This window comes from Thalassospira lohafexi, from assembly GCF_002844275.1.
GTDB classification, from domain to species: Bacteria; Pseudomonadota; Alphaproteobacteria; order Rhodospirillales; family Thalassospiraceae; genus Thalassospira; species Thalassospira lohafexi.
In genome coordinates this window covers 346,030-461,372 of sequence record NZ_NXGX01000004.1, presented here as the reverse complement: position 1 = coordinate 461,372, position 115,343 = coordinate 346,030, and the positions used below count along the sequence as shown (strand labels likewise).

Annotated in this window: 113 protein-coding genes (1 of these 113 running past the window's edge); 53 read left to right on the top strand and 60 right to left on the bottom strand. The window is 55.7% G+C overall.

Annotation, left to right across the window (positions count from 1 at the left end; genetic code table 11):
- Positions 1-284 precede the first annotated feature (284 nt).
- On the top strand, positions 285-1,208 hold the full coding sequence (locus tag COO92_RS11940) for a D-amino-acid transaminase (RefSeq protein WP_240626415.1): 924 nt from the start codon (positions 285-287) through the stop codon (positions 1,206-1,208).
- Between the two features lie 287 nt (positions 1,209-1,495).
- A complete protein-coding gene (locus COO92_RS11935) occupies positions 1,496-2,377 on the top strand; it encodes a DMT family transporter (protein ID WP_240626414.1) in 882 nt (293 codons plus the stop codon).
- Between the two features lie 199 nt (positions 2,378-2,576).
- Here COO92_RS11935 and COO92_RS11930 read toward each other — a convergent pair whose 3' ends face one another.
- The 4 genes from COO92_RS11930 to COO92_RS11915 form a co-directional block, all read right to left on the bottom strand.
- Positions 2,577-2,771, bottom strand: coding sequence for a hypothetical protein (locus tag COO92_RS11930; RefSeq protein ID WP_101302360.1), 195 nt, complete (start codon positions 2,769-2,771; stop codon positions 2,577-2,579).
- Positions 2,764-3,306, bottom strand: a complete 543-nt coding sequence (locus tag COO92_RS11925) for a hypothetical protein (protein ID WP_133125063.1) — start codon at positions 3,304-3,306, stop codon at positions 2,764-2,766. Before COO92_RS11925 ends, COO92_RS11930 begins: the two co-directional genes overlap by 8 nt.
- Before the next feature lie 23 nt (positions 3,307-3,329).
- Positions 3,330-4,211 carry a TIGR01459 family HAD-type hydrolase gene (locus tag COO92_RS11920; RefSeq protein ID WP_101302358.1) on the bottom strand — a complete coding sequence of 294 codons (882 nt, stop codon included), beginning with the start codon at positions 4,209-4,211 and terminating at the stop codon, positions 3,330-3,332.
- Positions 4,212-4,371: 160 nt separating this feature from the next.
- Positions 4,372-5,502 carry a quinone-dependent dihydroorotate dehydrogenase gene (locus COO92_RS11915; RefSeq protein WP_101302356.1) on the bottom strand — a complete coding sequence of 377 codons (1,131 nt, stop codon included), beginning with the start codon at positions 5,500-5,502 and terminating at the stop codon, positions 4,372-4,374.
- Positions 5,503-5,757: 255 nt separating this feature from the next.
- Between COO92_RS11915 and COO92_RS11910 the strand changes: the two genes are divergently transcribed.
- Together COO92_RS11910 and COO92_RS11905 are read left to right on the top strand one after the other, a co-directional pair.
- Positions 5,758-5,991, top strand: a complete 234-nt coding sequence (locus tag COO92_RS11910; protein WP_165792337.1) for a helix-turn-helix domain-containing protein — start codon at positions 5,758-5,760, stop codon at positions 5,989-5,991.
- Positions 5,975-7,324 carry a HipA domain-containing protein gene (locus tag COO92_RS11905; RefSeq protein WP_165792336.1) on the top strand — a complete coding sequence of 450 codons (1,350 nt, stop codon included), beginning with the start codon at positions 5,975-5,977 and terminating at the stop codon, positions 7,322-7,324. The genes COO92_RS11910 and COO92_RS11905 overlap by 17 nt, the downstream gene beginning before the upstream one ends.
- Before the next feature lie 14 nt (positions 7,325-7,338).
- On the opposite strand, the gene COO92_RS11900 is transcribed toward COO92_RS11905, so the two are convergent.
- A complete protein-coding gene (locus tag COO92_RS11900; RefSeq protein ID WP_101302351.1) occupies positions 7,339-7,722 on the bottom strand; it encodes a winged helix-turn-helix transcriptional regulator in 384 nt (127 codons plus the stop codon).
- Between the two features lie 173 nt (positions 7,723-7,895).
- Here COO92_RS11900 and COO92_RS11895 point away from each other — a divergent pair, with 173 nt between their 5' ends.
- Positions 7,896-9,005, top strand: coding sequence for an NADH:flavin oxidoreductase (locus tag COO92_RS11895; protein WP_101302350.1), 1,110 nt, complete (start codon positions 7,896-7,898; stop codon positions 9,003-9,005).
- Between the two features lie 147 nt (positions 9,006-9,152).
- A complete protein-coding gene (locus COO92_RS11890) occupies positions 9,153-9,380 on the top strand; it encodes a DUF1413 domain-containing protein (RefSeq protein ID WP_101302348.1) in 228 nt (75 codons plus the stop codon).
- A 16-nt stretch (positions 9,381-9,396) separates the two neighbouring features.
- Here the strand turns inward: COO92_RS11890 and COO92_RS11885 are convergent, their stop codons facing one another.
- From COO92_RS11885 to COO92_RS11875, 3 genes are all read right to left on the bottom strand, one after another.
- Entirely contained in the window at positions 9,397-10,041 is a 645-nt protein-coding gene (locus COO92_RS11885) for an exopolysaccharide biosynthesis protein (protein ID WP_240626413.1), read from the bottom strand.
- Between the two features lie 109 nt (positions 10,042-10,150).
- Positions 10,151-10,510, bottom strand: a complete 360-nt coding sequence (locus tag COO92_RS11880) for a DUF952 domain-containing protein (protein ID WP_101302344.1) — start codon at positions 10,508-10,510, stop codon at positions 10,151-10,153.
- Between the two features lie 60 nt (positions 10,511-10,570).
- Positions 10,571-11,008 (bottom strand): hypothetical protein, encoded by a 438-nt coding sequence (locus COO92_RS11875; protein WP_101302342.1) that lies wholly within the window; start codon positions 11,006-11,008, stop codon positions 10,571-10,573.
- Between the two features lie 339 nt (positions 11,009-11,347).
- Between COO92_RS11875 and COO92_RS11870 the strand changes: the two genes are divergently transcribed.
- From COO92_RS11870 to COO92_RS11860, 3 genes are read left to right on the top strand one after another with little or no spacing between them, the layout of a single operon-like run.
- A complete protein-coding gene (locus COO92_RS11870; RefSeq protein WP_101302340.1) occupies positions 11,348-11,626 on the top strand; it encodes a type II toxin-antitoxin system Phd/YefM family antitoxin in 279 nt (92 codons plus the stop codon).
- Complete coding sequence (locus COO92_RS11865; RefSeq protein ID WP_101302338.1) at positions 11,623-11,955, top strand: type II toxin-antitoxin system RelE/ParE family toxin; 333 nt, start codon at positions 11,623-11,625, stop codon at positions 11,953-11,955. Before COO92_RS11870 ends, COO92_RS11865 begins: the two co-directional genes overlap by 4 nt.
- A gap of 58 nt (positions 11,956-12,013) precedes the next feature.
- Positions 12,014-12,841, top strand: a complete 828-nt coding sequence (locus COO92_RS11860; RefSeq protein WP_101302336.1) for an FRG domain-containing protein — start codon at positions 12,014-12,016, stop codon at positions 12,839-12,841.
- Between the two features lie 37 nt (positions 12,842-12,878).
- Here COO92_RS11860 and COO92_RS11855 read toward each other — a convergent pair whose 3' ends face one another.
- From COO92_RS11855 to terL, 5 genes are all read right to left on the bottom strand, one after another.
- The gene (locus COO92_RS11855; RefSeq protein WP_101302334.1) at positions 12,879-13,367 is read right to left on the bottom strand and encodes a 3TM-type holin; all 489 of its coding nucleotides are present in this window, start codon (positions 13,365-13,367) and stop codon (positions 12,879-12,881) included.
- A 14-nt stretch (positions 13,368-13,381) separates the two neighbouring features.
- Positions 13,382-13,834 (bottom strand): cell wall hydrolase, encoded by a 453-nt coding sequence (locus tag COO92_RS11850; RefSeq protein ID WP_101302332.1) that lies wholly within the window; start codon positions 13,832-13,834, stop codon positions 13,382-13,384.
- A complete protein-coding gene (locus tag COO92_RS11845; protein ID WP_022732092.1) occupies positions 13,831-14,124 on the bottom strand; it encodes a hypothetical protein in 294 nt (97 codons plus the stop codon). Before COO92_RS11845 ends, COO92_RS11850 begins: the two co-directional genes overlap by 4 nt.
- Positions 14,125-14,451: 327 nt before the next feature.
- Entirely contained in the window at positions 14,452-14,757 is a 306-nt protein-coding gene (locus COO92_RS11840; protein ID WP_101302330.1) for a hypothetical protein, read from the bottom strand.
- Between the two features lie 306 nt (positions 14,758-15,063).
- A complete protein-coding gene (gene terL, locus COO92_RS11835) occupies positions 15,064-16,557 on the bottom strand; it encodes a phage terminase large subunit (RefSeq protein ID WP_101302328.1) in 1,494 nt (497 codons plus the stop codon).
- Positions 16,558-16,693: 136 nt separating this feature from the next.
- Between terL and COO92_RS11830 the strand changes: the two genes are divergently transcribed.
- On the top strand, positions 16,694-17,140 hold the full coding sequence (locus COO92_RS11830; protein ID WP_101302327.1) for a hypothetical protein: 447 nt from the start codon (positions 16,694-16,696) through the stop codon (positions 17,138-17,140).
- Positions 17,141-17,234: 94 nt separating this feature from the next.
- Here COO92_RS11830 and COO92_RS11825 read toward each other — a convergent pair whose 3' ends face one another.
- The 4 genes from COO92_RS11825 to COO92_RS11810 form a co-directional block, all read right to left on the bottom strand.
- Positions 17,235-17,531: a type II toxin-antitoxin system RelE/ParE family toxin gene (locus COO92_RS11825; RefSeq protein ID WP_101302325.1), complete on the bottom strand. Its 297-nt coding sequence runs from the start codon at positions 17,529-17,531 to the stop codon at positions 17,235-17,237.
- Positions 17,521-17,766 (bottom strand): type II toxin-antitoxin system ParD family antitoxin, encoded by a 246-nt coding sequence (locus tag COO92_RS11820; RefSeq protein WP_101302323.1) that lies wholly within the window; start codon positions 17,764-17,766, stop codon positions 17,521-17,523. Before COO92_RS11820 ends, COO92_RS11825 begins: the two co-directional genes overlap by 11 nt.
- Positions 17,767-17,845: 79 nt before the next feature.
- A complete protein-coding gene (locus COO92_RS11815) occupies positions 17,846-18,544 on the bottom strand; it encodes an RES family NAD+ phosphorylase (RefSeq protein ID WP_101302321.1) in 699 nt (232 codons plus the stop codon).
- Positions 18,544-18,957: an MbcA/ParS/Xre antitoxin family protein gene (locus tag COO92_RS11810; protein ID WP_101302319.1), complete on the bottom strand. Its 414-nt coding sequence runs from the start codon at positions 18,955-18,957 to the stop codon at positions 18,544-18,546. The genes COO92_RS11815 and COO92_RS11810 overlap by 1 nt, the downstream gene beginning before the upstream one ends.
- Before the next feature lie 505 nt (positions 18,958-19,462).
- On the opposite strand from COO92_RS11810, the gene COO92_RS11805 reads away from it, so the two are divergent.
- Positions 19,463-20,062: a hypothetical protein gene (locus COO92_RS11805; RefSeq protein WP_101302317.1), complete on the top strand. Its 600-nt coding sequence runs from the start codon at positions 19,463-19,465 to the stop codon at positions 20,060-20,062.
- 50 nt (positions 20,063-20,112) lie between these two features.
- On the opposite strand, the gene COO92_RS11800 is transcribed toward COO92_RS11805, so the two are convergent.
- The 10 genes from COO92_RS11800 to COO92_RS11755 form a co-directional block, all read right to left on the bottom strand.
- The gene (locus COO92_RS11800) at positions 20,113-20,451 is read right to left on the bottom strand and encodes a hypothetical protein (protein ID WP_101302315.1); all 339 of its coding nucleotides are present in this window, start codon (positions 20,449-20,451) and stop codon (positions 20,113-20,115) included.
- Positions 20,452-20,460: 9 nt separating this feature from the next.
- Positions 20,461-21,567 carry a phage head spike fiber domain-containing protein gene (locus tag COO92_RS11795; RefSeq protein WP_101302314.1) on the bottom strand — a complete coding sequence of 369 codons (1,107 nt, stop codon included), beginning with the start codon at positions 21,565-21,567 and terminating at the stop codon, positions 20,461-20,463.
- A gap of 284 nt (positions 21,568-21,851) precedes the next feature.
- Positions 21,852-23,264: a hypothetical protein gene (locus COO92_RS11790; RefSeq protein WP_101302312.1), complete on the bottom strand. Its 1,413-nt coding sequence runs from the start codon at positions 23,262-23,264 to the stop codon at positions 21,852-21,854.
- Positions 23,265-23,316: 52 nt separating this feature from the next.
- Positions 23,317-23,766, bottom strand: a complete 450-nt coding sequence (locus COO92_RS11785; protein WP_101302310.1) for a hypothetical protein — start codon at positions 23,764-23,766, stop codon at positions 23,317-23,319.
- Positions 23,766-25,706, bottom strand: a complete 1,941-nt coding sequence (locus tag COO92_RS11780; RefSeq protein WP_101302309.1) for a phage tail protein — start codon at positions 25,704-25,706, stop codon at positions 23,766-23,768. Before COO92_RS11780 ends, COO92_RS11785 begins: the two co-directional genes overlap by 1 nt.
- 75 nt (positions 25,707-25,781) lie before the next feature.
- Entirely contained in the window at positions 25,782-26,360 is a 579-nt protein-coding gene (locus tag COO92_RS11775; protein ID WP_101302307.1) for a phage connector family protein, read from the bottom strand.
- Positions 26,361-26,411: 51 nt separating this feature from the next.
- Positions 26,412-27,008 carry a phage tail protein gene (locus COO92_RS11770; protein WP_165792335.1) on the bottom strand — a complete coding sequence of 199 codons (597 nt, stop codon included), beginning with the start codon at positions 27,006-27,008 and terminating at the stop codon, positions 26,412-26,414.
- 90 nt (positions 27,009-27,098) lie between these two features.
- Positions 27,099-27,713 (bottom strand): tail fiber protein, encoded by a 615-nt coding sequence (locus COO92_RS11765; protein ID WP_101302303.1) that lies wholly within the window; start codon positions 27,711-27,713, stop codon positions 27,099-27,101.
- Positions 27,714-27,834: 121 nt separating this feature from the next.
- Complete coding sequence (locus COO92_RS11760) at positions 27,835-28,110, bottom strand: hypothetical protein (RefSeq protein ID WP_101302301.1); 276 nt, start codon at positions 28,108-28,110, stop codon at positions 27,835-27,837.
- A gap of 50 nt (positions 28,111-28,160) precedes the next feature.
- Positions 28,161-28,976 (bottom strand): phage capsid protein, encoded by an 816-nt coding sequence (locus tag COO92_RS11755; protein ID WP_101302299.1) that lies wholly within the window; start codon positions 28,974-28,976, stop codon positions 28,161-28,163.
- Positions 28,977-29,203: 227 nt separating this feature from the next.
- On the opposite strand from COO92_RS11755, the gene COO92_RS11750 reads away from it, so the two are divergent.
- Positions 29,204-29,833, top strand: coding sequence for a hypothetical protein (locus COO92_RS11750; RefSeq protein WP_101302297.1), 630 nt, complete (start codon positions 29,204-29,206; stop codon positions 29,831-29,833).
- A gap of 23 nt (positions 29,834-29,856) precedes the next feature.
- On the opposite strand, the gene COO92_RS11745 is transcribed toward COO92_RS11750, so the two are convergent.
- From COO92_RS11745 to COO92_RS11720, 6 genes are all read right to left on the bottom strand, one after another.
- A complete protein-coding gene (locus tag COO92_RS11745) occupies positions 29,857-30,531 on the bottom strand; it encodes a capsid assembly protein (RefSeq protein WP_101302295.1) in 675 nt (224 codons plus the stop codon).
- A gap of 103 nt (positions 30,532-30,634) precedes the next feature.
- Positions 30,635-30,874 carry a Bbp19 family protein gene (locus tag COO92_RS11740; protein ID WP_101302293.1) on the bottom strand — a complete coding sequence of 80 codons (240 nt, stop codon included), beginning with the start codon at positions 30,872-30,874 and terminating at the stop codon, positions 30,635-30,637.
- The gene (locus COO92_RS11735) at positions 30,871-32,532 is read right to left on the bottom strand and encodes a portal protein (protein WP_240626412.1); all 1,662 of its coding nucleotides are present in this window, start codon (positions 32,530-32,532) and stop codon (positions 30,871-30,873) included. The genes COO92_RS11740 and COO92_RS11735 overlap by 4 nt, the downstream gene beginning before the upstream one ends.
- Positions 32,533-32,535: 3 nt before the next feature.
- Positions 32,536-32,784: a hypothetical protein gene (locus tag COO92_RS11730; protein ID WP_101302291.1), complete on the bottom strand. Its 249-nt coding sequence runs from the start codon at positions 32,782-32,784 to the stop codon at positions 32,536-32,538.
- A 112-nt stretch (positions 32,785-32,896) separates the two neighbouring features.
- Positions 32,897-33,403, bottom strand: a complete 507-nt coding sequence (locus tag COO92_RS11725; protein WP_101302289.1) for a hypothetical protein — start codon at positions 33,401-33,403, stop codon at positions 32,897-32,899.
- Positions 33,391-33,831 carry a hypothetical protein gene (locus tag COO92_RS11720; protein ID WP_028791508.1) on the bottom strand — a complete coding sequence of 147 codons (441 nt, stop codon included), beginning with the start codon at positions 33,829-33,831 and terminating at the stop codon, positions 33,391-33,393. Before COO92_RS11720 ends, COO92_RS11725 begins: the two co-directional genes overlap by 13 nt.
- 463 nt (positions 33,832-34,294) lie before the next feature.
- On the opposite strand from COO92_RS11720, the gene COO92_RS11715 reads away from it, so the two are divergent.
- Positions 34,295-36,154 (top strand): autotransporter outer membrane beta-barrel domain-containing protein, encoded by a 1,860-nt coding sequence (locus COO92_RS11715; protein WP_101302287.1) that lies wholly within the window; start codon positions 34,295-34,297, stop codon positions 36,152-36,154.
- 54 nt (positions 36,155-36,208) lie between these two features.
- Here COO92_RS11715 and COO92_RS11710 read toward each other — a convergent pair whose 3' ends face one another.
- On the bottom strand, positions 36,209-37,261 hold the full coding sequence (locus COO92_RS11710) for a LacI family DNA-binding transcriptional regulator (protein ID WP_101302285.1): 1,053 nt from the start codon (positions 37,259-37,261) through the stop codon (positions 36,209-36,211).
- Positions 37,262-37,409: 148 nt separating this feature from the next.
- Here COO92_RS11710 and COO92_RS11705 point away from each other — a divergent pair, with 148 nt between their 5' ends.
- The 8 genes from COO92_RS11705 to COO92_RS11670 all read left to right on the top strand — a co-directional run bounded on the left by COO92_RS11705 (position 37,410) and on the right by COO92_RS11670 (position 47,555).
- A complete protein-coding gene (locus COO92_RS11705) occupies positions 37,410-38,435 on the top strand; it encodes a TRAP transporter substrate-binding protein (RefSeq protein WP_206186400.1) in 1,026 nt (341 codons plus the stop codon).
- A gap of 87 nt (positions 38,436-38,522) precedes the next feature.
- Complete coding sequence (locus tag COO92_RS11700) at positions 38,523-39,125, top strand: TRAP transporter small permease (protein ID WP_101302283.1); 603 nt, start codon at positions 38,523-38,525, stop codon at positions 39,123-39,125.
- Positions 39,122-40,399, top strand: a complete 1,278-nt coding sequence (locus COO92_RS11695) for a TRAP transporter large permease (RefSeq protein ID WP_022732063.1) — start codon at positions 39,122-39,124, stop codon at positions 40,397-40,399. Before COO92_RS11700 ends, COO92_RS11695 begins: the two co-directional genes overlap by 4 nt.
- A 10-nt stretch (positions 40,400-40,409) precedes the next feature.
- A complete protein-coding gene (locus COO92_RS11690) occupies positions 40,410-40,949 on the top strand; it encodes a VOC family protein (RefSeq protein ID WP_101302282.1) in 540 nt (179 codons plus the stop codon).
- Between the two features lie 3 nt (positions 40,950-40,952).
- Positions 40,953-42,224 carry a ribulose-bisphosphate carboxylase large subunit family protein gene (locus COO92_RS11685; RefSeq protein ID WP_101302280.1) on the top strand — a complete coding sequence of 424 codons (1,272 nt, stop codon included), beginning with the start codon at positions 40,953-40,955 and terminating at the stop codon, positions 42,222-42,224.
- Between the two features lie 7 nt (positions 42,225-42,231).
- Positions 42,232-43,515, top strand: coding sequence for a four-carbon acid sugar kinase family protein (locus tag COO92_RS11680; protein WP_165792334.1), 1,284 nt, complete (start codon positions 42,232-42,234; stop codon positions 43,513-43,515).
- 88 nt (positions 43,516-43,603) lie between these two features.
- Positions 43,604-44,224, top strand: coding sequence for a S24 family peptidase (locus COO92_RS11675; RefSeq protein WP_101302277.1), 621 nt, complete (start codon positions 43,604-43,606; stop codon positions 44,222-44,224).
- Positions 44,225-44,351: 127 nt separating this feature from the next.
- Positions 44,352-47,555 carry an MASE1 domain-containing protein gene (locus COO92_RS11670; RefSeq protein ID WP_240626411.1) on the top strand — a complete coding sequence of 1,068 codons (3,204 nt, stop codon included), beginning with the start codon at positions 44,352-44,354 and terminating at the stop codon, positions 47,553-47,555.
- A 57-nt stretch (positions 47,556-47,612) separates the two neighbouring features.
- Here COO92_RS11670 and COO92_RS11665 read toward each other — a convergent pair whose 3' ends face one another.
- From COO92_RS11665 to COO92_RS11645, 5 genes are all read right to left on the bottom strand, one after another.
- Positions 47,613-48,425 carry an inositol monophosphatase family protein gene (locus tag COO92_RS11665; protein ID WP_101302273.1) on the bottom strand — a complete coding sequence of 271 codons (813 nt, stop codon included), beginning with the start codon at positions 48,423-48,425 and terminating at the stop codon, positions 47,613-47,615.
- A 30-nt stretch (positions 48,426-48,455) separates the two neighbouring features.
- Positions 48,456-49,544 (bottom strand): ABC transporter ATP-binding protein, encoded by a 1,089-nt coding sequence (locus COO92_RS11660; protein WP_101302271.1) that lies wholly within the window; start codon positions 49,542-49,544, stop codon positions 48,456-48,458.
- Positions 49,541-51,772, bottom strand: coding sequence for an ABC transporter permease (locus COO92_RS11655; protein WP_101302270.1), 2,232 nt, complete (start codon positions 51,770-51,772; stop codon positions 49,541-49,543). Before COO92_RS11655 ends, COO92_RS11660 begins: the two co-directional genes overlap by 4 nt.
- 106 nt (positions 51,773-51,878) lie before the next feature.
- Complete coding sequence (locus tag COO92_RS11650; protein ID WP_101302268.1) at positions 51,879-52,913, bottom strand: ABC transporter substrate-binding protein; 1,035 nt, start codon at positions 52,911-52,913, stop codon at positions 51,879-51,881.
- 318 nt (positions 52,914-53,231) lie between these two features.
- Positions 53,232-54,284 (bottom strand): LacI family DNA-binding transcriptional regulator, encoded by a 1,053-nt coding sequence (locus COO92_RS11645; RefSeq protein WP_101302266.1) that lies wholly within the window; start codon positions 54,282-54,284, stop codon positions 53,232-53,234.
- 277 nt (positions 54,285-54,561) lie between these two features.
- Between COO92_RS11645 and COO92_RS11640 the strand changes: the two genes are divergently transcribed.
- Positions 54,562-55,437: a branched-chain amino acid aminotransferase gene (locus COO92_RS11640; protein ID WP_101302264.1), complete on the top strand. Its 876-nt coding sequence runs from the start codon at positions 54,562-54,564 to the stop codon at positions 55,435-55,437.
- 91 nt (positions 55,438-55,528) lie between these two features.
- Here the strand turns inward: COO92_RS11640 and COO92_RS11635 are convergent, their stop codons facing one another.
- Both COO92_RS11635 and COO92_RS11630 read right to left on the bottom strand, forming a co-directional pair.
- Entirely contained in the window at positions 55,529-56,116 is a 588-nt protein-coding gene (locus COO92_RS11635) for a DUF4136 domain-containing protein (protein WP_101302262.1), read from the bottom strand.
- 363 nt (positions 56,117-56,479) lie between these two features.
- Positions 56,480-57,076, bottom strand: a complete 597-nt coding sequence (locus COO92_RS11630) for a TetR/AcrR family transcriptional regulator (RefSeq protein WP_101302260.1) — start codon at positions 57,074-57,076, stop codon at positions 56,480-56,482.
- A gap of 225 nt (positions 57,077-57,301) precedes the next feature.
- Here COO92_RS11630 and COO92_RS11625 point away from each other — a divergent pair, with 225 nt between their 5' ends.
- Together COO92_RS11625 and COO92_RS11620 are read left to right on the top strand one after the other, a co-directional pair.
- Positions 57,302-58,357 carry a hypothetical protein gene (locus tag COO92_RS11625; protein WP_101302258.1) on the top strand — a complete coding sequence of 352 codons (1,056 nt, stop codon included), beginning with the start codon at positions 57,302-57,304 and terminating at the stop codon, positions 58,355-58,357.
- A 201-nt stretch (positions 58,358-58,558) separates the two neighbouring features.
- Positions 58,559-59,140 carry a hypothetical protein gene (locus tag COO92_RS11620; protein WP_101302257.1) on the top strand — a complete coding sequence of 194 codons (582 nt, stop codon included), beginning with the start codon at positions 58,559-58,561 and terminating at the stop codon, positions 59,138-59,140.
- Positions 59,141-59,240: 100 nt separating this feature from the next.
- Here COO92_RS11620 and COO92_RS11615 read toward each other — a convergent pair whose 3' ends face one another.
- On the bottom strand, positions 59,241-60,833 hold the full coding sequence (locus COO92_RS11615; protein ID WP_101302600.1) for a lysine--tRNA ligase: 1,593 nt from the start codon (positions 60,831-60,833) through the stop codon (positions 59,241-59,243).
- Between the two features lie 420 nt (positions 60,834-61,253).
- Between COO92_RS11615 and COO92_RS11610 the strand changes: the two genes are divergently transcribed.
- The 5 genes from COO92_RS11610 to COO92_RS11590 all read left to right on the top strand — a co-directional run bounded on the left by COO92_RS11610 (position 61,254) and on the right by COO92_RS11590 (position 68,009).
- A complete protein-coding gene (locus COO92_RS11610) occupies positions 61,254-62,315 on the top strand; it encodes a sensor histidine kinase (RefSeq protein ID WP_101302255.1) in 1,062 nt (353 codons plus the stop codon).
- Positions 62,316-62,318: 3 nt separating this feature from the next.
- Entirely contained in the window at positions 62,319-64,769 is a 2,451-nt protein-coding gene (locus COO92_RS11605) for a two-component system response regulator (RefSeq protein ID WP_101302253.1), read from the top strand.
- Positions 64,770-64,942: 173 nt separating this feature from the next.
- Complete coding sequence (locus COO92_RS11600) at positions 64,943-67,018, top strand: methyl-accepting chemotaxis protein (RefSeq protein WP_101302251.1); 2,076 nt, start codon at positions 64,943-64,945, stop codon at positions 67,016-67,018.
- A gap of 132 nt (positions 67,019-67,150) precedes the next feature.
- Positions 67,151-67,558 carry an MAPEG family protein gene (locus tag COO92_RS11595; RefSeq protein WP_101302249.1) on the top strand — a complete coding sequence of 136 codons (408 nt, stop codon included), beginning with the start codon at positions 67,151-67,153 and terminating at the stop codon, positions 67,556-67,558.
- Between the two features lie 22 nt (positions 67,559-67,580).
- Positions 67,581-68,009, top strand: coding sequence for a DUF1801 domain-containing protein (locus COO92_RS11590; protein WP_240626410.1), 429 nt, complete (start codon positions 67,581-67,583; stop codon positions 68,007-68,009).
- Positions 68,010-68,022: 13 nt separating this feature from the next.
- Here the strand turns inward: COO92_RS11590 and COO92_RS11585 are convergent, their stop codons facing one another.
- The gene (locus COO92_RS11585; protein WP_101302247.1) at positions 68,023-68,481 is read right to left on the bottom strand and encodes a MarR family winged helix-turn-helix transcriptional regulator; all 459 of its coding nucleotides are present in this window, start codon (positions 68,479-68,481) and stop codon (positions 68,023-68,025) included.
- 274 nt (positions 68,482-68,755) lie between these two features.
- Here COO92_RS11585 and COO92_RS11580 point away from each other — a divergent pair, with 274 nt between their 5' ends.
- The 3 genes from COO92_RS11580 (at position 68,756) to COO92_RS11570 (ending at position 70,825) form a co-directional block, all read left to right on the top strand.
- Entirely contained in the window at positions 68,756-69,787 is a 1,032-nt protein-coding gene (locus tag COO92_RS11580; RefSeq protein ID WP_101302246.1) for an alpha/beta hydrolase, read from the top strand.
- A 135-nt stretch (positions 69,788-69,922) separates the two neighbouring features.
- A complete protein-coding gene (locus COO92_RS11575) occupies positions 69,923-70,348 on the top strand; it encodes an organic hydroperoxide resistance protein (protein ID WP_101302596.1) in 426 nt (141 codons plus the stop codon).
- Between the two features lie 180 nt (positions 70,349-70,528).
- Entirely contained in the window at positions 70,529-70,825 is a 297-nt protein-coding gene (locus COO92_RS11570) for a putative quinol monooxygenase (protein ID WP_101302244.1), read from the top strand.
- A gap of 61 nt (positions 70,826-70,886) precedes the next feature.
- Here the strand turns inward: COO92_RS11570 and COO92_RS11565 are convergent, their stop codons facing one another.
- Positions 70,887-71,309, bottom strand: a complete 423-nt coding sequence (locus tag COO92_RS11565) for a hypothetical protein (protein ID WP_101302242.1) — start codon at positions 71,307-71,309, stop codon at positions 70,887-70,889.
- A gap of 43 nt (positions 71,310-71,352) precedes the next feature.
- Complete coding sequence (locus tag COO92_RS11560) at positions 71,353-72,963, bottom strand: phospholipase D-like domain-containing protein (protein WP_101302240.1); 1,611 nt, start codon at positions 72,961-72,963, stop codon at positions 71,353-71,355.
- A gap of 38 nt (positions 72,964-73,001) precedes the next feature.
- On the opposite strand from COO92_RS11560, the gene COO92_RS11555 reads away from it, so the two are divergent.
- Both COO92_RS11555 and COO92_RS11550 read left to right on the top strand, forming a co-directional pair.
- Entirely contained in the window at positions 73,002-73,529 is a 528-nt protein-coding gene (locus tag COO92_RS11555) for a YqaA family protein (RefSeq protein ID WP_476718200.1), read from the top strand.
- 110 nt (positions 73,530-73,639) lie between these two features.
- Positions 73,640-74,260, top strand: coding sequence for a LysE family translocator (locus COO92_RS11550; protein WP_206186399.1), 621 nt, complete (start codon positions 73,640-73,642; stop codon positions 74,258-74,260).
- A 30-nt stretch (positions 74,261-74,290) separates the two neighbouring features.
- Here the strand turns inward: COO92_RS11550 and COO92_RS11545 are convergent, their stop codons facing one another.
- Together COO92_RS11545 and COO92_RS11540 are read right to left on the bottom strand one after the other, a co-directional pair.
- Positions 74,291-75,010, bottom strand: a complete 720-nt coding sequence (locus COO92_RS11545) for a hypothetical protein (protein WP_101302239.1) — start codon at positions 75,008-75,010, stop codon at positions 74,291-74,293.
- Positions 75,011-75,065: 55 nt separating this feature from the next.
- Positions 75,066-75,911, bottom strand: a complete 846-nt coding sequence (locus COO92_RS11540; RefSeq protein ID WP_101302238.1) for an AraC family transcriptional regulator — start codon at positions 75,909-75,911, stop codon at positions 75,066-75,068.
- Between the two features lie 101 nt (positions 75,912-76,012).
- Here COO92_RS11540 and COO92_RS11535 point away from each other — a divergent pair, with 101 nt between their 5' ends.
- Positions 76,013-78,784 (top strand): ATP-dependent DNA helicase, encoded by a 2,772-nt coding sequence (locus COO92_RS11535; protein ID WP_101302236.1) that lies wholly within the window; start codon positions 76,013-76,015, stop codon positions 78,782-78,784.
- 9 nt (positions 78,785-78,793) lie between these two features.
- On the opposite strand, the gene COO92_RS11530 is transcribed toward COO92_RS11535, so the two are convergent.
- The 3 genes from COO92_RS11530 to COO92_RS11520 form a co-directional block, all read right to left on the bottom strand.
- A complete protein-coding gene (locus COO92_RS11530) occupies positions 78,794-80,722 on the bottom strand; it encodes a heavy metal translocating P-type ATPase (protein ID WP_101302234.1) in 1,929 nt (642 codons plus the stop codon).
- 26 nt (positions 80,723-80,748) lie between these two features.
- The gene (locus tag COO92_RS11525) at positions 80,749-81,318 is read right to left on the bottom strand and encodes an HdeD family acid-resistance protein (protein ID WP_101302232.1); all 570 of its coding nucleotides are present in this window, start codon (positions 81,316-81,318) and stop codon (positions 80,749-80,751) included.
- Between the two features lie 88 nt (positions 81,319-81,406).
- Positions 81,407-82,306, bottom strand: a complete 900-nt coding sequence (locus COO92_RS11520) for a LysR substrate-binding domain-containing protein (RefSeq protein ID WP_101302231.1) — start codon at positions 82,304-82,306, stop codon at positions 81,407-81,409.
- 100 nt (positions 82,307-82,406) lie between these two features.
- Here COO92_RS11520 and COO92_RS11515 point away from each other — a divergent pair, with 100 nt between their 5' ends.
- From COO92_RS11515 to COO92_RS11505, 3 genes are all read left to right on the top strand, one after another.
- Positions 82,407-83,297, top strand: a complete 891-nt coding sequence (locus COO92_RS11515) for a DMT family transporter (RefSeq protein WP_101302229.1) — start codon at positions 82,407-82,409, stop codon at positions 83,295-83,297.
- Positions 83,298-83,437: 140 nt separating this feature from the next.
- Positions 83,438-83,881 (top strand): DUF2946 family protein, encoded by a 444-nt coding sequence (locus tag COO92_RS11510; RefSeq protein WP_101302227.1) that lies wholly within the window; start codon positions 83,438-83,440, stop codon positions 83,879-83,881.
- Positions 83,882-84,075: 194 nt separating this feature from the next.
- The gene (locus tag COO92_RS11505) at positions 84,076-84,720 is read left to right on the top strand and encodes a Crp/Fnr family transcriptional regulator (RefSeq protein ID WP_101302225.1); all 645 of its coding nucleotides are present in this window, start codon (positions 84,076-84,078) and stop codon (positions 84,718-84,720) included.
- A 71-nt stretch (positions 84,721-84,791) separates the two neighbouring features.
- On the opposite strand, the gene COO92_RS11500 is transcribed toward COO92_RS11505, so the two are convergent.
- Positions 84,792-87,935, bottom strand: coding sequence for a sensor domain-containing protein (locus tag COO92_RS11500; protein ID WP_240626409.1), 3,144 nt, complete (start codon positions 87,933-87,935; stop codon positions 84,792-84,794).
- A 387-nt stretch (positions 87,936-88,322) separates the two neighbouring features.
- Here COO92_RS11500 and COO92_RS11495 point away from each other — a divergent pair, with 387 nt between their 5' ends.
- The 3 genes from COO92_RS11495 (at position 88,323) to COO92_RS22350 (ending at position 90,152) form a co-directional block, all read left to right on the top strand.
- Complete coding sequence (locus COO92_RS11495; protein ID WP_101302223.1) at positions 88,323-88,736, top strand: tellurite resistance TerB family protein; 414 nt, start codon at positions 88,323-88,325, stop codon at positions 88,734-88,736.
- Positions 88,737-89,041: 305 nt separating this feature from the next.
- On the top strand, positions 89,042-89,926 hold the full coding sequence (locus tag COO92_RS11490) for an NAD(P)-dependent oxidoreductase (protein ID WP_101302221.1): 885 nt from the start codon (positions 89,042-89,044) through the stop codon (positions 89,924-89,926).
- On the top strand, positions 89,913-90,152 hold the full coding sequence (locus COO92_RS22350; protein ID WP_101302219.1) for a GDCCVxC domain-containing (seleno)protein: 240 nt from the start codon (positions 89,913-89,915) through the stop codon (positions 90,150-90,152). The genes COO92_RS11490 and COO92_RS22350 overlap by 14 nt, the downstream gene beginning before the upstream one ends.
- Before the next feature lie 9 nt (positions 90,153-90,161).
- On the opposite strand, the gene COO92_RS11480 is transcribed toward COO92_RS22350, so the two are convergent.
- Positions 90,162-90,701: a class I SAM-dependent methyltransferase gene (locus COO92_RS11480; RefSeq protein WP_101302217.1), complete on the bottom strand. Its 540-nt coding sequence runs from the start codon at positions 90,699-90,701 to the stop codon at positions 90,162-90,164.
- Between the two features lie 129 nt (positions 90,702-90,830).
- Between COO92_RS11480 and COO92_RS11475 the strand changes: the two genes are divergently transcribed.
- From COO92_RS11475 to COO92_RS11460, 4 genes are all read left to right on the top strand, one after another.
- Positions 90,831-91,049 carry a SlyX family protein gene (locus COO92_RS11475; RefSeq protein ID WP_101302215.1) on the top strand — a complete coding sequence of 73 codons (219 nt, stop codon included), beginning with the start codon at positions 90,831-90,833 and terminating at the stop codon, positions 91,047-91,049.
- 98 nt (positions 91,050-91,147) lie between these two features.
- A complete protein-coding gene (locus COO92_RS11470) occupies positions 91,148-92,323 on the top strand; it encodes a DUF3095 domain-containing protein (RefSeq protein ID WP_101302213.1) in 1,176 nt (391 codons plus the stop codon).
- 91 nt (positions 92,324-92,414) lie between these two features.
- Positions 92,415-93,362 (top strand): LysR family transcriptional regulator, encoded by a 948-nt coding sequence (locus tag COO92_RS11465; protein ID WP_101302211.1) that lies wholly within the window; start codon positions 92,415-92,417, stop codon positions 93,360-93,362.
- A 90-nt stretch (positions 93,363-93,452) separates the two neighbouring features.
- Entirely contained in the window at positions 93,453-94,757 is a 1,305-nt protein-coding gene (locus COO92_RS11460) for an MFS transporter (protein WP_101302209.1), read from the top strand.
- 67 nt (positions 94,758-94,824) lie between these two features.
- On the opposite strand, the gene COO92_RS11455 is transcribed toward COO92_RS11460, so the two are convergent.
- Both COO92_RS11455 and COO92_RS11450 read right to left on the bottom strand, forming a co-directional pair.
- Entirely contained in the window at positions 94,825-95,748 is a 924-nt protein-coding gene (locus COO92_RS11455; RefSeq protein WP_101302208.1) for an NADP-dependent oxidoreductase, read from the bottom strand.
- Positions 95,745-96,209, bottom strand: a complete 465-nt coding sequence (locus COO92_RS11450; protein ID WP_101302206.1) for an ester cyclase — start codon at positions 96,207-96,209, stop codon at positions 95,745-95,747. Before COO92_RS11450 ends, COO92_RS11455 begins: the two co-directional genes overlap by 4 nt.
- Positions 96,210-96,307: 98 nt before the next feature.
- On the opposite strand from COO92_RS11450, the gene COO92_RS11445 reads away from it, so the two are divergent.
- Together COO92_RS11445 and greB are read left to right on the top strand one after the other, a co-directional pair.
- Positions 96,308-97,216: a LysR family transcriptional regulator gene (locus COO92_RS11445; protein ID WP_101302204.1), complete on the top strand. Its 909-nt coding sequence runs from the start codon at positions 96,308-96,310 to the stop codon at positions 97,214-97,216.
- Positions 97,217-97,341: 125 nt separating this feature from the next.
- On the top strand, positions 97,342-97,821 hold the full coding sequence (greB, locus tag COO92_RS11440; protein ID WP_101302203.1) for a transcription elongation factor GreB: 480 nt from the start codon (positions 97,342-97,344) through the stop codon (positions 97,819-97,821).
- Between the two features lie 317 nt (positions 97,822-98,138).
- Here the strand turns inward: greB and COO92_RS11435 are convergent, their stop codons facing one another.
- The 4 genes from COO92_RS11435 to COO92_RS11420 form a co-directional block, all read right to left on the bottom strand.
- Entirely contained in the window at positions 98,139-99,155 is a 1,017-nt protein-coding gene (locus COO92_RS11435) for a DUF5655 domain-containing protein (RefSeq protein WP_133125062.1), read from the bottom strand.
- A 78-nt stretch (positions 99,156-99,233) separates the two neighbouring features.
- A complete protein-coding gene (gene hrpB / locus COO92_RS11430; protein WP_101302200.1) occupies positions 99,234-101,738 on the bottom strand; it encodes an ATP-dependent helicase HrpB in 2,505 nt (834 codons plus the stop codon).
- An 81-nt stretch (positions 101,739-101,819) separates the two neighbouring features.
- Entirely contained in the window at positions 101,820-103,157 is a 1,338-nt protein-coding gene (locus COO92_RS11425; protein WP_101302198.1) for a prenyltransferase/squalene oxidase repeat-containing protein, read from the bottom strand.
- Positions 103,150-104,220 (bottom strand): polymerase, encoded by a 1,071-nt coding sequence (locus COO92_RS11420; protein ID WP_101302196.1) that lies wholly within the window; start codon positions 104,218-104,220, stop codon positions 103,150-103,152. Before COO92_RS11420 ends, COO92_RS11425 begins: the two co-directional genes overlap by 8 nt.
- Positions 104,221-104,342: 122 nt before the next feature.
- On the opposite strand from COO92_RS11420, the gene COO92_RS11415 reads away from it, so the two are divergent.
- On the top strand, positions 104,343-105,674 hold the full coding sequence (locus COO92_RS11415) for an O-antigen ligase family protein (protein ID WP_133125061.1): 1,332 nt from the start codon (positions 104,343-104,345) through the stop codon (positions 105,672-105,674).
- Between the two features lie 309 nt (positions 105,675-105,983).
- Here the strand turns inward: COO92_RS11415 and COO92_RS11410 are convergent, their stop codons facing one another.
- Together COO92_RS11410 and COO92_RS11405 are read right to left on the bottom strand one after the other, a co-directional pair.
- Positions 105,984-108,074, bottom strand: coding sequence for a GumC family protein (locus tag COO92_RS11410; protein ID WP_101302193.1), 2,091 nt, complete (start codon positions 108,072-108,074; stop codon positions 105,984-105,986).
- Positions 108,071-109,555, bottom strand: a complete 1,485-nt coding sequence (locus COO92_RS11405; RefSeq protein WP_101302192.1) for a WecB/TagA/CpsF family glycosyltransferase — start codon at positions 109,553-109,555, stop codon at positions 108,071-108,073. Before COO92_RS11405 ends, COO92_RS11410 begins: the two co-directional genes overlap by 4 nt.
- A 146-nt stretch (positions 109,556-109,701) precedes the next feature.
- On the opposite strand from COO92_RS11405, the gene COO92_RS11400 reads away from it, so the two are divergent.
- The 5 genes in view from COO92_RS11400 to COO92_RS11380 are tightly spaced (each overlapping or abutting the next) and all read left to right on the top strand, a layout consistent with a single transcriptional unit that may run on beyond the window.
- A complete protein-coding gene (locus COO92_RS11400) occupies positions 109,702-110,811 on the top strand; it encodes a glycosyltransferase family 4 protein (RefSeq protein ID WP_165792333.1) in 1,110 nt (369 codons plus the stop codon).
- Positions 110,808-112,022 (top strand): glycosyltransferase family 4 protein, encoded by a 1,215-nt coding sequence (locus tag COO92_RS11395; protein ID WP_101302189.1) that lies wholly within the window; start codon positions 110,808-110,810, stop codon positions 112,020-112,022. The genes COO92_RS11400 and COO92_RS11395 overlap by 4 nt, the downstream gene beginning before the upstream one ends.
- The gene (locus COO92_RS11390; protein WP_101302187.1) at positions 112,015-113,169 is read left to right on the top strand and encodes a hypothetical protein; all 1,155 of its coding nucleotides are present in this window, start codon (positions 112,015-112,017) and stop codon (positions 113,167-113,169) included. Before COO92_RS11395 ends, COO92_RS11390 begins: the two co-directional genes overlap by 8 nt.
- Positions 113,166-113,918 (top strand): hypothetical protein, encoded by a 753-nt coding sequence (locus tag COO92_RS11385; protein ID WP_101302185.1) that lies wholly within the window; start codon positions 113,166-113,168, stop codon positions 113,916-113,918. Before COO92_RS11390 ends, COO92_RS11385 begins: the two co-directional genes overlap by 4 nt.
- A protein-coding gene (locus tag COO92_RS11380) for a hypothetical protein (protein WP_101302183.1) crosses the window boundary here: on the top strand, positions 113,903-115,343 show its 5' portion. The gene runs 44 nt beyond the window's last position; only the first 1,441 of its 1,485 coding nucleotides appear in the window; its start codon is at positions 113,903-113,905; its stop codon lies beyond the right edge, outside the window. Before COO92_RS11385 ends, COO92_RS11380 begins: the two co-directional genes overlap by 16 nt.

Sequence of the window (115,343 nt, the reverse complement as noted above, 5' to 3'; positions counted from 1 at the left end):
CCTGATATCCGCACAAATTCCTCGCGACCATTTCAAGCATTCAATTGGGTTCAGACCCTAACAATCTACAATTTGAACAATCTGCGACGATAAAGCCCGATTACCACGCATATTATTGCATGGGCCCGCCATCTGCGCCGTATCAAAGCAACTTTCCACCTTTTACACGCAAGATATAAAGCTTTCGCACGACAGACGGCCTCGCACTGTGATAATTGTTTCCCTAAATAGTGTCGGACCAAACGGTCACGCCCTGTGGTGCCAACACCACGCGGGGTTTGGCCATGGAAACGTCGCTTACATCCATCACTTGCGGAATTTCAATCGTCCGCCATCGTATCGGGGAAGTTGCCATGCGTACTGTTTATGTTGACGGCCAGTTCGTGCCAGAAACCGAAGCCAAGATTTCGATCTTTGACCGATCCTTCCTGTTTGCCGATGGCGTGTATGAAGTAACCTCGGTGCTTGATGGCAAGTTGATTGATTTCAAGGGCCATATGACCCGCCTGCAACGTTCGCTTTCGGAACTGAAATTCGAATTCAAGCCCGACATCGATCAGCTTCTTGAAGCCCACCGCGAGCTGGTCAAGCTCAACAACATCACCGAAGGCCTGATTTACCTTCAGGTGTCGCGCGGCTCGGCTGGCGATCGTGATTTCGCGATTGACCCGAAAACCCCGGCAACCATCGTGATGTTTACCCAAAGCAAATCGCTGATCAAATCGGCCCTGGCCGAACGCGGTCAGAAAATCGTCACCTTCCCCGACATCCGCTGGCGCCGGTCCGACATCAAAACCGTGCAGCTTCTTTATGCGTCGCTTCTTAAAACCGAAGCCGCAAGCAAGGGGGCGGATGATGCCTGGATGCTACTCGATGGTTTCATCACCGAAGGATCGTCGAACAACGCCTATATCGTGACGCAGGATAACACCATCGTCACCCGCGAACTTTCGACCGACATCCTGCACGGCATCACCCGCGCATCGGTCCTGAAATGTGCCGAGGAACTCCAGCTTAAAGTCGAAGAACGCCACTTCACGCTGGAAGAAGCGCAGAACGCCAAAGAAGCCTTCTCGACCTCGGCCTCGGCCTTTGTCTGTCCGGTTGCTGAAATCGATGGCAAGAAAATCGGCGACGGTGTCCCCGGCCCGATTGCCAAACGCCTGCGCGAAATTTACATCGACGCCAACCGCGCCACCGCGATCTGATGACACGCCCCCGCTTTGATCTGTGGACAGGGCCTGATAAAGCCTGACTGTCATTCCCGCGAAGGCGGGAATCTATTGCCCTTGCAACTGGCTATGGATTCCGGACCTGCGCTGTGCCCGGAATGACGGTTCTGATCAAATCCGGGCTTTGCCAACAAACTGACGCCGTCCCTTGTTCGGGGCGGCGTTTTTCTATGCTGGCCTAAGGCGTTCGATTGGCTTAAAGCTTTGAAGTCACTTGCGCGATGCCCCACACATCAATGCGCCCCAAAACGGAAACGCCACCATTGGAAAACGCCACACATCCGCGCAACAACAACCTGACCGGCATCCTTCTGATGTGTGCCGGGGTCGCATTCCTGTGCATCAATGATGGTCTGGCCAAAAGCCTGATGGATCACTATTCCCCGATCCAGATCATTTTCCTGCGCAATGTCATCGCCCTGCCCTTTGCCGTGATACTGGCGCTTAAAATGGGTGGGCGGCGTGCCCTTCGATCTCATCGCATTGGCGTGCATTTCCTGCGCGGCTTGATCTGGATTACCGCAACGGTTCTCTTCTTTACCAGCATCCACCTCATGGGATTGGCCGAGGCCACCGCCATTGCCTTTGTCGCCCCACTGTTCATCACCGCAATTGCCGCCCTGTTTATCGCCCCGGTTGGCTGGCGACGCTGGATTGCGGTTGTGATTGGCTTTGTCGGGGTATTGGTGATTGTCCGCCCCGGTGCGGCAAGTTTTGAGGCGGTCTCGCTCCTGCCGGTTGCGACCGCCTTTACCTATGCGCTTTTGATGCTCAGTGCCCGCTTTGTCGATACCCGCGAAAGCATGTGGACGCTGCTTTTGTACTTAAGTGCCACCAGCGCCATTCTGACCGGCTCCATCGTCACGTTCTTCTGGACGCCAATCCGCGCCGAAGACCTCTGGCTGTTTGCCGCCATCGCATTTTTTGGCACCGGCGGCATGACCATGATCACCCAGGCCTTCCGGGTTGCCGAAGCCCCTACCGTTGCTCCGTTTGACTACACCGCCCTCATCTGGGCCACCGGCCTTGGCTGGTTTTTCTGGGGCGAAACACCCGATGCCCTGACCTTTGTCGGCGCTGCCATCATCACGGCCAGCGGCATTTTCATCATCTTCCGCGAAAGCAAGGTTGAGGCGCAAAGCTGATGGATGCCAAGCTATGTACGCGGCATCTCCCAGCGCACGTGCCCGAATATCGAGACACCCGCCTTCGCGGGTGTGACGATAAGGATTGGGTACCGTCATCCCCGCGTAGGCGGGGATCTCATCCCGCAAGCACCACCCCAAAACAAAAAACCCGCCTTCCATCAGAAAAGCGGGTCAAACATGGCCAGATACGTGCGGATCAGTAATTCGCCTTGAACGTTGGCTCTTCGCCCCGCTCCGCAGCAGCCCGTGCAATATTACGCAAAAGCGCCCGTTTGCTTTCGGTGCGACGACGACCTGAATTTGGTTGCACGTCACCAGTGTCGGACAAACCTAACTCGGCTCGTTTCCGGCTGATACGTGCAGCTAATTCTTCAATCGTGATCTCACGCATTCGCATGTTTTTCCAATAGGACCAGACCAAAATCGCCAGAGGTTTCCTCAGCGATACGCTTATCAAGATAAGGTTTATCTAGCTCAAACGCAAGCTGGTACAGGCGTACAGCCTGATGGAGCATTTCCTCATCATAGTGAGGAGGACTATTATATTGGCCCAGGCGATCAGCGATAAGGTCTTCAATACAGATTACCGAAACACTATGCCCCGCATCCAAACGCAGGAGATAAACACGGTCATAACTCCCACGCCCATCCATCAGTTTGCTGTCAACAACCTCAACCCCGACCTTCAACGTCGTGTGCTGAAAACCGCGTGAAAAAGATCCGGGCCCAACACTGCGTTCGAAACCGACATCCTCAAGTGCCTCTTCAAATATCTGCTGCCATGGCGTGACAATATCAAGATCACCGGAAACAAGTTCTCCAAGAGTGGCCAGCTCAACAGCAGCTCCACCGACGAGAACGGGTCTTTTATGACCGCATTGCTGCACGACATCCGACGCCTCAGAGAGCAATCTCAAGGCTTCCACTAGTTCAGGTCTGTAAAACGCCTCTACCAGCAGAAATCCCCCATCGCATAGGTAATATGCCGATCCGTCGCCGCCAAAAGCGCATCCAGCTTGCCTTTGTCGGGCAACGTCCCGCGCGGGGCATCCAGTTCCTCGGCATGAATGCCACCCGTCACCAGAACCACATCCAGCCCGGCATTGTTCGATCCGGTAATGTCGGTCGAAATGCTGTCACCGACCACCAGCAACTTCGCATCCGGGCCCTTATCAAACGCCTGCAGGCAGAAGTCATAGGCACTGGCCAGCGGCTTGCCTTCCCAGCGGACATTGCCGCCAAGTTCTTCATACCGCCCGGCAATCGCCCCGGCACAAATGATGCGCACCCCGCCCCGGATCACTTCACGGTCCGGGTTGGGGCACAGCATGGGCAGATCAAGCGCCTTGGCCGCATGCAGCATGTCTTCATAGTCTGAAACCTTGGCATCATCATCATTCGGGCCGGTACACAGCAACCAGTCGGCATCCTCAAGATGATCGACCACCTCGACATCCTGACCTTCAAACATCGAATGATCGCGCACAGGCCCGGTGCGAAACACCTTGCGTCCAAGTTTCGCATACCACGGATCAGTCCGACTAAGCAGTTGATGATAGGCAATCTCGCCCGACGCCACGGCGGGACCATATAAATCGCGCGCAATGCCCATCTCTTCCATGCGCGCCGTCACCACGGATGATCTGCGCGGCGCGTTGGACAACAACGCCACCGGCACACCGGCCTTTTTAAGCGCTTCCATCGCCGGGATGGAGCTTGGATAGGGTGTCACCCCGTCATGCACCACCCCCCAAAGATCAAGGATCACGGCATCATAATTGCCGATCACTTCAGACAGGCCATTGATCATTTTATAAGGGGTGGTCGGCATATGTGTTTCCGTTTCTATTCAAATGTTGCTTGCTTGGCAGATGGATGCCCGCCTGCGCGGGCATGACGGGAAACTGGGTTCAAACGTTTGGTTTGGCACTGTCATTCCCGCGAAGAGCCTGTGCCCGCGAAGGCGGGTACGGGAACCTCGCACCGCAAGCTCAGTTCTTCTTCGCCGCCTGCGCTTCCTTCGCCGCGCGCACCTCATCCACCGGAACACCCTTGCCCGAAATTTCCGGGAAGGCCGCCCCGACCGCGTCACTCACATTGGCAAAACCGTCTTTGCGCAACCGGCGCACAAGGTCTTCCTTGATCTCGGTGACAAGATCCATCCCGTGATAGACCAGCGAAGAATAAAGCTGCACGAGCGACGCACCATTGAGGATCTTCTCATAGGCATCCTTGCCCGATGCAATCCCGCCGACCCCGATCAATGGAATTTTACCCTCGGTCAGACGGTAAAAATCAGCCAGAACCTTGGTCGATGGCGCCATCAACGGCGGGCCGGAAAGACCGCCCTTTTCATCCTGATCATAGGAATTAAGCCCTACCGGACGGTCAATTGTCGTGTTTGAAACGATCATCCCATCCAGCTTGACCTTAAGCACCACGGCGGCAATGTCGGATTTATCTTCATCGGTCAAATCCGGTGCCACCTTAAGCACCACCGGCACGCCCTTGGCAAAACTATTGCGCGCCTTGATCACCGCACGCAGCAGCTTTTCAAGCGGCGCACGGCCCTGAAGCGCGCGCAGGCCCGGCGTGTTGGGCGAAGAAACATTGACCACCAGATAATCGGCATAGGGGCCAAGGGCTTCGACCCCCTTGGCGTAATCAGACGCGGCATCTTCGGAATATTTGTTTTTGCCAAGGTTCGCCCCCAGTACACCGCGCCGGGCACGCTTGCGAAGTCGGGCAGCAACAACATCGGCCCCGTCATTATTAAACCCCATGCGGTTGATCACCGCGCGGTCGGAATAAAGCCGGAAAAGACGCGGCTTGGGATTGCCTGCCTGCGGTTCGGGGGTCACCGATCCGATTTCAACAAAACCGAACCCGTGCGATAACGCCGCATTGGGCACTTCACCGTTTTTATCAAACCCGGCGGCAAGACCAACCGGATTGGCAAACTTGCGCCCAAAGACTTCGGTCTCAAGGCTGGGCGTCGCATCGGTTGCATCATCGGCGCGCGGCACCAGATTGTTTTTCAACGCCCAGATCGCCAGACCATGTGCAGTCTCCGCATCGATCCAGCGGACAATCGGCAAAACCAGTGACTTATACCACCCCACGCGACAGCTCCTTGATACTTCAAACACCAGCCCTTTTCTTACGCGCGTGCGCTTGGCAGGGCAAGGATCAATGGCAAAACCACGCTGTGCAGATGCTCTGCTTCACGTCTCGCTCGCCCAACAATGTAAGCTATATCTAACATTTTCGGGGGAAACCTCAAGAATTGACAGTTTTGTCAGTTATTCCTGACATTTGTTGACTTTCCCGTCATTTGCCGCATAATGTCAAATATTCCTGACATTTTAGGCCGCGACATGACAGCCTTCATCAAAGATACACATGACCTTGCCACGGCCATTCGCACACGCCGAAAGCGGTTGAAAATGACACAAGCCTATCTTGCGTCAATGATGGGCGTGTCACGGCAACTGATTGGCGAGCTGGAAAAAGGCATGCCCGGCGTCAATGTCGGCCTGGCGCTGGATGTCTGCCGGGAACTTGGCCTTAAACTGGGGTATGAGGACGCATCTGATGACCAAACGGCTTGATGTGTATCTCGAAGGGCTCGACACCCCCATCGGCCAGCTTAACGGCGCTGCTGACAAATCGCTTGGCTTTGTCTACAGCGATGATGCGGCTCGCACGAACACCCAATTGTCGATCTCGCTGCCCGCCTCGCAGCAACATTTTACCGATCACAAAACGCGCGGCTTCTTTGCCAACCTGTTGCAGGAAAACAATTCCCTTGAACAAGTCATGGCAAAACACCGCATTGACCGCGATGACATCGCCGGATTGCTTTATCACGTCGGCCGCGATTGTCCCGGTGCGATATCCTGCGTCCCTTCGGGCGAAAAACCGGCCAAAATGCCCGGCGATATCTCCCGTGATTATGATCGGGTTTCAACCAAAGACCTTGATGACATCCTGATCAACCTGCGCGACCGGCGACGGCTTCCAGACGGCCAAAATGATCCATCCCCCTTGGCCGGGGTTCAAGGAAAGATCGCGGTCACGCGCCTTGAAAACCAACAGTTCGCCCTGCCCAAACCGGGCTCTGGCGCACCGACCACACATATTATCAAAGTCCCAAAACAGGGCGACGAGGCCCTTGTTCATCAGGAAGCTGCCCTGATGACACTCGCATCCAAAGTCTTGCCCCTGCCCGTGGCAAATGTGAACCCGATTGAGGTTTCTGGCGGTACGGCCCTTCTGATTGAACGGTTTGATCGCAAAATCGAAAACGGAAAAATCTATCGCATTCATCAGGAAGATTTCTGTCAGGCGCTCTCGCTGGCCCCGACCCTGAAATATGAACGCAACGGCAATGACGATCACAAATTTTCCGCAGCGGGCGTATCGTATATCCTTGGTGAAACCGACGTCCCGCTCATCTCGCGGCAGAATTTTGTTCTTTTATCCATCTTCAATCTGGTGGTCGGCAATACCGACAATCATGCCAAAAATCATGCGATCCTGTATCCGGCACACGGCCAAAAGCCGCACCTCGCCCCGGCCTATGACATTGTCCCGGTGGTTCTTGACCCATCCGTCACCCATGATTTTTCGTTTCATATCGGTCAGGCCAAAAAGATTGAGGACCTGACCCCATCTGATGTCGCCGCCTTCCTTTCCGGGATCGGATTTAACCGCATCATGCGCACCGAAAAATCCCGCACCCGATACTTCAATGAATTGTGCGGACTTCTTCAGGCCATCGAAGACAATCTGGAAACACTCGAAGGAAGCGGCTTAAAAGCCTGCCGGGATATGATCGCGCAAAATATCGCGACCCTTGCCAAAATACTCAATGTCGCAGTCAGACAAACACCCCGCGACGCCTTCATCGCACAGGGCGGCGGCTGGGGCATCGGTTCCTAGGAATACTGAGGCTCCTAAACCTTCTCCCCCATCCGCGCATCAAACGCCGCCCGCGCCGCCTCAACCTCGGGCATTTTATCATTGGTCCAGGCATAAAGGGCCTTGAACGGTTCAATCAGGGTGCGGCCAAGCGGGGTGATTTCATATTCCACCGCGACCGGCGATGTCGCGATCACGTGGCGCGCAATGATGCCGTTGCGCTCAAGTTTGCGCAGCGTCTGGGTCAGGGCCTTTTGCGTGATGCCCTCAAGCCCGCGCTTGATCGCGTTAAACCGAAGCGGCTCCTTGGCCAGCACCGCCAAAATCATCATCGACCATTTATCGGCAATCTGATCAAACAGCAGGCGCGACGGGCAGTCGGCGCTAAATTTCTCAATCGAACATTCTTTCATCATCATATTTCCTCTTTCCGGTCCTCTTCCCGGTGCTTTGCGTCCCACATTGCCCACCCGTCATGGCGCGGGTGGTTTCCTTGAGTATACCTGGTTTCATAAAGGTGCCTCATTGACACCAAGTATATATCATATATCTAGTCTCCAACATAGACTTTCATAGTTTCGGAGGCTCCGCGATGAGCAACACAGACATTCTGTTTCAGCCCTTTGCGCTGAAATCCCTGACCCTGCCCAACCGTATCGTCATGGCGCCGATGACCCGGACCAAGGCCGAAAACGGCGTTCCCGGTGCGATCAATGCCCAATATTACCGCAAGCGCGCCGAAGGCGGCGTTGGTCTGATCCTGTCGGAAGGCACGGTTGTGGACCGTCCGGCATCGCGCAATGATCCGGCCATTCCGTTTTTCCACGGCGCTGACGCCATGGCGGGCTGGACCAATGTTGCCAAGGCCGTGCATGAGGCTGGCGGCAAAATGGGCCCGCAAATCTGGCACACCGGCTCCACCCGCTATACCGAATGGGAACCAGATGCCCCGGTCGAAAGCCCGTCTGGCCTTGTTGGCCCCGATGAGCCGCGCGGCAACACCATGTCTGAGTCTGACATTGCCGACACCATTGCCGCCTTTGCCAAGGCCGCCCTTGATGCCAAAAACGCCGGGTTTGATACCTTTGAAATTCACGGCGCACACGGCTATCTGATTGATCAGTTCTTCTGGTCGGGCACCAACCTGCGCACCGATCGCTTTGGCGGCAAAACAATCAAGGAACGATCGACCTTTGCCCGCGAAGTGGTTAGCGCCATGCGTGCGGCCGTTGGCGAAGATTTCCCGATCATCCTGCGTGTCAGCCAATGGAAACAGCAGGATTTCACCGCCCGCCTTGCCACCACCCCCGATGAAATGACCGATTGGCTGGCCCCATTGGTTGAGGCCGGGGTGGATATCATTCACGCGTCGCAACGCCGTTTCTGGGAACCGGAATTCCCCGAACTGGACGGCGAAAAGGGCCTGAACTTTGCCGGTTGGGCCAAAAAACTGACCGGGGCCGCAACCATTTCGGTCGGTTCTGTCGGCCTGTCATCGGACTTCATCGGCGCGTTTTCGGGCGAATCTTCGGAAAAGGCCGGGCTTGATGCCCTGACCGAGCGTATGGAGAAGGGTGAGTTTGACCTGATCGCCGTCGGCCGTGCGCTGATCTCTGATGCGCAGTGGACCAACAAGGTGCAAAAAGGCGCGTTTGACAGTCTCGAAGACTTCAACCCCGCCGCCTTGGCCGAACTGGTGTAAAACCCACCGCGCGCGTATCGCATCCACCACAAAACAGCCCGCCACTCACCGGCGGGCTGTTTTTTTATGCTGGCAACGTTAACACTGTTTAGTTTCGCACGCCCGGCTGCGGCTGCACTCCACCGGCAAATATGCTACGCTGGGGCCATGCCAAAACTTGATCTCAACACCCTGATCTCCGCCCTACAAACCCGCACCCCCGGCCCGTTTCATTTCCCCGAAATCTATGGTTCGGGGTGGGACCAACTTTACATCGGCGATAAGGTCAAGCTCGGCCATGCCTTCATGGATGCCGTGCGGGCGGGCGAACTGCCCGGTGTTACCGATACTGGTAGAAAAAAGGATGGCGGACGGCTCTATCACTGGGCCGGATGATGGCATTGATCAAGGCCTAACCCAACACCATCGGCCCCAAAAACACCACCGCCCCGGTGGTCAGGACAAGCCCGCCAATCATCAACGCCCCGTCGCGCACCGTGATCGCCAAACCAAACACGGCAATCGCCATCATCGGAATAATCCCGGCAAAGGGCACCATTTCAAAAAACGGCACGGTGAACGACAGCACCAGACAGACAAGGGCCGCCACCCGGATGCCAATCGGCCCGGTCAGATGGGCCAACCGCCCACCAAACCAGCGGTCCATCCGCTGTGCCGTCGGGGTCAGCCGGTCCATCGCGTGCTGAACCCGCGCGCCGTTAACATGGCGTTTTGCAATAAAATCGGGCAGCCACAGGTGATCGCGCCCCAACAGGATTTGCAGGGAAAAAAGCGCGATGATAATCGCCAGAAAGGCCGGCACCATCGGGATCCCCGACAATGGCGACACCCCGATCAGGGCTGGCAGGAACAAGAACGGCCCATGGCTGCGCCGTCCAAATTCCGAAACCATATCGCCAACCGACACCATGCTGGCGCCCTCACCACGGCGTTCAAGGCGCGCGACAATCTCGCGCACCGATGTGATGTCGGGTTTATCCATGATGGTGGCTCCGCCCATGTGTGGCAGGACCAGTCCCAGTCCCAAGGCACGCACGCCCGACACCGGTATAAAAACAGCTATAAAAAGGGTAAATACGCATATCCTGACAACGTCGGGCGGGGTGGTTTGGTTCCACCCCGGGCGGTATCAGCAATAAGGTGGCTTAACGCAATTCTTCGGGCAGCACATGCACCCCGTCATCGCCCAGCCGCACGTCATCAACGCGCGTGACATATTCCACCGACAGCACATCATAAAGATGCGGGAACAGCGTGCCACCACGGGCCGGTTCCCATTTTAGCTTATCGGCAATCGGGGCGACCGGCACGCGCAGAAGTTTTAAATGATCGCGCCCGGCATAATGCAGCGCAAGGGTTGCGGCCAACGTATCGCCCGTCGAAAAATGGATAAAACCATCGGCGATATCGTGCGGCGCACCGTCATACTGCCCGTCTGACAGGGCCTGCGCCCATTCGTCCGACCCCAGTACGCGATAGATTGTAGTATCTGTTGTGTTTGTCATGGATGGAATTTAGGGGGTCGCACCCCGCGCCGCAAGCACAAAGGGCGAACTTATTGCCCGCTATATCCGTGCCGCACATTCGCGGTACTTGTCCTTGAAACCGGCAAGATCAACCTGCTTTTCCATCGCCACACCCGCAGGACTGGTCCAGCTAACCGTCATGTCCGGGGCGTCCAGAATGGCCGTCTTGATTGCCGGAGCGGTCCAGTAAAACACATCATTGCCCGGCGCCTTGAAAACCTTATCGCCAATCTGCGCGGTGATTTCCAGACGCTGGGTTATGGGGGCAACGAATTCCAGTGTGCGCTGGACATATTCGCGCGACCGGAAAAACTTGAACCGCACATGCGTGTTGGGCGATGTCACATAGCACGCCACGTCACCGGTGCCGGGGAAACTTGTCGCATAAACCTCCCAGGTTTCCGACGCGAACGCGGGGGCACGCACAAAAAACACCCCCAACCCGCCAAGCAACAGTGCCGCACACAAACCCTTCACAACGCCCTCCCAAGTGGTCAACAGGCCCCAACCCTATATCAACCCAAAGGATAAGTTCAACCGGCGTATTGCGCATAGGTTGCGCGCCGAACTCACTTCAGAACATTGGATGCCCGCCTGCGCGGGCATGACGAAGATGACAGAAAACCCGCCCCTTCTTCGTGACAGCCCCCGCACCGACAGCCCCCCGCACCCATCCGTCACCCCCGCGAAGGCGGGGGTCCATGTAGCAAGATGCAGACCACAGCCCTCCCGGATCGGCGAAGTCAAACGCCCCGCTTTCACACGCATCAAAATCATGTTAAATTGGCATTTAATTAAATGCTTTAAAGGTGCGACATGGACATCACCAAGGATATTCGCCCACTGACCGAGTTCAAACGCGACACGGTCGCCTTCACCAAACGCCTGCAAGAAACCCAGCAACCGACCGTCCTCACCGTCAATGGCAAGGCATCTTTGGTTGTGATGGATGCCAAGGCGTGGCAGGACATGCAAAATCGGCTGGAATACAACGATGCGGTTGATGGCATTCGTACTGGCCTGCACCAGATTGCCGATCAAAAAGGCGAAGACGCCAACAGTTTTTTTGACAACCTCACCAACCGCGACGGATGAAACATTACCGGGTCATCATATCGCCCAAGGCAGGCCGCGATATCATCGCAGCCTATGACTGGCTTTATGATGAAAACCCGGCCTATGCCGCCCAATGGCGTGATGGCCTGCGTCACGCTGTGATGCGTCTGCAAACCCTGCCCTTTGCCCACGCTGTTGCTCCGGAAAGTGCCGAGTTCGATATGGAAATCCGTCACATGCTCTATGGGCGCGGCACACCGTGGCGGGTGTTTTACTGTATCAGCGAAGATCAGGTCTCAATCCTGCACGTCCGGCATGGACGGCAGGATTATTGGCAGGCAAAAGCAACGAATACAGATGAAGAATAAGTCAGCACATGAATAAATGGGGACGGTCACCTTTTATTCAAAATAAAAAGAAAGCAGAATGAAAACAAACAAAATCGAACTTGAAGAAAGATTGTCTTGGGATGAATTTGAGACAAAAATATCTCAACTTTTAGTAGACAATGACAAGGCTCGAGAAAACTCTTTCACCGTCGTAAGTGAATGGATTTTCCGCGGTCAGTCAAATTTTGGATGGGGCCTCGAAACGTCGCTGGAGAGATTTCTCCGAAGCAACAATTTAGCAGGATCGGAAGCATTCTCCGCTTCAGATTATTATCGAAAACTTTCAAGCATTGTCCCGGCAATCAATTCTCTAACCGAGTTCAGATGCGAAGATTTTAGCACAGACCCTATCAATCTAAAGCTCTGGGAGAGTTTGCCTAAGCTTGAATTGATGTGTTTCGCGCGCCATCACGGCTTTCCAACGCCTCTGCTTGATTGGAGCCTATCACAGTATGTCGCAGCATTCTTTGCGTATGCCAATTCTGATGGTCACACGGATGTCGCGATATACGCATTCCAAGAATATGCTGGCAAAGCTCGAGCAGGATGGGTTTCTGAACCAATGTGGCATGAGATAGGACCGTATATAGAAACGCACCCCAGACATTATAGACAGCAAAGCTGTTACACAGTATGCCTAGCCGAGAATCAAGAAAAAGACATCGTATTCAAGAACCACATCGATGCTGTCGTTGCCAACCCCACATCCCATAATGTGAAAAAATTCATCTTACCGGGAGAACAAAAGAAATATGTTCTTCGAAAGCTAGATAAGATGAATATCAACGCTCATACATTGTTCGACAACCACGAGGGCCTGATGCAAGACTTAGCTTACAGGCAGTTCATTTTTTCAGATTTCTAGATATCTTCGCAGACTGGCTAAAATTCCCCCATCTCATTTAGCTGTTCCTCTTATCCGCACTCCGCTTCACCACACTCACACCAAGCACCCCAAGCGCAATCCCCCAAATCGGGCTGGTATTGACCAGCGCCGCAATGATCGCCGGGGCCTGCAACGGCGTTAAGATAATGGCGTAGGCAATCGCCCCCATGGTCATGATCCATGTGAGTGCGACGGCATAGCCAAAGCTCGGTCGCCAGCGGCGCACAAACGCATCTTCGCTAGCAACCTCTGCCCGGATGGTGCGGTTGATGGATGTGAGCGTTTTGGTATCGCGTGCCAGTTCAATTTCGGCCATACGTTCGGTGTGGCGGTTGGCTTCAAGAATTTGGGTGGGGGTGACATCCCCCTTGGTCACGGCGTCTTCGACCTGTTTCAATGTATCGGCCGCCGTTTTGGCAATCGGGTTGTCGATATGGTCAAGTCCAGCACCCACCGCTTTGATAAGGAGCGGCAGGCCGATCTGGGCGAGCAATGCGGGGATCATGGGCGGGCTCCTTTTTACGAAATACCGCGATAAAACAAATGGTTGCCAATTTCGGCCACCGGCACATGGCCGCGCGCCCAATAGGGATCAACCGCATGGGTGTGGTAATGCGTCGCCCCCTCGGTCGCATCGGGCAAATCGCCCGTCACCGCGCGGTTGGCAATGCGTTTGCACAGCCGATACGCACGATCACGCGGGTTGACCGCGAGCAACTTTTTGCGGTTGGGATCGGCTTGGTTCCAGCAAGAAAACTGCCCCGGTTTGAGGCACACCGCCTTGATGTCATTGCCCCACCAATAGCGCCCGCGCGACCGCGCAAACGCCACCCGGTTGAGGATCACGGACGCCACCGCCTCAATCCCGGCCAGCTCCTCGCCGCGTGCTTCGCCGTATAATGTGCGCGCCAGAATTTCGGCCTCCGTCAGGGTTTCAACATCATTTCGGGGGGCAAAAGTATTCATCGTCATTGGGAATATCCTTTGTGTTCAAGTTTGGCCTCAATCCGCAACAGATGGCCCGTCAGGCGTTTTTCAATGTCTTTGAGGTACGGGATCGAAACGTAATTGCGCGCAACGTCGAGTTTAAATTCCGCCAACCCGTCACGCAGGTCGCCAACATCGCCTTCATGGCGGCTGCGCATGCGTTCAATCCGGGTCAGAAGTTCCGAACGCATGCGCCAGTGCAGCCAGAACAGGCTGGCCACCGCCGGAATTTCGACCGCCGTGATCCACCAGATCACGTCAACCGGTTGGGTCATGGGGGTCTCTCCTTTTCCAAGGGGGGCAAGGGGGCATCCGGCCCCGCACGTGCCGGAATTTCGAGATGCCCACCCCGCAGAACAAAAAAAGACCCGCAAACCAATCGGCTTGCGGGTCAGTTCAGGAGGTCATCTCATCGCATATCTTCGCACGTCATCGCGGTCAGAGGGTCGGCATAAAGTCGTGTCGAACCAGGGTCGGGCGCGTTGTTCCGGCGAATTAGTCGGGCGAACTAGTCCGGCGCATTGATCCGGCGAAACGCATTGGCGTCTCCAAGCCATCACTCTCACGCCGCCCGTCTCAAACCATCAGTCACGCCACCAGCCTCAGGCCGCCGGGCCCTTGATCTTTTCTTCAAGTTCCTGCCACGCCTCGCCAGAGGCCACAAGGCAACTTGGCCCGGACGGATAGGTGAACAAAATGGTCCAGGTTTGTCCGTCGGGCGCCTTAAGCACCTCGATCACCCCGCCATTGGATGTGACACCCACGGCAATCGGTTCTTCGGAATATTTCGCACTCAGGCTGCTGATGACTTTCGCACGGTCACCGCACACCGGGGACCCGGCATTGGCCGGGGATGCAACCGTAACGGCACCTGCCACCACGGCAATCAAGCTCAGTGTTTTCCACATGGTCAGGCCTCCTTGCAGTCAGGTGCGCCCAAAAGGGGCGTCTTGGTGTCCTGCACTGCTAAATTGATCAACAAATTGATCAAAAAATAAATTGGGGCCGCCTTCCGGCGACAGACCGCTGTCTGCCTTAACTGAAGTCACCTTTAGTATAGTAAATTTTGCCAAATACTATTCTTTGATATAATAAACGTAAGCATCAAATCTGAAAATTCCATGAATATTTCACATTTGTGATACGCATCGGCGCTAACCACTTGGCATTGTGAGAAAAGTTTTTTACTCCCTCACTGCCTGTAAACGGTCCCGTTACGGATTAAACCCGTTTTGGGCATTAAAAACACCGCCATATGCCCGCCAGTCGGCCCGTCTCAGCGGCATTTCCACCCGTGGCAGGCGCACCGGCTCGCTTAAAATACAGCCCGCCACCGCATCCAGCCCATCGTCATGATCCTTGCCATCGGGATGCCATTCACGCATCTGGCGGACAAACGGCGTTGTGCGGACCGGCTCATGCACATGCAGCAACCCGGCCCCCAGCACTGCGCCAAAGGCATCCTCGATCCGGGTCGCCTTATGGGCACTTTCATGATGTTCTACGACGCTGGCCGCCCATCCGATTGATTTAAGTTCGCGGCGCAGGATATTGGGCAAAAACCGGCCAATGCCATTTGTTTCCACCCGCACAGACGGCAAATGATGCCCGGCCATAAAGTTTGCGACCTGCACACAGAGCTGACTGGCTTCATCCATGCGCGCGCCATCCGTATCCTCTGGCACCACGGACGCCCGCAGCCACGCCAGATCATGCAACCAGTATTCACCCTGATCACAGATATAAACACACGCCACCACCGCCCCGTCACCGGTTGCCGATCCAAAACTCGGATCAAAATGGCAGGCCGACGCCACCATATGACGGTCCCCGATGCGCAGCCGAAGCCGCCCGTTGGCATGTTCAATCTCACGCGCCGCGTCATAGAATTTAAGTTTTGCGGGGTCGAGCATCCCGGCGACAGGGGCCATCATTTCAAGCATCATCTGGCTTTGAAACTTGCGCCGTGATGTGCGCGATTTAATTGCGGCAATCGCGCCCGCATCAAACCGTTCCGGCCAGTTTGACGCCCCATGCTCATTGACGATGGGCAGGGTAAACCGTGAAAAACCATTCAAAAACGGTGCCGCTTCGCCGGTTTCCGGGCGGACCTCATCGGCATAGATCGAATAAAAACTGTGCGGCGTGCCGACATAAAGCTGCGTGCCACCGGGCGACAGCACATAGGAAATCTCACTCAATTTTTCGCGCAGTTCGGCCCGTTTATGGGCGGTATCGCTGTTTTTGGGCACCTCGACATCATCGCAAATCACCACATCGGCCCGCGACCCGGTGATATTGCCACCAATGCCGACCGCCTGCATGGACGGATCACGCAACACCGCACCCCGCTTAACCGTAAACCGCTCCGTCCCCCAATCGGCACTGCCGCCCGGCACCAGCCCGGCCAGAAGCGGATGGCGCTCCACAATGCGTTTGACGTTGCGCACCATCTTTTTCGCCAGCTCAAGATCGGCCGCCAGCACCAGAATGCGCACATCCGCATTGCCATAAAGCACCCACGCACAAAACAACCCGACCAGCGTTGATTTCCCCGAACTGCGAAACGCCATCATCAACAGCTCATGCCGCCCGCTTTTCCAGCACTCCTCCAACCAGTTGGCCATAGCACGATGATGGGCCGGCAACGCCACCCCCACCATCCGGTCCCAGATCCAGACGAATTCGGCAAAGCCCGCGATTGGCATCTGTCGCTCCTTTTCTGGATTTTTCGGTTTAACTCATCACTGCAGGCACCGCTCAGCGTCTTCAGTCCTGCCTGCCCGTTACAGACCTGTTTGAAACGGGGCGGCACACTTTCCAATATCCAGGGAGACCCCTTAAATGAAGAAGACACATTCTGCGTGGCGCTTCATCCTGGCGGCCTTTTGGGCTGTGCTGGCGATGGCATTCATCGGTGCAGGCAGTGCCCATGCCGCCCCACCCAAATTTTGCGCACCAACAACCTTTTCGCTGAGCGGCAGCGTTGCCGACCAGTTCTGGAACAACGTCACTCCCAACCAATGGGCGAAAATGCTGTCCGCCAATTGGCAAGATAACGGATTTCATTTTTATGGACGCGTACGTCAACGTGGTCCCGATGCCGGGATCAACACACCATCAGACCTCGAAAGTGAAATCCGCAAAGGCACCCCAAAACCAGAAGGCACCCCAAATCGCTGGCAGATCAATCTGCCTATTCTCAGCTCGGGCGGTCAACCTCTCAGGGTCATTTACGACTATGATGGCAGCAAAAACGCCAAATGCAGCCTTGTGACACTGTCATACTAAATAGCACCTGCAAAACAGCAGGTGATCGGCAAGACAGCGGAGCGACCAAAGCCCGCTGTCTTGCATCTTCCAAAAACAAACGGGGAAATGTCGATCAAAGATGCTGGTTCACATCCATCCGGCCATGCAGGATACGGACAACCTCGATGGCGTCACCTGCCTGCCGGTAATAAATCACATGCGCCCCGGCGGCGATTTTGAAATATCCGTCGCGAATATCGCATTTCTGCCCGATGCGCGTTGCGCTTGCCAGTTCGGCAAAGACATTCAGAAAATCACGAATGTATCTATCGGCTTGCCTCGCAGACCAGCGCTGCTGTGTATAAAGCCAGATTTCTTCAAGGTCGGCCTCCGCCCGGGCGGAAATCCGATATTCCGGATTACCCGCCATGTCTGGCATTCATCCGCGCAAGAAATGCGTCGCCGTCAAACGAGGTCGCAACGCCCGATTTCTCGCCTTCTATAAGCGCATCCTGTAAGGCACGGACTTTCACCTCATGCTCTTCCAGCAACCTCAACCCCGCCCGCACCACGTCACTGGCCGAGCCATAACGCCCCGACTGGACCTGTCCTTCGATGAAACCGGTGAAATGATCCCCAAGCGAAACCGATGTATTGCGTGCCATGACAAACCTCCTTGATACCAAGATGTATTATATATTGGTATCGACTGTCTGTGCAATCCCGGCATCAAGTCCCTCGCCCCTAAAGCACCCGCCACGTCTCCCCACTGGCAAGGTTGCGGACGTAATCAACAACCTCCCCGTTCCAGTGATAGGAAAAATGATCGCCCTGCACAGGAACCGGCACCACATCGGGCCAGAACGCCGCAATGCAGGCGCCCCCGTCAAAGCGCACACTGGGCCAGTAAAGCCCGTCCGATCCGGCCGTCCGCCGTTCGGCACCAAACTTTTGCGAGGCCGCGTAATCATCGGGGTCAAGCAATGCTGCCATCCCGCTCACATCGTCAAACACATGATCAATCCGCCCAACCAGCTCGCGAAACTGCGATGTCCAGCCCGGTTCCTCATCGGTGGCGCGCATGGTGAGCGCGTGATGATGCACGGTTTCGGCAATCGCCACCGACCGGCTGTCGCCCGCGTAATAAAGCCCGTATGTGCCATCGGAAAAACGCCCCGGACGATAGGGGGAACAATGGACAAACGGCGCCATCACATAACTCGCCCCCGGCCCCGATACCCGGCGCTCGACCGGCACCTTGGCCAGCGTACCGATACTCTCGCGCAGGCGCGGGTTCATCTTGGCCTCGGCCGATGCAAGGGCCTCCCAATCAGCGGGATCGGCAATGTCTTCAAACAGGTCAATCGGCGGATAGATCGACCGGATCATCCGAATACACTGCGGCCACGCAACATGCCGGGTTGGAACATCATCCCCACCCATCACCAGCCGCCCCGCTCCGCATCGAGGTAGCTTCGAACATCAACAATATCCATAATCTCGCCGCGCATCATGACCTCAAGCGCGCTGACACCGCCAAACGCCGCATTGGGCTTGCGGACCCAGGCATAACCGCGTGCCGGATCGCGAAACAGGTATCGCAACCCTTTGTGAATCCCGATCAGCATCGCCATGCGCGTGCGCAAATCACGATCAATCCGCCCGATATCCTTTTTCTTCCACCGCGCCCATGTGCGTGCCGGCATATCGCCCAGCAACACGCGCGCTTCCTGATCACTTAAATCCCACACGCCAAACAGATTGACCGTGGCGCGCGCCAATGCCGCCGCCTCATCCTCGGTAATCGCCCCCACTTCGGGCCGCGCCCCGGTTGGCTCTACAATCGCGAATTCCATGTCAATCCTCCATTTGGCATATATATAGCATATTTATGCCAAATGGCAAATAGCCCTCGTAGCGGCAAAACCCGCCACCGAGCCCGCCGTCCCATGGACTCCCGCCTACGCGGGAGTGACGAAGCAATGGAAAAGCCCTTCCCACAAAACCGCCCCCTACCGCGTGGAAACCCCACCCCAAAAAACCGTCATTCCCGCGACGGCGGGAATCCAGACAGACGCGCCACACACGCCAATCTCACCGCGCAACCTCAAGCCGCACGTCACGTCATGTCGATAAAACCGGAAAATTTCGACACGTCGGCAAGATGTGTCGATGCAATCGACATACTGATGTAACGTGCTCAATTGCCGCAAATATTACAACTGCACGCCGGGCTCATGCCTATTTCTGGCAACTTGCTCTGAATGAAAAAAACAGAAGAACGACGCCTTTGGAAAATAATTAACTTTCGTTATTCATAGGCTTAATTATCCTAAATCAGATCAAAATCTGGAGAGATAGATGAAAAGCATATGGTTTTATTTGTTCTGTGCCTTATCTCTTTCAGGCTGCGGATTGGCTGATCGAGAATATGCGAGTTGGCCGGTAGAACCATATTCACGTGGTTGTGAGGATGTTGATCTATTTCTCGCCGAGCCCCCGCTCTGTGTTTCAACCCTTCACACGGAAGACGGCTTCCAATACCGCGATGAGTTTGCCGCCTGCAAACAAAGCATGAATAATTATTTTTCTTACCTCGACAGAATGATCGAATGCAGCGTCACCAAGACAAGTGTTGGTATAGAAGATGCTCAAAGAGAATTTTCTACGCTAACGAAGTGCAAGAACGAAATGTCACCCGAATGCTCAACTGAAAAAGTTGAGGAAACTTACCAGAAAGTACCACATTCCATAATCGGACTATGGTTTCCATTGGAATGTCAGCGCGACGGAGAATTTGCTGCCAATATTTGCATATCCCATCTAAATTCTGATTTAGATGATATCCGCGACATATATTCAGCAGAACACAGGAAATTGGTTCGTGAGGCGAAAACAAAATCCGACGAAGCGATCAGGCTGTTTAATTGTAAGGCAAACAGAGAAAAATTTTGCTTCTAAACTTCAAGATGACCTAAAGATCGCCTCGCTTTTACCCACGCCCTATATTCCTACCCCTCACGCCCCGCCAAAGCCCCCCGCGCCTCCTTAATCAACCTCTCAACATCCACATCCTCCCCCGTCCGTGCCGCGCCTTTCTCAGTCCGGCTATCGGCCCCCTTGTCCCCGTCCGATGCCCAGCGCAACAGCTTGATCAGGCAGTCCAGATGCCCAAGCCCCGCCTTGCACGCCGTCTGATGGGCGGTGAAATCCTTGGCGTCACGCAAAAGGGCGGCCTGCTGTGCCGCCCGGCGATAGGCATTGCGCACCCGTTTGATATCACCGGGTAAATCGCGCAACAGGTCTTCGCGCAATGTCGCGACGGGATCGGTTTTTTCTGGTTCACGCATGGCCTATCCTTACACCGTTGAAAGCGCCAAAAGCCGCGCATCCGAAAGCCGTTCCGGCCAATAAGCCAGATTGCGCAAATGCCCGTTCAAATGCTTATCCACACCATCATACGACCCCAGCACGATGTGGGTAAAATTGCGCGGCAGGGCAAAGCCATCCGGGCTTTTAAGCACAGCCCCATTTACCCCCACCGCCACCACATCATCCTCCCACGCCAGCGCAATCCGTGCCCGCGTTCCCGGCAACAACGTGCCATACAGCGACTGGGTGACAATCGGCTGCCCACCTTTGCGCAAGCTCACCCGCAACTGATCGGCATCACTGTCATAACCAAGATCAAGATGATCATCATTCAGGCTGCTTGAGTAAAGCTGCACGATCCGCCAAATCCCGTCCCACGCAGGCGGCAATTCCAGATCAAACACAAACGTCCCCGCCCCTTGGGCAAACCAGTCACCGGGATCAAGCATCACCTGATCGGGCGCACGGGCGGCGGGAATGCCGTGACTGATCATATCGCTGCTCGGAACCGGCCCGGCTTCAAGCTGCGCATTCCAGATCAGCACCGATGCGGCCAATCCCGAAACCGCCGTGCTGATTTTCGGATAACGCGTCGCCCCCGATGCCGTCTCAGACACCGACACCCGCTGCCACGCCTCATCCAGCGTAACCCCCTGCGCCGATGGCCCATCAATCCCGCCAAGGGTGACATCGGCCGTCCCCGACACCGCCCGCATCCAGACGGCGAAGCTGTATGTATCGCCGACCGTCAAATCCCCGACATTCTGATAAAGTCCATCCGTGCCCCCGGAACTGCCCGGAAGATCAAGCGCCATCGCGCTCATGCTGCCATCAGGGGCGGCAACCGTACTGGTGGTCACACTAACCCCGGCATTCTTTTCCCAAAGCGCATTGTCAAACGCGGTTGAATAGCGAAGCAAATTGGTCGCCGCCCCCTCAATAAGAAGCCCCCGCGCCCGACCAAGGCCATCATATTCATAGCCCGGCGCGTCGATGGGCTGCGGGCTCAGCACGCCGTCCATCCCCCGGATCCGTTTGGTGCTGGCGCGCGCAAATTTCATACAGGCCGCAAGCGGCTGATACCGCAATCCCATGTGCGTTTCCTCCTGATCGTCATCACTGAAAATGTCGAAAATCGCCAGTTTCTGGCGTTCCCCCGGCCCGATGCCCGCACGTCCCCGGCATGCCCGCGAAAGTGGGAATCCCTATCGCCACACCGAACCAACGCCACCATGGATGCCCGCCTTACGCGGGCATGACGGTATGTAAAACGGCGACATGAAACGAACGTCATTCCCGCGAAGGCGGGAATCTCATGCCCTACGTGCCCAAACGTCGAGATTCCCGCTTTCACGGAAATAACGGGTTTAAAACAGCCCTACCCGCCAATCCGATGCAGATGAAACCAGGTCAGAATGTTACTTTCGCCAATCTGCCGGGTGGCCGCATCGCTGTGCGCCAGCCGGACCCGAAGGCCATTTGCCGCCCCGACATCAATCCGCGCCACGCCACTCAGGCGCAACGTGTGATAAGCCCCCGTGCCAATGGCGGTGATGTCCGATGATTGCATATGGGTCGTCCAAACCCCGGCACCGGCACCGGCCAAACGTTCAAGATACAGGTTCACCATCACCACCTCGTCCGTCACCGGGAATTTCACCCCGATATCAACGTGGTAAAACCCCGGCGGCAGGCTGCTAACCCCGTGAACGGCACTGTCATAAAGGCTGTGGCTGTCTTCAGTCACCTGATCCCATTCGATTAAAAACGCCCCACCGGCGGGCATGTCCTGTGCGGCGGTGCGCAGCAGTTTGACGATCGGCCCGTTTTCACGCACCGGCGCGGCAAACCACCGCCCGCCATCACAAATCACATCAACCATATCGCCCCGGATCGGCAACGGATAAAGCATGGCGTCCGCCGCCCCATTCACCGGCGTGATCACATCGCCACTGGCCGCCATGATATCCACCTGCGTGCCATCGCCATTAAACAGCCGGTATCGCACGCCATTCCGCGCCAATGTCGCCACCGGCAAGGTTGCCCGTGCCCCGTTTGACAGCCGCACCAGCGATCCGGTTTCGCGAATGTCCATGATGCGGTTGGTCGGTGCATCAATCACCGGCATCCGGCGCTCATCCTCCCAGCCCAGCAAATTCTGGCTACGAAAATCAAGGTCGATCATCGCCCCGGCATCATGTTGCCCAAACGCTTTTTGCGCGGTTTCGCACCGGCTTTGTGCGGCCTCGGCCCGGCTGGCGGCACCCTTGGCAAGGGCGGCGTTTTGACCCGCCCCGGCAATCTCATCGGCCTTTGGGCCATTCGATAACCCGTTTCCCGCATCGTTCCAGATCAATGCCCGCCCGGCATCCATTGCGGGCAATGTCATATTGGCCTGATCCAGATCGGGCGCCCCCAACCGCAATGTGCCCGCCAAGGCCCGATCGACATCGCCAAGGGCAGCCGTCAGATAATCCAGATCACGATCAAGCGCATCGCCGCGCGGACTGCCAACACTGCCATAGGCACTAAGCCGCCGCAGTTTCAGCATCCGGGCCAGAATGATCTCGGCCCCCAAAACCGGCGGGGTTTCAAACCGCACCGTGCCGCCGATGGCATCATCATGCGTGGCCAGCGCAATGTGAAACCCGGTGGTCACCACCGCGCCATTGACCGACACCTGCACATCACCGACGTCAAACACATCAAAGCCAAATGGAAAATCCGTGCGTGCCCCATCGCCGTGATAGCCGATGGATGCTGTGGCCTGATTGGTGAAAACCGCCCCCATATCCCTGATCCCTCCGTCCGCTGATGTACCGAAATCCGATCCGCGTGGTTGGTTATCCGCCCCAACCGTCGCGCCGCGCAAACCACGCGCTTAGACGTGCCACCGTGTCATCCTGTGCCGATCGCAACAGCGACTTTTCGCGCCAGTCGGCCCGTTGATTGATCTGATTGCGTTTGCGCGTGGCCTCGGCATCATCAAGCGCCGCATCGGACAGGGCGGCCTTTTCATATCCGGCCAGAACCGCACTGGCCGACCCGCTGCCCCCGGTCAGAAGCCCCGATGCGCCTTGGCGGGCGCGGATTTGCGCCTGTCGCACCCGCAATTCTTCGGCCCGCGCCACATCGCGTTCGGCCTTGCTTGCGGCAATCGCCTCAAGATCGGCCTTCCTTTGGGCTTCGGTCTGGGCCACGGCACTTTGCTGCCGGGCTTGGTTGGCCGAAATTTGCTGTCCGGTTTGCAGGGCCGATGCCGCCATCGGCACAATTGATGAAAATCCACCCATCAGTCATTCACTCCCAACTCACTTGCCACGCCGAGCAATAAAAAAGGCCGGGGAAGATCCCCGGCAATGCGCCACAATCCGCTGTTGACCGTCCCGCCACTGCCGCGCCGCCAGCCAAGGCTGCGCAGCGTGATATCGCCGCTATAAAGTCCGTCATTTGCATCTGGATCATCGCCCGTAACCGGCAACCGCACATCACGCAATCCGCGCCCGGTATCCATGCGAAGCTGCCCGGTTTTCTGCACCCGCAGCGTTGCCGAAATCAACCGCACCGCATTGCCGCCATGCGGGCGCGTGCCATCGGATGCTGCGGGTGGCAGGGCCGAAATTTCATGGGTAAAGGGCAAGCCAACGCTAAGTGTCTTCACCGCATCGGGCAAAGTCACAGTGCCCCCGCCAATTGGGTGATCATGGATCAACTGATTGCCCGCCCAGACCGACACCCTTTGCCCGTCCAGCGCATCAAGATGGCCCCAATGGCGACGCGGCACGTGCCCCGGTTCAAGCGCCTGATCAATGGCCAGATCAAGACCGGCATTCGCATCAAACACCCCAAGGAAGTAACGCTCCGCGCGCTTGATCGCGACATAGACATCCCCGCCCGACACCGCCACGGCGCGAAACGCGCTGTCTTGCACCGATTGCGATGACCAGGCGGTGATGTTTTCACTGCGATACTGTGTCAATGTTCCCAAACTGCCATCCCCCATCACCACATGCAGCAACCGGCGATCCGCGTCATAGGCCTGATCCATTGGCTGCTTGACCAGATGGCGCGACAGGAGTGCCAGATCGGCCGATCCATAGGCTTGCTCGACATCGGTAAACAGGAATTCGCGAATTTCATGCCCGCTGCGCCCGGCAAATACCGTCGCCCCGTCAATATTGACCAGTGGCACAGTGCGGTGACTTTGGCTGCCGATCCGGGTTTGGCGGGTGATTTGAATGTTGGCTGGCGTTAACGGATCGCCCGTCACCATCCATTCCGACCCGCTGGTAAACACCTGCAAATGCCGCCCGGCAAACACCCCGGTAATTGCATTGACCTGATCGGCCAGAAGGGCAAATTCAATCGCCTCGTCATCCAGCCCTTCGCCAAGATCAAAGTTGAACAAATCGCCCGACCGCGACATCCACAACCGGTTGGGCAAATCGCGCGATCCACCAATCACCATGCGGTCCTGATGAAACGTCACACTGCGCGGCCAGCCCCGGACATCGGAAAACGCCTGTTCTTCGACATCGCTGGTTTCATTGGCGTTGGGCAGGTTTTGTTTCAGCGTAATGGTCGCATGGCGGGCATCGGTAACCGCAGTGATTTCGCCTTCAATCCCGGCAATGCGCCACAAGGTGCCAACGTGGCCCGCCACAAACAGATCAGCATTGGCGGTAAGGGTGACCGTACCACTTGTCCCCGATGGATTGACAGTCAACGCAGGCTCACCAAACTTGTAAAAGGGCTGACGGGTTTTATAGGTGCTTTCGCGCCACGCCCATTTCGACATTTCCCATCCGCCAGTTTGCGGATTGGCCACATCACTGGTGCGGGTCAACCGCATCGGCGCCACGTCGGGATGAACCACCAGCAACGTGTCAGCACTTTGCGTCCAGTTCATCAAATCATGATGCGCGACCCCGAACGGCGTTTCAAACCGATGCGTCGCCACGCCGTCCTTAAATACCAATCCCTCATAATCGCCAAACGCCAGGATATAGGCCTGCTCGGTATTGAACTCGAACGCGATCAACCGCACCGCACCGGGCAGTTTATCAACCAGCCGCACACCGGGCCGACGCCTCACCCCGCCCGACGGTTCAACAAACACATTATGCAACCGCGCCGCCCCATTGGCATAGGCATTCAAGTCAGAACGTCCCCACAATTCCGGTGCCAGTTCCCCGGTCGAAAACGTGTTTTTTTCAAGAACGCGGCGTGCCATGGTTTTTGGTCCCCCAGTTGAAATATCAGTCGCATGAGCGTGATGCTTGTTCCTTGCGATCACTGCGCGCTTGCGTCACCCTCGCGCCGCAATCAACGAAAAATCCTCAATCGCATGCGGTGTCGATTGCTGCGCATCGGCCAAACGGGCGCTACGAAACTGGTCTTCAGACCGTTTAAAAAGGTATTCCGCCCGTGAACTGCTTTCGGTCAACGGCAGGCAAAATTCGGCCGCCAACCGCGCAATCAGCGCCAGATCAAACCACGCCGGAAAACTCGCCTCCGCCAACCGCCCGACATAGGTCAGATGCGCCGACCCGGCCTCACACAAAACCGCCCGATCGCGCAACTCAAACCGCGTGACGCGCCCGCCGTCCGTTTCAAGCGACAACAACCGGATAAAATCGCCGGGCAAGGCAAACAGGTTTGCTCCATCCCCCGGACCGCCGGATGTTTCCCCTGCCGTCACCTGCGCCAACCAGCACCCCTTGGCCGCAAACCGCCACGGATACCCCGCCAGCACGCCATCGCGAATGACGGGATACAGCATCCGGGCAATTTCCGCCTCGGCGGTATCTTCCTCAAAGGACGATACCGGTGCCGCCCCGATCATCACCAGTGCCCGCGCACACAAGGCCACATCGCTTAACGCCATTTGATCCCCCAAACAAAAACGGGGCCCGGCAAAACCGAACCCCGAAAATCATCAAACCTTGATGATGTAATTCACCACCAGAAACGGCTGCATGTTGTTATGCGGCTGATCACCGCCGGTCATCCTACTTTGTGCGGAATCCGGTTCTGTGTTTGCCGGTTTCGGGTGCACTTCATATCCACTCGAACCGATACCGGTCGCCATGTTCCGAATATCGTAAGCATGATCATGCTCGGGCATCTCATCAACGGTGAGTTGATGAGTTTCCTCCCCGTCAGCTACACCGATCACACGATCCGTCAGACCATCGCCCTGCCCGGCACCAATCGGTGTACGACCCCGCATATCGGGCAGCTTAAAACTGCCTGGTGCCTGCCCGGCGCCATAGGTCGTCCCGATAGTCGCGAACAGATCGGCATATTCACTTGCCAACAGTTCAGCACCATCGCACAGCATGAAACCGTCGGGCGCGGACGAACCAGCAAACGAAAGAACCGTCGCAACCGGCACGGCCCCACCAGAACCGCCACCGCCAAACAGGCTCTCAAGGGCCTGCAAAAGCTGTGTGTCATCGATCCGGTTTGGCACGATGTCCGCAGCCAGAACGACATTAAGAACTTCACTTTCAACAGGGCTCAAACACTGCATACGCATTCTCCATTTTAGGCACTAAAAAAAACCGGCGAGACCAACTCGCCGGGGTAAGGGAAGATGAAAAAGGTGTTTTAGTCTGACGTCTTACTGGCCAGAGGGTGCAGTCGGATAAAACGCCTTGATCGCATAGGTCATCGCCACGTTGCGTGGGCGGGTTTCTAAACCACCGGATACTTCAGTTGTTCTGCTCTTAGTCGTGTTCGGCACATCAACATTCCAAACGGACGGATCAGAGCCACCACCAACATTGATGTAAACAATGGGATCCACCAAAGTATGATCATGACTTTTAAACTCATCCGTCTGAGAAGACGCAAACACACGCCCCTCATCAACACCGCGACCATTATCAAAACCACGCACGAACTCACCGCGTAGGTCCGGCAGGGTGAAGGTCGAGACTTGGTCACCATCACCCCAAAGGGTACCAATGGTCGCAAACAGATCAGCATAGTCGGTGCGCGACACGGCCGACCCGTCACAGACAAGCCAGCCTTCTGGTGCGGTTGGCATGGCGAAGGCCGAGACGGTGCCGATTTCGCTGCCGATGATGACGGTATTGCCACCGCCCGAACCACCACCGGAAATCAGGGTGTTGATCGCCTGAAGCAGTTGGGTTTTATCCTCGCAATCGGGCCAGATGCCTGCACCCTGAATAACGTTCAAAACTTCGCAGTCCACCGGGGTTGAACCCTGCATGGGCAGTCTCCTTGATTGGTCAAAAGAAAACCCCGGCAACGGATGTTGTCGGGGGCAGAAAAAGACACCCGCCTTCGCGGGAATCTTGTGGGGTTGGAACATGGCGGCAAATGGCCGCCGATCAGTCCGTGTTGGCCGTGCCAATCGCGGTCATATCGCGGACATCGACACCGGCTGCGCCAGAGCTTGCCACAACGAACATGCCGCCTGACATTGTGGCGTCGCGGTTGGTGTTGGCGATGATGAAATCACCGGTGCGCAGCATGTCGCGGGCATCAACGAAATAGTTCGATGTATCAACATCGGTTGCCAGATCCGGGGTGATGTAGTGCCAAAGGGTAAAACCGTTGGCATAGGCCAGAACGCTTAGGTTCCGGGCCTTGAAACCTTCTGCCATGAGGGGCTCCTATGATTTTAAAGTGGGGATCAGAACGCCGCAAAAGCGGCTTATTCCTGCGCCTGCAAGCAGGTCACACCATCGCCGTCCACAAGCGTTGCGCCCTGTGACATGGAATTGTTGACAAAGTGGGCGGCGTGATCGCCGTGCCAGGTGATGTCGGACTGCACGTCCGATCCAATCGCATGGCCGATTGCGGTTCGGTGATACCAGAAGCACGACCGAATACCACTTGCCACCGGCAGGCCCGAATGGGGCATCCAAAGGGTGCCGAGCCAGCGTTTGGCCTGTGTGCCCTTCCACGGCAAATCATCATCGCCGACATAGTCCGAACGTGAAAACGCGTCGATCAAAAGCAGTTCCGACCATTGTTTCCAGCCAACAATCGCATAACGCTGCCCATCGTCGGGTACATCGCGGTCGCCAAGCCCCTCAAACGCCATCATCACCTTATCAAGCGTCATGCCGTCGGTATTATGGGGCAGGATATCGGGGGCCGTGGTCAGGGCATTGATGATCAGCTCGTCGGTTTTACGGCCCAGTGCATAGGCCCCGGCATTGGCCAGCACCATCTTTTCATCATGGTTGATTTTAAGTTCATCAAGCGCATCAACCCAGTCCCCGGCATAGTAGTCACGCAAATCACAGCGCACCGCTTCGTGATCGACATTCATCACCGGCACCTTGCCATGGCGGGCCTTGGTGGTGGCGGTGCCCTTGCCGACTTTCTGGAAAACCGTGGTCGCGCCCTTCACACTGTTTTTGACCCGCACCGTATTGCGCAGTTTTGATCCCATGCGTTGATAGGCCTGATGCACATCGGCCTGAAAGTGGTCGACAAAGCTTTGATCGATTGTATCGCTCATTGGTTTAATTCCCCTTTGGTTGATCCTGTGGTTGATCCTGTGACCTGACATTCAGGCACGTCATATTCCCACCGCGATCCGGTCATCTTTTGGTCAAGGTTTGGCTGTTATGTGCAATGGATGCCCCCGGACTTTTCGGGGGTATTTTGATCTGTCGGGTTTGAAGCAAACCGGATGTGTTTTCGGGCAGCTGCCCACCCCCTTGAATTTTGAGTTGGAGCTTGACGTTGCGCGGAAAACTGTTTGCCTTGATTGTCCTGATCGGGATCGGTACAGCTGCGTATTTCCTGCTGCCACTCACCCCGATCCCGGCCTATTTTGAAAATGTCACCCACCGGATCGGCCTGCTGTTTGGCAGCCAACCCGACGAACAGGAACCGCTTCCCGTCCGGCTTGAAAACAAGCTTGCCAAACTTGGGGTGAGCGCCGGGGTGCCCGTCGCGGTGCAAATCCTGACCGATAATGGTGCGGTCGCGCTTTGGGTGCATGATGCGGATCGTTTCCGCCCGCTTGAAATCTATCCGTTTTGCAGCGATGTCGTGCGCGACGGCGATCTTTCCGCCTATCACGGCGATTACCGCATCCTCGCAAAGGACATCGTTTTAAACCGTGACGGACATGCATCCGTGATGCTCAATCAGGCGGCTGATGGCCCCAAAACCGACCTGGCCCTTAATGGTGGCTGTGCGACCGAGCAGGGCATCCCGCTTGAAAGTGACGATCTGCGCGACATCATGCTGATGACCAATGCCGCCCTTCAAAACGGGCAGGCGTATATCCCGGTGTCGATCTATCCAACCGCCGCCGATCAACCCCTGCCCGACCTTAAGACCAGCGGACAAAAGCAAACCGACTAAGGCCGCCGCCTTAACCGCATCCTTCAGTCATGCAGGCGGGAAAATGCCGCCTGTACTTCGGCAACAATCACCGGATCGCGGTCCCGCCAATAGCGCGGATCGTTCATTTTGCGCTGAATATCAGACCGCATCCCTGCGGTTGGTTCGGATGTGTCGGCGCGCCCCAAACCGGCTTCTTTGCCCGCCGTCATCAACCGGTGCAGGGCCTTAACCCCGCTTGCGGTTTGGCACATGGCGTCAAAGGCGGCATCGGGCAGGTTTTCACGGCCCCATTTTTCGATTCTGGGCGCCAGGGATTTCCATGCCTGCGCGCCACCAAATTCCGCCACCAAGGCCGCCCGGTCACTGGCGCGCTGCCCGGCCTGCTGGACCTGTTCGACCATCGACGGAATGATTTCCCCGGCCAGATCATAGACAAGTTGTGCCTGTGCATTGTTAAACCCGGCCTTGTGCAGGCGTTCATTCAACGCCGCATCAACCCCGCCCAACCCCTCATCGACCGAGATCGCATAGTCATCGGGATTGTCGGGAATGATCGCCAGATTACTCTCGCCCCCCTCCGGCACGGTTGGGATCACATCAGGGGCCGGTGTTTGGTCCAGTCCGAAATCGACCAGAGGGCCGGTTTCTGGGTGTGTCTCTGTTGCGATTTCTGGTGTGGGTTCTGAATCTGTTTCCTGTGCCGGAATGGTTGTCATGCCGGTTCTCCGTTTATGAGGTTTGCGATAGATTGAGCTTGTGGGTCGAGGTTCCCGCCTTCGCGGGAATGACGTTCGTTCCATACCGCTATTTTAGGCATCGTCACTCCCCCGTTTCGCGTGATGCCAGCCGCATTATCTGCAACACCAATCCACGCTGCCCTTCGCGCATCCAAAGGGCGGCCTGCCCGACATCCGGGCCCAAGGATGACCGGACAAATTGTGTTTCAAGATCGCGCAAAACCTGTTGCCCGGCATCGCTGGCAAAGCAGGTGTGCCAGTGCGTGCCGGCATCGTTTTCTTTTGCGGCAGTGTCAGGGTCAAACCAATCCCAGCCGGTCATGATGTGCCCTCCAAAACCTCAGGCGGCAAATGGGGCCGCAAGACGTGCTCGGGCACGCCAAACTGATCGGCCAGCCAATGGACCATGGCGGGCACATCGACCTCCGCCATCGCATCGGGGCCAAGCCCTGCGATGCGCGATACCCAATCAAGCACCTGTGCGGCCTGAACCCGTTTTGGCAATTGTGCCAAGGGGGCTGCATGGCGCAGGATGACCACATCGCCATCAATCGGGATGTCAGGCAGCTCACCGCGTTTGGCCAGGATGTAAAGGGCGCGCGCGATCAGTGGATAGAGCAATTCGGCCTGTAACCGGCCATAGGTCGCACCGAGCAACCGCGCATTTTCCGAGGCACGCTCGAGCACCTCGGTCGCGGTCATGCCCGGTTGATCGACCTGCGCCAACCGGTCGGCCAGCAAGCAGCGCCGGATACGATCACGAAGGTCGCTTAAAACCAGATCAGATACATCAAACCGCCCCGGTGCATCCAATGGCGTTAACCCCGCCGATCCCACCGCCTTTGGAATGATGCTTCCCGGTACCAGTCGAATGGTGGCCGGATTAAGCACCCCGTCATCGTCGGCCTGCCAAATACCGGTGACCGCGATGGAGGCGTTTTTAAGCACCAGTTCGACCACCTTGTTGGCAGTTTTAATATCGGGCAGCGCCTTCATCACAGGCGACCTGCCATAAATCTCGCCCGGGGCCTTCATCCAGCGAAAGGCAACATAGGGCGACACATCAAAATGATCGCGAAACAGCACGTCATCACTGGCGGTGTGCGCACCATCCCCACCCCCATCGGCATAAAACACACAAAGGCCATAGCCACTGCGCTCCGGACCATGGGGCATGACCGCCTCAATCACCGTGTGGCGTTTTTGGCCTTGCGCCTCATCGTCCCCTTTGGCGATGGAGGACAGTTTGGCATCGGGCCAGGTGGCGAGAATGTCAGATCGGGTCAGGCTGAGTGTGCGAAACACCGCATCCATTTTGCCATCAACCCGTTCCTCAAACACCAGATCACCTAACGGCACGGCGGCAAAGCGAAAGGCCGACGGGCTTTTGAAATCATCACTTTCAAGCCGCAGGCAGGCCGTGCCCGCCGTCACCAGATCCAAAAAGGCCTGATGCATTTCAACGGCAAAATTGGACCGGTCAAAATGCCCCTGTAAAATCCGAACCGCGCGGCCGAGTTGTTCGGTTAAAACCGTCCTGTCCTCGCCCGCAACATTGCCGCCCGGCTCCAGATCAAACCAGCCACCGGCGGGCGGGGTGATTTCGGCCATCAAACTCGCGGCAAGCTGTTCGACCGCATCGGGTGCGGTTGCGTCAAACACCCGGTCCAACCGTTTGCCGCCACTGGTTTGCATGGCAGCCCCATTGCGTTGTGGCAGGGCAAACTCGTAACAGTCCTGCCAATGGGCCAGCCAGGTGCGCCGTTTGGCAACGGCGGCCTGATAACGTTGGCGCAAGACCGAAACCGAAAGGTCATTTTGCGGTGTGCTGCGATGGGGGCTGTTCGTCATGCCAGTATTCGCGCCCCGCTTTTCTGTCGCCTGTCCGGATGCCTGCCCCGATGCTCTGGTCGATGCCGACATGTCGCCACCTGCGTTCATTCCTGACTTGCGATAGGTTCGCTTTGTCTTTCTCGCCATGCCTTAATCCCCCAACAGATTTTTGCCGCCCGCCGCCCCGTTCACCGCACTGCTGATCCGGTCCGACAGCAATCCGCGGTGCCCGGTCGCAATCAGGCTGGCCCGGCCGTAACGCCGACGTTCCAGTGCTTCTTGACGGGCGGTGCGGGTTGCATCCTGCGCACTGTCAGCACTCTGCATTGGCGTTGATGCTTGGCTTGCCGATGGGGCATGTGTTGCGGTTGGTTTGGGTGTCGAGAACAAACTTCCCATCGGGGCCTCCTGAACCTAAGCGCGCCAAAACAAAAACGCCCGCAGGGCCAAAAGCCATGCGGGCGCAGGTGTGGTGTTGATTTGTCTGTTATGTCACATTAAAAAGAACAAATCAAGAACATTTTTCAGAAAAATGCACCTGACCTGATTTTTCCGTGCTTTCACTGCGTTTAACAAGGGTACGATAAAGCTGATGCGGGGTGACAATCCACACACCGCCAATGCCCAAAAGCCGCTTGATCATCTCGACACAGCTCATCGGGCCCAGCCGGATTTTGCGCGGCAATGATCGCGGGTAGTCGGCCCAAACGCAATGATGGCCAATCGCCCGGTAATAGGATGCCGGATCAAATAGCGGCGAATAACACCACGTCTCGCACCGGATGCGATGGCTTTGCGGATCAAGGCAAATCCATTCCCCGGCCCGCGCGCCCGACACCAGCACAAAGCAATGGCGAAAACCGGGTTTCAGGACGCGCAACAGCGGCTTTTCCGGCGCATTGCCAAACACCACCAGCACCGAAACCTCCCGACCTGATGCCGATTGATCGACCCAGTCGCGCGCCATCCCGCCAACGGTTTTTACGCTAACGGTGCCCTCAAAACCTACATCCCGCATGGTGATAAATCCCCGCTCATTTCGATCATGACATCTTCATTGTCAAAGGTTTCGGGCGGGCGCAACTCAACGATGTCACGCGCAATCAGTTCGGGTTCAAGGGCGGCCATGGTCGCACACCACAGATCATGCTTGGGCTGTTCGCGGAGGTCGCGCGGATCGGGCAATCGTTCGACCAGCCCGTAATATTCAATCACCTGCAAATGCCGGTCGGTCAAAGCCCCGCCCTGTTTAAGACGCATCACCGCGTTATAAACATCATCAGGATCGCACGGGCGCACCACCTCACCGGCATCGGCAATCACGCGCGCCCCTTCGATGCGGGCTGTTTGACAGCGCACAAACCAGAACCACGCCTGTTCGGCGCTGGCAAACGGCGTGATGGGCCGTTCTGACAGGGGTTTTGGAAAAAGTCTCTGTTCGGTCACGTCGCCCTCCTGCATGTTGAACTCATCCCCAACACCGGTAACGCGCCGCCCGGTCGGTTATGCCAAACCGGCGGCAAAAGGATGTGACTGACCGTTGGCGCATGGTTTTTCCATGCACCTTTGATGGCTGTTGATCAGTGATTTCCCCTTATCGTGACGGTATCGCAGGTCGGACCAATGCGCTGTGCGACGGCTGCGTGTGCAAGGCCGTTTGATGCCCGAACCCGATAAAATCACGGCTACTTCCGGATGCAATTCCGGTGTTGATGCACAAGCTATAATCCCCTTTTGTTCTTTTTGTAAAGGATTAATTTCCTATATCAACAAGCCGTGATCACATGCGCCAAACATCGACAGAGGCAGAATCCTGACAAATTCAAACATTGCCGGCTTTCTATGGAAAAATCCGGGCAAAACCATTATGTGTGCCTTTAAGGGAAAATTAGACTCATTGGGGACCTTAATGCGCCATCAAAACGTGATCCACTGTGGGGGGATCGCACTCTTTTCCGGACTGCTCGGCACCGTTGGATTCGGATCATTTTATTCAAGCAGCGCGCTGGCGGCTGGTGGCCCTGCCTGTTCGAGCTCATCAAGCAGCGGCAACGTCACAAGCGGATCGACCACTGCGACCCTTGTCCGCGGGTCAATGGCAACCACCGATACATACACGGTGAATTTGACGGGCAGTTACCTGGACAATTACCGCGTTTCGATTTTTGACCATGCGACAAGCGGCGAGCAAACGTTTCAGAGTGGTACCTTCCCCAATGGTGGCACCAAAACAGTGACCATATCGCCAACGGCGAACAGTTCCGATGCATCCCTGAGAATTGAATATGTCGATGCCAATTATGATGCGTCAGTAACCTGCACGTCTTCTGCGCAATCTGGCAGCGAAAACTCCTCGGAAACCACCACAAGTCAGGTTGTTTCGGCCGTTTCACGTAGCCAGACCACTGTGATCCAGCAAAACATCGGTGCACGCGTTTCGGCGGTCACGGGGTCCGTTGGCGGATCGGTCGGTGGCGGGGCTACTGGCGGGGCGACCGGCAGTAGCGGCGGTGCGACCGGAAGTGCAGGTGGTAGCGGCGCTGGTGGCGCTGGTGGCGCAGGCGGTGGGGAGCCATCCGATGGTACGAACTTCGCAAGTTTTGATGCGACAGATGACAGCAGCATCACCGACAGCCAGTACGCCCTGCGCCGTCTGGCGATGATTGGTGATTTCGACAGTTCGCAAGGATCGCTGAACATCCTTGGGCTTGGCCCGACCGATCAGGGCACCGTTGGCGGTGCGGGCGGCATTGATGGCCGCAGTGCGCTGGATACCTCATCGCCCTTTACCGTCTGGGGCCATGGGTCCTTTACCTCGGTCGATAACGATTATGTCAGCGGGTCTGCCGACAATCGGTATGACGGCGATGTCTGGGGCTATAATGTCGGGCTGGATTACAGTTTTTCCCCGGTTCTGACCGCGGGCATGTCGCTTGGCTATAACGACACAGACCTGACGACGAAGTTTAATTCGGGCACCTATGCCGAACAAGGCTGGGTCGTTTCGCCCTATGCCATTTACCGCCCAATCGACAACCTGAATGTGGTTGCCGAAGCAGGATTTGGTCAGGGGGATATCGATACCACCCGTGACAGCGGTGCGGTACAGGGCAATACGGAGTCCGAACTGTGGTACGCTGCCCTTCGCGGGTCTTATCGGACAACGCCAGTTTCAGAATTGCCGTTCTTTGCCGTCACACCGTCGGTTGGCCTGATCGCGGCGCGCAAAACCGTCGACAGCTACGCCGAAAGCGATGGCACCGCTGTCGCCACCACCCGGTCAAACACCCGTCAGATCAACCCGTCGGTCGAGGCATCCTATGACCTGTTTCCGACAGAAAGTCTGACCATCACGCCGTTTGCCGAAACCGGGGTGATCTATGATTTCACCGATGAAATCAACGATGATGCAACCGCATACAATATCGGGGGTGGTGTGCGTCTTTCTGATCGGGCCACCGGCCTGAACGCCGCACTTGAGGCCAACTATCTGGCCGGGCGGACCGATTACAATGAATACACCATCGGCGGCACGGTGACTTATGGCTTTGCTCTTTACGACAATGACGGGCGCAATCTGGGCATCGTCAAACCGTTCTTTGCCAGCAACCTGAATGAGTATGGCAACCAGCGCATCCGCACCGGTCTTGGCTTTGACAGTGGGCTTCTGACCAGTGAACTGGCCGTGAGCCACATGATGTCGGTTGCCAATGACGATGATGACACCGACACATCGTCGGTCGAACTCCGCATTTCGATGCCGTTCTAATCCGCTCTAATCCGCTATCGACGGCAAACGTGATCAAGAAAACCTGCCCTGACCTCAGGGCAGGTTTTCTTTGACCACAACTTCCATGGTCAGTTTGGCGACATCGGCGTTTGGGTCACTGCCATTGCGCAGATTGTCGAAAATGCGCAGGGCATTTTGAACAATCGCGCCGGGGCTTTGGGTGATCACAACATCCATGATGTCTTCGAGCAAAAAGCGTCGGGTATCGGGGGTCAGGCCATGACCGATGAAGATGATGTCGCGGCCCCGGCCACTTTCGCGCAGCGCACGCGCCACCCCGTCCGAGGAACCGCCAACGTTATAAATCCCGACCAGATCAGGATATTCTTCAAGCAGGGACATGGTGTGGTGGTAGTTTTCGCTGCGGTCATCGTGGCCTTCGCGGGCGGCCACCAGCGACATGCCGGGAAAGGCTTCTTCCATCAGGCTTAGAAAACCCATTTCGCGTTCTTCATGCGCACGGTAAGTGCGGCTGGCCGCGATCAGTGCCACGCGCCCACGATGGGGGTTCCCGGCGCGGTTTGGTCCCATGAACCGGCCCAGCATATAGCCCGCCGTTCGGCCCACGGCGCGGTTATCAAGCCCGACATAGGCGGCATGGGGCACGCCGGAAATATCGGACACCACCGTGATCATATGTTTACCGGCACCCTGCAATTCAGACACCGTTTCACGCACCAGCGGATGATCAATCGCCATGAAGGCAATGCCATCGGCCTTTTGTCCATGCTGGCGGAGGGCCTCGGACAGGAGTTGCGGGTTAAACCCGTCAATGAAAAAGCACCGTGCGCGAATGTTCTGGCCCGTGGTCGCCTCGGCCGCAGTTTTGATCCGGTCGCCCAAAAGCCGCAAATACGGATTGGTGCCCGATGGCAATAAAAACACCACCTGCATCGGTTTGGGCCGGAAGGTTTCGACCATGTCGGTTTCGGGCAAATAGCCAAGTTCGCCTGCGGCCTGCAACACGCGCTTTGCGGTGCGTTCACGCACACCGGGGCGCTTGTTTAACACGCGGTCGACCGTGGCGGGTGACACCCCGCACAGCTCGGCAATATCTTTGATGATCGGCCCGGTTGTTTTTGGCATTTTTATCCTTAAAACATCAAAACGCATCATTTAATGATGTTTGATGATGGATAAACTTTCACGTACCTTGAGATTATTCAAGCAAAAATAAAAACAACCCAACGCGGAAAACAGCTAAAAGCAATCATAGACCATCAGGGAGGAAACCATGGTCACTCACACCAAATTCCGGCACATCAAATTCCGGCATATCGTTGCCACCTTCGCCGCCGCCGTATCCTGCAATGCCATGGTGCTTGGCGCACAGGCCCAGGAAATTGAACTTAATTACGGCCACATGAATTCCCCGACCAGCATTGTCGGGCTTCAGGCCGACTGGCTGGCCGAAGAAGTCGCCAAAAACACCGACGGCAAGGTCAAGATCGACGTTTATCCGTCGTCCCAGCTTGGCAAGATTCAGGAACTGGCCGAAGGCGTTTCGATGGGGTCCATCGCACTTTCGCACAATACGGCGGGTGCCATCAGCTCGCTGTATGAAGATTTCGGCGTGCTTGATATCCCGTATCTGTACCGTGACTATGATCACCTGATGAATGTTGTCGATATTCATTCCCCGGTGATGGAAAAGCTTAATCAGGGCCTGATCGACAATACCGGCATGCGTGTGCTCTATGCGTTTTACTTTGGCACCCGTCAGTTGACCGCCGACCGTGCGATCAAAACCCCGGCCGATCTGGCCGGTGTTAAAATCCGCGCCATCCCGTCCCCGGTGTATCTGACCGCGGTTGAGGGCCTTGGTGCCGCACCAGTTCCCGTCGATTGGTCCGAAGTTCCGACCGCCCTTGCGACGGGCATTGTTCAGGGTCAGGAAAATCCGGTCAATGTTGCATTGGTCCATAAGCTTTATGATGTGCAGTCACACATGATGCTGACCGGGCATATTTCGGCCGCCGAGATCGTCGTGATCAACGAGGAAATCTGGCAGGGCTTCCCCGATGACGTTAAGGCAGGCATTGAAAAGGCGGCGGAAACCGTGCGTCACAAAGCATCGAAAATGATCCTTGATAGCGAGGCAGGCGATCTTGAGCAGCTTAAGGAAGCTGGCATGACGATCATTGGTCCGGATGACGGGCTTGATGTTGCGGCCTTCCGTGCAGGTGTAGAAAAGCTTGTGCATGAGCGCTTTGACGAAAAATACGCCACGTATTTCGAAGAAATCGCTGCTGTAAAATAATCGCACCAAAGGGCGGTTCCGGGGGATATTTTTCCGGGGGAGCCGCCCTTACCGTGACTTTCATTGCCCATCATTTCAGGTTTCGTCATGCCTTACAGGAACTCCCCGATCTATCGGGGGCTGGACCGTATCTGCCGGGTTTTAACCACCTTTTCCATGGTGATGCTGGCCTTGATGACGGTACTGGTCGTCGGTCAGGTGATCTTGCGCAATATGTATGATCTTGGTCTGCCGTGGGCGGACGAGCTATCGCGCATTGCCAATGTTGCGCTGGTGTTTTTCGCGGTTCCGGCCTTGATGCTGCATAACCGCCATATCGCGATTGACCTTCTGTACAGCGCCTTGCATGCGCGTGGGCAAGCGATTTTGCGCTTTGCCAATTATGCGCTGATCACGGGCTTTGCCGGTATCTTCCTGTTTTCACTTTATAAATTTTTAAGCCGCGCGGGCAAATTCACCACCCCGTCGCTGAGCATGCCAAATTACGCGGTTTATGCGCCGGTGGTGATTGCCATTGTCCTGTTGGCCATTGTCGCGCTGTACCGGCTGATTACACGCACCGAAACCGCCCCGGATTACGAAGGCGAAGACGGGGAGGCCGAAAGCGGCAATCCGATTGCCGATGCCATCGCCAAGGAAATGTCAGCGGGAATACTGGCTGAAGATACGTCCAAGGATTCCAAGAAATGATGAGTGCAACGCTTCTTATCCTGTTTCTGGCACTCATGATCATTCGCCTGCCGATTGCGGTGTGTCTTGGTCTGTCGTCCGCCACCGTGATGATCCTGTTTAACCTGCCAATGACGGTACTGGCCCAGCGCACGGTCAATGCCCTTGATTCCACCCCGCTTTTGGCGGTGCCGCTGTTTATCTTTGCCGCCAATCTTTTAAGCCTGTCGGGTGTGACCAATCATTTGTTTGAACTGGTGCGCATGATGGTTGGCTGGATCCGGGGCGGGACCGCACAGGTCAGCGTTCTGGTCAGCCTTATATTCTCCGGCGTATCAGGGGCGGCCTTGGCCGATATTGGCGCATTGGGCGCGGTTCAGATCAAGATGATGCGCAAACAGGGCTATTCCGCCGAGTTTGCATCGGGCATCACCATGGCGGCGGCGACCATTGGGCCGATTTTCCCGCCCAGCATTCCGATCATTATCTTTGCCTCGGTCGCCAATGTGTCGGCGGTCAAATTGCTGATTGCCGGGATTGTCCCCGCCGTTCTGATTACCCTCCTGTTGATGGCGCAGGTCGCGGTGATGGCCCGGATTTACAAGCTGCCACGCGATGAAGTGACATTTTCGATTGCCGCCTTTGCGCGCAAATTCGTCATTTCCCTGCCCGCCCTGGCCGCCCCGGTCCTTTTGATCGGCGGGTTGATCTCGGGCTATTTCGGGCCGACCGAAGTTGCCGGTGTCACCGTGGCCTATGCGCTTTTGATTGGTAAATTTGTTTATCGCCAGCTTGACCTTAAACGGGTGATTACGGCCGCGCGCGATACGGTCGATGCGACCGGCAGTGTGTTGTTCATTGTGTCGACCGCGGCCCTGTTTGCCTGGGTTCTGACCATGGACCGCCTGCCCGCCACCGCCAGCGAATTTTTGCTGGGACTTTCAAGCGATCCTTTGGTGTTGCTGTTGATTGTCAATGTGTTGTTGCTGGTGGTCGGCATGTTCCTGGAATCGATTGCCGCCATCCTGATCATCGCCCCGATCATAACGCCGGCAATGATGGCAGCGGGCGTTGATCCGCTGCAACTGGGTATCGTGTTTGTGCTTAACCTGATGATCGGGCTTCTGACCCCGCCTGTCGGCATGAGCCTTTATATGGTCAGCATCATCGCCAAGATGCCGCTGCACCGGGTAATCCGGGGCGGATTGCCCTTCCTTCTTCCCCTGTTTTTGTCGCTGCTCGCAGTGACCTGCATACCGGCGATCTCCGTCTGGTTGCCCAACCTTCTGGATTAAGTGAGGAAACATGAGCAGATTTCTCGGCGAAATTCGCCAGCTCGGTTACGTTGTGCCCGATATCGAAGCGGCCATGGACTATTGGGCCGAAACGATGGGTGTTGGCCCGTGGTATTATAACCCCAAGGTGCCGATCGAAGATTACCAGTATGACGGCAAATCCTATGACGTTCATAACTCGGTCGCCCTTGCCAATTCCGGCTATGTTCAGGTTGAACTGATCCAGACACGCAACGATGCGCCGTCAATGTATCGCGACTTCCAGAAGGCGGGAAACACCGGCCTGCAACATGTTGCCTATTGGACCGAAGATTTCGACAACGATCTGGCCCTGATGCAAAGCAAGGGCTTTACCGTCAAAATGAGCGGCAAGGTCGGGGACAATGGCCGGTTTGTCTATTTCGATAAGGAAATGCATCCGGGCACGGTGATTGAGCTGTCCGAAGTGGTCGGCCCCAAAGGCCGCCTGTTCAAATCCATTTATGAGGCGTCGATTGGCTGGAACGGCAAAGACCCGATCCGTCCATTCCCGTCGCTGTCGGAAATCTGAGCCATGGACCTGATTGAAGCCCGATATCTGATCGAAACACCGTTCGAGCCCGAAAAAATCGCCACCATCATTGCCGGTGAGCAAAGCAGCGGCACGTTTGTGCGCGTTGCCGGGGAAACCGACGAACTGCGCGAACGCTGTTCGGCGCGCGTTTTGTCGATCCGTGAACTCGCACCCGCCGATCATCCCAGCCTGCAAAGTGCCTATCTGACCGCACGCGGCATCAATGGGCCGTATCGGCGGGCCGAAGTTCGGGTGGGTTTTCCGGTCGATAATATCGGGCACAATCTGGCGACACTGGCGGCCACAGTTTCGGGCAACCTGTATGACTTGGGCGAGGTCACCGGGCTTAAGCTGATGGACATCAAACTGCCAAAGGCCTATCGCGATTTATATGATTATCCGGTTGCCGGGACCAAGGGCACACGCACCCGGATGAAGGTTCATGACCGGCCGTTCTTTGGCACGATCATTAAACCCAATGTCGGCATGCGCACCCATGACATTGCCGATCTGGTCGAACAGCTGTGCGAGGCCGGGGTTGATTTCATCAAGGATGACGAAGTCTGCGCCAATCCGGCATCCGCCCCGATCACGGACCGCATCCCGGCCATCATGGAACGGGTACGCCGCTATCGCGACCGCACCGGGCGCGATGTGATGATTGCCTTTAACATTACCGATGAAACCGATGCCATGCGCCGCCATGCTGATTTGATCGCCGAACACGGCGGATCATGCGCGATGGTCAGCATGAACTGGACCGGCTTGTCGGCCTTGCAAACTTTGCGTGGATCGACCGACCTTGTGCTGCACGGGCATCGTAACGGGTTTGGTGCGTTATCGCGCCATCCGCTGATCGGTATGGCGTTCCCGGCCTATCAGACGTTGTATCGTCTGACCGGCATGGATCATATGCATGTGCATGGCATGGGCGGTAAATTCTGTGACGAAGACAGCGAAGTACAGGCATCGGCCCAAATCTGCGCCCAGCCATTGGCACCCGAAAACGGCGATGAAGACCACGTTTTGCCGGTGTTTTCATCCGGGCAATGGGCCGGCACAGTTCCGGCCACTTTTGATGCGGTCGGATCGGCTGATTTCATGTTTTTGGCCGGGGGCGGCATTTTAGCCCACCCATCCGGGCCAAAAGCCGGGATCATGAGCCTGCGTCAGGCATGGGACGCCTGCGAGGCGGGCGTCAGCCTTGAAAAACATGCCACGGGCCATTCCGAACTGGCCGAGGCCCTGACATTCTATGGTGCGCGGGGCTAGACATCTCATGACCAAGATCGTTTTCTGTGCTGATGATTTCACCGGTGCTTCTGATACGCTGGCAACGCTGGCGCGGGCCGGACTTTCAACGCGCCTGTATTTGAACGCACCGGCACCATCAGACAGCACAAACGATCTGGATGCCATTGGTGTCGCAACGTCGCTTCGTGCCCTTACGGTCGATGACAGCGTTGCGACCATCGGCCCCCTTGCCGATGCACTGGCACGCACGGGTTGCGGTCTTTATCATTTCAAAGTCTGCTCAACATTTGACAGTAGCCCGGACATCGGCAACATCGCCGCCGCAGCGGATCGTTATGCGCATTCGGTCGGCACACGCTGGAAGGCGGTCATTGGCGGGCAGCCATCATTGCGGCGGTTCTGCCTGATGGGCAATTTGTTTGCCGGGGCGGGCAACGGGCATATTTACCGCATTGACCGTCATCCGGTGATGTCGGTGCACCCGGTAACCCCGATGCATGAAGCCAATCTGTGCCGCCACCTTGCCGCGCAAGGCTGGCCCAAGATCGGCCTGATTGATTTTACCACCATTCGCAAAGGCCGCGTTGCCCTGATCGATGAAATCCGCCGCCGTTTGGCCGCCGGGGAATGTGAAACGCTGTTTGATGTGACCGATGACAGCGATCTTCTGACCATCGGGGACGCCATCCGCGAGATTGCCAAAACAACCCCGACCCTGTGCGTTGGCGCCAGCAGTGTCGCACAGGCCCTGTTTCCATCCTTTGACCCGACATCGCAAAACGGGGCACAAGCATCACGTCGCGCGGGTCCGGTCTTTGCCTTTGCCGGAAGCCGGTCGTCCCATACCGCCGGGCAAGTCGAAAATGCCTGCACTTATGTCAAACGCAGCATCGCGCCCAAAGACCTGCTTGACCCCACCGGGGTCAAAGACCTTATTGGTGACAGCCTGACGACCCTGAACGCGGGCAAAAACCTTTTGGTGTCGCTTTCCGATGATCGCGATCATGACATTGGCAGTCACGCGTTGGCGCGTGCCAGTGCGGCCTTCATTGCCCAGATTTGTCAAAATACCGCCCTTGGGTTTTTGGCCATTGCCGGGGGCGATACATCAAGCCTTGCGGTGCAGGAGCTTGGCATCAACAGCCTGTCTTTTGCTGCTGACTTTGATGCCGGCGCCCCGGTCATCCGCGCACATGCTGACACGCCGTGTCTTGATGGCCTGCCCATGCTGCTTAAAGGCGGGCAGATGGGAAAACCCGACCTGTTTGATAACATCTCGTCCCTGCCGATTACCCCGAATAACGACTAAAACAATGCCCTGAACGGCGGGCATTATTTACGCTGTTCACAGGAATTAATTCCTTCCGTTTTGGGCGCACGGCCTGCTAGGATGGCACATGATCCGACATCAACAAATTTGGGCCGCCCTTGATCAGATTGCCACCGACCACGGGTTAACCCCGTCGGGATTGGCACGTCTGGCACAGCTTGACCCGACGACATTCAACCGGTCCAAACGCACCACCAATCAGGGCAAGTCGCGCTGGCCCTCGACCGAAAGCATTTCCAAGGTTTTATCGGTCACCGATGTCAGTTTTCGCGAGTTTTCCGAACTGGTGGATGGCAATGGGGCCGGGCGTATCCCGGTGATCGGATTTGCCCAGGCTGGCAATCGCGGGTATTTCGATGATGCGGGCTATCCGGTGGGTGGCGCATGGGAAGACATCACCTTTCCTGCCATGCATGATCCGACCGCCTATGGGCTGCGCATCGCAGGTGAATCGATGGCGCCAGTGTTTCGCGATGGTGATTTGATCATCGTCAGTCCGGCATCAAACATCCGCCCGCAGGACCGGGTTGTGGTCAAAACCACCGAGGGTGAAGTCATGGCCAAGGAACTGGTCCGCCGTGGCGCCCTTGGCGTGGAGCTTAAATCGCTCAACCCGACCTATGAGGACCGATTTATTGCCGCCCAAGACCTTGACTGGGTGGCACGCGTTTTATGGTGCAGCCAGTAATCGGGCAAGAAACCGATGCCCCGCGAAAATAATATTGCCTGCACGACGAATACATTATTCAAAAACGCCGTGCCGCCCCCTACATTAGGGTCTGAACCCTGATACCGGGAAAGGACGCTATTTGCCCGTGCAACGCCACCACATAATTCGCTTTCTGGCGATTGCCATCGCGTATTTCCTTGCCGGGAAAGCAGGTTTCCTTCTTCCGTATCATGACACAACCCAGTGGTTGATCTGGTTGCCGACGGGCATTGCCCTTGCGTCCCTGATCATGTGGGGTTGGCGGTATGTTCCTGCGGTATTTTGCGGGTCTATGCTGCTCACCCTGACAAGCGATTTTTCCCTTTTTACCGCGATCTTATTTGCAACAAGTACAACTTTTTCCACAGCCATCCCCGCCGCCCTTGTCGCCCGACTTTGTGGCACAAGCCCGTTATCATCGTTGCGCGGCCTGATTATTTTCCTGCTTCTTGGTGCGCTGGGGGCACCATTGATATCGGCGACAATCGGAAGTGGCGTTGCACTGATCACTGGCGTTACGGATGTGCAAAACCTTCGCACTGTCTGGGAAGGCTGGGTGCTTTCGGGCACGGTTGGAACCCTAGTTGGTACCCCACTGATCCTGCGCCTTTTCAACCATCCCTGGAAAAACCGTCGTCTTGGCTATTATCTTGAGCTGGCCTTCATTTCGATTGCCGCTGTGATCGTCAGTTCGTTCATCCAGATCACGCCAATCATGTCGCGGCCGGAATTCCTGTTTATTTTTGTCTCCCTGCCCTTTGTCATCTGGGCAGCAGTTCGGTTTGGCCTGCTTGGTGCCACGTTGATCAATGCCCTGATCATGATCAACGTCATTGTCTTTACGTCCCTTGGCACCGGCGGCTTTGTCAGCCAGAACTTAGATACCGGCCCTGACGAGACATACAATTACATCATTGCTGTCACCTTCGTGACCATTTTGCTGGCGGCAGGTCTTGAGAAGATGTCGTCGGTTACAACCCGCGCACGGGATGGCAAAATATCGCATGATATTCACCGTCTGCGCCGTAACTTGGCCGTCATCGTTGCCGTTTTCGGGTTTGGCATGTCGGCCGTTGCCGGTTGGTATACCTATGTCCAACTGACCGAGGCCGACAGTGCGCAAACCGAACAATATCGCCGTGCGTTTGAAGCGTCCCTTCGCGAAGAACTGGGCCGGGCAACCGACTCTCTGGTGGCGGTGCGTACCCTTTTTGATGTTCATGGCAACGTATCGTTTAATACCTTTGATGCCATGATTGCCCCATGGGTAAGCCGGCGGCCCGGCATTTTGGCCCTTGAATGGGCCCCCTTTGTCGAAGGGCGTGCTCGCAATCTGATCGAAGAAAACGCCCATCTGCGCGGCGTCGAAGATTTCGAAATTCGCCACCTTCAGGACGGGAAGCTCACCCGCTCGCCCTTGCGGGATGACGGGTATTTTCCAATTTTCTATGTCTTTCCGCGATCTGGAAATGAACAGGCAATCGGCTTTGATCTTGCCAGTGATCCGGTCCGCAAACGCGCACTTGAAACCGCCTTGCGCACCGGCAACATCACCCTGACCGAACCGCTTAACCTGTTTCGATCAGACTCGGCCGTTGTCACGTCTCTGGCCTTGCTTGGTGTGCAGAACCGGCGTGACAAAGGGGGCCCGCCCCTTGGTGTTGCGATTGGTGTATTGCGCCTGACCAATATGATTACCCGGGCGGCACGGGTTGCGCGTTTGCCATCAAACTACGAACTGCATCTGGCTGATTTTGAAGCCGATGAGGGCAAACGGGTCATCTATTCAAACCGTAAGTCCGAGTACGCTGCTAAACACCTTGCCGATGAACGCGCCATTCCGTTCAATCCGAACATCTCGAACTTCACATTTGGCTATCGTGACTGGACCATCAACCTGCATCAGGAAAATGCACAATATGCCGGTCTTATGTATTGGCAACCGTGGGCCATTTTCATTTTTGGCGCGACGGTATCCATCCTTCTGACGATCTATTTGCGGTCCCTGACCCGAACAGAACGCCAGATTGTCGATCTGGTTTCGCTGCGCACCCGGGAACTTGAAGACGCGCGCGAAGAAGCTGAAAGTGCCATGAATCAGGCACAGCAGGCCGATAAGGCAAAATCGGAATTCATTGCCCATATGAGCCACGAATTCCGATCGCCGATGACCTCGATCCTTGGCTATACGCAGTTGGCGTCCGACAGCCTTGGCAATGATCCGGCACAGGACACCCTGCGCGGGTATCTTGCGACGATCCGTGGCGCCGGACGGCATGTGTTGTCGCTGATTGGCGATATTCTTGACATTTCCAAGATCGAAGCCGGGAAACTCATACTTGAAGAAGTGCCGTTTGATCTGCATCGGATCTGCGAGGAAGTATCGTCGATGATGCTGGTCCCGGCGCGCGCGCAGAAAAACAAACTGCATCTGAATGTTGCCCCCGATATGCCACGCTGGGTGGTTGGCGATCCGGTACGCCTTAAACAGGTGCTGACCAACTTTGTGTCCAATGCGGTGAAATTCACCAAGTTTGGCAACGTCACGATTGATGTGTCTCCCTTGGCGGTTACCGACGATACTTTGTCGATGCGCATTGCGGTGCGCGATGATGGTATTGGCATCGCGCAAAACAAACTGGATTCCATTTTCGAAGCCTTTGCACAGGCCGACACATCAACCACCCGGCGCTATGGCGGAACCGGGCTTGGCCTTGCGATCTGTCAGAAGATCATTCAGGCGATGGGCGGTGCGATCACCGTCGAAAGCAAGGAGGGCGACGGCAGCACATTCTGGTTTGACTTGACACTGCCACGCAGCAGCGAAGGTGCGGCATCTGAAAACACCGATGCCCAAAATGTCGAAAACGCGTTCGCCGAAGAACCACGCGCGCGGGGCTGGAACCTGCTTCTGGTCGAGGACATCGAAATCAACCGTATCCTTGCGCAAAAACTGCTTGAACTGCAGGGCCACACAGTTACCACCGCCGCCGACGGACAGATCGCGCTTGATATTCTTGCCGCCGAAGATTTCGATGCGGTGTTGATGGATGTGCATATGCCCGTCCTTGACGGCATTGAGGCCACCCGTTTTGTTCGTCAGCTTGAAGACCCGGTCAAGGCCACCATCCCTGTTTTGGCGCTGACGGCGGATATTTCAAATGACAATCTCGCGGCCTTCCGCGAGGCCGGATTTGATGCCCATTGCACCAAACCGCTCGACATCAAAACCATCAATAGCGAGCTTTCCCGCCTTGAACACCGGATGCTTGAAGAACGGCGCGCATTACAAAAAAAGGCGGGCGAATAGCCCACCTTTTTGATCGTTGCGTGCATCCATCAATGATCGCACCTTAGGTCCGTTGCGTTAGCGTTTGACCCCGGTCATCTCGGCCAGTTCATCGGCAACATTGGCCCCGGCCGCCAGGATCGGTCCGCCGTCTTCCAGAACATTGGGAATGCCCAGGAAATCATTGGTCCAGCCGCCCGCTTCGGTCATCAGGATAATCCCCGCCATGCAGTCCCAAGGATTGATATGTGGCTCATAATAACCGATCAACCGCCCCGCAGACGCATAAGCCATCATCAACGCACACGACCCGTTGCGGATAAACATGCCTTCGCGGTCAAGAAGTTGCGTCATAACCGGCACGATTACATCGCTTTTGGTGCGATGCGACAGGCCCAGCCCCAACAAGCCATCGCTGACCTTGGTGACCTTGCTTGCTTCGACCGGTTCGCCGTTCACATACGCGCCGTCGCCTTTCATCGCGGTAAACAGCTCATCGCCGCACGGATGGTAAATCAGGCCCAAAACCACCTCATTGCCGACCATCAAGGCCACCGAAATGCACCAGGTCGGCATCTGACTGACAAAGCACGCCGTGCCATCAATCGGATCAATCACCCAAAGACAGTCATTTTCACCTTGCTCAATGCCCATTTCCTCACCAAGGAAACCATCCTCGGGAAAGGCATCGGCGATGCGGTCACGGATGATGGCCTCGACATTTTTGTCGGCAATACTGACCATATCAAGGGCGTTGGCCTTGACCTCGATCTCAAGGTCACCGGCCGTTCCGTCGTAGTAGTCCATGGCGCGTTTACCCGCTGCACGGATGACATCCCGGGCATGTTCGAGCCGCGATTCAACGTCAATTCTGGATGCTGTTTTGTTCACTTTATCCCTGCCTGTTTGTTCTATTGTTGATCATTCATCGGTGGGAACCACCGCAAGGCCACGCCCTGAAAAGCCGATACGAACTTCATCCCCGGTGGCAATCGGTGCATCAATGTGCGGATCGATGACAAACAGGTCACCAATGTCCGATGTCACGGAGTATTGCATTTGATTACCAAGATATGCTGCATGGGTAATGTGACCTTTTAGCGATGATTGCCTGCTTTCCCCATTCACCGCAGAAAGCTCAATCGCGTCAGGACGCACAGCAACATTAACCGGCCCAATGCCCAAGCCCCGATGCGGCAAGGTCTGTCGCAACCCGCCAATCTCGATATGGGCCATGTCGCCCTCAACCTCAACCAGTTCAGCCCCGACCAAATTGGCATCCCCGATAAAGTCGGCAATAAAGCCGGATGCAGGTTGTTCATAGAGTTCGCGCGGCGTGCCTTGTTGCGCAATCACCGCGCGGTTCATCACAATGATATGGTCCGATACCGCAAGGGCCTCTTCCTGATCATGGGTAACATAGACCGCCGTCAGACCAAGTTTTTGCTGAAGCTCACGGATTTCGGTTCGCACCTGTCGGCGCAGCTTGGCGTCAAGGTTCGACAGTGGCTCATCCAGCAGCAGGACTTCGGGTTCAAGCACCAGCGCACGGGCAACCGCAACACGTTGCTGTTGTCCGCCCGAAAGCTCGGACGGCAGCCGCCTGCCATATCCGGCCAACCCGACAAGATCGAGGCCCTCCTCGGCCTTCTCATGGGCTTCGGCCTTGGCAACGCCCGTCACGGTCAAACCATACGCCACATTTTCAAGGACGGTCATATGCGGGAACAGTGCATAGGACTGAAACACCATGCTGACATCACGGTCTGTTGCAGGAAGTTGGGTGACATCCTTGCCACCAATCAGGATTTTGCCCTTTGTTGCATGTTCAAGACCGGCAATCATGCGAAGCGTTGTGGTTTTGCCACAGCCACTTGGCCCCAGCAACGTCACCAGTTCGCCGGGATTGATCGTGAAGGATACATTGTCGATCGCGGTCACCGCCCCCAGACCATAGGTCTTGGTGACATTTTCGAACACGACCGAACCTGCGCGTGTTTTGATTTTCATGAATGCTTCTCTTTCAGATTTTCGCCAGCAGGGCTAACGCGGTCTGGTGTAAGACGATCTGGTGCAATGCGATCTTCACGGCGCAGTTTGCGTTTGCCGATGGCCCCTTGCACCGCAAGGATGGCCGCCAACATCACAACGATCAGGACACAGCAATAGGCAATTGCCACGCCGTACCGCCCGTTTTCAACAAGACCGATAATATAGGATGTCGCCATATTGTGGTCGGCACTCACCAGGAAGATCACCGCACTCACAGACGTAATTGCGCGCACGAAACTATAGACAAGCGCGGCAACAATCGCGGGGCGCAACAGCGGAAGGATCACGCGACGGAACGTGGTGAAACTGTTTGCCCCCAGTGTGAGCGATGCCTCATCAAGGCTGCGGTCAAGCTGGCTCATCGCGGCAATCCCACCACGCACCCCCACCGGCATATTGCGGAAGATAAAGCAGATCACAAGGATCACCCCGGTGCCGGTCAATTCAAACGGCGGCACGTTAAATGCCAGAATATAGCTGACGCCAATCACGGTTCCGGGAATGGCAAAACTTAACATCGTGCCAAATTCAAAGGCGCTTTTCCCACGAAAGTTCTGACGCACCAGAAGATAAGCCGTCGTCAACCCCACGGCCGCCGTCAGTGGCGCAGAAATCGCCGAGATGTTCAACGTCGTCCAGAAACTGTCCCATGCGGCCCCGGTCCAAACGATGCCATGCTCGCTCCAGCCAATGCCAAACGCGTCAACATAGTTGTCCAGGGTCAGCGTATTATCAAAGCCCCAGCGCGTCACAAAGCTGCCATAGAAAATCATGCCATACACAGCCACCGTAAAGATCCCCCACGGCACCGCCGTGCAATAGACCAAACGGCGCAACGCCGGGTTCAGGCCGATATGTGCCCCGCTTTCGGCCTTACCCGAAACCGTTGCATAGGATTTCCGGCCCAGCCAGAAACGCTGTGCGGCAAATGCCGACAGGGTAAAGAACAACAGTACCAGTGCGAGGACAGCCGCCCGCCCGGCATCATTTTGCGCCCCGACAATCGCAAAGAATATTTCGGTTGAAAGGACTTCGTAATTGCCCCCCAAAACCATCGGATTGCCGAAATCGGCCATGCTTTCAATAAAGGCTAGCAAAAACGCATTGGCCAACCCCGGACGCATCAGGGGCAAAGACACCATAACAAAGGTTTTCCAGCGCCCCGCCCGCAACGTCTGGGAGGCTTCCTCCATCGACGGGCTGACACCTTCGACAACACCGATCAGCACCAAAAAAGAAATCGGGGTGAAGGACAGGGTCTGAGCCAGCCAGATACCAGGGAGGCCGTAAAGCCAACGCCCTGCCTCCACCCCGAGGAGATCAGAGACGAACTGCGTCGCAGCGCCCGATCTGCCAAAAAGAAGGATCAATGCCAAACCAATCACGAATGGCGGCGTAATAATCGGAAGAACCGTCAGAACACGCAGTGATTTCTTGTATCGAAACCCTGTGCGCGTCACGACCAGCGCAAAGGCAAGCCCCAGCAAAGTGGTTGAGACCGCCGTCAGGATCGCAAGAAATGCGGTATTCCACGCCACCCCGCAGGCCCCGCCCGCAAGGCACCCCAATCCCCAGACGCTGTCGTCAAAGAAATTGCGCACAAAGGCCGCCCCGGAAACAGCCCCGTCAATATCAACAAAGGCACTGCCCAGAATGCGTGCGACCGGGAAGAAGACAAACAAGGCGACAAGCGCAACGACCGTCCCAATTGCGGAGGTCACAAAGACATCGCCGCGCATGGCACCAGCAGCAGCAAGCCCCGTACACAATATGATCAGATAGCTGGCCGCCATCAGAAGGGCGCCATAGCCCAATCCGTACTGACGCATATCAAGCGGACCAAACAGGCTTTCAAGCCAGCCGTAACTCCACCCGGAAATCCCGATGGCAAAGCCCTGCCCCACCATCCAGATCAGGCCGCCAAGGCCACTGATGATCAATATCTGTGCGTATTTCGGATGCGCGCGTCCTTGCCGCGCCAGCAACAAGGGCCCCAACAAAAAAAGCCCGACCGGCAACAACCAGTATTTTTCAAGCAAGGTGGCCTGAAGGATCGCAGGCGCATAATCGACGTAGGTCGGATAGCCATCAAGCAGCCATTCCAACGTCCAGAAGCCGTATTCCTGCTGATACCAGGGAAATATGACAAATCCAATCCAGCCGATGGCCAGCCAGATCCAAAGCATTCGGTTCACCAAAATTCTCCCGCGTGCAGAATGTCAAGGTCGGCAGTCCCGCCCACAGATGGGTTGGCGGAACTGCACTGATGTCCGGAAAAAGGAAAAGGGCCGATTATTGCGGCGCGTTTTTCACTTCATCATCCCAACGCGACAGAAGATGACGGCGGACTTCCGCGTCACCGTATTTGGCAAAGTCATAATCAATGAGTTTCAACTCATCCAAACGCGGTGCCCCATCAGGAATGCGGGCTTCCTTGTTTGACGGCACCTGATAGCTATGCGCGTCCTCGGCAATCGACTGGGTTTTTGCAGAAAGGGCAAATTCAGCCCAGATTTTTGCATTTTCAAGGTTGCGTGCACCCTTGATGATGCTCATTGAGCCCACTTCGTACCCGGTACCTTCGCACGGTGACACCACGGTCAAATCGGCACCCTGTTTGATCTGGGCAATCATGTCATGCATGAAGGTGATGCCAATCGTGGTTTCGCCAACCGCAGCCGCCTTGATCGGGGCAGAACCCGATTTGGTGTACTGATTTACGTTCTTGTGCATCTCTTTGAGAAAGTCGAAAGCTTCTTCTTCGCCAAACAACTGCACAAGTGTGGCAAGCGTCGTGTAGGACGTACCAGACGAGCTTGGATTGGCAATCTGGACTTCGCCCTTATAGGCTGGATCAGCCAGATCCTTCCAGCATTTCGGCGCAGGAAGGCCCTTTTTGGCAAGCAGATCGTTATTATAACCAATGCCGAGCGCACCGGCATAAATACCGACTGTTTTGTTATCGGCATTCTTGGCCTGACGCACGGCCCAGTCTTGCAGATCGCCCAGTTGCGGCGATGTATATTCTTCGGTCAGGCCTTCTGCGGCGGCTTGTAAGTGCGGATCACCCGTACCGCCCCACCAGATATCAAGTTTCGGGTTGCTGGCTTCGGCGCGGACCTGCGCATAGGCTTCGCCTGAACTTTTGCGCACCATCGAAACATCGATGTCATGCTCAAGCTCGAAGGCGGTTTCCATCATCTCGCACCATTCGTTATCGGCCGAGCAGATGACACTAAGGCGGCCCGCCGCATTGGCAGGTCCAACAGCGGTAACAACCAGTCCGACAAAGGCAGCACCGGCATAAAGAGTATTTTTAAACGTCATTTGGGTTTCCTCCCGTTTGCATTTCGTTGAATGCACACGTGTGCACAACTAAGGTGCGGATCACGTGCTGCGAGGATTTAATCACAGAACTTCAAAAATAACAAAAAAATTCTATTCTTTGGAATTTTCATTCTACGGATTAAACACAAAACATTGTTTTTACACGATTTAATCATAGAATGCGGGACCAGAAGATCGAATGAGATTGCCTGTCTTATGGCACAAAATGCGCCCAATTACATGCACACGTGCGCATGAAAAGTCCGGTTCTTCACGAGTCCCAATCTTCATAAGGAGCCGTCAGGGATCAGACAGGGATCAGACAGTCTGGCGGCGGATAAATTCAACGGGCAGAACAAGCCGCTCATCGCCAAGCGCATCCCCCCCGATGCGACGGCGCAACCGTTCTACTGTCATCTCGGCCAGTTGGTCTGCCCGCTGGCGCACGGTGGTAAGTTGATAGGCACCCTGACGGGCCGCGGCAATATCATCAAACCCAATGACGGCAAGATCACCCGGGACTTTCAGCCCCAGCTCAAACCGGGCAGCATCCATCAGGCCAAGGGCAATATGGTCCTTGGCACAAAAAATCCCATCCGGCGCGTTTTCCCGGTCTGCCAGATATTTGAGGCCGGCATGAAATCCACCGTCATAATCCGCACTGTCACACACAAGCGACGTAAAACTGATCTCGCCGTCCGCAAGACGCGGTGCAATCCGTGAAACAAATGCCTCCCCGCGCACATTGCCGCTATAGGTACCGCCCCGCACATTCAGGAAACCAAGGCGCTTTTTACCACTTTTCAGCAACATATCTGCGGCCAGTTCGCCACCGTGCACGTTATCGCAGTTAATAACATCGGCCCCCTCCAGACGCCCTGCCCGATTGACAAGAACAACCGGAACATTTCGTTTCAGGTAATGAGTACCCACTTCCGGGGACGGGCTTCCCGACGTTACAACAACCCCCGCCACCTGATATTGCAGCAGATTAAGCATCGATATCCCCATCTGGTCCGGGTCAGAGACATCAATCACCAAGGGGCGATATCCCGATTGTTGAATCTGGCTGATCAGACAATCAAGAAACTCAATGCGAAACGGGTCCGTCAGCCCGGATGTTACCAGCCCGATCAGGTCGCTTTTGCGCCGGTTCATTGAACTGGCGATCTTGTTGACGTGATAGCCAAGCTGGGCTGCCGTTTCCTGAACGCGTTTTCGGGTCGCCTCGGAAATGCGCTCATCATCGGCCATGCAACGCGACACGGTTGACCGCGACACCCCCGCTTCGCGCGCAACATCAGCAGACGTCACCACTTGATGCGCCTTCTTTTCCACCCCGTTACCGGATTTCTGGCGATCACCGCTCATACGGTCAGGTTCCCTATGACACCCCTACTGGACAGAGCACACATACCATAGCCCATCGCAACCGCCAACGCACACGTGTGCACCTTTCGGCAACTTTATAAAACTGTCATATCGGATATATAGGTCGCGTTTGCTGTCATTTTTCTTTGACCCGCCTTGGGCAAAAATCCTATTCTGATGCCCACATAACAGACTGCCCCACAGATTACGACAACAGACACGACACCGAAAAACCAAGGCCCGCCTTGGCAATCCCAAATACCATCAGGAGCACATCATGGGCCACGCCGCCACCGACAGCACCGTCACCACCTGGACCTGGTTCAAGGGTGAATGGCATGAAGGCAACCCCAACATTATGGGCCCGCAAACCCATGGTGTGTGGATGGCCTCGACCGTGTTTGACGGTGCGCGCCGCATGAACGGCAAAATGCCCGATCTTCACCCCCATTGTGCCCGTGTCATCCGCTCGGCCAATCTGATGGGCTTAAAACCCGCCATTACGACGGATGAAATCGTCGCACTGGCCAAGGAAGGGGTGAAAAAGTTCGATCCGGAACTGGCGCTTTATATCAAACCGATTGTCTATGGCGGCGAAGGGTTTCTGGCACCCGTCCCCGAAAGTGCACAGTTTGTTTTGTGCATTTCGGTGAGCGAAATGCCCGAAGCCGTGCAAACCGGCTTTAGTGCGCGCAAATCAAGTTTCCGCCGTCCATCGCCCGAAAGTGCCCCGACCGAAGCCAAGGCAGCGTGTCTGTATCCCAATGTCGGGCGCGCTGTGACCGAAGCCAAAAATGACGGCTTTGACACCGGTGTCATGCTCGACCCGATTGGCAATGTTGCCGAATTTTCCTACGCCAACCTGTTCTTTTCCAAGGACAATGTGGTCTATACCCCGGCAATCAACGGCACGTTCCTCAACGGCCTGACCCGTCAGCGCGTCATTACGCTTCTGCGCAAAGATGGTGTCGAGGTGGTTGAGAAAACCTGCGTGTACAGCGAGCTTGAAACCGCCGACGAAATCTTTGGCACCGGCAATTATTACAAAGTCGCCCCGTGTGTGAAACTTGATGAACGCGCCCTGCAACCCGGCCCGATCACGCGCCGCGCGCAGGAACTTTATACGGCCTTTGCCGCAGCCAGCGCCGACTGATTCACCGCGCGCCATATCGCACGACTATAAATACAAAACGGGCCGGAATTTCCGACCCGTTTTTTCATACCCTATACAGGCCTGTCGTCTTTTACTGCGTCGGCGCAACCGGCACGCTGCTGCCTGCGACATAGGGGTATTTGGCAAAGATCGAGGCCACAGCCGTGCGCACGGCTTCATTGGGTGCATCACGTGTTGAGCTGGTCACACGCCCAACAGACGTCCCTTCCCAGATCATCTGGTTGGTACGGCGATCCACGAAATCAATGCTGAGCGTGCCTTCGGTATAGGTGCTGGTATATCCCGGCTCCGTATAGCCCGGCCAGCCGACATACATGCCGCCGCGATACCCATAATATCCGCCCATATAGACCGGCGGCGAGGTTTGGGTTTTTTCCTCGGTCTTGAGATGGAAGTTCACAAGGAAATCAGGGTTGTTGATGTCAACGCGGTATCCGCGTGCTTCAAGTGCCGTGCTGATGGCATCCTCGATCCGCTGACCTGACAGGGTTGTGTATTTTTCCTCAGCCGATTTTCCTGCCCCTTCAAAAAAGGCAAAGCTTTGATAGCGGCTGAAATCGGCGGCCGGGTCGGCATCGATATAGACCTTTGGCCCACTGGCACAGGCCGCCAGCATTCCGACCAGAATGCCTGCGATGGCGGTTTTCACTATCTGCATGATGTCGGTCCCTTTGCTTCAACCAGAAACTGTCTTTGTTTATATGACGTTCGGGGACAACAATACCATCAACAGAATTTGGTTTCATGATGGCAGGTTATGCCGCTCCCGCGGTTAGGGTCTGAACCCAATTAAATGTTTAAAATGGCATCAGAACAAGCAAGACATGCAAGGAAATCTCCGCCGCGCGGGGTATTGCCCCGGGCAAGGGGATTGACGCAGAAGATCGCAGAGTGTCCTGATGTCCTTCGGATCGGAGGAATTTGCACGGGCTATTACGTCGCATCACCTTGCAAGGCAGCGAGCCTTGCTGCGGTAATGCTCCTGATATCCGCACAAATTCCTCGCGACCATTTCAAGCATTCAATTGGGTTCAGACCCTAGCATCCTTTCCGCCGTTTGGCGAAGGTCCGCAATCTCGTCATCAAGAATGGTGCGGTCGTTCATCGCATGCGCCAAAACAATCGCCCCTTGCCAACGCAGTATGATCCGGCGTGACGTTTTTTGGGCGGTATCATCCGATATGCCATCTTGTGTAAAGTTATCGGCCAGCCAGTTTATCAGGGATGTGAAAATCGCCTGTCCGGTTTTACGTGTGGCGTCAAAACCGTCATCTGCCGGGATATCAAGCATCAGCTTTGCCACCGGGCAGCCGAGCACAACCCGGCGCGGTGTCATGGCATCCAGATAGTCAAAAAATACCGAAACACGCTTTTGTGCCGTGCCGCCGGGCGCGATGGTCGCCAGAAGCGGGGTAAACTCGCCTTCCATGGTTTCCATCGCCGCCTGTGCCAGGTCATGCTTTTTGGGAAACCGGTAAAACACGCCCCCGGCAGGCAAGCCTGCTTCTTTAGCAACCGTTTGAATGGTCGCGGCGTGATAACCATCGCGCCAAATCACATTCATCGCCGCACGGGCAAGTTTTTGGCGTTTTTGTGCCGATGTCAGTTTTTCAACCATTGACCTGAAACTACATAAGTAAGTTAACTTACTTAATCATGACATCGTCGCTTTGATTGTCAAGCAGGATGCCCCATAGCACCATCATATAGTTAGGGTCGGCCGCGCAACGACACACGGAACTGTCAGGACCGGCTTTGATACCCAAAAATTATATTTGTCTTAGGGTCTGGGCTGTATCAGGTTTCACACAGAAACCTTTGAAAGACGGGCCGGAGCCAATTTGTGAAAAACAACCAATACTCGCTTGCCGATATCGAAGCCGCCGTATCTGCTGGTGCACTCGACCGCGAGGCCTATATTGCCCTTGCGCAGTACCTGACCAATCACGCGCCAGAGGCACTTGAAACCGAAAAATTCACCCTGTTTCGCGGGATGAATGACATCTTCCTTGCGCTGGGCATTACCGTGCTGAGCATCGGCTGGTTCATTTTGTGGGGTCTTTATTCCAACGATGCCGTTTTCTGGATCGCGCCACTTGTCGCCATAGCGGGGTTTGTCGTGCTGGCGGAATATGTCGCGGGGAAGCTTAAGGCGACATTGCCCTCAATCGTCATCATGGTTTCGCTGTGCGCGACATTGATGATCTATGCCGTGATGCTCTATATGCGCATCGTCGGAACATCGGCAGAATTTTTCAATCTTGATGACGTTTGGTCGTTCGGCAGCACATCGGTCAACACCGCCCTTCTGGTTGCCATCATCGGCTTTGCCTTTCAGGTCGGATTCTTCCTGCGCTATCGCCTGCCGGTATCTTTTGCCCTGATTGCGTTTGGCATTGTCGGGGTATTGTGGTCGCTGCTTTTGACCGCGTTCGGGCAAAGCCTGAACCAGTATCTTGATTATATGATCACGCTGACCGGGCTTTTGTTGCTGGCCTTGGGCGTTGTGGTCGATACAAAAGACCCCAAGCGGGTTAATGGCTGGGCCGAATGCGCTTTCTGGCTGTATGTCATCGGCGCACCGATGACCATTCATTCGGTTGCGGCCCTGTTTGATGCCGCCGCCCTTGTGATGATCCCGGTGATTATCATCGCCATGCTGTTTTCGCTGTTTCTCGACCGTCGGTCGCCGATCATCAGCGGCCTGATCTATGTCGGCTATCTGGCCAATTCCGGCTTCAATCAAGCGGCCATTGATCCATCCATCACCGTGGCACTGGTCTGTTTTGTTGTCGGCGGCCTTGTCATGGCGTTTGGCTTTGGCTGGCAAAAGGCCCGCCACATCGTATTGAGCCCATTTGAAGATCAAAACTGGCGACGTTATTTGCCGCCATCTTAGTCGACGAGAAGCTGGGCAGTAGTACAAGTTTTGCTGCCCAGCTCAAAACTCCCCCTCCTAAGACAATGACAGCCCCTTGCGCGTAAAACAGCTAGAAATGATAAATCAATTAAGGGTTGATTTATTACTTGCTTAACTTCGCTAAATAGAATTAGGCTTATCTGATACTTCCGCCCCGCACACAAATGCAGGAAAATTGTAATGAAGTACGGTTTAAGGATTTTAACACTGTCCGTTGCGGGGGCGATGGCTTTGTCATTGGGGGCTTGCAGCAGCGGCATTCAGGATCAAGTGGTCGGTGGCAGCGCTTTGCTGGGCGAAGCCAAGGTTGGCGCACTGTCAACCACCGCATCCTACCGCACAGTTGTCGCCAAGTTTGATAGCACGTCACGTGTATGCCCTGAACCGCCGCCCGATGTTGCCGTCGCAGTGACCTCAAGCTTGCTGGCACAGCTTGCAGCTGGCAAGGGTGATGTTACGGCCAACGCGACACTCGCACGCAGTGTTGCAGAAAAGATAGCGCCGTTGCTGAAAAGGACAACAGCACTACAATTTTATCGCGATGCCAGCTCCTATAATTGCTTTGCCCATATGAACGGCGCAATGGATAGTGTGGCTTATCAACGGGCCAACGACGCGGCGATGAAATCCGTTACCATGTTAATGGCGCTTGAAATCCTCAAAGGTGCGGATCAGACACTACCCGCAGAATTTCAGGCGACACTTGATAGCGGCGACATAGACAAGCTCAAAGAACTGATCGAGAAGTTCGAAAAGAAATAGCCCCAAATACCGAGGCATTCGGATCTGCGGTGCAACGAAAAAATCCCACCAAATGGTGGGATTTTTTGTTTCGTTATGCTCTGCTCACGCGGCCACCTCATCAGGCGCTGAGGTCTTCACCCGCGAGCGCACGATCAATCAGGGCGACACTTTCATCAAGGCCGTAAAGGGCGATGAAGGAGCCCATGCGCGGACCCTGTTCCTGACCGAGCAGGATTTCATAGAGCGTCTTGAACCATTCGCGCAGATTTTCGTAATTATGGTTTTTGCCCACGGTGAAAACTTCGGTCTGAATGTCGGATGGCTCCGTACCCTGTTCGATTTTTGACAGTGCGTCGCGCAGGTCTTTCAGTGCGGCCTGCTCGGCCTCGGTCGCAGCGCGGTATTTTTTCGACGGTTTAACGAAGTCGCGATAATAGTTGATCGCATAGCCAACCAGCTTATCCAAATACGGCGAGCTTTCCGGCGTTGCGCCCGTGGCATAACGCGAAATGAACTTCCACAGAAGATCGCGGTCTTCGGTATTGCAGACCGAAACAAGGTTCAACAAAATCCCAAAGGACAGGGGAATTTCGCGGTCCGGCGCGGTCCCGGCATGAATGTGCCAAGCCGGGTTTTGCAAAATCTTGGTCGGATCGGTTTCGGTTTTAAGCTTTTCGGCGAACGTCAGATATTCATCCACGGTTTTCGGGATGACATCGAAATACAGGCGTTTGGCGGTTTTGGGTTTCTGGAACATGAACAGCGACAGGCTGTCTTCGGGCGCATATTTCAGCCAGTCTTCCATCGAAAGGCCATTGCCCTTGGATTTGGAAATTTTCTGTGCGTTCTCGTCCAAAAACAGTTCGTAGTTAAAGCCTTCTGGCGGGATGCCGCCCAGTGCCTTGACGATTTTATTGCCAAGCTCAACCGACGGGATCAAATCCTTGCCGGCCATTTCATAATCAACACCCAGTGCATACCAGCGCATCGCCCAATCAGGCTTCCATTGCAGCTTGCAGTTACCACCCGTGACGAGCGTCTCAACCAGATCACCGGTTTCAGGGTGCTCGTAAACGATGCTGCCGGTTTCAGGTTTAAGCTCGGTCACCTTGGCCATCAGAACCTTGTTGGTGCCCGGTTCAACCGGCATGAACGGGCTGTATGTCGCCTGACGTTCTTCGCCAAGCGTCGGCAGCATGATTTTCTGGATCGCGTCATAACGTTCCAGAAGACGCAACAAAGCCGCATCAAACATGCCCGAACGATAACAGTCGGTCGATGATTTGAACTCGTACTCAAAGCCAAACCCATCGAGAAAATCGCGCAGGCGCGCGTTGTTATGATGGGCAAAGCTTTCATGGGTGCCAAACGGATCAGGCACACTTGTCAGCGCTTTGCCAAGATGCTCGCCAACCATTTCCTTATTCGGAATGTTGTCGGGCACTTTCCGAAGCCCATCCATGTCATCGGAAAAACAGAAAAGCTTGGTCGGGATATCGCACATGGTTTCAAACGCGCGGCGCACATAGGTCGTACGCGCGACTTCGCCAAAGGTGCCGATATGAGGCAAACCCGACGGACCATAACCGGTTTCAAAAAGGACATAGCCCTTTTCAGGCGCCTTCTGTTTATACCGCTTGACCAGCTTGCTGGCTTCCTGAAAGGCCCAGACGTTGCTGTTAAGTGCGGCATCTCGAAGATCGGCTGTCATTTTTGAAACCTTGTTTGTCAGTTGGATCGTTGAATTCTTTGGAAATCTTGACGGCGCAGGGTCACCCGGATCCCGTGCGTGCGCGAAGCTATACCGCACCACACCGCAGATCAAGCATCTGTTGCGCATGGCAGCCAAATGACCCACGACGTGCGACATGCGAGATACCGTTCTCTGCGCATGTATTCTCATAGGCTATTTTCCGCATAAATTGCAAAAATCCCACTCTAAAGTGTAGTTGAATCCACCGCCACGACCGCAAATATGCAGCTAAGGTGCCAAAAGCCCCTGCTATCGGACCCTGCCCTTGTCAGGCGCCCAGAACGCCAGGGCACCAAAGCAGGAAAACGACAAACGTGAATATGCTAGCGACGATGAATACGTAAATTCAAGTATCAGAGCAGTTTTGAGGTTCCACCAATGTCGCACAGCGACAAGGTTTTGCCGGGCGAAATCGGCGCAATGCCCGCAAATAGTGCTGATCAGCGATTTGAACGCGTTGTTGAATACGCGCCTAACGCCATGATCTTGATCAGCGCCGAAGGCCGCATGGAAATGGTCAATGCGCAAACAGAAATCATTTTTGGCTATGCCCGGTCCGAACTGCTCGGTCAGGCAATAGAGATGCTTGTGCCAACACGTTTTCGCGAAGGTCACCCACATTTGCGCGGATCATACGGCAAAAACCCGAATGCCCGTCCGATGGGCCCGGGGCGTGATCTTTATGCCCTGCGCAAGGACGGTAGCGAATTTCCCGTCGAAATCGGCCTCAATCCAATTGCCAGCGGGGATCGGCAACTAATCCTTGCCGCCATATCCGACATTTCCGAACGCAAACACCGCGAAGAACAAATTGCCCGGTCGCTCAAGGAAAAGGAAACCCTACTTTCTGAAGTCCACCACCGGGTCAAAAACAACCTTCAGATCATTCACAGCCTGCTGGACATGCAAACAGCCTCGATTGCCGACAAACAGGCGCGCGATGCCCTGATTGACAGTTGCAACCGCGTGCGGTCGATGGCGCAAATTCACCAGTCGCTGTATCAAAGCGAAAATATGGCCAAGGTTGATTTCGCCAACTTCTGTGAAAGTCTGGTTTCGTCACTGCTGGCCGCCTACAACATTGATCTTGATCGTGTTCGCGTCAAATGCGACCTGGCCGAGGTAGAACTGGCCATTGATCAGGCTGTGCCATGTGGGCTGATTGCAAATGAGTTAATCACCAATGCGCTTAAACACGGGTTTCGCGATGGTCATGCCGGTAAAATCCTGATTTCCACCAAAATGCATGGCGATCGTGACGTCGAACTGTGCATTTCTGACAATGGGCACGGTCTTCCAGATGATTTTTCCATCGGCAAAAGCTCCGGCTTGGGTCTTCAGCTGATTGAACTTCTTGTCGATCAAATTGGTGGACAGCTCACCATCGACACGTCCCCCGAGACGCGTTTTCACATCACATTCACCTTACAGGACGAATGATAAATGCCAAAAACGGTTCATGTCATGATCGTCGAAGATGAAAGAGTGATTGCGCTGCATTTGCGCAAGCAACTTGAAAAACTCGGCTATGACCGAACCTCTGCGCACAGTGCTGGCTATGACGCGCTCAAAGCGATTGAGCGCGATCCACCTGACATCATCTTGATGGACATCCGCATTGATGGCGACATTGACGGCATTGAAACGGCGGCGGGCATTCCACCCGATCTGATGATCCCGGTGATCTATCTTTCGGCCCACTCCGAAGACGCAACATTGGCACGCGCCAAGAAAACGCGTCCTTATGGTTTCTTGTTAAAGCCGTTTTCTGAACGCGAACTGCATGCCACGATCCAGATGGCACTGGAACGCCGGGTTGCCGAAATGGCCCTGCGCGAAAGTCAGCAACGCCTGTCACTGGCGATGTCCGCAGCGCAAATGAGTTGCTGGGAAATTGATGTCAACACGCGCGAAATGCACAGCACGGGTCTTGGCAACTTCCAAACACCCCAGGAAACCGAAACGGTGACTGAAACATGGGATGCCTTCCTTGACCGGGTGGAATCCGAGGACCGCGACAGTGTGCGTAAGGCATTTACCTATGCCGTGCAGCACGGTGATTTTTACGATGTCGTATTCCGCAGCATCAACGCGCATAAAGAACAGCGTTGGCTGCGCGCACGCGGCAAATCATTTTCCAATGACCGCAATGGTACGCACCGCATTATTGGCATGATGCAGGACATCACCGATCAGCGCATGACCAATGATAAATTGCGCGAAGCCATGGCCGTCTATGAAACGACGCAGGATGGTATCCTGATCCTTGATCCGGACCTTAATGTCACCAATGCCAACAAGGCCTACTACCATATTACCGGCACAGGCCCCAAAGGCACACTGAACAAACCACCCTACTTCCTGGCCCCTGAGGAGTATTCAGCCGGGTTTTATCAAGACCTGTTTCATACCTTGCGCCACAGACGCCATTGGCACCGCGATATCGAAACCCGCAACATTCAGGGCAATCCGATTTCCCTGGCGACACAGATCATCGCGGTTGAAGACGACGACGGCGAACTGACCCATTTTGTCGCCATCGTTTCGGACCGCACCGCGATCCGTCAGGCAGAACAGGAACTGCACTATCTTGCGCAATATGACGGGCTGACCAGCCTGCCCAACCGGTTGTTGGCAACCGACCGCCTGAACCGCGCGATTGAACGCAGCGAACCCGTCGGTGCGCGTGTTGCCTGCCTGTTTCTTGATATTGATGATTTTAAAAACATCAATGACACACTGGGCCATGCAGCCGGGGATCAGGTTTTGCTGATCGCATCAACCCGGATCAAGGCGGTTACCGAGCGCGCCGATACCATTGCGCGCCTTGGCGGCGATGAATTCATGATCATCCGTGAGAACATCCAGAACGCCACGGCGGCGGCCAATCTTGCAATGAAGATCATCAGTGAACTGCAACGCCCGTTTTACATTATCGGCCATGAACTGACTCTGTCGGCCAGCATCGGGATTTCGCTGTATCCTGACAACGCCTTGTCGCCACAGGATTTGATCCGGCTGGCCGATACCGCCATGTACGCGGCAAAAGACCGCGGACGGCGGACCTATGCGTTTTATCAGTCGGAAATGACGGAAACCGCAACCCGCTATATGACCCGGTCACTGGAATTGCGGCGCGGGCTTGAAAACAACGAACTGGTTTTATACTACCAGCCACAAATGAACGCCCATACTGGCGACCTTGTCGGGGTGGAAGCACTTTTGCGCTGGAACCATCCGACAAGTGGCTTGCTTGGGCCCCATGAAATCATCCCGGTGGCCGAACAAAGCGGCCTGATTATTGAAATCGGCGACTGGGTGCTGCGCGAAGCCTGCCTGCAGGCCCGGCGCTGGCAGGATGAGCTTGATCAGAAAATCACCATGGCGGTCAATGTGTCGGTCCGTCAGTTGAAGATGCCCAACTTTGCCGAAACGGTGCAACATGCACTGGCTGTTGCCGGATTGCCTGCGGAATATCTCGAAATCGAGATCACCGAAAGCATGATTCAGGATGAAACCAGCATGATCCGCATGCTGCACGAATTGCGCGAGGTTGGCGTTTCGCTTGCCATTGATGATTTTGGCACGGGGTATTCCTGCTTGCGCTCGATCAAAAGCCTGCCGATCAAACGCATTAAAATCGACAGGGCATTTGTCAAAGATCTTCCAGGCAAAGCCGACGATGCCGCCCTGGTCGAGGCCATGCTGGCAATGGCAAGCTCGCTTGGCCTGCATACCACGGTCGAAGGTGTCGAAACCGAAGAACAGTATCATTTCTTGCGCGAAATGGGCTGCACCGATCTGCAAGGCTTCCTGTTTAGCAAACCCGTTCCCGCGGATGCGGTCTTTGCCGATAAAGCAGCCAAAAAGCAGTCCAACAGCAATATTTCATAAATCCTTCTCCCCATCGCGACTTAAATTCGGCTGCTATCTGACGGGTTCAGCCCCTAAAGTATAGGCAGGGTGACTGAAATGCTTGTGCTTCTCCCCAAGTTATTGAAACTTTGGGATGCATATCCATATTTCTAATATCACCCAAAAGCATAGGCCGAAAAGGATGTGGTTTGATGCGTTTTTCTAACCTGTCGCTGGGCGCGAAATTGACACTTGTCAGTGCGCTTGCCATTGCCGCCTGCCTGATTGTTGGTATTTTTCTTCAAACGCTTGAAACCAGCAACACCACCGAAGAACTCACCGTTGGTGAAGCCAGATCGGTTGCGCTTTACCATGCCGAACAGGCCGGTCACGTTCTGAATGGCGGGATGTCGGTGGCGCAAAACCTTGCCGGGGCGTTTCGTGCCATTCGTGAACAGGGCGGCACCGACCGCGCGGCCTATAACGAAATACTCAACCGTACCCTGATCGATAATCCGTCGCTTGCCGGGGCATGGTCGGGGTTTGAGCCCAATGCGCTTGACGGCAAGGATGCCGATTACAAGGGCGAAGGCGAACCGTTTGGCGACGGGACGGGTCAATATGTGACCTATTACTATAACTTCGGGGATGGCATTACGCCCTATCACCTGACCGGCCTTGATAACCCGGAAATCAACGAATATTACACCGCCCCCAAGGCCACCAATCAGCCCTATGTCACCGATGCCATCACCTATGACATTCAGGGACGCGACGTGGTTTTGACCTCATTCGTCTATCCCGTGCAGGATCAGGCCGGAAAGTTCCTTGGCGTTTTAGGTGCCGATCTTGAACTCAACGCCCTGTCGGAGCGGTTTGCCGAACTGACCCCGTTTGGTACCGGCACGGTCAATCTTGTGTCCGCCCAAGGCACATGGGTTGCACATGAAAATGCCGACATTCGCGGCACAAAGCTTGATCGCGGCAACACCATTCAGGCCGCCATTCTCGATGCCATGAAATCGGGCGAACCACGCCGGATTGATGATGCGCAAACCATGCACATGATTGTGCCCGTCGAAATTGCCGGTTATCCCAACCAGTGGGGTGTGGTTGTCAATGTGCCGCTGGCCACCGTTTTCGCCCCGGCCGATGACCTGCGCAACGCGACCTTGATTGGCGGGGTGGTTTTGTTGGTGATTGTGATTGGCGTCATTTTGTTCTTAACCAAAGGCCTTGTCGCCCGTCCGATGACCCGTGTGGCGGGTGTTATTGACCATTTGCAACAGGGTGATTTTTCTGTCCAGATTCCCTATCTGGATCGATCCGATGAAATCGGTGCAATTGCCAAGGCACTTGAATCGTTCAAGGAAGCATCGGCAGGCATGCAAAAAGCCGAACGAGAAAAGCTTGCCGCCGAAAAACGCGCAAGTGATGAGCGCAACCGGACCCGCCATCAGATGGCTGACGAGTTTGAAAAATCTGTCGGCGGTATTGTTGTCAATGTGTCTGACAGTGCCGAAAACATGGAACAGGTCTCGCGCCGGATGCGCACGGCGGCCGATCAAAGTTCCGAACAGGCCGTTGTCGTTGCGGCTGCCGCCGATGAGGCCAGTGCAAACGTTCAAACCGTTGCATCGGCCACCGAAGAACTGTCTGCCTCCATTCAGGAAATCAGCTCGCAGGTGGCAAAATCATCAGACATCACCAGTACCGCCGTGACCGAGGCATCCAATGCCAACACCATGGTCACCGGCCTTGCCGAGGCGGCCGATCGCATTGGCGAAGTCGTCAGCCTGATCAGTGATATCGCAGCCCAGACCAACCTTTTGGCCCTGAACGCCACGATTGAGGCCGCCCGTGCCGGTGAAGCAGGCAAAGGTTTTGCCGTGGTCGCACAAGAAGTCAAAAACCTTGCCAATCAGACGGCCAAGGCCACCGATGAAATCGCCCAGCAAATCGGGTCGATCCAGTCAGAAACCCACAACACCGTCGGGGCAATTGGCCGGGTCACCGAAACGATTTCAAGCATCAATGAAATCGCCACCGCCATTGCATCGGCGGTTGAACAACAAGGGGCGGCCACGGCGGAAATTTCGGGTAACATTCAACAGGCAGCAGCCGGGACAAACGAAGTCTCCTCCTCCATCGGGATCGTGCGCAATACTTCGCGCGAAACCGGGGATGCCGCATCAAATGTGCAGGCCGGGGCAACCCAACTGGCACAAGAAGCCCGCAACCTTGACGAACAGGTCAGAAACTTCCTTGATCGTCTGCGCAATATCTAGGATCAGGACCATAGATTTCATCAGGGCGGCACCATGTGACGGTGCCGCCTTTTTCATTTTGTTGATACCTGAACCATTCGGTGGTTGAATTGCCGTAACCATTTAGGCCCATTCAAATAAGGACACCGCATCATGTTGCCGCTTCCCGTGACGATCTGCCTGACCGCACTTTTTGCACTGATGCTGACGGCGTTAAGCCTGAATGTTTCCCTGCGCCGCCGCGAACTTCGCATTGCCCTTGGCGATGGCGATGATCTGGTGTTGCGCCGCCGTATCCGCGCACACGGCAATTTCATCGAAAATGCCCCGATGTGCATCCTGCTTGTTCTGGCGCTTGAGGCGGTGCTTGCAACCTCAACCACCATCTGGCTGGTGGCCGCCATTCTGTTTGTCGCCCGCGCCCTTCATGCCGTTGGCACCCTTGCGCGGTCCAACAAAAGCCTGATCGCACCGGCGGTTTTGATGCAGCATTTGACCTTTATTGTGGTCGGTGTCTGGTTGCTGGTGCAAACGCTGAGCAACCAGATGGGCAGCATGTAACGTCAGCATGGAAAGAATGGCTATGATGATGCCCCCTGATTTCGCCACCACCGATGTGGCGGCGAAATTTGCCACATATCCCGATAAACCGCGTCAGATGCTTCTGACCCTCCGGCGCTGGATCTTTGAGATCGCCGGGGATGAGGCAAGTGTCGGCACGCTGGACGAAAGCCTGAAATGGGGTGAACCGGCATGGCGACCAAAATCGGGATCGGGCATCACCATCCGCGCCGACTGGAAGGAAAAGTCACCAAATCAGGTGATGGTGTTCTTTGATTGCAAGACCGATTTGATTGACCGCACGCGCAGTCTTTTATCGGCCGATCTGACTTGCGAGGGCAACCGGGCGATCATTTTACCGATTGATACGCCCCTGCCCGAAGCAGCCCTTAAAACCGCCCTTGGCTGGGCACTGACCTATCATCGGGACCGCAAGGCAAAAGCATCCTAGGGCAAGTCGCGGGTTACAGCTTCTTCGCACCACGTTCAAGCTGCGTGCGGAGTTCTTGTAAATCGCGGTTCAACCGTTTGGCAGTTTCAATGTCCAGTCCGGTCGCATCAAGAATGCAGGCTGGAACTTCCTCGGCCTTTTCGCGCAATGCCTTCCCTTCAACGCTTAGGCGTACGCGTACGGAACGTTCGTCTTCCGGGTCACGCTTGCGCACGACAAGGCCATTTGCCTCAAGCCGTTTAAGCAAAGGGGTCAGCGTGCTGGACTCAAGAAACATCTTTTGCCCGATGCTGCGCACCGATTGATCGTCTTCCTGCCACAGGCTGACCATCACCAGATATTGCGGATAGGTCAGGCCAAGCCGATCAAGCAGCGGCTTATAGATGCGGTTAAAGGCATGGCTGGCCGCATATACCGAAAAGCACAGAAACTTTTCAAGATCCAGAAAGTCTTCTTTTGACGCGTCATCCATTGTCTTCTTCCCGTTTTTGAAATATCTGGCCGACCTGATCTTGGGAATTCCGGGCTGTACGGCCCTTAAAAACGCCCTGACAGTCCCGCACCAGAAATCATCATGCGACTCAAAGACGATTAATTTAAATCGCACACGATTAAATTACAAACGATTTATTCACATGACTGGCATTCCCATATTTATATCGCACACGATTAAATCGTATGCGATAAAACAATCACCAAAACGAAACACCGGCCGGTTAAGACGGCCCCTTAAAAGGATCGAAATCATGAGCCCGCTGAAAACCAAAGTTGCTTCTGCTGCGATTGCCTTGACCGCCGCCCTGTCTGCCACCACCGCATTGGCCGACCCGGTTCTTGAACCCACCACCCAGAAATTCATTGATGCCCTGTCGGCATCTGGTGGCCCGGCGATCTATACCCTGACACCAAATCAAGCCCGTGGCGTTCTGTCGGGCGCCCAGTCTGGCGAGATTGCCAAACCGGCTGTTGATATCACCGATACCACCTTTGCCGTTGGCCCGACCGGTGCGACCAAGGTCCGGATCATCCGCCCACAGGGCAACACCGACCGCCTGCCGGTGATTGTCTATTTCCACGGAGCTGGCTGGGTGATGGGCGATACTGGAACCCATGACCGACTGGTGCGTGAACTCTCTGTGCGTGCCAATGCAGCCCTTGTGTTTGTTGATTATGAACGCTCCCCCGAGGCGCGCTATCCGGTTGCCATCGAACAGGATTATGCGGTGACCAAATATGTCGCCGAGCACAGTGAGCAGCTTAATGTTGACCCGACCCGTCTGGCGATTGCTGGCGACAGTGTTGGCGGCAATATGACAGCGGTCGTCTCCCTGTTGGCACAGGAACGCGGCGGACCGGACATCACCGCACAGGTCCTGTTTTATCCGGTCACTGACGCCGATTTTGACAATGGATCCTATACCAGCTTTGCCAACGGCCCGTGGTTGACCAAACCGGCGATGGACTGGTTCTGGAACCAGTATCTGCCCGAAGGCGCTGACCGCACGGATCCGAAAATCACCCCGATCCATGCGACACCTGAACAACTTTCCGGTCAGGCACCGGCACTCGTGATCACGGCTGAAAATGATGTTCTGCGTGACGAGGGCGAAGCCTATGCCCGGAAACTGTCCCAGGCTGGCGTTGATGTCACGGTGACCCGCTATAACGGTACGATCCACGACTTTGTCATGCTCAACGCCCTTGCTGATACACCCGCGGCCAAAGGCGCGATTGCCCAGGCCGGACAGTACTTGCACACCGCCCTTCACGGGCAATGACCACAAAACTTTCACATTAAATCAGGCGGGTGCAGTTGCGCCCGCCGCCCCCCGGCGACATATCATCTGGGAACGAACCTAGACAGCCGGGCGCTCACCACCACCGAACCACTGTTCAAACAAAGGATGAAAACCATGTCTGTTGAAGTCAAATATACCGCGCATGCTTCTGCCACCGGTGGCCGTGATGGCCGTGCGAAAACCGATGATGGCAGTCTCGATGTCAAACTGACCACGCCAAAGGAACTTGGCGGTGCTGGCGGTGAGGGCAACAACCCTGAACAGCTTTTCGCCATGGGCTATTCCGCCTGTTTTATCGGCGCGATGAAAGCAGCCTCCGGCCAGACCAAAATCAAGGTCCCGAGCGACGTATCAGTCAATGCAGAAGTTGGCATTGGCCCACGTTCCGCTGGTGGATTTGGCCTTGCGGTGACGCTGAAGGTTTCGCTTCCGGGTCTTGATAAGGCCGATGCAGAAAAACTGGTCGAAACCGCCCACACCATTTGCCCTTACTCCAATGCAACCCGCGGCAATGTTGATGTAACCACCACCATCGCCTAACCTTAAAGTTCCCCCCTGCTGGTCGGCATCCCCCCAAATCGCCGACTGGCAATTACAGGCCCGGTGTTCCCCTGCACCGGGCCTTTCTTTTGTCGGTTGGCAAATAACAGTTGCTCGATCGGCGATGTCCCCCGATGATCCAGCCCATCAAAAAATACTGTTCAGGATCAGGATACCCGCATGTCAAACCAGCTTACCCTCGTCGTCTTTTCACGCGCAAAACCGGGCATGGAAGAAGAACTTGGCAAACGCCTTTTGGCCCTTGTCGAACCATCGCGCGCCGAAGAAGGCTGCATCAGTTATGACATGCACCAGTCCAAGGACGATCCTGCGGTCTGGATGGCCTATGAAAACTGGCGGTCCGAAGAAGATCTCACCCTTCATTTCGAACAACCTTACCTGCGCGCCTTTGCCGACAGCAAAGATGAAATCCTTGCCGAACCGCTTGATGTGCGTAAATTTTCGCTGAAATCATAATTCTTCAAGCGAGCCCGGCTTGTGTATTGGGCTTGGGTCTTGGCCGCCCTATAGCAGTTGCTTACACTTCTGCGCTTGCGGCGGCCAGCCGCACTTGCGCCTGATAGACGACACCATCAATCGCGAGCTGAAAGTCCTGATCTGTGCTTTGTTCCTGCGCATTCTTGTCAGACAGCGCCTTCTGATTGACCGTCCCGGTGTTTTTTACAGCCTGCGCATCCATTTGCACAAATTTCTCGATGATCTGGATAATTCCGGATTGAGCCGATTCCATCAGGGTGACAGCATCCGCAACAGGGCTGATCTGATCGGCCTTTGGCGGTGTCGTCAGTTTTGCCATAGACGCATCGACCTTGCCCGCAGCAGACAAAAAAGTCTGATACTTAGGCTCAAGCAGCGTGAGATAACTGGTGTCGCGTGACGTCACCGATTTGTATTGCGACCAAGCTTGGCTGCTCAATTGCACGAAAAGACCATCCGCCATGACTTTCTCCTCTTAAATCTGTTTGCCGTGTTCAGATAGAACCTTAGAAAAACGATGATCCGATTGATGCCAGGCTGGCGGAAGAAAAACTCTTTCTCCAAGCCTCTCGGGAAATCGGATGTATAAAATCGTCAAACGCCAACGGAACCAGACGCGTTTCACTCAGGGCGAATGCATTCCCCGCCCATGCAACCTGATTTGCCGTAGCATCAAGCAACCAAGCAGCCCCAACACCCGCAGCCCCGCCTGCAGCAGCCGCACCGGGCATCTGCCAGTGTGCAAACAGTTGCGCCCGGACGGCTTGCGCAAACGCCCCATCATCAATCTCAAGGGTGATTTCGCCGTCATACTGCATGGAACGATAGGTCCAGTTGCTGGTACCGACCATCACGTACTGATCATCGATGATTGCAACTTTCGAATGCGGATATGTCCATTTCGTCGGGTCGTTATGTCGATATGTCTTGGGCGCGAACATCACGTCATTGTTCGCCGCAATATCCCAGATATAACGAAGACCAATCTGCGTTGGCACACCTGCCGCGGTGTTAAATGTCACGCGATAGGCCGTCGCAGGGTTAAGGGTCGCCATGTTTGCCGGGTTATAGCCCGCCTTGTCGACATGCGCGCCGACAACATTGGCGGCGACATAATTGGTTAACGGGCCGACGCGTCCGCGCCAACTGTCTGCCGCATCAAACGCGTTCAAATCGGCCAGTGCCAACTCCACATAGGTGTAATACATCAGATAGGAAAACGCCTCAAAACCGTCCATCGTCGTGTTTGCCGGATGGTTGACAACCGGAATGACGGTTCCCCCGCCCTGCTTAAAGGTCGCAAGGTCTTCGACAATGGATGGATCGGTTAAGGCATAATTCTCAAGATAAACATAGTTCGCAGCCGCAGCGATCCTTGCTTGCAATCCTGCGCGAATATCACGCTCCGCCGGATTGGCTTCTGAGTTGGTCGTCATCATCGTGATCGTCAGATTGGCAGGGTCAGCACCGGCTACACCGATTGTTGCCGCAGGAGCCAGCAACGCTTGTTGTTTGTTCCAGCGCCGCACCCATTCGCCTTCAATATCATCGACAATCAGACCGGTGACACGAACAGCCGCATCGTGCCACCAGTTTTCCGGATCATGCACATCTGACGACAGATATTTGTGCGCCATGTTCATGCCCCCGACATAGGCTTCTTTCAAAGCACCATTCGACAGAACAACAATTTTTTGATGCGTACTCATGCCAAAAGTCCGCCGCCCATATGATTCCATATAGATCTGAATAGGCCGATAGGCGCCAGCACCCGCGTTGCGATTATTGACCTGCTGAACCCATGCACGCGTCTTCCAGCCAGATTTCATCTCAGGCACAACGTTATTGAGAACCTGCGCCCCGGCCCAAGCAATGATTTCTACCCGAATGCCCAAACGTGCAATGGCCTCAAGCTTGTCGATCAAAAGTGCGCCAGCACCCCCGCCATAACCGGGCAGAAAAGCATCAGGTGCAATCTGCCAAAATGCCAATCGCACGAACCGATTGCCGCCCACACCCGCCGCAATCACACCATCAAGGCTTTGGTGAAGCCGTGCAAAATACGCATTCCCGTCCAACAGGAATTGCGCATTACTATTGGCCCGGGTGACCCGCATGTTTCAATCCTCACACGATTTAAATCCTGATTGGTTGAATGACGCACGCAACGGGCTGGCGTGAAATTCTAATCACTGGACGGGTGCGCCAATCCGGTCTATCGAACCTCATGATCACAACATTCACACTGATGGTCGGGCTGTTTTTGTCGGCCTTCACCTCCGCCACCCTCCTGCCCGGCACGTCCGAGGCGGCCTTGGCCGCATTGGTGGCATCGGGCGATCATGCTGTGTGGGGGTTGGTGGCGGTTGCAACAGCGGGGAATGTTTTGGGATCAACGGTCAACTGGGCCCTCGGCCTATATGTTGATCGCTTCAAAAACCGCCGCTGGTTTCCGGTCTCCCCCGATGCGCTGGATCGGGCGTCACGCTGGTTTGGTAAATACGGGATTTGGTCATTGCTTTTGGCATGGTTGCCGGTCATTGGCGATCCGCTGACCTTGCTTGCCGGTGTGATGCGTGTGCGCTTTGTGCCGTTTCTGATCCTTGTCACCATTGGCAAGGCCGCGCGCTATGCCATGATTGCCGGTGGGGCATCGGTCCTCATGACCCTTTTGGGTCCATAAAATCCGATCAAAGGGCAATAACGTTCAATAATTCCCCGACCAGACCGCTATTCTGAACACAAGAATACCGCCCCAAACACGCCAAGTCTGGCAGAGGAAACCGCCCCACAATGTCCACGACCTCCATCATCATGACCGCCCCGCTCAGCCTGTATCTGTCGATGGCCGCCTTCGCCCTTGCCGCCTCAATCACCCCCGGCCCGGTCAACATCATCGTGTTAAGTTCCGGGGTGCAGTTTGGCTTCCGGTCGTCCTTACGCCTTGTATTTGGCGCCACGGCGGGGTTTTGCCTGTTGCTGCTTCTGATCGGGTTGGGCCTGCATGAATTGCTAACCGCCTTCCCGCAAATGACCACGATCATTCAATGGGCCGGGGTGGCGTTTTTGCTGTTCATGGCGTGGAAGCTATTTTCAAGTTCGGGTGAACTTGGCAAACGCGACGCCGGGGTCGGCCCGTCGGCCATCACCGGGGCGCTGATGCAATGGGTCAATCCCAAGGCTTGGCTGGCCTCGATTGCCGGGATGGGGGCTTATGCAGCTTCAGGCGCGCCTGCGCTCATCTGGGAATTTACCGCGATCTATTTTGTGGTGTGCTTCGCCTCGGTCGCCTGCTGGGCCTATGCCGGGGCGTTTCTGGGCCGTTTTCTGGGCGAGCCATCGCGCATTCGCATCTTTAACCGCGTAATGGCGGCATTGCTGGTGGCCAGTGCAGTTTATCTGATTTTGGGATAAATTAGTTTTGCAAGAGAAGAGCACACAGGATTACTCAATTCCATAAAGCAATCCTAACTTCCTTTCTTCCTGCTCAGTAGAAACAGAAATTTGTTCTATTGAAGCAATTATTCTACTGATCGCTTGGGTACACCGCTCTTCAAGGTTATTAATTTCCTCGTCAGTGTCTGGTAGATGAACGGCTAGAGTATTTTCAAAAAGGTTGCGGATGTCATCAAGTAACGCCATTTTAAAACTGCGAATTTCCGCTGGGGTTTCAATCGCATTCATAACTGCAACAACTCTCAAACGGAAAGGTTCTTTATCAAATTCTCTCAAAATTCGCTTTACTGCTCTACCGCGATCCCGATTGGGCTCGTCATCACCTTGACATACACGAACGATTCTGGCCGACAACAGCTCTAATTCTTCTTTGAACGGTTTTGAATATTCTCTCAGTTCAATGCACTTATCGAGACGATCAATTACAACCCTCTTTTTTTGGTCGTTCAGTACCTTTGCTTGATGAGCAATTTGTTCTTTCGTTGAGTTAATCATCGCATTGATTTGTTGTTTGCTAGCTATCAAGACAATGAAGCCACCCGACAAACCAAATAATCCGGCAGACATAGTCTCCCACTCAAATTCTCTTAGCCAATTGCAAGCAACTTTAGCGCACCCCGACACGACGGCAGGCTCAATGATTCCCAAAAAAACGCTTGTTACTGCTAGAGCGAGAGAAATACCGAATGGCAACCAATAAACTAACATTCCCAATCCCCCCAAAAGCTGCAACTTCCCTGATGATCGCTTGAATTTTTCTGACCTAAGCCACTATTGTGCGGGCATATTGCCGCGGGGTTGCTGCCATCAGCCGTTTGAAGATGCGCTGAAAATGGGCCTGATCGGCAAAGCCGGTTTCAAGCGCGACATCGGCGATCCTTTGCCCCCGGCGCAACGCATGGCGCGCCCGTTGAATGCGGCAATTGATCAAATAGGCATAGGGCGTCATGCCAAATGTCTTTTTAAACACCCGCACCAGATAGGACCGTGAATAGCCAACCGCCCCACAGATATCATCCAGACTGACATTTTCATGGCATCGGCTGCGGATATAATCGCAAACCTCGGCCATCTTGCCCCCGGTCCGCAGGCTGACCTGATGGTCCAGAACGCCCGTACCGTCAAGCTGCACATGCAAATCACCAAAGAACGACACCAGTGCCGTTTCCTTGCCCAGAACATCTGTATCGCGATCACTTAACGTATCGGCAAGCCCCAGCAACCCGGCATAAAGACGCGGATCATGGCTGAGCGTATCGGAAAACATCGCGAACTTTCCCGCCGCATCGGCATCAATTTCAATCTGGAGATCCAAAAGCCAGTCCGGGTCGACAAACAGCATGTCATAACACCAGTCCGCCCCCGCCACCGGGTTGCAGCCATGCACATCTTCGGGATTGAGGATCACCACCGATCCGGCCTGCGTTGCGTGGGTTTTGCCCCGGTTCCAATAGGTGCTGTAACCGCCCTTTACCGTGCCAATCGAAAACGTATCGTGGCTGTGGCGCTCATAACATACCGCCCGCCCGTCCGCGACACGGCGCAGTTCAACAAACGGCAAAGCGTCGTCGCGCCAGAAGTGTTGATTTCGGGTATTGGGCGGTGCCATGTACGACAGCCTTCTTGTGATCAGGGTCAAGTTTTATAAATTCAAACATAGGTCAATTTCCCCTGTGGCGCCACCGTGCAGGGATGCTTATAGTGCCCCAAATGTTCGATGATCGTTCCGACGAAAACACACCCCGTTTCAATCCACCCAACGCGCCGGTCATGGTCGTTGGATTGCGCCATGCTGTGTTTTTATCCCCCGATGGCGAGATTGAAGAACTCCCGCATGGGGCTGCGGCCAAACGGGCGCGGTCAACCCGCCCGATTTTGGTGCATACGCCTGCCTGTGCGCGGCGTTTGAAAACCGATCCGTTTCCGGCCCATGATTTGCTCGAACTGTTTGCATTTGTCCGCCCGGCCCAGTTTTGTGTGCCGACCCCGCGTGGTATTGCGCTGGCAACCGGGCAAAAGCCCTGTGACGATCTGATCGGACAGGCCGAAGCGCTGGCCGAGGCCATGAAACGACTTTTGCAGGAACTGGCCACCCTTCATCGCAACAAACGCGCCCCCGCCCTTGCCATCGCATGGCCGATGGCGCGCGGGCATTGGCCGTGGGGTGTGCCCGTTTTGGCAGCCTTGGGGGCGGATGGTGACGGGCCGCATCGTTATGCGGTTTATGACGGATTGAAAGTCTGGAAGAAGCTTGGCGAATGGGCCGAACATGCCCCGCCCCCGCCCCCGGCCAACAATCCGGTTGATCCCAAGGATGCGCGTAAACGCCTGAAAGAACTTCTGGGCGAGGGTGCCGAAGAACGCCCGCAGCAAGCCGATTATGCGTCATCGGTTTGCTCGGCCTTTGGCCCGCGTCTTCATGATGGCGCGCCCAACATCGTTCTGGCCGAGGCCGGAACGGGGACGGGGAAAACGCTTGGCTACGTCGCGCCCGCATCGCTTTGGGCACAGAAAAACGACGGTGCAGTGTGGATTTCGACCTACACCCGCAACCTGCAACGCCAGATCGATCAGGAACTTGATCGGCTTTATACCGATCCCAAGGACAAACGCCTTAAGGCCGTGGTGCGCAAAGGCCGGGAAAACTATTTCTGTCTTCTGAATTTCGAAGAAGCCCAAAGGCCGCTTAACCAGCAACCCCATCAGGCAACGCCATTGGGCCTGATTGCGCGTTGGGCGCTGCATACCCGTGATGGCGACATGGTCGGCGGGGATTTCCCTGCATGGCTGACCGAATTACTCGGTAACCGCTTTACCGGCGCGCTTGCCGATCAGCGCGGCGAATGTATTTACGCCGCCTGCCCGCATTATTCGCGCTGCTTTATCGAAAAAACCGTGCGCCGGGCGCGCTCGGCCGAAATCGTGGTGGCCAACCATGCGCTTGTTATGGTGCAGGCGGCCTTGGGCGGGCTTGATGATGCCTCCATGCCATCACGCTATGTCTTTGACGAAGGCCATCACTTGTTTGATGCCGCTGATAAGGCCTTTTCCGCCCATCTGACCGGACAGGAAGGTCAGGAATTGCGCCGCTGGTTGCTGGGTGCGGAGCAAAAAGGATCATCGCGCGCACGTGGTTTGAAACAACGGCTTGAAACCCTGATTGTCGATCGTGATGAGTTGCGTGATGCCGTCAATGCGGTAATTGTCGCCGCCCAATGCCTGCCTGAACAGGGTTGGCTGTCGCGCATTCATGATGGATCGGAACATGCCAAAGGCCCGGCCGAGGCCTTTTTGGCCCATGTCCGTGCACAGGTGCTGGCCCGTGCGGCGGATGGCGACCGGGGCTATTCGATTGAAACCGATTGCAAACCGGCGATTGATGGGGTTCTCGCCAGTGCCGCCGATCTGGACCGCGCACTTGCCGCGATGGAAAAACCGGCCAAACTGCTGATTAAAATCATCGCGCATATGCTCGATGAAAAGGCCGACGAACTTGAATCCGCCGAACGTCAGCGCCTTGATGCCGCCATCCGGTCGCTCGAACGCCGTGCGATCATGCAGGTTGCTGCGTGGCGTGAAATGCTGGCGTCCCTGGTTGAGGAAACGCCCAAAACCTTTGTCGAATGGTTTGCGATTGAACGCCAGTTTGGCCGCGATTTTGATGTCGGCATGCATCGCCATTACCTTGACCCGACCTTGCCGCTGACATCCGCACTTGCCCCGACTGCGCATGGCATGGTGGTGACGTCCGCCACCCTTCGCGATGGCACGGGCGATGATGATTTTGACTGGCACGTCGCCGAGGATCGCACCGGCGCATCACACATGCCGCTGCCCGCCATCCGGGCGGCAATGAAAAGCCCGTATAATTATCGCGAACAAACCCGTGTTTTCATCGTCAATGATCTGGGGCGCGATAACCCCGACCATATTGCCGCGGCCTATCGCGAACTGTTTTTGGCATCGGGCGGCGGTGCACTTGGTCTGTTTACCGCCATCACGCGCCTGCGCGCGATTTACGAACGCCTGACCGGCCCGATGGATGATGCCGGGTTACAATTGCTGGCCCAGCATATTGACGGCATGGATGTATCCACCCTGATTGATATTTTCCGGGTCGAGCGCGATGCCTGTTTGCTCGGAACCGATGCGGTGCGCGACGGGGTCGATGTGCCGGGTGATTCCTTGCGCCTGATTGTCTTTGACCGCGTGCCATGGCCGCGCCCCGACATCCTGCACCGCGCACGTAAGGCGGCATTCCACGGCGCACGCTACGACGACATGCTTACGCGTTTGCGCATGAAACAGGCATTCGGCCGCCTTGTCCGCCGTGCCGAAGATCGCGGGGTGTTTGTCTTGCTCGATAACCGCATGCCATCAAGGCTTTTGGGGGCGTTTCCCGAAGATGTTGAGGTGCAGCGTGTTGGATTGCGCGAGGCGATTGAGCAGACGCGGAGCTTCCTGCGCCCCGATCAAACTTGACCAAGGGCTTTACAGCTCATCAAATGTTTCCGCCCTTAAATCCGCATCAATATCATGCCGAAGCGCAAGCCGAAGCGCATTGAGGATCGCAATCACATCAATGCCTTCCTGCAAGAGCGCACCGGCGACCGGGGTGATATAGCCCCCTGCCGCAAAGCCCATAGCAAGGATCGACAGCACCATACCGCCGATCACACTTTGCAAAAGGATGCGGCGCATCGCAATGCTGATGTGTAGAAGCTCATCGACTGTGACCAAGGATGCTTCGGGGATCACAGCACCTGCGGCATCCGCCGTTACCGCACTTTCCTTGCCAAAGGCGATACCAACCGTGGCAACGGCCAGTGCCGGGGCGTCATTAATGCCATCCCCCATGAAAATGGTTGGTGCTTTGGCCGTTTCAGCCCGCACGATGGCAACTTTCTGTTCCGGGCTTTGCGACGCCAGACTTTCGGAAATGCCCAGCAATTCCGAAAGGTAGCTGACCTCGCTTTCACGATCACCCGATAGCAACATGACCTTTTTGAAGTGATGGATATCGCCCAGATGACCGACAAAACTGCTGCCTTCGGCACGTGGCTGGTCGCGGAACCGGAAGGTTGCACCATAATCACCATCGATCAGCACCACGCATTCAAGCCCGGCAGTGGTTTCGGGCAGAAGGGCAGCAATCGCAGGATCAGTTTTCGCTAGCTTGTTGCGATGGGTCACCACGACCTCATGCCCATCCGCCCGCCCGCTTAGGCCCTGCCCCGGCTTTTCCGAGGCATGATTGACCTCATCAAGCGGCAGGTTGCGTTCGCGTGCAGCGGCCAGCACGGCCGAGGCCAGCGGATGCTTGGAATAGCGTTCCAGACTGGCGGCCAACCTTAACACATGTGCGCCATCGACATCCGCGCCGGGCAGGATTTCGACCAGTTCCGGGCGGCCATAAGTCAGCGTGCCGGTCTTATCAAAAATGGCGGTTTGGCAGGTCGGCAACCGTTCCAGTACGGTCGGATCACGAATGACGATCCCGCGCCGTGCGGCAATGGAAATCGCACTCATCACCGTGATCGGAATGGCGATCAAAAGCGGACACGGGGTTGCCACCACAAGAACCGCCAGAAAGCGCGATGAATCGCCGCTCAGATACCCGACCACTATGGCAAACAGCAACGCCGCCGGGGCAAACCACGCACCGATCTGATCGCCAAGGCGACGAATGCGCGGGCGTTTTTGTTCGGCCTCGGCCATGACATTCATAATCTGGGCATAGCGGGAATCCCGCGCGCGCTTTTCCGCACGAATGATCAGCACCGCCTCGCCATTGATGGCCCCCGAAAGCACTGAAGTCCCCGGTGCTTTGGCGACCACATAAGGCTCCCCGGTCAGATAGCTTTCATCCATCGAACCATGCCCATCGACAACAGTGCCATCCACCGGGGCTGTTTCATGGGGAAAGACTGCGATCAGATCGCCAATTTCAATCTCATTGATCGCGATGTCGGAAATCTCGCCCGCCGCGTCCTTTCGGTGCGCAACACTTGGCATGCGTCTGGCCAGCGCATTGAGTGCTGAGGATGCCTTGCGCATGGCAAAGCTTTCCAGCACCTGCCCGCCGGTCAACATCAGGACAATCAGGCTGGCGGCAAGATATTCGCCAAGAACCACCCCCGTGATAAACGAAATGGCGGCGAGAAAATCCGCCCCCATTTCGCGCCGCAGGAATTTAAGTACGAGCTGGGCAAGGATCGGCACGCCGCCGAGTATAAACAACGCATAAAAGGGAATATCAGCCGTGCGATACGCGCCCAGCATATCCGGCCCAACCCACGTCAGGACGAAATGCCCTGCCATGGCAAACAACGTTACGATCAATATGGCGCGGTTAAGTGCAGGCGAAGACAGTGCTTCGTCAAGCCGCTCCAAAACCTCGTCAAACGCGTGACGTGCCATAATTTATCCCAGAGTAACAAGCGTCATCAGGGTTGCGCGACCTTACCCATCGCCATCGACACCATCAGGTAACTAAAGCCCGACGACAAAAGGTTCACACCAAGCAACAACCCAATCGCCCAGGTCGCCGAGCTTGGCAGTTCGGCAAAGATCAGGATACCGGCAAGGATCGCCACCCCGCCGGAAAACAGCATCCATTTCCAGCCGGGAAACTGACTAAGCCGCGACGCCATCAGGACTTCAAGCAGACCTTGCAAGATAAAGGCAATCGCCAGCAACACCGTCAGCGTCACAATACCGCCAAGCGGGAAGAAGGCCAGCCACACACCGATCAAGCCGAAAATGATGCCCTGCACCACATCAACCCCGCGCCGCGTGGGCGTATCGGCATTCCATGCGCCGTAAAAATGGCCCATCGCGCCGATCAGGAACAGCCAGCCAATCACGGTTTTAAAGGCAATGGTCGTCGCAAAAGGAAACGCCACGGCAAGAATGCCAAGGACCAGCAAAATGATCCCGACATTGCGCAACCGCTTGCGTCCTTTTTCCAGCAACCCCTTCATTTCCGGTGTGCCGTCATTTACCACCTGCGTCATGTTTGCTTACTCCTGTCTGCCTTCTGTGCACATCAAAAGCTTCAACCCAAAGTAGTTTATTTCGGGAAAAGCCGATAGAAAAAACTCACTACTTGCAGGCGCTTGCCGCCTTCACCAACCAGTCCGCGACGTCCCGAACAGCCGGGCGCTGCTCATAAGACGGCTGCACCAAATGGGTCGCAAGCGGGCTTTGAACCGGAGCAAACGGCAAGGCAACAAGATCATGTTTGGCAATGGTGGCACGCGCAAACGGCAACCGGGTCAAGGCCACGCCCAACCCGGCCTCTGCGGCTGACAGAACAACGCTGTAATCTTCAAACCGGCGGTCTGATGGTTTTTGCCGGAATTTAACCCCATGCGCGTCAAGCCAGTGCCGCCATCCGGTCGCGTCGCTGTCATGGAGCAAGGGCATGGTGGCGATCTGTGCCGCGTCCAGCCCCGATGGATCACGCCCATCGAGCATCGACGGTGCGATCAACGGGATCAACTGATCAGAAAACAACACGGTTGATCGCGTGCCCTGCCACTGCCCCTTGCCGCACCGGATGGCAAGATCGGTTTGCCCATCCGTGAAATCCGCCAGCCGTTCGGAAATTTCAAGTTCCAGCCGCACATCAAGGTCGCGTTCAATTTCCGGCACCAGTGCCAGCAACCAGATCCGGGCATAGGACGGCAGCAAACTGACCTTGATGACATCAGGCCCACGCCGCTGGCGCCATGGCTGTGCGCCTTGTGACAACAGATCAATCGCACATTGCGTATCGCGCAAAAACCTCTGCCCATCCGGGGTCGGGCGCACCCCGCGACCATAGCGTTCAAACAGATCATAGCCCAGCCATTGTTCGACTTGCGACACATGCCGGCTGATCACGCTGTGCGTGACATTCATTTCGGTTGCTGCGGCCGAAAACGATCCGCTGCGTGCCGCGGCAAGAACTGCCGGTAACAGGGCAAGGGGTGGAAGTGTCAGGTCGTTACTGTGCGCCATATGCACATCAGACCCCTTGAGCGTGCTCTATGTCAACATCATTCATCGCGCTATCACGGTCTTAAACGACGACACAGCATAGCATTTGAAAGGATATGCGATGTTTTCCCGATCTACGCTTGGCCTCACCGCTGCACTGGTTACGGTCCTGTCATGGGCCGCCTCCTTTCCCCTGATCGGAGTGGCACTTGGTCATTTTGATCCACTGCCACTCGCGGCTACGCGATTTGCCATTGCCGCCTGCCCGGCCGTCATCTGGCTTTTGATCATACGCCCGCCGCTTCCACGCGTGCGCGACTTGGCCCGCCTTGCACTTGGCGGTGCAATTGGCATCAGCATCTATAACTGGCTTCTCAATACCGGACAGCAAACCGTATCGCCGGGGGCCGCCAGCTTTATCATCAATACCCTGCCGATCTGGACAGCCCTTCTGGCAACCCTGTTCTTGCGGGAACGGTTTGGGTATCGCGCATGGATTGCCACGGCCATCAGCTTTTCGGGCGTCTTTTTGATCGCACAGGGTCAGCCGGGCGAAATGCGCTTTGGCAATGGCAGTTCGCTGATCCTGTTGGCATCGATCCTGTCGGCAAGTTACTTTGTTCTCGTACGCGGTCTTATCGCGCGTTACGGGGCGGGCACCTGCACCTGCTGGACCCTGATCACTGGCGCCTTCTGGTTATCGCCTTGGTTACCAGACGGACTGGCACAGCTTGGCACAGCACCCATGCCGGTGATCTCTGCGATGGTGTTTCTTGGTTTGGTTTCGGCCTCCCTTGGGTACGCGACCTGGAGTTTCGCCATCGGCCATTTTGGTCCCGCCCTTGCGGCCAACTTTCTCTATCTCGTGCCCCCACTTGCCATCGCGCTTGCATGGAGTCTGAGTGCGATTACCCCCGATATTCTGACCATCATCGGCGGTGGCGTTGCGATTGGGGGAGTGGTTATCTTCCGTTTCTGGACCGGCCAATCCCCCCGCAAGGCAACCGCGTAACACCAAAGCGCCGGGCATCGCCCGGCGTTTTCAAATCATTATAAAGAAATACTGATAACTGGTTCACACGACGAGGCTTTGACAGGGTGTCTTTCAGGGTTTATTGAAAGTTCGTATCTTTCCAATATGGATCGAAGCTCGTGTCCGTTACCCGCAAACACATATCGGCTGCTCGACGCACGCTCTCCCTTTTCGTAGGGTGGCTGTTGCTGGTGAATGCCATGATGTTCGGGTTCATGCACGCGCCTGTCGCACTTGCTGCGGTTCCCACCGGCACGGAAAGTGCCCAGACCTATGTTCCGCTGATCATCTGTACGGCAAACGGGATCAAAACAATCTCGGTCCCGGCAGACGTCGCTGACGACGGCAGCACATCCCCACACAGCTCCAACAGCTATGAGGGGTTCCAATGCGCCAGTTGCGGTCTTGGCAATCATGCGGTCGGCTTGCCGGTTCATCCGGAACTGCCGCTGGTTCACCGCGTAAAACTGTCCAATAAGGTTACCGCCCTTCACATTACCGCACGGCTGCATGACTTCTGCCCGATTGCAGCATCGCCGCGCGCACCTCCCAAAGCCATTTAATCCTGTTTCTGATCATCGGTGGCCTCGCTTAACGCCACCAGTGCATCTGCAAGGCCGGTTTTCGATCAGAAACAGCCATATCTGCCCGTCCATACGGGTACGATCCCGGGCATCGTTCCGGGTCCATAGACTGGTGTCGGTACGCGACCCCGCAATCGCCGCGTATCTCCATTTTGCCAATGGGGGGAAATCCCATGAACAAAGCAGACGCCTTCATTCTTCTGGAAAAACTTGCCGAACCTTCTGCACTTACCCTGCCCGCCGATGCGTGCATTGGCCATCACGCCGAAGACGGGACGTTCATTCACGTCATGGTCAGCGGCCTTGCCATGCGCTGCCAATACACCGAGGACGGGGAACGACAGGTGTGTCGCGTCTATCGACCCGGCGAACTGATCGGGCTTGAAATGCTGTCGGTGACCGATCCGTCGCTTGTGATCGAAACCATTGCCCCGTCCGTCATCAAACGCATTTCGATCACGCGGCTGCGCATGGCACAGCAAAATGACCCACGTACGCAGGCCGCGATCATGTCGCTTCTGGCAAGCGAGGTGATGGACGGTCAGCAGCTTAAAATAAGCTTTGGTACCGGATCGGCCATGCGCCGGATTTGCCGGTTCCTGCTTTGGGCGGCCAACAAGGATGAAGTCACCCTGCCCAACCGCGAAAAGCTGGGCAGCATCATCGCCACGACGACCGAAACCGCCAGCCGGATGATTGCCGACTTAAAACGTCAGGGGGCCATCGCCAAAAGCCCGGTTCTGGCATCCATGGTCAACATCAACCGGGAAAAACTCACGGCACGTGCGGGTGAAATTCACGAACAATCCGCCGCGTAAAAAAAATAGGCCCGTCATCCACTATGACGGGCCTGTTTTAAATCTTGGTATCTGATGCAATTAAGTAGAACTCAGTGCGGCTTTCCCGAAACATTGACCGGCAATTTGGTCGCACCGCTGATGTTGGCCTTAAGCAAGATTTCCATCTCGCCCGACGGGACCGGCTTGCTGAAATAGAACCCTTGCACCTCGTCAACACCCTCGGATGCAATGTGATCAAGCTGGGTTTCGGTTTCGATCCCTTCAACATTGACCGCCATGCCAAACGACCGGGCAAGGAACACCACCGCACGGACAATCGCCGCATTGCCGTCCGAACTGTCGATATCAATGATGAACGACCGGTCGATCTTGATCTTGTCGACCGGGAACCGTTTAAGATACGCCAGCGACGAATAGCCGGTACCAAAATCATCAATCGCAATGCGAATGCCCTGATTGCGCAAAATGCCAAGCGTAATGGCCGCTTCGCGCGGGTTGTCCATCACCGCACCTTCGGTAACTTCGAACTGCAACTGATGGGGATCAAGGCCCGAACGCGCCAACACATCGCCAACACTTTCAATCAGGTCTTCGTGACGGGCCAGTTCAAGCGGGGATAAATTGACCGATATGGTCAATTCGCCATAACCGTCATCGCGCCATGCCCGGGTTTGCGCACAGGCCCGGTTCAACACCCATTTGCCGATATCGGCAATAATGCCCATGCGTTCGGCAACCGGAATAAATTCGACCGGACTGACCAGACCGCGTGACGGGCTAAACCAGCGCACCAATGCTTCCATCCCGATGATCCGATGCCCGCCCATATCAATGATCGGCTGATAAAACAGTTCAAGCTCGTCATTTTCAATCGCATGGCCAAGGTCACGTTCGATGGCCTTGCGTTCCTGTACCTCGACCTGAAGCCGTGGCTCAAAGAAATGATACCGGTTGCGGCCTTCGGCCTTGGAACAATAAAGGGCAAGGTCGGCATTGCGCAGCAGGTCTTTTTCATCGCGCCCGTCTTGCGGATACATGCAAATCCCGACCGACGTTGATGCCTGCACTTCATTGCCCTCAAGCATGAAACGCTCCGACACGCGTTCAATCAGGCGCTGCGCGACAAAGGTCACTTCTTCGACCGTGCCCGGTTCATGGATCAAAACGGCAAATTCATCCCCGCCAAGGCGCGCGACAACATCCTCATTGCGCAGACACACCCGCATGCGTTCCCCCACCCCCTGTAAGAGTAGGTCGCCAATCGGGTGGCCCAGCGTATCGTTGATGTCCTTGAAGTTATCAAGATCAAACATCATCAGAACGAAACTGCGGCGTTCGCGTTTGCTGCGTTCCACCGCTGAGGCCAGACGTTCCTGAAATAGGGTCCGGTTCGGAAGCCCGGTCAATCCGTCATGATGGGCCAGGAACTGGATGCGGGCTTCGCTGCGTTTACGGTCGGTAACATCCGTGATTGATCCTTCAATCACGGTGGGCCGCCCCCGCTCATCGCGCACCAGCCGGGCATTTTCCTCGACCCAGATGATCCGGCCATCCGCACGGCGCAATTCGGTTTCAAAACCCTGAACCATACCGTCGCGCAACAACCGCCCGGTCAGACGCAGGCGGCTTACCGGGTTCAAATAATGCTGCTGCAGTTCGTTTTCCTGGGTCAACAGCTCATCGACTGTTTCATAGCCCAGAATGGAAACAAACGCCGGGTTAGCCGATAACACTGGGCCAAGCGGCATGCTTTGATAAAGACCCTCGGCGGAGTTTTCGAAAATACCGCGGAATTTTTCTTCGGCGTGGCGCAAGGCGCGTTCGACCGACAGCTTTTCGGTCACGTCCTGACCGATGCAGATCACCCCTGCGATATCGCCGTCCTCGCCGAAATGCGCACGCGCATTCCATTGCAACAGGCGTTCTTCACCGTCGCGCCGTTTAAACGAAAACACTTCATCCTTGATGATTTCGCCCGACAACAACCGGCGTACCGCCATGCGCACCCGCGCACGGTCTTCCTGCACCAGCAGGAAATCGAAAAAGTTCTGACCCGCGGCTTCCATCCAGGAATAGCCAAATGTCCATTCGCATTCCCGGTTGTATTCCAGAATGCGTCCTTCGGAATCAAGGAACATGATCACGCTGCCTGCGGTCTGCACCAACGCCCGGTAGCGTTCCTGACGGCGGCGCAGGTCATATTCGGCCTGCCGGTTTTTGGTAATGTCTGTGATGGTCACGCTATAGCCCAGCAACCCGCCGCCTTCGCCGCGAATTTCCGTGGCATTGAACCGCACCCAGATTTGGCTGCCATCTGCGCGGCGCATTTCGATATCGCGCGCATGAACGCCAATGCCCGACGCCAGATCGCGGCGCAATTGCACCCGGTCGCTGTCGTGGGCGTAAAATGTTTCGGGGCGGCGTAAGTAGGCCTGAACGACGTCGCGCACCGTATCGAAGTTAAACAGTGCTGCGGTTTCTTCGTTTACGCTTGTAACCGTCCCGTCGGCATCAAGATCGATAATACCGTGAACAGCATGTTCAAGCGCACGGCGATAACTTTCTTCACGCGTGCGTTCCTGCCCGAATAAAACAACATGATCGGCCCCAAGCAACGGCATGCATTGCCATTGGAAGAACCGTTGCCCGTAATGAACCGTGCGCGAATTATCGGCACCAAACTGCGGCCCCTCGTCCGCAACCAGCGCTTTTTGATCCTTGGGATGAGCCAGCGAAAGCGGGGTTATGAAACCAACATCAAGGGCCAGCCTTTCGGCCGCCTTATTCGCACAGCGCAGGGCGCCATTACGTTCAAAGATCAAAACCGGCAACGGCGAAATAAGCGATCCGATGCCTGAGGAAATATCGGAATCTATTCCCAGAAAACGCACATATTCACGGCCACTGATCTGCAGCTTCCAGCCAAACAGAACAACGTCCTTGCCATCTTTCGTTTCCGTACGGCTGTAATAGCCGTCAGACATCTGGATTTCAGTGCTGAGGTCAGGAAGGATTTTCGACAGGCCATCAACGTCATCAAGCGCATGCCAGCCGTCTTGCTCGACCGCAGGACCGGTCTCGAAAGACCAGTCCGACCATGCCGAATTGACAAGCAGACGCCTACCAACAGGGTCATAGACACCTGATGGCATGCTCAAATGGCTGATCAATGCCGCGAGCGTACCGGCGGAATTGATTGCGTTGATGTCTCCCATACCTGATTTGATCGTCATTGTGGTTATTGCTGCGCGACCATAACTTCTACCCCATACCGTGCAAAGGCAAATTTTCCCAGAAAGTGCAAGCGGTCACTATGTTTACGCTATTCTTTTGTAACCGCTTCATTTTTTTATTTTACCGATCTTTACCCTTCTCCACCGCGTGGCGAAAGCCCCCATATGATCTGCACGTGAAGAATGAGGCGATTTCACTACGTAATCATTAAAATCGAGAAAGTTTAATCGGTTAACTGTTGCCCGAACACAATTATGGGCTTACCATTTTTTTGCCCTGAGGTTGTCACAGACATGTGCGACACCCGTCAAATGTCTTGACGGTCCCTGCCAAAAATATGGCCCGCACTGTGTTTCAGACACCCGCTTTGGAAAGGAGCAACCAACGTGATTTCGCATCATGATGCCTTGATCTACACAATGGTTATGGTTTCCGCATCGGACAACGACATTACCGATGCCGAACTTTCTGCGATGGGCCGTCGAGTCCGTTATCTTCCGATTTTTGCCGGGTTTGACAATGACGCGGTGACAAGTGTCGCGCGCGACTGTGCAACATTGATGGGCGAGGAAGACGGGCTTGATCGTGCGCTTGAGATGATCCGCGATGCCCTGCCGCGCAAACTGCGCGAAACGGCATATGTTTTTGCCTGCGAAATTGTCCTGTCGGATGGTGAAATCAGTCAGGAAGAATTGCGCATACTCGAACTGCTGCGTCACAAACTTGATATTGATCGCCTTGCCGGTGCGGCAATTGAACGGGCCATGGCCGCGCGCTATGTCCGACCCGGCGATTTTTAAGCGACCAGAAACAGCACACCGTTCTTCAGACAACGTCTAAAAGTCGGCAGGCGCCTGAACCATTGAATTTGCCATCCCCCAAAAGCGCAGTCGGGAATTCCCCGCCATCGCAGCTTTATTTGGGACGATATTCGGGCTGGTAGACAATTGAATACAGCCCCCGCTGCCACAATGTGTTATGGCCTTGCCCACATTACCGACACATCCTTGCGTCATAAGACGCCAAGGTATTTGTGCGCGCATGTAATGTCGCACCTTTTTAAACGCAGTTTGCGTTTGACCACCGCCAATGAGGGACTGCTATCATGACCGCTCTTTCCGGGGAAAATATCGCGTTTATCGGACTTGGCTTGATGGGGCGCCCGATGGCGTTGAACCTTGAAAAGGCCGGCGCGGTTCTGACAGTCAACACCCGCAATCCCGAAACACTCAATGCGTTTGAGGATCTGGGCATTGCCACGGCGGGCACCCCGGCGGACGCTGCCGCAGATGCCGATATCGTCATCATCTGCGTTGCCGATACCAATGCCCTTGAAAACGTCCTTCTGGGCGAAGACGGCATTGTCGATGGCATGGAAGAAGGCACGATTGTCATCGACATGGGCACAACCGCGATTGACGCCACACGTCGTTTTGCCGAGGCGGTCGAAGACGCCGGTGGCAGTTGGATTGATGCCCCGGTATCAGGTGGGACACATGGGGCCGAAACCGGCACCCTTTCGATCATGGTCGGTGCCGACGCCGAAGATTTCGACCGTGTGCGTCGCGTGTTTGATGTTCTGGGCGCACGGGTCACCCATGTCGGCGATGTTGGCGCCGGGCAAATTGCCAAGGCCGCCAATCAGATGATTGTCGGCATCACCATTGGCGCGGTTGCAGAAGCCTTTTCGATGGCCGACGAAGCCGGGGTCGATATTGCCAAAATGCGCAGTGCGCTGACCGGTGGCTTTGCCGATTCAGCCATTTTGCAAAAGCACGGCGAACGCATGATCGAGCGCAATTTCGAACCGGGCGGCAAAGTCGTCACCCAGCGTAAAGACCTCTATCAGGCGCTTGAGTTTTCCGAAGGCGAACTTGGCCTTGAACTGCCGTTCTCACGTCTGGCACTTGAGCTCTATGACGAACTGATTGGCATGGGCGATGGCGATCTTGACCATTCCGCCCTGATCAAGGTGTATGAAGAAGGCTGATCCCCAAACCGTTCAAACCATTTCCGTTCTGACCTGTCCACAGTGCGGGCATCAGGAACGCGAAACCATGCCAACAAACGCCTGTCAGTATTTCTATGATTGCAAGGGATGCGGCGCTGCGCTGCGTCCCTTGACAGGCGACTGTTGTGTGTTTTGTTCGTTTGGCTCCATACCCTGCCCGCCTAAACAGATTGATGGCAAGAATGCCGGTTGCTGTGGCGGTTAGAAACCAGGGTCAGGCCCCGGCCTTATGTTTCCCAACACGGTAAAGATACAGCATATCCGATGACGACTTCATCGGCACCTCGCCAAAGGCCTGCCAGCCAGGAATGGCAAAGGCGCGTGAAATCACAATGCCGCCAGCGCGCATTTTTTGATCCAGCACATCGCCAACATCCCCCATCACGCGCGGATCAAGAAAACACACCACCACATCGCCCGGATCACGATCCATTTTTCGAAAATCCGCCCGGATCAACGTCAGGTTCGGCTTGGCTGCCAACACCGCCCGCATCCGGCTGATGGCATAAGGCACGGGCGAAAGCTCAATACCCGTCACCGCAATGTCGGGCCGATGGCGCGCAATATCGATCGCCAGATCCCCCCACCCCGACCCAAAATCAGTGACGGTCTTTGTGTCGGTAGGAATATAGGAAATGATTTCCGCCCTTGCTGCGGCCAGACTTGGCATTGGAACGGCGCGCAACCTGATGGCGTAAATCGCAATCAGGGCCAGAATAACGCCAGCAAAAACAAGCATGGATAAATCGGTCATAAAGCATGTTGCCTTTAATCTCGCGAAATATGTTAGGGTCCGGAATGCATACTCCTGCCACAGGGCAGCAGGTGCGACAAGGTCCCATTGAGCCACATTTCCAGAAGACACCAGCATGAGCCAGCCAGCATGAGCCACAAAGACGCGGAAAGCCGCATTACCGATCTTGAAACCAAGATGGCGCACATGGACACCATGATAAATGACCTGTCCGACATGATAAAATCCCAATGGGACCGCATCGACATTCTGGAACGACGCAACAGATTAATGTCAGATGACGTTAAACGGATGGGCGATTTCATGCGTACATCATCAGAAGACGATGTACCGCCACCCCATTACTAGGGTCAGGACCCCGAACATGTTGAACGTGGCGTCATCGCATATGCCGATATCCAACGCGCAGGTGTGAACCCTGCCGGCCACCAACATGGGAAGCTGATGTGACCAATCTGTATCTCGACATCCCGGTATTCGAAGATTTCGCCAAGGTTCTGGATGGATCGGTCTATCACCCACTTCCCGATGACTGGTGGATTGGCACCTCTGATATTGTCGGCTCGACCAAGGCGGTTGCTGCCGGGCGGTTCAAGGACGTCAACATGGTCGGGGCCTCGGTCATTTGTGCCGTCAGCAACGCTCTGGGCCATTCCGATTACCCGTTCATCTTTGGCGGTGATGGCGCCAGCTTTGCCTGCCCGCCCGATAAAATAGATGCCGTGCGCGAGGCGCTCGCCGCCACCGCAACATGGGCCTCCGAAACGCTTGAACTTGAATTGCGTGTCGGGCTGGTCTGCATTGCCGATGTCCGGAAAACCGGCCACGATGTCCGGGTTGCCCGCTATGCCGTTTCGCACCCGGTGTCCTATGCCATGTTTAATGGGCGCGGCCTTAAATGGGCCGAAGACCGCATGAAGCAGGGCGAAAACATCATCGCCCCCGCCCCTTCTGGCACCCGCCCCGATCTAACCGGCCTGTCGTGCCGCTGGTCGCCGATCCGGGCCGAGGGGACCGATCAAATCCTGTCGATCATGGTCCTGCCCGATAATGACCGCGCAACCTTTAACGCGGTGGTAAGCGGTCTGTTTGACATCCTTGATCACGGCCCGCGCAAAAGCAGCCCAGTGCCTGCCGATGGCCCCGACTTTGCCTTTCCACCGCCGGGCTTGCGTCTTGAGGCCCTTGCCAGTCAGGAAAAGGAAGGCGGATATTTCAAGGCATGGTTCAAGGCCTTTTACATTTCGCTGATTGCCCTGATCCTGATGAAAACCGGTTGGAAACTTGGCGATTTTGATCCCAAACGCTACCGCGACTATACCGGCTATAACACCGATTATCGTAAATTCGGTGATGGGCTGTGGATGACGATAAATTGCAGTGAAAGCCGGGCGGATGAAATTGATGCCTATCTGCGCACCGCCGAACAACGCGGCGATATTCATTTTGGCACCCATCATCAACGCACCGCCATCATGACCTGCATTGTGCCCTCCATCACCAATGACGCGCATTTTCACTTCCTTGATGGTGGCGAAGGGGGCTATACCGCCGCCGCGGCCGTCTATAAGGCCAAGATGAAAGCCAGCCAAACCCCCACGGCAACGCCAGCCCATGCATGAAACGCATTAAATTCTATCGATGATAGATTTCTTGCATGGCATCGTCTTTTGCCAGACACTCCCCTGATCACTGACGGATCAGGAATGCGCCATGGACACCCGCGAACTTGAAGCCCTGATTGCCGTTGCCAACGCGCAATCCTTTCATGGCGCAGCCAGTCGCCTTGGCCTAACACAGCCCGCCGTCACCCGGCGTATCCAGCGCCTTGAACAGCGCATCGGCACATCGCTGTTTGACCGCACGACCAAGCCATTGCAGCCGACATCGGCCGGTCATCGCGCCCTGACAGAGGCCCGCGATCTTTTGCGCCGCCTTGACGGCTTCAACGACACCATCGCAGGGGCCAAAAACCCGCAAGGCCCCTTTCGTCTGGGGCTTAGCCACGGTGTCGCGCCCCTTATGGCCGCGTCCGAACTGCGTGAACTGCATCAAACCTTTCCCGACATGTCGCTGACCATCAAAAGTGGCTGGTCAAGTGAACTCTTGCCGCTGTTGCGCCGGGGTGAAATTGACGCGATGCTCTCGCTTGATGGGCCGAACGGCATTGTCGGGGGCATTCAAAGCCGCGATCTGCCAACAAGCTTGCAGCCCCAGACATTGCTTGATGATCAGATCGTGGCGATTGGCCCGAAATCGGCCCGCCACCATCCCACCACCATTGCCGAACTGGCCAAACACCCCATGGTCCTGATGCCCGAAGGCTGCACCTTCCGCGCCCTTGGCAATGCGTGGGCGCACAAAAACGATGTTGAATTCACCTCCGTGCTTGAAGTTTCCGCCCTTGAACTGCAAATCGAAATGGTCGCCGCCGGGGCTGGATATGGCATCATGGCGCGGCGGTTTTGCATGCACAGTTCGGCGCGGGACCGGGTGCGCATTCTTGATATTCCCGGCATGAACTGGAACATGGCAATCACCCTGATCCGGCGCGCCTCCAACGGTGATCTTTGCGATATTATCGACAAGGTTGGCGATATCGTGATCAAGGCCGGTGCAATATCAAACCCCGATCATGCACAATTATTATCAGTCTCATAAGTCGAATGAATTGGACGCATGGTGCGCCCGCCCTCAAAATAAAACCAAATACGATAACGCCCCCAATAAACGCCCCTCGGAGGAACATCGATGCGCCCCACGCAAAATACCGGCGGCACTGCCGGAACGCCGCCCCATCGCCCCGACAGCCCAGATAATAGCCCCACCCGCCAGACCATCCTGCGCGCCACCAAATGGTTCCCATGGTTGGTGTTGCTGTGTGGCTGTCTGGTTCTGTCGCTGAACCTTGGGGTGCGCCAGTCGCTGGGCCTGTTCATTCCCGACATGCTGACCGATACCGGCTGGACGGCGACGACCTTTGGTCTGGCCTTTGCCATTCAGAACCTGATGTGGGGGATTTCCGCCCCCATCGCCGGCGCGCTTGCCGATCGGTTTGGCACCACGCGCACCCTGATTGCCGGGGCGTTTATTTATGCGCTTGGTTTGTATTTGATGGGCACATCCTCGTCGCCCGGCCAATTGCATATGACCGCGGGTGTTTTGATCGGTACTGGTGTCGGTGCGACCAGTTTCCCGGTGGTGCTTGCCGCCATCAGCCGCTTGTTTAGCCCAGCAAAACGCAGTTTCGCCCTTGGTCTGGCATCGGCTGGCGGATCGGTCGGACAGTTTATCATGGCCCCGACGTCACAGGCGCTCAACAGTTCGATGGGCTATGTCACGACCCTGACCATCCTTGCCGCCATTTCGATGCTGATCATCCCGGCTGCCTTTGCCATGAACGGCAAGGCCGAAGCAGGCAGCCCGAACGCCACGCCCGACATGGGCCCTCAAGGACTGATCGCCGCCTTTCACGAGGCCCGCAAACATCGCGGTTTTGTCCTGCTCAATGCCGGGTTCTTTGTCTGTGGTTTTCACATCGCGGTGATTGCCACCCATCTGCCGACCTTTACCGAACTATGCGGTCTGCCGCGGTCTGTTGCCGCCGAAGGATTGGCACTGATTGGCCTGTTTAATATCATTGGTACCCTGACGGCCGGTTGGGCGGGCGGCAAATGGCCCAAAAAATATGCCCTGTCATTTGTCTATGGCATGCGCGCATTGGTCATCGTTATCTTTATCTTTTCACCGAAAACATCTGAGACCATCTTGCTGTTTTCTGCATCCATGGGGGCGCTTTGGTTATCGACCGTGCCGCTGACCAGCGGCCTGATCGCACAGGTCTTCGGGCCGCGCTATATGGCGACCCTGTTTGGCATTGTGATGCTGTCCCATCAGATCGGCGCGTTCTTTGGCGCATGGATGGGTGGCCTTGTCTTTGACCTGACCGGCAGCTTTGATGGTGTGTGGTGGGCATCTGTTGCGCTTGGCGTTTTTGCCGCCCTTGTTCATTTGCCTATTGATGACAAGGAATTGCGCAAAACGGCAGCGGCCTGAGTGCGCGCTAATCACGTAAGGTAAAAGCCGTGGCGCCGTTAAACTGGCACCACGGCTTTGTTCACCTTCAGACCATCGTTACGATAATCTTGCCGCGCGCCCGGCCAGATGCCTGACGGGCAAAGGCCGTGGCAAATTCATCCAACGGCACCGTCTGGTCGATCAGGGTTTTAATCCCGTTTGTACCGATGGACGACATGACGGATCGTAACCGTGCGCCATCGGACATATGGAAAACAAAGCTGGCCGTGACATGATGCGCACTGGCCAGTGCCTCATCGGGCGGAGCCACAAGCGACAGCAACTTGCCACCACTGCGCAGAACGCCAAACGACCTTTGCTGCGTCTCGCCACCGATCGTGTCAATGACCAGATCAACATCAGACAGCATCTCGGCGAAATCATCGCTACGATAATCAATCACCTGATCCGCCCCCAATGTCCGGGCAATATCAACGCCATCCCCTGATGCGGTGGCAATCACCCGCGCGCCAACAGCCCGGGCGATCTGGATGGCAAAGCTACCGACCCCACCGGCCCCGGCATGGATCAGAACCGTCTGCCCGACCCCAAGATCACCCACCTCCAAAAGTGCCTGCCATGCGGTCCCCGCCGCTGTCGGAATACCCGCAGCCGTTTCAAACGACATGGAGGCTGGCACACTCGCCAGTTGTTTGGCCGGAATGCAGGCAAATTCGCCTAAGGCCCCACCGCTGACAGGGTCAAGGCGGCCAACGACTTTATCGCCTTTGGACCAGCCGGTTACATGCGCGCCAATGGCCTCAACCGTTCCGGCAACGTCGCTGCCAAGCGTATAGCCAAACTCAAGCGGGAAGTAATTCTGCAAAACCCCGCTATGGAGTTTGACATCAAGCGGATTAAGCGCACTCGCATGCACACGGACCAACACATCATCCGGCCCGATTTGCGGTATCGCAATGTCGCGGATGACTGGCACATCATTGTATCCATCAAGTCTTACGGCCTTCATTGTGCGGTATCCTTTTCGCCAACAGGAAACGCCCCAACTTGAAAGAACCAGCCAAGCCAGTCTTCCAGATGCCAAGTATGGGTAACTCTTGCGTTCTCAAGATAATGAAATTCGTGAATTGGCATACGGAATGACGTGCCGGTTGGTGCCACACCAAACCACTCACCGCGATGTGTTCCGGTGATTTCGGCCCGCACGGCAACCCGGCCCGGTGCACCAATCATTTCATGAATGATGATCTGCAGATCGGAAAAGGCGTCCCGAAATGCATTGATCAATGGCTTCATGCCATCGCGGCCCGGCTGCTGTCCGGGCGCCAGTGGAATATCCTGCCAATCTTCAGTGACGGCCTCATCAAGAAGGTCCGCACTTTCAGAAAACGACCGGTAAAGAAGCTCGATGGCTTTGCGGTCAGAATCTGAAACACCAAAGATCTTTGGCTGTTGGGAGGTATTACTCATTGTCGTTTTTCCATTTCGGATCGTTGAATATAGAGAAACATTACCGCCCGGCTCAATATACTAGAAATCGATATAAGATATATGGCATTATCCATTTCATGGATTTACATGGTATCGACCTGAACCTTCTGGTGGCCTTTGACGCCTTGATGGCCGAACGGAACGTGACACGCGCAGGCATCCGGATTGGGCGCACACAACCGGCCATGAGTGCGGCTTTGTCCCGGCTACGCGGATTGCTGGGCGATGAGTTGTTTATTCGCAGTCCCAATGGCCTTCAGCCCACCCCGCGCGCCCTTGATCTTGCCGAACCGCTGGGACACGCGCTTTCTGAAATTCAACGAACACTGGCCTTCACCCAGACATTCGATCCGGCGGTTTCAACCGCAACATTCTCAATCGCACTTTCGGATCACCCGACCTTCAAGCTCCTGCCCGTTCTAATTGATGCGCTGCGCGAAAAGGCACCGGGGATTACGCTGCGTATTCAGAACTTCGTTGCCCGCGATGATGCCATTGGCATCCTTGACGCAGGCCAGGCTGATCTGACCATTGGCGTGCCCCCGACATCAACTGCGCGCATCCTGACCCAGCCATTGTTCGAAGAACACTTTGTCTGTGTTCTCAGGCGCGATCATCCGGCGGCCGCATCGGTGCTTGATCTCGACAGCTTCCTGTCATTATCGCATTTGCTGGTATCGCCGGAAAATGAACGGTTCGGTCTGGTCGATGCCGTGCTGGCAAAGATGGGCCACAAACGACGCCTTGCGGTGACATTATCCAACTTATATGCCGCCCCTCTTTTGATCGCGCGGTCCGATCTGATCGCGACCTTGATGGAGGGCGTGGTCACCGCATCGGGCCATTCGGGTGCCCTTGCCATTATGCCCTGCCCGGTCCCGGTGGCCCCCGTGCCCTTTGCGCTGGCATGGCACCGGCGCAATGACGCCCATCCCGCTCAACGCTGGTTCCGGGAATTCATTGCCGGGTTGTCGTTTGGCGCATGATCAGTGACGTCCATCATGACCGCGTCACCTTGGCTTGGACACGGTACGACGGCCCAGTCAATCCTCTGATCCATACCTCAATACGCCCTCTTTCTTCCGTGCCCGATTTCAGTTAAAACCCGCCCATGGACAAACCGATTTACATCACGCCCGAAGGCCTTGATGCCTTGCGCAAGGAACTCGACCACCTTTGGAAAAAGGAACGCCCCGAAGTCGTGGCCGTTGTCCATTGGGCTGCGGGCAATGGTGATCGGTCGGAAAATGGCGATTACATCTATGGCAAAAAGCGCCTGCGCGAAATCGACCGCCGGGTACGGTATCTGATCAAACGCATCGAGGACGCGGTTGTCGTCCGCGCCGATGAACAGCCCGATCATACGCACATATTCTTTGGCGCGACCGTGACCTATGTGAATGCGCGCGACGAAGAAAAAACCATCCGCATCGTTGGCGAAGACGAAGCCGACAGCCTCAATGGCTGCATCAGCTGGGTCTCCCCCGTCGCCCGTGCGCTGATGAAATCGGGTGTTGGCGATGTAGTCACGGTACGCACGCCTTCTGGTGAGGATGAGCTGGAAGTCCTAAAGGTCAGCTACGCGGTATAGGTGGCCCGACGCATCTATCGTGATTTCCGCGCCATCAAAAAACACAAACTTCACGCATAGCATAGCTTACCTTTGCAATCCGCTCTAACGCCGCCCTCCAAATCATCTTCACCATTAACGGAGCCCCAAAATGTCTGCGGGATGGAATGAATCTGCTGACGCGTGGATTGCTGATAACGCCACCGATGGCGATTTTAGCCGTCACCATGTCGTCGGCGCTTCGCCGACAACGACCGCGTGTTAAAGGCCGCTGCCTCAATACACAAGTGTATTTTCTAAAACACACTCGAAACAGAGATACAGAATAGTACTGGACTTTAAGAGGCCTGGTAGCTTTGCTTCATTAAATTCAAAAACCGATCAACGTCTTGCTTTGACCGAATTTCGACTTCAAGATTTCCGGTGCCATAATGCCCGATTTTTCGGACATCGCGCATACCTTTTGCGTCACACGGCACTGTCTCGGGATCGAGGTTCAGATAAACACGCAGCGTCTTTTTTACATTGTAGATCTGTACAGAAGCAAAATTTCGATTTCTTCGGAATGCCAAATAATGCTTTTGCGGATGTGTCGCCACATCTTCCCCAAATTCTCTAAGCTTGGCTTCAAGATACTCGAAAACAGCCTTCAAATCGGATGGTGCGGCATTAATCTTGTCTTTGATCGTCAGAATTTTTGAGGGCAGACTCTTTTTCACTGGACCTGATCGCCCCGGCACTGCCTCTTTGAGCTCTTCTGTTAGTTTTGGTAACACAAGTAGCCTGTGGACCAGTCCTTCGACCGTGTCCAGTATGATCGACATTAGTGCCTTACTAGGAGCCCAACCACGATGAGCTGCCGCGTGACCAGCGTCAACGACCGGCTGAAGGATATCTCGCTCATGCTGTGAAAGCATCTGCCTATCTTGTAGTGCTTTAAATCCCTTCCCAAAATTCCCGACATCGCCAACCGTTAGGACAATCAACCTATCGATCAAGGTTCGCGATCCGAATGTGGCAAGATAGTAGGATTCTGTTTGAAGAGACTTATAGATTTCCTCGAAAATCAATTTGATGGTTTCGTCTGGCAGATCTTCAAACCAATCAGGCAATGGACGATATGCCACAGGCGGAAAAATTGTTTGATCCCAGTCCTGATCATGGTCCTCGGAGAAGTGTTCCATTTTGACGAAAGCAAGGTTTTCGCAACCACAGCATTCTACTATGAGCACCCTGAAAGACATCCAAACCGGAGCGTCACAATAGTCTTCCGTTTTACGAAATTCACGATGAACGAAATGTCGAGTTTCGTTCTTACAACTATTGCAAAAGAATTTTTCAATATTTTCGGTCACTCAAAACCGCCTGTTTCACATGCTATTTTTCTAATTAATTAATCTTAATACAACTTCTGGCTTATTGCATTCAGAAGGTTACATCTTGCTTTTAACTCTTCGCGTTGGTTCGGCCTGCAACGGGTCATCGGGCCAGTAATGTTTGGGGTAACGCCCCTTCATCTCGGCTTTGACCTGCGCATAGGACCCGTTCCAGAACCCGATCAGATCGCTGGTCACCTGAATGGGGCGTTGGGCCGGGGACAGCAAATGCAATGTCACCGCCACCTTGCCCCCGCCCACCATCGGCGTTTCGGTCGCGCCGAACATTTCCTGCATCCGCACCGGAAGGGCCGGGGTATCCCCACTATAATCAATGCGAATGTTTGATCCGGTGGGGACCTGCCAATGGGTGGGCGCCAGACGATCCAGCTCTTGACGTTGTTGCCAGTCAACCCCCGACAGCAAGGCTTCGCTGATGTTAATCTGCTTAAGCTGATTGCGTTTGGTGATGCCGGTCAAATAAGGGGCCAGCCACGTTTCAAGCGATGCCAGCAATCCATCATCACTGACATCGGGCCAGCTTTCCCCATCAACCCGGTGCAAAAATGCCAGCCGTTCGCGCAAACCATCCGCCGCCTTGTCCCATGGCAGGCAATGCAGGCCAAGCCGCCGGATGCCTTCGATCATTGCTGTTGTGATCGCCTCGGGATCGGCTTCGTCATGGGTGGCTTTTTCATCCAAAACCAGCGCCCCGATCCGGCGTTGCCAGCGCGCCTGAACGGCACTTGACTGACTATCCCAGAAAACCTCTGTGCCCTCGGTAATCTGATCGGCAAAGTGTGTCTCAAGGGTCGCACGTGACAGCGGTGCGGCAAGGTAAATCTTGGCCTCACGCGCCTGCCCATCCAGTTCGGCCACCGCGATATAGGGTTCTGCTGCCAACCCATCGCCATTGGGCAAAACACCACCGCGCCCGCCCGACAGACGGTACCGCGCATCCTGTCCCTTGCGCCGTTCGCCAATCCGGTCGGGATAGGCGAATGCCAGAAGCAACCCGACCTGATCGGCGCGATCCACCCGGCTTTTATCCCCGGTTAAACCGACTTTATGGCGGGCTTCTTTCAAGCGACGCGCCAGTTGCTTGGCAGCCTCGCCGATCATTTTTGGCGCTTGGCGGTTTAAAATCGCCTCCACCCGCAGGCGCAAATCCGCCCCGCGTCCCCGCATGAAATCGCGGTCCGACAACAAGGCTGCCAAGGCACACGCCTGATCGGCCAAGCCCAGCATATCGCCGCGCAACATCATATGGGCCAAGCGCGGATGCACCGGCAGCCCGGCCATCGCCGTTCCCATGGCGGTAATGCGGTTGGCATCATCAAGGGCCTCAAGCCTGCGCAAAACATCGCGCGCCTGATCAAGCTTTGCGCCATCCGGCACATCAAGCCACGGCAGGCTGTTGGGATCAGTAACGCCCCAGCGTGCAAGCTCAAGTGTGAGTGGCGCCAGATCGGCCACCGAAATTTCAGCATTGGTAAAGGCCGGGCGTGCACGATGTTCGGCCTCCGCCCACAGGCGATAACACATGCCCGGCTCCAGCCGCCCGGCCCGGCCCCGGCGTTGTTCGGCACTGGCTTGCGATGATTTGACCGTCACCAGCCGCGTCATCCCCGATGCCGGATCAAATTGCGGCAATCGTTGCAGCCCGCTATCAATCACCACCCGAATGCCATCAATCGTCAGTGATGTTTCGGCAATCGACGTCGCCAAAACCGCCTTGCGCATGCCATCCGGGGCCGGTTCAATCGCAATGTCCTGTGCCTGCGCATTCATCGCCCCATACAGTGGTGCGACAATCACGTCCTTGCCCACCGATTGTTTGAGCGCCGCCTCAACCCGGGTGATTTCCCCCTGTCCGGGTAAAAACGCCAAAATTGATCCGGTTTCTTCGCGCAATGCAGTTCGAATGGCGGCTGTCATTTCCGCATCAATCCGCACATTGCCCCAATTATCCACACGCGGTGCGATGTATGTGGTTTCCACCGGATAGGCGCGGCCTTCGCTGGTGATCACCGGGCAATCGCCCATCAGCTTGGCAATCGGGTCGCCATCAAGGGTGGCGGACATCACGACAATGCGTAAATCATCGCGCAGCGCACCTTGGGTTTCGAGTGCTAGTGCCAGTCCAAGGTCGGCATCAAGCGATCGTTCATGAAACTCATCAAAGATGACGGCACCCACACCCGATAATTCCGGGTCATCCTGTATCATCCGCACAAGAATGCCTTCGGTGACGACCTCGATCCTGGTTTTGGCACTCACCTTACTGTCAAACCGCACGCGGTAGCCGACACGATCCCCAACAGTTTCGCCCAGCAAATGCGCCATGCGCCGGGCAGCGGCCCGGGCGGCCAATCGACGCGGCTCCAACATGATGATCTTTTGATCGCCGCGCCATTTGGCATCAAGCAACGCCAACGGCACCTTTGTCGTTTTGCCTGCCCCCGGTGGCGCTTGCAGCACCGCATTGGTGCCGCGTTCCAGCACAGAACAAACGTCTGGCAGAACGCTATCAATCGGAAGGACGGGAAAGGCGTTAGTCATCAGCGGCTTTCGATTTTAAGGGCCTGTCGCGGTTATTTCGCAAATCACGCAGAAGGGCAAGTCCGGCAAGCATCGCGGTCGCTACGTTGCCTTGGCGGGCGGATGCGTGATCGGCCGTGCCTGCAAAATAATCCCCCGTTCCCCGCCAATCCGTTGCAATGTTTTAAGCCCGCGCGTCAGCCCATAAAGCGCTTCCATCTCGCCCGATGCACGCTTTTGCGATGCTGCCGTGCGTGTCAAAGCAAACAACGCCCGAAACCCCTCTTCGGATAGCGCGCGCAGGGCGGTTTCCTTCGCGGCCCGATCAGGATCGGGATGCTTAAACGATAACGGCATTTGCGGATCAAACGGGTCTGTCATAGCCATATGATCTATCACAATCGACAGCGCCCAGACCATCCAGCTTTGCGTCCAGCGCATATAATTTCGCCGATCCGGTCCAAACCGACCAATCCCGGCATAAAACAGCCCACGCCTTTCCTCATACAAATGTTTCGCGGCCCAACCGGCAATCCGAATTGCCCCCGCATAATCGCCAAACCGGCACAGGCTGCCCATGGCTTGTGCAACGCTGTGGGCATCGATATCGCCATCGCGCCCGGCAAAGCTGCGCGGAATGCCGTCCGCATCAAAGCAGGCATCACGGTAAAACGCCCAGCCGCGTGCAATCGCGCTATCCAGCCCCGCCATGCCACTCCGGCGCAACCGATCCAGCAAATCCAGCACATAGCCGGTGTGAAACCCGTCCACAAACTGGTGATGGTGCAAGGTGCCATAGGCCCAACTGCCATCACCCCGCTGGGCGTCGAGCACACGGGACACTGCACTATCGGTCTTGTCATTATCCAGTCGCACCCGTGAGAGCGCAAACGCCGCCCACAGGCTGGCATTGTGAATTTCGGAGTCTGTGTTGGCGACATAGGCGAAATAGCCACCCCGCCAAAGCTCGTTTTCGATAAAGTCTGCCGCACACTGCATTACCGGGTCATCGCCGGTTACACCCGCTGCGAAAAGCCCATCCATCACAAAGCTTGTGACAATCGCGTTGCTTTGGTTCTGTGCGGCGTAAAAGGCCCGTGCCTGCCACGCAAACGGATAGCCCCAGCCGCCATCGGCGTTTTGCATGGCCATCAATCTTTGGGAAAAATCACCAAGCACCACACCGTCCGCCGCCCCACTCAGCAAGGCCAACGTTTTCGGGTTGACCATTTTCCGAATGCGGGCAGCAGCACGCAGGATATCCGGCCCGCGTTTGATCGCCTGTACCCACAACAGTCGGGCCAGCCGGAACCGGTCCAACCCTGTTGCGCTAAACACCCGGCTTTCCAGCCCGTCAAACGGATCGGCCCCGGCAAAATCATTGTCTGCCATCTGGCGCAAGACCCGGTCGCGTATGCTGATCAGATACGTTTTATCCATGCGCCCTATCCCGGTTCGATGCCATGCCCGCCGCCATCCCGACACAGATCAGGTAATGCCCGTAATTCAAGGTATTATCGGTTATCATAGTGATCGCTACAGAAATCAAAAGGCACACCGACAACCGTGAATGCCGCACCAGCCACACCATCGCTGCCCATCCCGACAGCCAAAGCCCGGCCCCGATGATTCCGGTTTCAAACAGGATACGGAAATGATCATTATGCAGCGCCCCAAACGACGAAAAGGCATCAAAACCCGATAAAATCTCCTCAACCGAACCTGCACCAAACCCCAGCCATTTTTGCCCATCGGACGCCGCCAGCCAGATATCGGCAAATTGGTGCCAAAAGAACAGCCGCCCGCTGTCATGGGTCATCAACAAGCGCGGCAACGCCTGCCACGCAATCCCGGCAAATCCGGCAAAGACAATCGCCCCCACGAGCCACGTTTTCGCCAGCGACAACCGCAGCAGCCCCATCGCATTGACCATCATCGCCAATACCGCAATCCGGGTTTGGCTCAGCAGCACGGCAATCGCCGCACCGCCGCCAATCCACCGGCCCGCACGCCCCTCAGCGGCCGAACACAGGGCAAACAGTCCCAAAAACAAAAACGGATGATTAAGTCGCAAACCTTCGTGGGTCAGGTAAAACGCACTCGACAGCGGCAGGTAAATCACCAGTGCTGGCACCATAATGCGCAAACAGTCGCGTCCGATCACCAAGCCTGCGACCAAACCAACCGGCAACATCAAAAGATTGCCGATCAGACGCAGCTTTTCGATCATCACCCCGTTGCCCGACGCCACCAGCATGATCATGCCAACCAGAAGGAAAATCGCGCCCAACCCAGCGGGTGATATTGAAATCCGCCGCCCATATCCGGCCAGAACAACCGCCCAGAACCCCAACAGCATGAGCTTTGCCGACATCCCGCCAGCCCCCAGCAGCCACAGGGACACCACCATCACCGCAGTGCCCAAAACCACACACCAGACCGGAAAACCCGGATGGGGCATGGCGGTAAAACGCTGCGTGCCGGGGCGAAAACCAACCGTCATGATCGTGCCCACCGAACAACGCGGTGATCAGCAAAAGCGACAGGCTGGATTTTTTCCGATACGCTTAGGTCCTTGTTCCCAAACCATATTGACGCAGCATGGTGTTTCCAGTGGTCTTTCGGGTGGCACAATTTTGTCTTTTGGCCCAAATCATTCTGGCCCCGCTGTTGCTGGGCGGTGCACGGCCATGGGCGATGGGAATTTTGTCGGTTCTGACCGGGATTGGCATCTTGGCATTGTGCGCGAAGATGCCGATCCATATTCCACGTTATCTGCGCGTCATCTGGTTGATAGCGGGTTTGGTCGCGGGCTGGATGATTGTGCAATCCCTGCCGATCTGGCCCATGCAAGCCGCCCCGTTTAACGCCGATCACATCGCCCTTTTCCCCACCGCATGGCACAGCACAGTGGCCGATATCCTGTGGTTTATCGCCACCCTGACGCTGGCATCCTTGCTTGCGCACAAAGACCCCCACAGCTTTATCAAACAGGTCTGCATCACGACGGCATGTGCCGCCACCCTTCAGGTCGGGCTTGCTGCACTGGATCAGATCGCGGGATGGCAAACGACATTCTGGTTTACCAAAACCGCCCATATTGGCGACTGGACCGGCAGCTTTGCCAACCGCAATGCCTTTGCCACAGTGATGATCTTTGGCCTTCTTGCCAGTCTTTATTGCTTTGCCCGCACGCCCGGATTCTCGGCGGCCAAACGCATCGATCAAAAAGGCGGCTGGCTTGCCATCGCGGTAATTTGCGGCGTGGCCCTTTTGCAAAGCCATTCGCGCAGCGGGGTCGCCATCGCGCTTGTCAGCATCATTGTCTTTGGCTGGATTTACGTTTTGGCGTCCAATGTTGCCTTGACGCGATGGCGCATTGTTTCTGGTATTTTGATCACGTCGGGATGGGTCGGGGCATGTGCCCTTCTTGTGATCTTTGCCTTCCCGGAAATCGGACCGCGCTTTGCCGATCTTTCCCGGCTCGATTTGATCCAGCGCGATGATGCGTGGGCAAGCGGGGTTTATGCCGTCATGGCCCGTCCGATCACGGGTTATGGTCCGGGCAGTATCGCGCTTGTTCTGGGTCATTTCGCAACACCGGGGCTTAACGCCAACGCCAACTGGTTTAGCAGCCATAACATCTGGCTCGACGGGGCGATCACGCTTGGTTTGCCGATGATGGCCTGTTTGGTTTTGGCCACCCTTTTTGCCGGTTTTAAAATCTGGCGCGGGTTGGGCACCCCACCGCAAAAGGCGCTGTTTGGGACCATCACAACCATCTTTGTTCTAAGTGCGTCGGTCGACTGGATCATCACCTTGCCCGCCCTTATTTTGCCCATCGGGCTTGTCTGGGCGGGCTGTTCTCAAGTTGGTGCAAGGCGCCATCGCGAAGGGCACGGACCATCTGGTTTTGCGGCGCAATCTGGTACGCGCGATCAAGCTGTGTGGCCATAGCCCGAAGGTCTTTCGCCCCGATCCGGGCATCAAGTGCCATCAAGACCGGATCAAACGGAGCACCTTTCATCTGTGCGGATACCTGTTCCACGATCCGCGCACGATCCCCGGAAAGCATGGTCCCGCGCAATGACGTGATATCGGCTTGCGCGCCAAAGCCGTTGGCGTTGCGAAAACCGTCTCGCAGGTTTTCAACCGATGCACCTGCCCCGACTTCCTGATGAACCCGCACCGCCCCGCCGCCAACAAGCATCAACGCCAGACACAACAAACAGCCCCGCGCCACCGACCATGCACCCCCGTTTATCGTCATGACATACGCTCCGCCGGGGCGATTGAGGATGGCACAGCCCCATAGGCCGCCCGTGGGCGCACGCCATTCATCACCACCCCGTTTGGCCGCACCCCAACGGCGCGCAACTGATTGATCGCATCGGCAATGTCGCGCCGTTTGCTATATCCGCATCGCACGGCAAACAGCCCGACATCGGCCTGCCTGAAGGCAACGATCGCATCGGCAACCGAAAGGATCGGCGGCGTATCAATGATGATATGATCATAGGTCTGACGCAGATTTGCGATTACATCGGGGAACCGTGTTTCAATCAAACGGGAGGCCATATTTCCCGGCACGGCAAAGGCCGCACCAAGTTGATCATAACGCCCATCTTGTCCGCTGATAATTGCATCCTCAAGCATACAATCGCCCGATAACACAGCCGTCAGATCCCGCCCGCCATCCCCAACGGTTTCAAGCGGCCCCGGATCATGAAGATCGGCATTGATCAGCAACACCCGCGCCCCAAACCCGCCCAAAACATCGGCAAGCGATCTTGCAATATGGCTTTTGCCCTCCCCGGTGACGGCCGATCCCATCGCAATGAGTTGTGCTGTTTTCGCGTGTTCGGCGGGTGTTGCTTTTTCCTGATGCAATATGCGCATTAAAACCGCCAGATGCCCGATGGCTTCATGCCCGCCATCCGGGCCTTCCATATCGGGTATGCGGGCAAAAAGATGGATGCCAAGCGTGGTTTCGGCGTCAAAACCGTCATCAATGGTCTGATCGAAATAATGACGCAGCAAAGCAGCAATGACAGACCCGAACATCGCAATGAACACCACCATCAGCACAAGGTCGCGCTTACTGGGAAACTCGGCGGTTGTCGCAGCCGTCGCCGGACGCAGGATTTCAACATCCCCGCGAAACGCCGCCAAATCACGCTGCAGGCTTTGCGATTTTTGCCCCAACTCCAGAACATCTGCACGGGCCATTTCCACCGCACGCAGCAAGGCCGCCTGTCCCTGCATCCTGTCATGGCGGTCTGTCATGCGGCCCTGCCATTGATCGCGCTGTTGTGTGACAAGTTTTAACTTTCCCGATGCCCCCGCCACCTTAAGATCAAGTTGCTGTACAACCCGGTCCGCCGCACTGCGCGCAGCGGTAAACAGCTCGGAACGAAGGTCATCAAGTTCGCGGCTTTTGCTTTGCATGACCGGGTGTTTTGGGCCGTAGCGTTGATCCAGTGTGACATATTCGGAGCGCAACTCATCAAACCGTGCCGCCAACTGGCTGACGATCGGATTGCCTGCCACGTCTGGCATCGCCAGAAGGTCGGACAGTTTTTGCAAATCCGCACCATGATCGCGTGCGACACGGGCGGCGATTAATTCATGCCCGATTTCTTCGGCCTGCTCATCCAGTGCATAGATGCGCGCCAGCATCATTTTGCTTTCTTGCTCATCAAGAACCCCGGCATCACGTTGCCAGCTGGTCAGAGTTTCTTCGCGTTTGGCAAGTTCGGCCTGTGCTGTTCGATATTGTGCCTCGACCTCCTGTGCCCGGTGGCGCAGATATTGTTTTTGCCGTCCTTCACGCCACCAGACATGGCTTTCAATAATTGTCTGTAAAACAGTCTGGCCAAGATCGGGGGATATGCTGTGATAACTGACCTCAAGCACCGCCGCATTACCAATACGGTTGGCCTCAAGCCCGGCGCGAAGCGTATCAATCATTGTGGTTTCGGAGGTTTTGGATGGCGATTGCCCCGCGTTCCAGACGTCATCACCGCGCAAAACCGCAAGGGCGGCGGATAAAACATCCTGACTTTTCATTTCAGCAATCAGGGTTTCGATTTCCTGTGCCGTTACCTGTCCTGTTCGCGACGGTTGTGCTTGGATCGCACCTGGTTGCGGCACCTCAACCGGGCGGGTAAGGCCAACTTCGGCCACCGACCTGTATTCTGGCTGCCATTGCCCCACCGCAATCAGCCCGCTCAAAAGGATCACGACAAACGCCAACAGCGTCACACCACGACGCTGCCACATGATCGCAACAAGATCGCCCAGCGACGGGTCAAATCGTGGGGCATATTGATTTGGGGTGTTGGGGGTTCCTGTCATCGCGGACTGGCATCCTCCGAGACGAAATCAAAGATATTTTCTTCGCGCTCCGCAGTCCCCCAGGATGACGTTTCCCCAGCAAAGCCACGATTGACCGGGCGAATGAAATAAAGTGATGGCTGCGCGAATTTGAATCTATCAGGCGCGGTGGTTTGGCGTGAAACCGGCTCAGTGCCGGGCTGGATGGTCATTCTCGGCCGGGAAACCATTTCACTGTCAAACAGGATCGTATTTCGGTTGCCAAACATCCGGGCACTCAAACCCGGACTGGTCGCGTCCACCATTCTGGCAAACCGTTCCGGTTCGGGGTGGATGTCAAACAAATGCCCGATCACCCCGCCAATGACCGCTTCGATCAAAAAGCTGTTTGCGCCCGACATTTTAAGAACGGTTTCAAACACCACCAAAAGCGCCTTGACCGCCTCATCAACCGCATCCCAGTCCGACGTTGCCAATGTTTTCCCAGTCGCCCCTTGCGTATCTGTATCCTGCCCGATCAGCATGCCCAGAATGTCATTGATCATGGCATCAAGATCATCGGTGGTGGTGATTTCTGATAATCGCTGCTCAATCCATGCCCGGGTATCTTGTTGATTAAGCGCGGCGGGAATTTGGCTGGTTGATCCCGACAAAGAGGCTGCGGATGCGGTCGGGCTTTGAACAATTCCACTCATTGCCATGCCCAGAACAGCCAATGCCATAACCATCACACACGCCCATTTACGCAACCTGTCGGCATGATATCCAAGGACGGCTGGAACGATTAATTTACCAAACCCCGCCAATCCCCGCACATAGCGCGGCATCATCAGGCGCGGCTGACACAAAATGCGCCACAAAAATTCCAGCCCGCATTTTTGCCAGATCACCGGCGCGCGGTGCACTTCACCCGCCAACACATCAAACGCACCACCAACCCCCATGGCAAAACGGCATCCTGTTTGGGGCGCGATGCTATCGACAAACAATTCCTTGCGCGGTGAGGGCAAGGCGACAAAAAGCGCATCCGCACCGCTTTGCCTGATCACCTCCGCCAGCTTGTCATCATCGGGCTCATACCCGTGATGAGCCCCGGCAACCACAAGCCCGGGATACCAAATGGGGAGTGTGTTGCGCAGGGTTTCAACAACATCGGGCTTGGCCCCAAGCAGGAAAACACGCACACCAGACTTCGCAAATCGCGGCAGCAACGCCGTCATAAGGTCAATCCCCGTGACACGCTGACCAACAGGAATTCCGATCAAACGCGCCGCCCAAACGATCCCCATACCATCCGGCGACAGGCAATCTGCGTTCTGCAATGCATGGTAAAGTTCGGCATGTTTTTGGGCCTGCGGCAATTTCACCGCGTTCAGGCATTGATGGCGAAAACATCCGTCTTGGGGCCGATTTTTCAACCTGTCACAGATATCGTCACACAGTGTTTCCTGTGCGCGCAGGTCAAGCTTGAGGCCAAAGAACGCCGACGTCGCCAATACCATTCACCACCCCTGTGACACCCGGATGCGTTTTTATCGTTCTATCCGGACCGCGAACCTGTCCCAAATTCTGCGTTTAAATCATTGATATGGATAATAACTTATGATTGAGTTGTCAGCAACATCAGCATCTTGGGGTAAAGAGTTCGGTGAAGATTGCGCTTCTGACCAACCTTGTCCCCCCTTACCGTCGGGCGGCTTTTGGCCTTGTCACGGAACATGCCAAATCGGTTGGCGGAACATCCCATGTTATCTTTACGGACCTCGACGAAACCCAACACATTTGGGCGCGACAAGGCGCCCCCTTTTGCTGCTGTTCCCTGTCGGCACTTCGCATCCCGCTTGGTGAAAACCGCAGGCTTTCGTTTAACTTTGGCCTGACGCGCGAACTTGCCCGCACCGCCCCGGATGTTCTGATCCTGTCGGGCTTTGGCCCGACCATGTGGCGTGCGCAACGCTGGGCCAAAAAGCGCGCCATACCAACCGTTGTGTTGTTTGACGGCTGGCTGGGATCCGATGCCGCCTATGACAACAGGGTTCGGCGGGCCCTGCGCCAAAATATGATCAAACAAGCCAGCGGTTTTATCGCCGCCAGTTCCCGTGGCAAAGACTGGTTTGAAACATTTGGCGTCCCCCCGGACCAGATCACGGTTAGCTCGATCCCAACATCCTTTGCCCCGCCAAAAGCCACCCCTGATTTTAACCACCGCCGGTTTGACATTCTGTGGTGCGGGCGCACGACCACCGCAAAGGGCTTTGACACATTCCTTCAAATAGCCCGGATGCTCAAAGTCAGGAAGGCGATTACAAAGATCGGAATTATCGGCGCGCTTAATATCTCAAAGGTCAAACGAAAGGTCGCAGAATACGGGTTGTCGGGCATCACCGACACTCACCCGCTATTACCGCCAGAACGCTTGCCCGGTTTCCTGACACAGGCAAAAATATGCCTGTTCTCCAGCCACAATGATGCTTACGGCGTTGGCGTGATCGAGGCGGTTTCATGTGGTGCCCTCGTCCTTGCCAGCGACGCGGTCGGCTGTGCGCCGGATGTGTTGGCATCTGAGCAAATCCTTCCACCCGACACCGCCTCAAATTGGGCTACAGCCTGCGAGGAATTACTCACCAATCCGGGAAAATGGGATCAGATACGCGCCACACAATCGGCCTGCATTGCCACCAATACAGCCGACCATCACGCACGCTCGATCTGGCAGGCCGCCCTTGCCGCACGAAGCCGGTCGCGAGATGCGGCATGATAAACGCCCCAAAACCGGTTCAACGCCACCGCCGCACCGACCCCGATATCTGGATGATCGGCCGGGTCGATCAGTTTGCCGTTCTTGCCACCCATCTGGCCCAAAACAACCGACTGACCCGATGGGATAGTTTCTGGCGCCATGACGGACAAGGCATCATACGTCCGCCCGGCCGTAAGCTTGACCCGGTTTTATCCGATATTCCCGGACGGCATCTCATCCCCGATCTTTTGGGCACAGCGGCGCGAAAACTGCGTCTGCCGGCTCATAACCTGTATTCCGACATTCCCCTATCCCTGATGGCAGCATCACATCTTCCGCGCGCAACCATCCTGCACGGCCAGGGTAATTACAGTCTGCCTGCCATGCGGCGTGCCAAAAAAAACGGTATGATCACGATTTCCGATGTCACCGGCCAACTGGCTCCGATCCGCGCGCAACAGCTTGCCATTGAATATCAAGCTCATGGCCGCACATATCGCGAGATTTCCGGGGTTCTTGCACGTCGCCGGGTTGCCGAGGCTCATTTTTCTGATGCGGTTTTTGCCCCGTCCGATGCAGTCATCGACGGGCTTTTGAAGTGCGGCATCTCCCCCGATAAAATCTTTCATATCCCCTTTATGTCGCCCCTTTGTCAGACGCTTGTTAATCAGGAACGTCCTACGCAACCGGATGCGACTGTCCGGCTGCTGTATGTTGGCAATATTTCCATCGCCAAAGGCATCGCGGCGTTGCTGGACGCATGGCGGGCATTGCACGCAGAGTTTCGGGGGCGGATCAGTTTGACCCTTATTGGTCCGGTCCAGCCCTGCGCACAGGCGTTGGTCAAAGACCTTCCTGATGGCTGTGACTGGCTTGGGCGGCGGTCCTCAGACGAGGTTGCCCAACATTTGCTCGGTGCGAATATTTTTGTCTTTCCCAGCCTGTCAGAAGGCAGCAGTTTGGCAACCCTTGAAGCCATGGCCGCAGGCTGTGCCGTCGTCACCACCTTTGATGCCGGAAGCCCGGTGATCAACCAGCAAAGCGGCCTGATTGTACCGCCGCGCAATCCGGGGGCATTGGCCACCGCCGTCTCGGCCCTGATCACCACCCCCGCGATGCGACGAAACATCGCCCAAGCCGCTCGCAGCCAGATCAAAAACATGCTTGAAACCGGTTATGGCAACCGGGTCGAGATGGCCTATGACACACTGCTGACCCGCCATGGATAGGATCGCGCACAGCCTCTATCCGCTTTTGTATCCGCTGTGGCTGATTGCCGCCAATCTGACCGCACGCGCGGGCGGCATGATCATTCTTTTGATCCTTGGCCATGGGTTTGCAGCCAACCAGCTTGGTGATTATTTCGCGATGCTGGCCATGGTCGGGCTTGGTGTGACCGCCGCACAGGCTGGAACCGGCCCGCTTTTGATCCGATTACAGCAAGCCGGAAAACTTAGGTGGGCCATCGCCTGTGTTGTCTTGCGGGCGATGATTGCCCTGGGTGCCATCCTCTGGATCGCCGTTGAAACGGGTACCGATACCCTGACCCAGTACTGGCCGCTGTTGATAATGCCCATCACGGCAGCCTTGTCACCAGACTGGATCATCTCCGCCCGCACCGAATTTTCCCGGATCAGTATAATTGCGTTGATTGCCCAGATGGCAGGGATCGGAATGGCGGCATGGGCGGCACATGCCAGTAACCCCGATTTGCTGTTTGCCGTTGCCCCGGCAATATCCATCACAAGCTTTATCGCTGCCACGCTTTTTGTGTTCAATCGCGCAACGGATCAACAAACAGCACCACTGGGCATAACCGCCCCATCCCGACCCACGGCCTTTGGCATGATCGGCTTTACCCTGCTTGCTGGCGTTTTACCCAATCTCGATTTTGTCTTGCTGGGTTCCGACACCACGCTGTTTCTCGCCCAGCGCATTTTCCTGATCTGTGCCGCATTTTTAGCCGCCATTTCCGGTGCACTCTTTGCCAAACAGCAACCCGGACATCTTCGGGATGTCTGGCTGATCGTACCAATGGCGGCGGCAAGTTTGGTCCTGTGGATATGGCCCGATGGCGTTGCCGCGCTGATCTATGCTAAACCAAGCGACGCGCTCATCCCCCTTCTTCAAACTGGCGCGCTTTGGCCGATCCTGCTGGCTTTGCTCAGTCGGCAGATTTTAATATTACAGGAACACCCCTCTGCCATGTGGGTCGGCTGGCTGTGCCTGTGCGGCATGATCGTAAGCGCGGCCCTCTTCCCGGCACCGGCAGAACCAAGCGATATCCTTATCTTGATGCAACTCCGTTTGGCTTTTGTCCTTTCACTACTTTATGTCAGTGGGCTGAAATACTTGCGGCGGGTGGTGCCATCATGACCCAGCTTCAAACAGATATCCGCAATCACCGTCTGATATCCGGCCAGTTTGGTGCCATCACGTTTGGCAAATGGGGTATCGAATTTTCGGATCGCCATTCCTTCGCCACCCTGACCGATACACCGCGCAATGCCACGCATACCGATGGCACTTGGCACCTATCGCAAGGACGCTGGCAGGCCACTCTACAAACAACCCAGACCAATCAAACATCGATTGTCGCCCACGCCCAAGTCACCGCATTTGACGACGCCCCGTTACAAGACGCCGTTTTGCGCATGGTGTTTGACAAGCATGACATTGCTCACGGCGTAATCGCCGGAAAAACCTACCAGCATCGCGACACTGACAAGTATCGTCTTTTCCCACTAAATCAGGCGCCCGACGTCCGCCTCGTTGGCACAGATGGCCGTGAGATCATCATCACGCTCGATACGTTTGACGGTGCGGGTCGCTTTGCCCCGTATCTGTATTTGCGTGACCGCGGTGATCACTGGATTATCCATGCACGGTTGTTGCCGATAAACCCCGTCGATCACGTCTGGCTGCGTTGGGCTAACCGGTTTTTTACTCTATCGGCTCCCGATCCACTGGCCCGCGCGTTGTGGGACATGCCCGGCGGTCAAAAAATGCTCTGGCGATTGCGCGAACGGTTGGGGCGGCACTGTCCGGAAATTCAGGCGGTGCCGCTCAACACTGTTTTGACGGGTCAAACCCTGTCGCTGGGGGTGACATGTCGCTTCCTGTAACACGCACCAGCATGGCCAAACGCAGCCACCGTCTTGCAAGGCTGATTGCCGATCAGCTTGCCGAACGCCAACAACCCGATGGCACGTTCGAGCAACACAGTTTTTACGCCCCCGCCTTCGCCGCCGCCCTTTGGGCGCAACTGGACCCAGCACTTTACGCCCCTCAGATCGAAGCCGCGTTATCCGCCCTTGAAGCCGAACAGCAAACCCCGCGCTACCACCGCGAATTTATCGAGCATGGCCTCCGGAAAATATCGGGCCTTTGTGACAAACGTCTTAACGCCATTCTGCGCACCGCCCCCACCCAATCGCCAGACGTTGCCAATTGGCAGGTGCTTGGCATGATCAATAGCATCGGCAAAAACCGGAAACTCATCAACTGGCTACATTGGGCCTTCATCCGCCTGCGCTATTGGCGCGCCCCGCTTTTCTGGGATCGACCGACCTGTTTTTCCGGTCAATATCATGCCTTTTGCGCCGCCCTTCTGAGTGACAGCCCCGAGGCTGCCCACCGCATCATTGCCGCCAAGGCAACCGCGCTAATTGCCGAGCTCTCCGGGGATCATGGCTATGCAAACCTTCTGGGGCGCGGGGCCGGGCAAAGTTTTGGCGCAGTCTGTGCGCTATACGCCCTTACCAAACACGGATTTCAGACCCAAGCCGACGCCATCTTGTTTCGGCTTGAAACGGCTGCTTTGATGACAGGAACAATCCCGCTTAACCTGCTTTTCCCCGCTGACCTGTCATCTGATCCGGGTCCTGCCAACCCGGCGACACCGGGCTGGTACAGCTATAACCGCCATGATGATTATCTCGCCTTTGCCGGCTATTGGCTTTTGAAGATTGCGACCAGCCCAACAGAGCCAAGACCTCAGCCAACGGCACCAAACTTAAAAGCGACACCCATCGCAATCTTTTCAAACGCCACCTATCAGGCGCAGATGTGTCTTGGCGGCAAACGCAGTTTCGATCTTACCCCCTGCCCGGTTGTCCTGACTGGCTCAGGCACCACCACGACCTTGCTGTTCGCGCCAACCGGCGGCGAAGAAGATGCAACTAGCCTGTATGGCCCGGCCTCCATCCCGCTCCCGGCGACCTCGGACGGCAAGTATTTCGCGCAAATTCGCAAAGCATCCAGAATCAAAAACACCGTCCGAATTAATTTCAAACTGGCCGGAGTTTCAGGAGAACGCACCATCACGTTTGAAGACACCCAAATCACCATCACGGACAAGATCGCCACCAAATGCGATCTGCTTCGACTGCTGGTACATCACGACGTAAAACTGGTCCAGACCACAAAACAGCAGCTTCACGCCCCGGATTTGGGCATCTCATTCCATGAAGATCGTAACCTCGTCATAGATGAGACAAACCATTTCACTGCTGCAGGCTCGGCCCGCAGGGTTGTCGCGCCCCACACCG

Excerpts from the sequence above, each read along its gene's own strand:
- COO92_RS11940 (WP_240626415.1), top strand. The coding sequence starts at position 285 with ATGGAAACGTCGCTTACATCCATCACTTGCGGAATTTCAATCGTCCGC.
- COO92_RS11900 (WP_101302351.1), bottom strand. The coding sequence starts at position 7,722 with ATGATGATGAAAGAATGTTCGATTGAGAAATTTAGCGCCGACTGCCCG.
- COO92_RS11480 (WP_101302217.1), bottom strand. The coding sequence starts at position 90,701 with ATGACCGATTTATCCATGCTTGTTTTTGCTGGCGTTATTCTGGCCCTG.
- COO92_RS11490 (WP_101302221.1), top strand. The coding sequence starts at position 89,042 with ATGACCGCTCTTTCCGGGGAAAATATCGCGTTTATCGGACTTGGCTTG.
- COO92_RS11500 (WP_240626409.1), bottom strand. The coding sequence starts at position 87,935 with ATGACGATCAAATCAGGTATGGGAGACATCAACGCAATCAATTCCGCC.
- COO92_RS11745 (WP_101302295.1), bottom strand. The coding sequence starts at position 30,531 with ATGACAACCATTCCGGCACAGGAAACAGATTCAGAACCCACACCAGAA.
- COO92_RS11660 (WP_101302271.1), bottom strand. The coding sequence starts at position 49,544 with ATGAAAATCAAAACACGCGCAGGTTCGGTCGTGTTCGAAAATGTCACC.
- COO92_RS11810 (WP_101302319.1), bottom strand. The coding sequence starts at position 18,957 with ATGGAATTCGCGATTGTAGAGCCAACCGGGGCGCGGCCCGAAGTGGGG.
- COO92_RS11505 (WP_101302225.1), top strand. The coding sequence starts at position 84,076 with ATGAACAAAGCAGACGCCTTCATTCTTCTGGAAAAACTTGCCGAACCT.
- COO92_RS11620 (WP_101302257.1), top strand. The coding sequence starts at position 58,559 with ATGAAGTACGGTTTAAGGATTTTAACACTGTCCGTTGCGGGGGCGATG.
- COO92_RS11905 (WP_165792336.1), top strand. The coding sequence starts at position 5,975 with ATGACCAAACGGCTTGATGTGTATCTCGAAGGGCTCGACACCCCCATC.
- COO92_RS11770 (WP_165792335.1), bottom strand. The coding sequence starts at position 27,008 with ATGCAGTGTTTGAGCCCTGTTGAAAGTGAAGTTCTTAATGTCGTTCTG.
- COO92_RS11855 (WP_101302334.1), bottom strand. The coding sequence starts at position 13,367 with ATGATCCCCGCATTGCTCGCCCAGATCGGCCTGCCGCTCCTTATCAAA.
- COO92_RS11740 (WP_101302293.1), bottom strand. The coding sequence starts at position 30,874 with ATGACCGGCTGGGATTGGTTTGACCCTGACACTGCCGCAAAAGAAAAC.
- COO92_RS11595 (WP_101302249.1), top strand. The coding sequence starts at position 67,151 with ATGTTGCCGCTTCCCGTGACGATCTGCCTGACCGCACTTTTTGCACTG.
- COO92_RS11530 (WP_101302234.1), bottom strand. The coding sequence starts at position 80,722 with ATGGCACGTCACGCGTTTGACGAGGTTTTGGAGCGGCTTGACGAAGCA.
- COO92_RS11760 (WP_101302301.1), bottom strand. The coding sequence starts at position 28,110 with ATGGCAGAAGGTTTCAAGGCCCGGAACCTAAGCGTTCTGGCCTATGCC.
- COO92_RS11515 (WP_101302229.1), top strand. The coding sequence starts at position 82,407 with ATGTTTTCCCGATCTACGCTTGGCCTCACCGCTGCACTGGTTACGGTC.
- COO92_RS11605 (WP_101302253.1), top strand. The coding sequence starts at position 62,319 with ATGCCAAAAACGGTTCATGTCATGATCGTCGAAGATGAAAGAGTGATT.
- COO92_RS11575 (WP_101302596.1), top strand. The coding sequence starts at position 69,923 with ATGTCTGTTGAAGTCAAATATACCGCGCATGCTTCTGCCACCGGTGGC.
- COO92_RS11920 (WP_101302358.1), bottom strand. The coding sequence starts at position 4,211 with ATGCCGACCACCCCTTATAAAATGATCAATGGCCTGTCTGAAGTGATC.
- COO92_RS11805 (WP_101302317.1), top strand. The coding sequence starts at position 19,463 with ATGAAAAGCATATGGTTTTATTTGTTCTGTGCCTTATCTCTTTCAGGC.
- COO92_RS11765 (WP_101302303.1), bottom strand. The coding sequence starts at position 27,713 with ATGCAGGGTTCAACCCCGGTGGACTGCGAAGTTTTGAACGTTATTCAG.
- COO92_RS11585 (WP_101302247.1), bottom strand. The coding sequence starts at position 68,481 with ATGGATGACGCGTCAAAAGAAGACTTTCTGGATCTTGAAAAGTTTCTG.
- COO92_RS11680 (WP_165792334.1), top strand. The coding sequence starts at position 42,232 with ATGACCAAGATCGTTTTCTGTGCTGATGATTTCACCGGTGCTTCTGAT.
- COO92_RS11450 (WP_101302206.1), bottom strand. The coding sequence starts at position 96,209 with ATGAGTAATACCTCCCAACAGCCAAAGATCTTTGGTGTTTCAGATTCT.
- COO92_RS11730 (WP_101302291.1), bottom strand. The coding sequence starts at position 32,784 with ATGGGAAGTTTGTTCTCGACACCCAAACCAACCGCAACACATGCCCCA.
- COO92_RS11785 (WP_101302310.1), bottom strand. The coding sequence starts at position 23,766 with ATGGGTGGATTTTCATCAATTGTGCCGATGGCGGCATCGGCCCTGCAA.
- COO92_RS11790 (WP_101302312.1), bottom strand. The coding sequence starts at position 23,264 with ATGGGGGCGGTTTTCACCAATCAGGCCACAGCATCCATCGGCTATCAC.
- COO92_RS11420 (WP_101302196.1), bottom strand. The coding sequence starts at position 104,220 with ATGACGGTTGGTTTTCGCCCCGGCACGCAGCGTTTTACCGCCATGCCC.
- COO92_RS11540 (WP_101302238.1), bottom strand. The coding sequence starts at position 75,911 with ATGGCACCGCCCAATACCCGAAATCAACACTTCTGGCGCGACGACGCT.
- COO92_RS11825 (WP_101302325.1), bottom strand. The coding sequence starts at position 17,531 with ATGGCGGGTAATCCGGAATATCGGATTTCCGCCCGGGCGGAGGCCGAC.
- COO92_RS11800 (WP_101302315.1), bottom strand. The coding sequence starts at position 20,451 with ATGCGTGAACCAGAAAAAACCGATCCCGTCGCGACATTGCGCGAAGAC.
- COO92_RS11850 (WP_101302332.1), bottom strand. The coding sequence starts at position 13,834 with ATGACGATGAATACTTTTGCCCCCCGAAATGATGTTGAAACCCTGACG.
- COO92_RS11910 (WP_165792337.1), top strand. The coding sequence starts at position 5,758 with ATGACAGCCTTCATCAAAGATACACATGACCTTGCCACGGCCATTCGC.
- COO92_RS11545 (WP_101302239.1), bottom strand. The coding sequence starts at position 75,010 with ATGTTAGTTTATTGGTTGCCATTCGGTATTTCTCTCGCTCTAGCAGTA.
- COO92_RS11715 (WP_101302287.1), top strand. The coding sequence starts at position 34,295 with ATGCGCCATCAAAACGTGATCCACTGTGGGGGGATCGCACTCTTTTCC.
- COO92_RS11700 (WP_101302283.1), top strand. The coding sequence starts at position 38,523 with ATGCCTTACAGGAACTCCCCGATCTATCGGGGGCTGGACCGTATCTGC.
- COO92_RS11475 (WP_101302215.1), top strand. The coding sequence starts at position 90,831 with ATGAGCCACAAAGACGCGGAAAGCCGCATTACCGATCTTGAAACCAAG.
- COO92_RS11600 (WP_101302251.1), top strand. The coding sequence starts at position 64,943 with ATGCGTTTTTCTAACCTGTCGCTGGGCGCGAAATTGACACTTGTCAGT.
- terL (WP_101302328.1), bottom strand. The coding sequence starts at position 16,557 with ATGCCAATCGCGGGCTTTGCCGAATTCGTCTGGATCTGGGACCGGATG.
- COO92_RS11650 (WP_101302268.1), bottom strand. The coding sequence starts at position 52,913 with ATGACGTTTAAAAATACTCTTTATGCCGGTGCTGCCTTTGTCGGACTG.
- COO92_RS11655 (WP_101302270.1), bottom strand. The coding sequence starts at position 51,772 with ATGCTTTGGATCTGGCTGGCCATCGGCTGGATTGGATTTGTCATATTT.
- COO92_RS11410 (WP_101302193.1), bottom strand. The coding sequence starts at position 108,074 with ATGACAGGAACCCCCAACACCCCAAATCAATATGCCCCACGATTTGAC.
- COO92_RS11870 (WP_101302340.1), top strand. The coding sequence starts at position 11,348 with ATGGACATCACCAAGGATATTCGCCCACTGACCGAGTTCAAACGCGAC.
- COO92_RS11390 (WP_101302187.1), top strand. The coding sequence starts at position 112,015 with ATGGATAGGATCGCGCACAGCCTCTATCCGCTTTTGTATCCGCTGTGG.
- COO92_RS11535 (WP_101302236.1), top strand. The coding sequence starts at position 76,013 with ATGTTCGATGATCGTTCCGACGAAAACACACCCCGTTTCAATCCACCC.
- COO92_RS11560 (WP_101302240.1), bottom strand. The coding sequence starts at position 72,963 with ATGCGGGTCACCCGGGCCAATAGTAATGCGCAATTCCTGTTGGACGGG.
- COO92_RS11640 (WP_101302264.1), top strand. The coding sequence starts at position 54,562 with ATGGGCCACGCCGCCACCGACAGCACCGTCACCACCTGGACCTGGTTC.
- COO92_RS11635 (WP_101302262.1), bottom strand. The coding sequence starts at position 56,116 with ATGCAGATAGTGAAAACCGCCATCGCAGGCATTCTGGTCGGAATGCTG.
- COO92_RS11845 (WP_022732092.1), bottom strand. The coding sequence starts at position 14,124 with ATGACCCAACCGGTTGACGTGATCTGGTGGATCACGGCGGTCGAAATT.
- COO92_RS11755 (WP_101302299.1), bottom strand. The coding sequence starts at position 28,976 with ATGAGCGATACAATCGATCAAAGCTTTGTCGACCACTTTCAGGCCGAT.
- COO92_RS11520 (WP_101302231.1), bottom strand. The coding sequence starts at position 82,306 with ATGGCGCACAGTAACGACCTGACACTTCCACCCCTTGCCCTGTTACCG.
- COO92_RS11460 (WP_101302209.1), top strand. The coding sequence starts at position 93,453 with ATGCGCCCCACGCAAAATACCGGCGGCACTGCCGGAACGCCGCCCCAT.
- COO92_RS11710 (WP_101302285.1), bottom strand. The coding sequence starts at position 37,261 with ATGCCAAAAACAACCGGGCCGATCATCAAAGATATTGCCGAGCTGTGC.
- COO92_RS11880 (WP_101302344.1), bottom strand. The coding sequence starts at position 10,510 with ATGACAAACACAACAGATACTACAATCTATCGCGTACTGGGGTCGGAC.
- COO92_RS11570 (WP_101302244.1), top strand. The coding sequence starts at position 70,529 with ATGTCAAACCAGCTTACCCTCGTCGTCTTTTCACGCGCAAAACCGGGC.
- COO92_RS11405 (WP_101302192.1), bottom strand. The coding sequence starts at position 109,555 with ATGGTATTGGCGACGTCGGCGTTCTTTGGCCTCAAGCTTGACCTGCGC.
- COO92_RS11465 (WP_101302211.1), top strand. The coding sequence starts at position 92,415 with ATGGACACCCGCGAACTTGAAGCCCTGATTGCCGTTGCCAACGCGCAA.
- COO92_RS11705 (WP_206186400.1), top strand. The coding sequence starts at position 37,410 with ATGGTCACTCACACCAAATTCCGGCACATCAAATTCCGGCATATCGTT.
- COO92_RS11795 (WP_101302314.1), bottom strand. The coding sequence starts at position 21,567 with ATGGGATTGCGGTATCAGCCGCTTGCGGCCTGTATGAAATTTGCGCGC.
- COO92_RS11930 (WP_101302360.1), bottom strand. The coding sequence starts at position 2,771 with ATGCGTGAGATCACGATTGAAGAATTAGCTGCACGTATCAGCCGGAAA.
- COO92_RS11725 (WP_101302289.1), bottom strand. The coding sequence starts at position 33,403 with ATGCGGGATGTAGGTTTTGAGGGCACCGTTAGCGTAAAAACCGTTGGC.
- COO92_RS11830 (WP_101302327.1), top strand. The coding sequence starts at position 16,694 with ATGAAGAAGACACATTCTGCGTGGCGCTTCATCCTGGCGGCCTTTTGG.
- COO92_RS11645 (WP_101302266.1), bottom strand. The coding sequence starts at position 54,284 with ATGAGCGGTGATCGCCAGAAATCCGGTAACGGGGTGGAAAAGAAGGCG.
- hrpB (WP_101302200.1), bottom strand. The coding sequence starts at position 101,738 with ATGACTAACGCCTTTCCCGTCCTTCCGATTGATAGCGTTCTGCCAGAC.
- COO92_RS11610 (WP_101302255.1), top strand. The coding sequence starts at position 61,254 with ATGTCGCACAGCGACAAGGTTTTGCCGGGCGAAATCGGCGCAATGCCC.
- COO92_RS11735 (WP_240626412.1), bottom strand. The coding sequence starts at position 32,532 with ATGGCGAGAAAGACAAAGCGAACCTATCGCAAGTCAGGAATGAACGCA.
- COO92_RS11675 (WP_101302277.1), top strand. The coding sequence starts at position 43,604 with ATGATCCGACATCAACAAATTTGGGCCGCCCTTGATCAGATTGCCACC.
- COO92_RS11550 (WP_206186399.1), top strand. The coding sequence starts at position 73,640 with ATGTCCACGACCTCCATCATCATGACCGCCCCGCTCAGCCTGTATCTG.
- COO92_RS11555 (WP_476718200.1), top strand. The coding sequence starts at position 73,002 with ATGACGCACGCAACGGGCTGGCGTGAAATTCTAATCACTGGACGGGTG.
- COO92_RS11780 (WP_101302309.1), bottom strand. The coding sequence starts at position 25,706 with ATGGCACGCCGCGTTCTTGAAAAAAACACGTTTTCGACCGGGGAACTG.
- COO92_RS11690 (WP_101302282.1), top strand. The coding sequence starts at position 40,410 with ATGAGCAGATTTCTCGGCGAAATTCGCCAGCTCGGTTACGTTGTGCCC.
- greB (WP_101302203.1), top strand. The coding sequence starts at position 97,342 with ATGGACAAACCGATTTACATCACGCCCGAAGGCCTTGATGCCTTGCGC.
- COO92_RS11445 (WP_101302204.1), top strand. The coding sequence starts at position 96,308 with ATGGATTTACATGGTATCGACCTGAACCTTCTGGTGGCCTTTGACGCC.
- COO92_RS11630 (WP_101302260.1), bottom strand. The coding sequence starts at position 57,076 with ATGGTTGAAAAACTGACATCGGCACAAAAACGCCAAAAACTTGCCCGT.
- COO92_RS11525 (WP_101302232.1), bottom strand. The coding sequence starts at position 81,318 with ATGACGCAGGTGGTAAATGACGGCACACCGGAAATGAAGGGGTTGCTG.
- COO92_RS11815 (WP_101302321.1), bottom strand. The coding sequence starts at position 18,544 with ATGGGTGGGGATGATGTTCCAACCCGGCATGTTGCGTGGCCGCAGTGT.
- COO92_RS11395 (WP_101302189.1), top strand. The coding sequence starts at position 110,808 with ATGATAAACGCCCCAAAACCGGTTCAACGCCACCGCCGCACCGACCCC.
- COO92_RS11775 (WP_101302307.1), bottom strand. The coding sequence starts at position 26,360 with ATGGCGTTAAGCGATGTGGCCTTGTGTGCGCGGGCACTGGTGATGATC.
- COO92_RS11865 (WP_101302338.1), top strand. The coding sequence starts at position 11,623 with ATGAAACATTACCGGGTCATCATATCGCCCAAGGCAGGCCGCGATATC.
- COO92_RS11890 (WP_101302348.1), top strand. The coding sequence starts at position 9,153 with ATGCCAAAACTTGATCTCAACACCCTGATCTCCGCCCTACAAACCCGC.
- COO92_RS11580 (WP_101302246.1), top strand. The coding sequence starts at position 68,756 with ATGAGCCCGCTGAAAACCAAAGTTGCTTCTGCTGCGATTGCCTTGACC.
- COO92_RS11615 (WP_101302600.1), bottom strand. The coding sequence starts at position 60,833 with ATGACAGCCGATCTTCGAGATGCCGCACTTAACAGCAACGTCTGGGCC.
- COO92_RS11895 (WP_101302350.1), top strand. The coding sequence starts at position 7,896 with ATGAGCAACACAGACATTCTGTTTCAGCCCTTTGCGCTGAAATCCCTG.
- COO92_RS11425 (WP_101302198.1), bottom strand. The coding sequence starts at position 103,157 with ATGGATAAAACGTATCTGATCAGCATACGCGACCGGGTCTTGCGCCAG.
- COO92_RS11590 (WP_240626410.1), top strand. The coding sequence starts at position 67,581 with ATGATGATGCCCCCTGATTTCGCCACCACCGATGTGGCGGCGAAATTT.
- COO92_RS11685 (WP_101302280.1), top strand. The coding sequence starts at position 40,953 with ATGGACCTGATTGAAGCCCGATATCTGATCGAAACACCGTTCGAGCCC.
- COO92_RS11565 (WP_101302242.1), bottom strand. The coding sequence starts at position 71,309 with ATGGCGGATGGTCTTTTCGTGCAATTGAGCAGCCAAGCTTGGTCGCAA.
- COO92_RS11820 (WP_101302323.1), bottom strand. The coding sequence starts at position 17,766 with ATGGCACGCAATACATCGGTTTCGCTTGGGGATCATTTCACCGGTTTC.
- COO92_RS11385 (WP_101302185.1), top strand. The coding sequence starts at position 113,166 with ATGACCCAGCTTCAAACAGATATCCGCAATCACCGTCTGATATCCGGC.
- COO92_RS11840 (WP_101302330.1), bottom strand. The coding sequence starts at position 14,757 with ATGTGGAAAACACTGAGCTTGATTGCCGTGGTGGCAGGTGCCGTTACG.
- COO92_RS11860 (WP_101302336.1), top strand. The coding sequence starts at position 12,014 with ATGAAAACAAACAAAATCGAACTTGAAGAAAGATTGTCTTGGGATGAA.
- COO92_RS11455 (WP_101302208.1), bottom strand. The coding sequence starts at position 95,748 with ATGAAGGCCGTAAGACTTGATGGATACAATGATGTGCCAGTCATCCGC.
- COO92_RS11695 (WP_022732063.1), top strand. The coding sequence starts at position 39,122 with ATGATGAGTGCAACGCTTCTTATCCTGTTTCTGGCACTCATGATCATT.
- COO92_RS22350 (WP_101302219.1), top strand. The coding sequence starts at position 89,913 with ATGAAGAAGGCTGATCCCCAAACCGTTCAAACCATTTCCGTTCTGACC.